This is a genomic window from Tabrizicola fusiformis (genome assembly GCF_013328815.1).
In the GTDB taxonomy this organism is placed as follows: domain Bacteria; phylum Pseudomonadota; class Alphaproteobacteria; order Rhodobacterales; family Rhodobacteraceae; genus Fuscibacter.
The window spans coordinates 1-113831 of record NZ_JABUHN010000008.1; the positions used below are offsets into that span (position 1 = coordinate 1).

Here is a 113831-nt window from a genome sequence, read left to right on the forward strand (position 1 = left end):
CTATCACAGAGGTCGCGGGGTAGGTCTGTCCACGGAAAGGGGAGGTCCCACGATCAACCGATTTGTGCAACAGAGCCGTTTTCCATGGCACAGCGGGCGAACGGCTTTGGCCGGATTGCGGGCTATCATGCCAATGCCCTCGTGCAGCAATTCCTTGCCCTGCAGATCGAATGCGAAACCGGCGGGGCCAATGCCGCCGCCATTGCTGCCGTGCCGCGGGTGGATGCGCTCTTTGTTGGCCCCGGCGATCTGTCGGCCAATATGGGCGCCATGGGCAATCCCGATGCAGCCCCGGTGCAGGGCGCCATCGCCTCGGTTCTGGCGGCGGCCCGGGCGGCAGGGAAAAGCGCAGGCATCCTTGCCCCCGTCCGGGCCGATGCCCAGCGGTATCTGGCGGCAGGCTTTACCATGGTTGCGGTAGGCTCTGACCTCGGGCTGCTGGCGCGCGGGTCGGATGCCTTGGTATCGGCCTTCAAGCCGGCCTGACAGGGCGGCAAACGCCACTATCTGCAAAGCCGACTTCCGCCCCGCTCTTTGCGTTCGCGCAAAGTGGCGGCGGGTGGCGGGGCCTAAACCCGTCAAGGGCCGGGCGCCCCCGACGGAAAGGCCAAAGCAGATGAGCCACAGACTCTCCACCGCGCAGCGCAACATCGCCTGTCAGTCGCGCCTGTTCTCGGCCCTGCCGCCCGAAGTGCGCGAGGCGCTGCTGGATGCAGCCCAGGTTCACCGGCTGGGGCGCGGCCAAAGCCTGTTCCATCAGGGCGACACCGCGCATTCAATCCACATTGTGGCCGACGGCTGGGTAAAGCTTTACCGCATTGCGCCGAACGGGACCGAAGCCGTTGTCGGCGTGATGACCCGCGGCCAGAGCTTTGGTGAGCCGATTGCCCTACGCCGGGCCGCCTATCCCGTCTCGGCCGAAGCGACAACGGCCTGCGACCTGATCGCAGTTCCGGCGCGGGCCTTTCTTGACCTGCTGCAATCGCATCCCGAAACCGCCATCTCGATCCTTGCCGCCACCTTCCTGCATCTTCAGGGGCTGGTCGAGCAGATCGAACAACTCAAGGCGCGGTCGGGCGCCCAGCGCGTGGCGGAATTCCTGCTGGAGCTTTGTCCCGAAGGCGCGGCAAGCGCGACCGTCACCCTGCCCTATGACAAGGCACTGATTGCCGGGCGTCTGGGCATCAAGCCCGAAAGCCTGAGCCGCACCTTCTTGCGGCTGCGCGATTATGGCGTGCGCATCAATCAGGCCAATGCGGTAATCTCCTCGATCAGCCGCCTGCGCGACCTGGCCCATGCCGATGCTTTCGGGGCGACAAGCCGCCTTATCTGACGGACAGGGCATGGAGCCCCCAGATCAGGACAAACCAGAAACCAAGCGGCAGCATCAGGGCAGAAAGCCATCCCGGCGCCCTGCCCAGATGCAGGAACCCGCCCAGAATGACCCGGGCCTTCAGCCATGCAAAGGCCAGCAAACCCGCTGCCGCCATCGCACCGGCATGGGGTGACAGCGCCAGCGTCGCCCCGATCAGCGCCATCAGGAAAGCCCAGTTGCGGATCATGCCTGCCCCCTATCGCAGCAGATAGATCGGCGGCAGGATCAGCACCCAGACCAGATCGACCATATGCCAGAACATCACCCCGGCCTGCACCGGCGCGGGCCGGGCACGGATCGCCACAAGTCCTAGGACCGCAACCCCGGCCAGCACATGTGCGGCATGAAAGCCGGTCAGAAGATAGTAGAAGGTGAAGAACAGGTGGCTGTCGATAGCCGCGCCCATGGCAAGGTCGCGGTGGTATTCCACGCCCTTCACGGCAAGGAATGCCACCCCGCCCAACCCAGCCAGCGCAAGGAACTGGCGGGCACGGCGGCGATTGCCCCATGACGCAGCCTGCTCGGACAGCGCCGCGAACAGGCCGGATGTCACCAGAACCACCGTGTTCAGCGCCGCCATGCGCCCGTCCAGCACGGCCTGCGCCGCAGCGAAGCCCTGCGGATCGGTCAGGCGCATGGCCATCATGGCCGTCACCCCCGCCGCAAAAACCAGCAGCTCCGAGAGGATCAGCACCCACAGGATCAGCTCGCCCGGCAGATCGTCCAGCCGCATCTCACGTCACCAATTGCCGGTAAATCTCCGGCAGCGCGGTGATCAGCCGGTCGGGATCGCGGATCACCTGAAAGCCACCCTGACCGAAGATGCGGGGGAACCAGCTTTGCGCATCGCGGTCGATGGTGATGCCGAACACGGCATGACCGGCCCGGCGTGCCTCGCGCACGGCCATGGCGCTGTCTTCGATGCCATGGCGACCCTCGTAATGGTCAAGGTCATTGGGCTTGCCATCGGTGATCACGATCATCAGGCGGCGCGAGCGACCCTCTTTCGCCAACCCCTGTGCGGCATGGCGCACCGCCGCCCCAAGGCGGGTGTAGAAGGCCGGGCGCAGGGCATGAATGCGCGCCTCGATATCCGTGCCCATCGGCTCGTCAAAGCTCTTGCAGTCATGCAGCCAGACCCGATCGCGGCGGAGCGAACAGAACCCTTGCACGGCAAAGCGGTCACCGCAGGCATCCAAGCCCCAGGCAAGGGCCGTCAGCGCCTCGCGCGCAATCTCGATCACCGGGCGCCCGGTAACCGCACTTTCGGTCGAGCGGGAAACGTCCAGCAGAATGGAAACCGCGAGATCGCGGTTTTCCGGGCGGGCCTGTTGCCAGATGCGGTCGCTGCCGCGCCCCGTCGCCCGCAGATCGGCAATCGAACGCAGGCAGGCGTCCAGATCAAGCTCTTCGCCATCCGGCTGGGCATGACGAACCCGTCTGGCGGGGCGCAGTGCCTCGAACTGGCGGCGGACGGCGCGAACCCGGCGCAATGCCGCCGGATCGGTGATGCCGTGATAGTCCGGGGCGGGCGCGACCGGCGCGGCCAGCACCCGGCAATGATCGGGCAGCCAGACACCGCCCCGCGCGTCCCATTCGGGATAGGTGAACTGCCCGGCGATGCGTTCGCGGTCCACATCCTCGGGCGCAAGATCAAGGTGCAGTTTCAGTTTGGTCGCCGGGGCCTTGGAAATTTGGCCCAGCACGATTTCCTCGTGGTCCTCGGCGGCCTTTTTCGCCGTGTCCAGGTCGTCATCCTCGACCCGGCGGTTGATGTTCATCATCTCGGCCCAGGTCAGCATCGCCTCGAACTTGTAGAGGATCAGGCTGTCCTTGCGCTCGGCCTGATCGGCCTTCAGGCGCCGGGTCTTGCGGGCGGTGCCGTCGCCCGCCTCTTCCGGGGTGCCATCGGTGGGCAGGCTGGCAACCTCGCTGGCGTTGCCCTGCGCCAGCCCGCGCAGATCGGGCCACATCGGCACCGGCAGCACCGGGCGATACCCCTTTGGCGCGCGCCAATGTGCAGGCGGATTCTGCCACGCGGCCAAAAGCCCGGCGGGCGGCGCGGCGGGATCGCCCAGCAGATGGCGCAGCAAAGCCTCGACCGCCGCTTCGGTGCCGCGCAGGGCGGGGCGCTGCCGGGTGGCCAGATGGGCTGCGCACAATTGCAGCCAAAGCGGGCGCAGACCCGGCGCGCCCTGCAACGTGGCTTCGGTCATCGCCATTCCTGCCCGGATCGCGGCCAGATCGGCAAGGAACGGGTCCGCCGCAGGAGAGGCCGCCACCGCATAGGCGGAAACCGCCGCCAACCAGAGATAGAGCGCCGCATTCTCTTCGCGCTGCGCGAACACCGCCAGCTCTGCCGGAAGCCGCAGCGCCTCGCCGTCAAAGCTGGCCCGGGCAAGGCGTTCGCTGTCAAAGGCCAGACGGCGGCGCAGGGAAATACGGTGGCGGCTGATCTCGTCCGCGACGGGTTTCAGTTCAACATCGGCGGCGCCGCCCAGCCCCCGGAACAGCACCGCCATCCGCCCACGCATGTCGTCAAAGCGCACCGCCGCCGCCGGATGGCGCGGCGGCGGGTCCATCCGCGAAGCCAGAAGATGCCAGAGCTTGCCCGCGGTTTCCTCTGGCTCCCAGGGGGCGATGTCGAGATGGGCCATGGCCTAACCCGTGACCGCCACGACCAGATCCAGCAACCCCTGACGAATGTCGGGATCATCACTCAGCGGTTCGATCATTGCGGCGCGGATGGCACGTTCCACCCCCATGCCGCCGACGATCAGGCTGGCGGCATAGACCACAAGCCGCGTCGAAACCCCTTCCTCCAGATCCTGCCCCTTCAGCCCGCGCAGCTTGCCCGCCAGCCGGACCAGCAATGCGGCGCGGTCGCGGTCCAGCCCGCTTTCCCGCATCACGACGGGAATTTCATGCTCGGGCTTGGGAAAGGTGAATTCCAGCGACAGAAACCGCTGCCGGGTCGAGGGTTTCAGTGTCTTGAGGATGTTCTGATAGCCCGGATTGTAAGAGGCCACCAAGAGAAAGCCCGGCGCGGCGTGCAACTCTTCCCCCGTGCGGTCAATGGGCAGGATGCGGCGGTCATCGGTCAGGGGATGCAGCACTACGGCCACATCCTTGCGGGCCTCCACCACCTCATCCAGATAGCAGATCGCCCCTTCGCGCACGGCGCGGGTCAGCGGGCCATCGACCCAGACCGTTTCCCCGCCTTTCAGCAAATAGCGCCCGATCAGATCGGCCGCCGACAGATCGTCATGGCAGGCCACCGTGTAAAGCGGGCGGCCCAGCCGCGCCGCCATATGGGCGACGAACCGGGTCTTGCCGCAACCCGTCGGCCCTTTGAGCAAGAGCGGCAGGCTCTTGGCATAGGCGGCGGCGAAGACATCGCATTCGTCGCCCTGTGGCAGATAGAAGGGGGCATCTGCCCCCTTCACCGGAAAGGTTCCGTCCATGGTGTCACTCCGCAGCATGGGTAATCGCGGAACCCGGCTCGATCACCTCGCGCCGCGGGATCAGCAGGGCATAGATCAGCAGATAGCAGCCCAGCACCACGGCCACGCCCGCCCCCAGCCGCATCCAGTAGAACAGCGCGATCTGGTCCTGCACTTCCATGTAATACATGCCCATGACCCGTTGCAGATGGGTCTGGATCGTGCCCGCAAAGGTCAGCACGAAGGTCATGAACACCATGCCCGACGACATCAGCCAGAAGCCCGCCATGTTCAGCACCTGATTATAGGGGTCGCGCTGGCGCAGGATCGGCAAAGCATAGGTGAACAGCGCAAGGTTCAGGCAGACATAGGCGCCGTAGAAGGCAAGGTGCCCATGCGCGGCGGTGACCTGCGTGCCGTGGGTATAGTAGTTCACCCCGTGCAGCGTATGCAGAAAGCCCCAGACGCCCGCGCCAAAGAAGGCCAGCGTGGCACAGCCCAGCGACCACAGCAGCGCCGCCTTGTTCGGATGGTCGCGCCGCCCCTTCCACACCATGACGAAGGCAAAAGACATCATGGCGAAGAACGGCACGATCTCGAAGCTGGAGAAGATCGAGCCGATCCACTGCCAGTAGGCGGGCAGGCCGATCCAATAGTAATGGTGCCCGGTGCCGAGGATGCCGGAAAACAGCGCCGTGGCGACGATGACATAAAGCCATTTCTCCACCACCTCGCGGTCCACCCCCGTCAGCTTCAGCATCAGGAAGCCAAGGATAGAGGCCATGATCAGTTCCCACACACCTTCGACCCACAGATGGACGACGTTCCACCAGTATTGCTTGTCCAGTGCGAGGTTCGACGGATTGTAGAACGAGAACAGGAACAGCAGCGCCAACCCCCAGAGACCCAGCAGCAGGATCGACGAAATCACCGTCTTGCGGCCCTTCAGCACCGTCATGCTGATGTTCCACAGGAAGATGAGGGCGGCCACGACGATACCGACCTTGACCCAGATCGGCTGTTCCAGAAACTCGCGTCCCTGACGGCCCAAGAGGAAATTCCCTTCAAACAGGTTGAAGAGATAGGTCACCACCACCCCCGCCGTGCCCAGCACAAGGATGGCAAGCTGGAGATAGGCGGCCTTGACCGAGTGGATTTCCCGCTCTGCCTCTTCCGGGATCAAGAAATAGGCGGCGCCGAAGAAGCCGGTCAAAAGCCAGACGATCAGCGAGTTGGTATGCAGCATCCGCCCGATGTTGAAGGGCAGGATTTCCGCCAGAAAGTTCGGCTGCACATAGATATAGCCGATCACCAGCCCCATGGTGACCTGCACGGCGAACAGGGCAAGCGCCACCAGAATATAGGCCAGCGCGATCTTTTGCGATTGATATTTCATGGTTTTCTTTCCCCCTCAGCCCGCATCATTCGGCGGCCAGTTCTGGGTGTTGATCCGGCCCGTCCAGAGCAGGAAGTCCGACAGCGCGCGAACCTCTTCGTCGGTCAGGTGGAATTGCGGCATCTGGCGGCGGCCTTCGACGCCCGAAGGCTGCGCATCCATCCAGCCTTTCAGCGTTTCAAAGGCGGCCTCGGGATCATCCTGCACGCCCCAGCGTTTCATGACATTGCCGACCTCGGGCGCGAAATAGGCGCCCTCTCCCAAGATCGAATGGCAGTTCACACATGCCTTTTCTTCCCAGACATGCTTGCCGAGTTTCACGCTGTCGGTGATCCCGGCCTGATCGGTCGAGACATTGACGATATACCAGTGGCCATGAACGAAGAGGCCGATGAAGATGAGGATGAAGAACAGCGACCCGCCATAAAAGATGTTCCGGGCCATGCTCTTCGTCAGGATTTCGCGCATGGCGAGGATCTCCGCGAACTGTTGGCGATCCTTCCGAACTGCCAGCGCGGGGCGGGTTTCTCCTTAACAAAAGTCAAGGATGCGGTTTTTCTTTTGCCGCAGAATGTCCGCCTGCACAGGAGCGCGGAATGCAAAACCCATGGCCGGTCTGGAAACTGGCGCTGCTGCTTTACGTCTTTGCGGCGGGCGCGGTTGCGATCAACCTCTTCATGCTGGGCTTGTTGATGCAGGCTGTCGGCTTTGCGGCGCTGTCGCCGGTGGCGGCGCTGCTGATTGCAGCGCCGCTGGGCATTCCGGCAAGCTGGGCCGCGGCCCGTTGGGTTCGCGCGCTGCTGGCACAGGCAGACGGGGCATAGACCGGGCAGTCAGGCGGCGATCTGCCAGACCCGCCGCGCATTGCCATGCAGAACCGCCTGCCGCTCCTCCCCGCTCAGGTCCGAAAGAAGCGCCTGACTGGTCGCAACCCATTCGGCAAGGCCGGAGTTCAGCGTGCAGACCGGGCTGTCAGAACCCCAGACCATTCGCCCCGGTCCGAATGCGTGCAGCACATGGCCGATCCATGGCCACAGCGTGTCCAGCGTCCATGGACCGCCGGTATAGGCCGTCACCCCCGACAGTTTGAGCGTGACATTCGGGCGCCGGGCCAGCTCGGTGATCTGCGCCGCCCAGGGCGCAAAGGCACCACCCGCGATATCCGGCACGCCGCAATGGTCCAGCACAAAGGCCGTGTCGGGGCAGGCATCCACCAGGTCTTGCGCAAGGGGCAGTTGCCGCGCCAGCATCACGATGTCGAACGGCAGACCCGCCCGCCCCAGCCGGGCGATATTGGCCCGAAACAGCGTGGTTTGTGAAACCGCGTCGGGCAGCACATGCAGCACACGGCGCACGCCTTTGACCACACGGCGGTCCGCCCGCTCCAGCCATGCCTCAAAACCGGGGGCTTCAGGGCGGGCGCTGGCAATGGCGCCACGGATCAGGCTGCCGGGCCGCTGCATCAGATCGGCGACAAAGGCGGTTTCCGCCTCGATATCCCCCGCGGCGACATCGACCTCCATATGCAGAACATCGGTGATGCCGACACGGCGCGCGGTGATTTCGTAGTCGTAATAGCTCCAGTCGCGGTTCAGCGCCGGAGCGTCACCGAGCCACGGATAGGACAACCGCTTGCGCTCCACGAGATGCAGATGGGTGTCAAAGATCATCAGAGGGCCCTCCCAGTCCCGAAACTCCGCATCCTGTGCCGGATTTGACCCCAGTCATACTTGACTCGAAGGCGCATGTCACGTTTAAATATAAAAAGATGTTCTTGATATAAAATCCATCGGTTCCAAAATCACCGCCTTCGAGCATCTCAAAACGGGAGGAGACGACATGAAGGGACGTGTTACCAGCTCTGCGCTGGCGCTAGCGACGGGCCTCGGCTTTGCGACGGCAGCCCTTGCCGATGGCGAGTTTGCCGGCGTGGCCATCGAAGCCAAACTGATCGGCGGCCAGCAGTATGAGGCGCTCTATGGCCGTATCGCCGAATGGGAAAAGGCCACGGGCGCCAAGGTCAGCATCATCAGCCAGAAGAACCACTTCGAGCTGGACAAGGAATACAAGGCCGACATCGCGGCGGGCACGACCGCCTGGTGCGTGGGGTCGAACCATTCGTCCTTCGCGCCGCAATACCCCGATCTCTTCACCGATCTGACGCCGCTTGTCGCGGCCGATACGGTTGCGGGCTTTGTTCCGGCCAACATCGCGGCGGCCACGATCGGCGGCAAGCTGACCATGCTGCCGCGCGCGCAGTTCGACGTTTCGGCGCTGTATTACCAGAAGTCGCTTTACACCGATCCGGCCAAGGCCGAGGCGTTCAAGGCCAAGTTCGGCTATGATCTGGCCCCGCCGGAAACCTGGGATCAGTTCCGCGATCAGGCGATGTTCTTTGCTGCGCCGCCGAATTTCTACGGCACGCAATATGCCGGCAAGGATGAGGCGATCAACGGGCGGTTCTACGAACTGGTCGTCGCCAATGGCGGCAAGATGTTCAACGACGATTTCACCCCCGCCTTCAACTCGCCCGCGGGCAAAGAGGCGCTGCAATGGTTCGTTGACCTTTACAAGGCCGGTGCGGTTCCTCCGGGCACCACCAACTATCTGTGGGACGATCTGGGCAACGGCTTTGCCTCGGGCACCATCGCGCTGAACCTCGACTGGCCCGGATGGTCGGGCTTCTTCAACGATCCGGCCGCGTCCAAGGTCGCGAGCAATGTCGGCGTGGCCCCCGCACCCAAAGGCTCGGCCGGGGTTCGCACCGGCTGGTCGGGCTTCCACGGCTTTTCCGTGACCGAAGCCTGCGCCAACAAGGAAGCTGCGGCTTCGCTGGTGGATTTCCTGACCAACGAAGACAGCCAGAAACTGGAATCAGCCGCGGGCCCGCTGCCGTCGCGCACGGCGGTCTGGGACTATGTGCTGGAGCAGGCCAAGGACGACCCCTACAAGTCCGAGGTGCTGGCCGCCTTCCAGGAAACCGCCAAGACCGCGTTCCCGGTGCCGCCGACCCCCTACTGGATCGAGGCCGGCAACCTGATCTTCCCGGAGCTGCAGGCCGCCATTCTGGGCGACAAGACCGTGGATCAGGCGTTGCAGGACGCCTCTGATGCGGTCGATGGTCTGATGAAGGAAAACGGCGTCTACTGAGGCCAACCCGTAGGATGGGCAATTCTGCCCATCCTACCACATGACCCACCCGGACATTCCCCGCATGACCCGTAACAGGCTTCCCCCGTGGCTGGTGCTTCTGCTGCCAGCTGTCATCATCATTCTGGCGGTGGTTGCGATCCCGCTGGTGCTGTCGCTCTATTCCAGCTTCACGCCCTATCACCTGACCCGGCCCGACACGCTGTGGAAATGGACGGGCAGCTTCAACTATATCAAGGCTGCGACGGACCCGAATTTCTGGAAGGCGTTCGGCCGCACGGTTCTTCTGCTGACCATCGCGCTGAATGCCGAAATGCTGCTGGGCCTTGGCCTTGCGCTGATGGTGTCCAAGGTGACGCACGGCCAGCGGGCGCTGCGCACGGCAATGATGTTCCCGATGATGTTCTCGCCCATTCTGGTGGGGTTCCAGTTCAAGTTCATCTTCAACGACAACGTCGGTCTGGTGAACAATGCGCTGCAATCGCTGGGGCTGACCGATGTTGCGATCCCGTGGCTGGTGGACGGCAACCTTGCCATGTTCGCCATCATCTTCGCCGAGGTCTGGACCTCGACTTCGGTCTTCGCCATCCTGATCCTTGCCGGCCTTTTCGCCCTGCCGCAAGACCCGCTTGAGGCGGCCAAGGTCGATGGCTGCACGCCGTGGCAATCCTTCCGCTTTGTCACTCTGCCGTTCCTGATGCCCTTCATCTACATCGCCATGGCGATCCGGTCGCTGGATGTGGCCCGCGCCTATGACATCGTTCAGGTGATGACCAACGGCGGCCCCGCGCGGCGGACCGAGCTGCTTTGGACGCTGATCGGGCGCACCGGCTATGTCGATGCCCGCATGGGTTATGCCAATGCCATGGGCTATATCGCCATCCTGCTGTCTATCGGCTTCACGGTTTACTTCTTCCTGAAACTGCAAACCGCCCGGCGTGAGCTGGGAATGGGGGACTGAGCCATGGCAACTGCCTCCCAACACCGCATCAGGAAACGTGCGCTGAAGGTCGCGCATTTCGCCGGCCTGTTTCTGGCCATGTCGATCATCTGCCTGCCCGGCCTCTGGGTGGTGCTGAACAGCTTCCGCCCGACGGTCGAGATCATGGCAAAGCCGCCGGTCTGGATTCCCGAAAGCCTGAGCCTTGACCATTATCGCGCCATGTTCGGCGGTGCGGGCGAAGGCGGCGTGCCGGTGCTGACCTATTTCCGCAACTCGCTGATCATCTCGGTCACCTCGACGGTGATCGCGCTTCTGGTGGGAATGGCCGGGGGCTATGCCTTTGCCCGCTACCGCTTCAAGGGCAAGGGGGTGATGTTCGTCGCCCTGATGGCCAGCCGGGCCGTGCCGGGCGTGGCGCTGTCGTTGCCCTTGTTCATCATCTTTGGCCGCACCGGGATCATCGACACACATTTCGGCCTGATCCTTGTCTATGTGGCGATGAACGTGCCCTTCACCATCTGGCTGATCGACGGCTTTTTCCGGCAGGTGCCGAAAGAGCTGGCCGAAGCCGCCGAGATTGACGGCTGCACCCGCTGGCAGGCGTTCTGGAGGGTGGAATTTCCGGTTGCCCGATCCGGCATCGCCTCGGCAGGGATTTTTGCCTTCCTGACCTCATGGAACGAATATGCGCTGGCAAGCCAGCTTACCCGCTCTGCCACGTCGAAAACCATGCCGGTGGGTCTGTTGGACTTCACCTCGCAATTCACCCTCAACTGGGGGGGCATGTGCGCGCTGGCGGTCTTGATGATCATTCCGGCGCTGGTGCTGACCTTCCTTGTGCAGAAACACCTTATCGCCGGGCTGACCTTCGGCGGCGTGAAAGGATAAGTCATGGCTCAGGTTCAACTGAAGAACGTGGTCAAGAAATACGGCGCCGTGGGCGTGGTCCATGCAATCAACCTCGACATCGCCGAGGGGGAGTTCGTGGTGCTGGTCGGCCCTTCGGGCTGCGGCAAATCCACCACGCTGCGCATGGTGGCCGGGCTTGAGGATATCTCGGGCGGCGAGGTGATCATCGGCGACCGCGTGGTCAATGACCTGCCCCCGCGCGAGCGCAACCTGGCAATGGTGTTCCAGAACTATGCGCTTTATCCGCATATGACGGTGCGCGAAAATCTGGGCTTCAGCCTGAAGATCGCCAAGCGCCCTCAAGCGGAAATCGACCGGGCCGTCGATGAGGCGGCAGGCATCCTGTCGCTGACCCCGCTTCTGGACCGCAAGCCCGGCGCCCTGTCGGGTGGTCAGCGTCAGCGGGTCGCCATGGGCCGCGCCATCGTCCGTCACCCGGATGTCTTTCTGTTCGACGAACCCCTGTCCAACCTTGATGCCAAGCTGCGCACCCAGATGCGGGTCGAGATCAAGAAGCTGCATCAGCGCGTCGGGTCCACCGTGATCTATGTCACCCATGACCAGATCGAGGCGATGACCCTTGCCGACCGCATCGTGATCATGCGCGACGGCCATATCGTGCAGGTCGGCACCCCGCTTGAGGTATTTGAAAACCCGGTGAACACTTTTGTCGCCACCTTCATCGGTTCGCCGCCGATGAATCTGCTCGAAGGGGTGATCCGGGCCGGTCAGGTCGTTCTGGCCGACGGCACCGCAATTCCGCAACCGCCGGGGCTGAACGTGGCCGAGGGCCGCAAGGTTCAACTTGGCATCCGCGCCGACAACATCATGCCCGAAGGCCATGCCCTGCCGCCGACCGCCCATATGGCCTTCGTCGAAATGCCGGTCATCCTGACCGAGCCGCTGGGCACCGAGACCTTGCTTTACGCAACGCTGTCAGGCACCGAAATGCAGGCCAAGATGCTGAATCCCCGCCCGGTTTCCGCAGGCGAGCGGATGCGTTTCGGCATCGCTCTGGACAAGTGCCACCTGTTCGATGCCGAAACCGGCAACAGTCTGCGGGGCTGATCATGGCGCGCATCGTTCTGGCCGAGGCTTTCCTTGTCGATCTGATCCCCAAGGTGAAACGCACCGACGCGATCCAGTCGTTCAAGTCGCAAGAGACGATCTTCGTCACCCTGACCGATGCCGAGGGTGCCTCGGGGATGGGGTATTCCTATACAATCGGCGATGGTGGGCCGGCGATCCTGTCGCTGTTGCAGCGCAGCCTGCTGCCCGCCCTGATGGGACGCGAGGCGGAAATGATCGAGCAGATCTGGCGCGATCTTCTCTTCACCAGCCACGCCACCGCCGTCGGCCCGATCATGTCGCTGGCGCAAGCCGCCATCGACACCGCGCTGTGGGATCTGCGCGGCAAACGCGCGGGGCTGCCGCTGCATCTGCTGGCCGGGGGCGCGAAAACCCGGGTACCGATGTATTCCACCGAAGGCGGCTGGCTGCATCTGGAACCCGCCGCTTTGGTCGAGGATGCTTTGGCGATGCGCGAGGCAGGCTTCAAAGGGTCAAAAATCAAGATCGGCAAGCCCACGGTCGCCGGTGATGCCGCCCGCCTTTCGGCGGTGCGCAGCGCCTTGGGTGATGCATATGAGATCATGACCGACGCGAACCAGTCGCTGACACAGCCCGAGGCCGCCCGTCGCCTGAACCTCTTGGAAAGCCTGAATATCGCCTGGTTTGAAGAGCCGCTGCCCGCCGATGACATTGCCGGCCATGCCCGCCTGAACCGGCAGTCCCGCGTGCCGATTGCGGTCGGTGAATCGATGTATTCCCCAGGCCAGTTCGCCGATTACATCGCTGCCGAAGCTTGCGGCATCGTGCAGGCCGATGTCGCCCGCATCGGTGGCATCACCCCATGGCTGAAAGTCGCGCATATGGCCGAGGCGCATAACCTGATGATCTGCCCCCATTTCCTGATGGAGCTGCATGTGTCCTTGGTCTGCGCGGTGCCCAATGCGCCCTGGCTGGAATACATCCCGCAACTGGACGATATCGCGGCCCCGATGGCACGGGATGGCGGCCATGCCATTGCCCCCACCGCCCCGGGCCTTGGCATCAACTGGGATCACGACAGCCTTGCCGCCCGCACCGCAGACGGCTCTCGCTTCACCATTCGGGAGGGCGGGCAATGAAACGCTATGGCGCCGTGCTGGGCCTTTCCGAAGAGGGCAAGGCGGAATACCGCAGGCTGCATGCCGAGGTCTGGCCGGATGTGCTGGCCAAGATCAACGAATGCAACATCCGCAACTACTCGATCTTCCTGAAAGAGCCAGAGAACCTGCTGTTCTCTTACTTCGAATATGTCGGCACCGACTATGCGGCCGATATGGCCAAGATGGCCGCCGACCCGACAACACAGAAATGGTGGGCGGTGAACATGCCGTTGCAACGGCCGCTGGACACCCGAAAGGAAGGGGAATGGTGGGCCGACATGACCGAAATCTTCCACCATGACTGACCTCATCCAAACCATCGCACCGCCTGCCCGCAGCCTGCCCATCGTGATCTTCGGCGCGGGTTCAATCGTGTCTGACGCGCATCTGCCGGCCTATGCGCAGGCGGGGTTCACCGTTGCGGGCATCTATGACCCCGACCATGCGAAAGCCGCCGCTCTGGCGCAAAAGCATGGAACGCGCGCCTTTTCCGATCTGGCCGAGGCGACCGCCGCCGGCCCCTCTGCGATCTACGATCTGGCCGTGCCGCCCGCCGCGATTGCCGGGCTGCTGCGTGCCCTGCCCGAAGCCTGCGTTGCGCTGATCCAGAAACCGATGGGCAGCGATCTGGCCGCAGCGGACGAGATCATCGGCATTCTGCGCGCCCGCAACATCCGGGCGGCGGTGAATTTCCAACTGCGTTTTGCCCCGATGTGTCTGGCCCTGAAGGACGCCATTGCACAGGGCCAACTGGGCGAGGTGATCGACTTCGATGCGCTGCTCGCGGTCGATACGCCGTGGCATCTCTGGGCCTTTCTTGCCGATCTGCCGCGGGTCGAAATCCTGCTGCACTCGATCCATTATCTCGACCTGATCCGCGATCTTTTCGGCAATCCGCAGGGCATCGCCGCGCGCACGATGGGCCATCCCTCGTCGAGCATTTCCAACAGCCGCAGCTCGCTGATGCTGGATTACGGCCCGAAGATCCGCGCCAATCTGTCGATCAACCACAATCACAGCTTTGGCCGCAAGTTTCAGGCTTGCGAGTTCCGCATCAGCGGCACCAAGGGCGCTGCTTATCTGAAGGTCGGCGTCAATCTCGACTACCCCCGCGGCGAACCGGACGAGCTGTGGCTGAACACCAGCGGCGACTGGCGGCAAATCCCGCTGGTCGGCAACTGGTTCATCGCGGCCTTCGTCGGCCGCATCACCCAGGTCATGCGCTTTACCACCGGCGAGGATGCCACGTTGCAGGGCAGTGCCGAAGACGCCTGGCACACCATGGCGCTGGTCGAGGCCGCCTATGAAAGTGCCGCAGCCCCGCTTCATCCGATCAGGACGAACCCGAATGCTTGAACAAACCAGATACTTTGAGGATTACGTCATCGGCGAGGCCCGTGACACCGTTGGCCGCACCATCACCGAGACCGATTTCGTCGTTCATGCGGGCCATTCCGGCGATTTCTTTCCGCATCATCTGGATGCCGAATTCTGCAAGACCCTGCCCTTTGGCCAGCGCATCGCGCATGGCACCATGGTCTTCACCATCGGCGTCGGGTTGACGGCGACGATCATCAATCCGGTGGCCTTCTCTTACGGCTATGACCGGATGCGTTTCGTGAAGCCGGTGTTCATCGGCGACACGATCCGCTCGCGCGTTGAAATCATCGGCAAGGAGCTGATGGAGAAACGCCCCGGCTATGGCCGCGTTACCGAACGGCTGACGGTGACCAAACACACCGGGGAAACCGCGCTGGTGGCCGATCACATCTATATGGTGGAGTGCCGGACGTGACCCATGACTTCGGACCGTTCCTGCTGTTGTCGGAAAAGGACAATGTGCTGGTCGCCCGCGCCAATGCCGCCGAAGGCGACCGCGTGACATTGGAGACCGGCCCGGTGCAACTGACCCGTGCCATTCCCATGGCACACAAGATCGCCCGTCACGACATTGCCTGCGGCGCGCCGATCCTGAAATACGGCATGCCCATCGGCGTTGCGACCGAAGCCATCCACGCCGGTGCGCATGTTCACGTCCACAATATCCGTTCGGCCTATACCGCAACCCACATGTTGCAGGACGCCGATGGCCTGAGCGCGGGGGTCTCGCTGTGAGTGACATTCAGGGCTGGCTGCGCGCCGACGGCCGCAAGGGCATCAGGAACACGCTGGTCGTGGCCTATCTGGTCGAATGCGCGCATTTCGTGGCCGCCGAAATCGTGCAGAAGTTCCGCAATACGCCCCATGAGGGCGAGGTGCAGTTGATCGGCTTTCCCGGCTGCTATCCCAATGAATATGCGGCGCAGATGATGGAAAAGCTCTGCACCCATCCAAATGTAGGGGCGGTACTGTTCGTCAGCTTGGGCTGCGAAAGCTTTGACAAGGTGCGCGCAGCCAATGCCGTCGATGCCTCGGGTCGCCCGGTCAAGACGCTGGTGATCCAGCGCACCGGGGGCACGCGATCGACGATACAGGCGGGAACCGACTGGATTCGCAAGACGCTGGCACAAATCGCCGAAGGTCCGCGCGCCGCGATGGGCGTGGATGAGCTGATCATCGGCACCGTTTGCGGCGGTTCTGACGGCACTTCGGGCATTTCCGGCAATCCGGCGGCAGGTAAGGCGTTTGACCTTCTGGTGGCCGAAGGGGCCGCCTGCATCTTTGAAGAAACCGGCGAGTTGATCGGCTGTGAAGAGATCATGGCCGAACGGGCGATCACCCCCGAACTTGGCAATATCCTGCGTGAAAGCGTGCAAAAGGCGGAACGCTATTATGCCACGCTGGGCTATGGTAGCTTTGCCGCCGGCAATGCGGCAGGCGGGCTGTCCACCATCGAGGAAAAGTCGCTGGGCGCCTATGTGAAATCCGGTGACAGCCCGATTTCCGGCCTGATCAAGCCGGGCGACATACCGCCCAAAGGCGGGCTTTACCTGATGGATGTGGTTCCCGATGGCGATGTACGCTTTGGCTTTCCGAACATCAGCGACAATGCCGAAATCGTCGAGATGATCGCCAGCGGTGCGCATATGACGCTGTTCGTAACCGGGCGCGGTTCGGTCGTGGGGTCCGCCATCTCTCCGGTGATCAAGGTCTGCGCCAACCCCGACACCTATCGTGCGCTGGCCGAGGATATGGATGTGAACGCAGGCGATATCATCGAAGGCCGCCGCACGATCCCCGAGGTCGGGCAGGAAATCCGCGATCTGGTGGTGGCCGTGGCCGCCGGGCAGCAAACCAGATCCGAAGAGCTTGGCCACCGCGAATTCATCCTGACCTACAAGAGTTTTGAACCCATCGGCCCGGCCTGCCTGCCGGGCGCCGCATAAAGGACACGAGAATGCAAAGACTTGCGGGCAAGCGCGCCCTGATCACCGCCGCTGGACAGGGCATCGGCAAGGCCACCGCCCTGCGGCTGGCCGAGGAAGGCGCCGAGGTGCTTGCCACCGATCTGAACGCCGCCACGCTGGAAGAGCTGAAAGCCACGCCGCGCATCACCGTGCAGGTCTTGAACGTGCTGGACGCCGAAGCTGTTGCGGCGACGGTTGCCGCAGCCGGCCGCATCGACATTCTTTTCAACTGCGCCGGCGTGGTCCATGCGGGCGACATCATGGCCTCGACCGAGGACGAATGGGATTTTGCCTTCGCGCTGAACTGCAAGGCCATGTATCGAATGCTGCGCGCTGTGCTGCCGGGGATGGTGGCGCAGGGCGGCGGGTCGATCATCAACATGGCTTCGGTCGCGGGCCCGCTGACCGCGCCGCCGAACCGTTTCATCTATTCCGCGTCAAAGGCGGCGGTGGGCGGCATCACCAAATCGGTGGCGCAGGATTATGTGAAACAGGGCATCCGCTGCAACGCGGTCTGCCCCGGCACGGTGGACAGCCCTTCGCTGCATCAGCGCCTGCGCGACACCGGCAATTATGAAGCTGCGATGCAGGCGTTCATCGCCCGCCAGCCGATGGGCCGCATCGGCAAGCCCGAAGAAATCGCGGCGATGGTTGCCTATCTGGGCGCCGACGAATCCGCCTATACCACCGGCCAGTTGATCGCACTCGACGGCGGCTGGACCATCTGAGGAAAGGAAACCCCCCATGAAACTTGTCCGCTATGGCAGCCGCGGCGCGGAAAAGCCCGGCCTGATCGACGCGCAGGGGCGCATCCGCGATCTGTCCGCCCATGTCTCTGACATTGCCGGCGATGTGCTGGCCAACCTTGACCGGCTGCAGGCCATCGACCCGGCATCGCTGCCGCTGGTCGAGGGCAATCCGCGCTATGGCGCCTGCGTCGGCCAGATCGGCAAATTCATCTGCATCGGCCTGAACTATTCCGACCATGCCGCCGAATCCGGCATGGCCGTGCCGCCCGAGCCGGTGATCTTTGCCAAATACACCAGCGCCGTCTGCGGCCCGAATGACGACATCATCATTCCCCGCGGCTCGGAAAAGACCGACTGGGAGGTGGAGCTGGCCTTCGTCATCGGCAAGCCCGGCAAATATATCACCGAGGCCGATGCGATGGATCACGTCGCGGGTTTCTGCGTCTGCAATGATGTGAGCGAGCGGGCCTATCAGACCGAACGGTCGGGCCAATGGTCCAAGGGGAAATCCTCGGACAATTTCGGCCCGATCGGCCCCTGGCTGGTCACGCGGGACGAGGTGGCCAATCCCAACAACCTGCATATGTGGCTGAAGGTGAACGGCGCGCAGATGCAGAACGGCTCGACCAATACGATGGTTTATCAGGTGCCGTTCCTGGTGTCTTACCTGTCGCAGTTCTTCACCCTGCATACGGGCGATGTGATCTCGACCGGCACGCCTCCGGGGGTGGGTCTGGGCATGAAACCGCCGCGTTACCTCAAGGCCGGGGATGTGGTGGAACTGGGGATCGAGGGGCTGGGGGAACAGCGCCAGATCTGCGTGAACGACATCTGAGGATTGGGGGGCAGCAGCCCCCCTTTTCACCCGGCACGCGCCGTCTTTTCGGCCATGCGCGCCCTGGCGGCCTCGGCAAAGCCGGCGGGGTCACGGTAAAGCGCCGTCAGCAGATGTTCGGCATAAAGCACCAACTCGCCTTCGCCCTTGTAAACCGAATAGCTGACCCGCAGCTTGCCCATCTTGTCGCTGTGAACCTCTTTCGCCAGATTCTCGCGGATGGTGTAGATGGTATCGCCGATGAAGACCGGCTTGATGAAGCGCAGCCGGTCATAGCCATAGCTGAACGAATTCAGGCAATTGGTCGCGGCCAGCCCCAGACCCAGCGAGAACACGAAAGCCCCCGCCACCAGACGGCGGCCAAAGACACCCTCTTCAACGGCAAAACGCTCGTCGCTGACATAGGGGTGATGGTCCATCACAAGGCTGTTGAACTGCATCGACTCCCCTTCCGCGATCGTGCGGCGGATCGACCGGATTTTGTCGCCGATGGCAAAATCCTCATAATACCAGTTCTCGGCGTTCCAGACGGGAATCTGTGCGTGATCCTCGGGCAGGCCGGGAAGACCGCGCGGGTGAATGCCAATCTCGGCCATCGTTAAACCTCCGCGAATTTCAGGCACATCGGCGTGCCGATCGGCAAGGCGGCGCCTGTATCGCGCAGCGCGCCGGTTGCTGCATCGCGGGCCAGCATGCTCACCCGGTCGGCGTTTTGATTGGCCACCAGCAGATGCCGTCCAGAAGGTGTCAGCGCCAGATGCCGGGGCGTGGCCCCGCCACAGGGCGCAAAGCCGCGCGGCGTCAGTCGGCCACTGTCCTGGTCAATCTCGAAGATCGAGATGCTGTCATGCCCGCGGTTGCCGCCATAAAGGAACCGCCCGTCCGGGGAAATCTGGATGTCCGAGCAATGATTGCCAGACCGCGCCTCGGCCGGCACGGCGGGCTGGCTGTCAATCGGCGCCAGAACCCCCGTGGCAGGATCAAAGCTATGCGCAGTTACGGTGGAATCCAGCTCGTTCATCACGAAGACAAACCGCCCACCGGGATGCAGAGCCAGATGCCGCGGCCCCGCGCCGGGGGCGGTCTGGACGCGGGCGATCTGCCTTGGCACGCCATCGCTGCCGATGCTGTAGGTGATCAGCGCGTCCATCCCCAGATCGGCCACGATCACCATACCGCCCTGCAACACCTCGGTCGCACTATGGGCATGGGACCGCTCTTGCCGCGCGGGGTCCGGGCCGCTGCCCTGATGCGCCACGCTGGCAATGGCCGGAGAGAGGCCCGCCGTCCCCAGATCGAACACCACCAGCGACTGATCCGGCCCGCCCGTGCCCACCGTGTAATTGGCCACGAACAGGCGCCGCCCATCGCGCGAGATCATGCTGTGGGCCGTGATGCTGCCAAGGCTGGGCTGGGTGTTGAGATAGTCGAGCCGCCCGGTCGCCGGATCAAAGCCAAAGGCGGTCACCAAACCCTCGCGCCAGTCGGCCACTTCGGAATTGGCATAGATGCGGCGGCCATCGGCGCTGACGGAAAGATAGGTCGGATTTTCGACCTGCGGATAACCGGCCAGTTTGCGAAAGCGCAGCGCGGCCTCGTCAAAGCTGAACACATTCAGACCGTCGCCCCGCGCGCCCTGAAAATAGGGTGCTTCGCGGTTCAGCGTTCCGACAAACAACAGAAGTTCGCCCATCATCACCCTCCCCTTGCCCGCTCCCCGACGGGCAGTATTCCATATATGAAATGTTATACTGCCAGTAAACGATATTGACGTTGCCGCGTCAATGCGTAGCTTAAGCGGGAAATTTCACAGGTGAAACCATGTCCGAGAATGACGATGACGGCCGCTATCGCGCCCCCGCGCTGGACAAGGGGCTTGATATGATCGAGCTTTTGGCCGCCCGCGAAGAAGGCATGACGCTGAAAGACATCTCGACCGCGCTCAACCGCTCTCCGACCGAACTTTACCGGATGCTCGACCGGCTGGCACGGCGCGGCTATGTGGCCCGTCAGGGCGACAATTATGCGCTGACCATGAAGCTGTTCCTGCTGGCTCATCTGCGCCCGCCGATCCGCCGTCTGGTCGGTCAGGCCATGCCAGTGATGCGCCGTTTTACCAATGCTGCCGAACAAGCCTGCCATCTGGTGAAATATGACCGTGGCGATCTGGTGGTCATCGCTCAGGTCGAGGCGCCGGGCTATTGGGGCGTCACGATCCGCGTGGGTGCGCAGATCGGGCTGGTCAATTCCGGGTCCGGCCACGTCATTCTGGCCTTCGCTTCCCCCGAAGAACGGGCGCTGATGTTTGAAGAGCATGAAACCATGCCCTATGAGGTCGCCCCCGCCGATCTGGACAAGCGGTTGGCCGATGTCGTGCAGCACGGCTATGAGGCGATGCAAAGCCAGCAGACGCCAACGGTGTGGAACCTGTCCGTGCCGATCATGGGGCCGAACGGCACGGTTCTGGCCGCCCTGACCTGCCCCTTCGTGCGGCGGCTTGAAAACCCCGATGCCCCCGACCGGGATCGCGTTCTGGCCCTGTTGCGCGCCGCGGGCGACGAGCTGTCGCTGACATCCGCCACGAACTAGGCCAGCCCGATTGACCTGCCCAAGCCCCGGCCGCCGGCCGGGGCTTTTGTCATGCAAATTCTTTGCCCGGGGCCGCAGATTCTGGCTTGCGCGAAACTTCCATAAATGAAAACATAATTTACCAACGAAAGATTGTGCTGCATTGCCGCATGACGAAAGCGGCGCGTGACCGCGCCGGGGAGAAAGTGACGTGACACAGACCGAGGCCGTTCTGCCGCTTGATGGCCTGATCGTGCTGGACATGAGCCAGTTTCTGTCAGGCCCCTATTGCTCGTTGCGGCTGGCCGACCTGGGCGCGCGGGTGATCAAGATCGAGCGGCCTGACGGCGGGGATCTGTCGCGCCGGCTCTACCTGTCCGATACCGAGATCGGCGGCGATTCGACGATCTTCCACGCCATCAACCGCGGCAAGGAAAGCCTTGCGATCGACCTTAAGAACCCCGCCGATCTGGCCGCCCTGCGCAAGCTGATTGCCCGCGCGGATGTGCTGATCCAGAATTTCCGGCCCGGCGTGATTGACCGCCTTGGCCTGGACTATGACGCGGTGAAGGCGATCAACCCCCGTCTCGTCTATGCCTCGATCAGCGGCTATGGCGATGAAGGGCCATGGGTCGCCCGCCCCGGCCAGGATCTGTTGGCACAGGCACGTTCGGGGGTGATGTGGCTGAATGGCGACGAAGATCAGGGGCCGGTGCCCTTTGGCCTTGCCGTTGCCGATATGCTGGCGGGCGCGGCCTGCTGTCAGGGCATTCTGGCCGGGCTGGTGCGGCGCGGCATCTCGAACCACGGGATGCATGTGCAGACCAGCCTGATGGAGGCCCTGCTCGATTTCCAGTTCGAGGTGCTGACCACCCATCTCAACGATGGCCGCCGCCTGCCGAAACGCTCCGATTTCCGCAGCGCCCATGCCTATCTTTCTGCGCCCTATGGCGTCTATCAGGCGGCAGATGGCTGGCTTGCCATTGCGATGACGCCGCTGCCGAAGCTGGCCGATCTGATGCAGATCGACACGCTGGCACCCTACCGTGACGATCCCAAACTCAGCTTTACCGAGCGTGACACCATCAAGCGGCTGATCGCCGAGAAGGTCGCCACGCGGCCGGTTGACGCTTGGCTTGCCGTGCTGGAACCCGCCGACATCTGGTGCGCCCGCGTGCTGGACTGGCCGGCCCTGCTGGCCTCGGAGGGGTTTCAGGTGCTGGACATGTTGCAGACCGTCACCCGCGCCGATGGCGTGTCAATCGAAACCACCCGCCTGCCGCTGCGCCTGAACGGTCATCGCCCCGTCAATACCGCCGCCGCACCCCTGATCGGCGCCCACAGCGCCGCCATCCGCAAGGAGTTCAACCTGTGACCCGCCTGAAAGGCATGACCTGGAGCCACCCGCGGGGTTTCGATCCGATGGTGGCCTGCGCAGCGATCTGGGCCGAAAAGACCGGCGTGCAGATTGATTGGGAAAAGCGGTCCTTGCAGGATTTTGAAAGCTTTCCGGTGGAAGAGCTGGCGCGCGCCTATGACCTGATCGTGATTGATCACCCGCATGTCGGCCAGATCACCGACGAAGGCTGTCTGGCTGCGCTGGATGTGCCGGGTCGTGAGGCCGAACGCGCGGCACTTGCGGCGGGGTCGGTGGGGGCCAGCTATCCCAGCTATTTCTGGCGCGGCCATCAATGGGCCTTCCCGATCGACGCCGCCACGCAGGTTCTGGCATGGCGGCCCGATCTGATCGACGCCCCGCCCACCACCTGGGCCGCGGTGATCGACCTTGCCCGCCAAGGCCGGGTGCTGCTGCCGCTGCGCCCGCCGCATTCGCTGATGTGCCTTTACACGCTCGCGGGGAACATCGGTGCGCCCTGCACAGTTGAAGGCGATACCCTGATCAATCCTGCGACAGGCGCCGAGGTCTGGGACATGCTGCGCGAACTGGCCGCTCTGGTGGACCCGGCTTGCGCGGGCTGGGATCCGATTGCCGTCTTTGAGGAAATGGCCAGACCGGGATCGCAAATCGCCTGCGCGCCGCTGATTTATGGCTATGTCAATTACGCCATCCCCGGCTTTCGCCCCAACCTGATCCGTTTTGCCGATATGCCCGTCGCGGGGGGCAAGGGGCCGGTTGGTTCTGCGCTTGGCGGCACGGGGATTGCCGTTTCGGCATTTTCCGCGGCGAAAGAAGCGGCCATCAACTTTGCCTATTGGATCGCCAGTGGCGAGGTTCAGCGCGGCCCCTTTGCTGCGGCCGGCGGGCAGCCCGGCCATGCCGCCGCATGGGAAGATGCCGCGGTAAATGCCGCCACCAGCGATTTCTACCGCGCCACCCGCGCCACGCTTGAGGGGGCGTGGCTGCGTCCGCGCCACAACGGCTATATGGCGCTGCAAGAGGCGGCATCGCAGCGCATCACCGCAGGACTGGCAGCCGGGGAACCGGCGGCCCCGGTGATAGACGAGATCAACCGGCTGTTCCGGGAGAGTTTCTGACAACGACGCGACCCCGGGTGACAACCCCGGACAATAGGGAGGAGGAACCCGATGAAGACCCTGTTCTGTGGCCTGCTGGCCGCAACTGCCCTGACGGCGGCGCTGCCCGCCTTTGCCCAATCGGTTGAAGAAACCATTGCGGGCCTGCCCGATGTCTTGCGCGCGCAATATGAAGGCGCGCCGCAAGCCATCACCCCCGGCCCGCTGGCCGATTTCACGCCCAAGGCCAAGCCCTACAAGTGGTGCCACTCGGAAAGCTATCAGGGCAATCCGTGGCGCGTGTCAGTGACGACCGAGCTGAAGCGGCTGGTCGATGGCCTGATCGCGGCCGGTGTGGTGTCCGATTTCGAGGTTTCGGATTCCAACGGCGATGTCGGTCAGCAGATCAACCAGATCCGCGCCTTCATCGACAAGGGCTGCGGCGTGATCACCTCTATCCCCGGTTCGGCAACCGGGCTGGACGAGGCGGTTGCCGCCGCCGCCGCCGCGGGCATCCCGTTCATCACCGCAGCCGGTTCTGTCACCGCGCCCTCGGCCGTCAATGTTGACAGCAACTATCAGCGCTGGGGCTATGAGATGATGGACGCCATCGGCAAGGCGCTGCCCGAGGGCGGCAATGTGCTGATCGTCGAAGGCATCGCCGGCCATCCGATCGTGGCACAGGAACGCGCGGGCGGCGATGCTGCGATGGCGCTTTACCCGAACCTGAAGGTTGCCCGCGTCGTCAACGGCGATTGGACGGCCAATGTCACCAAGACCGTGGTGTTGCAGACGCTGGCGACCAATCCGGCGCCGATTGATGCCGTCTGGTCGGCAGGTTCGGAATCCCGCGTGATTGCCGAAGCCTTTGCCGAGGCCGGCCGCCCGGTGCCGCTGATCACCGGCTCGATCACCGGCGATGCCTTGGGCTATTGGAAAGCCAATCCCGAGGGTTACCGCTTTGAAGGCCATGCGGTGCTGCCGGGCTGGACGGCACAGACCCTGTTCCGCGTCGCGGCCCGGATCATGGATGGCCAGAAGCCGGTGCTGAACACCCTGCTTATCCCGCTGCCGCCGGTGCATGGGGCCGATCTTGCCGGCTGGTATCAGGATTGCATGACGCCCGATGCCGTGTCCGTCTTCCCGGTCCCGCCGACCGATCCGGTTTCGGAAGAGGCGATGAACGCCTATTTCTCGAACCCCGCGGCAAGCCCCGGCTGGGACTACGCCACCGTGCCCCCGGCCTGCGCCAAGTAAGGCCCTCCGTGCCGCGCCCACCCGGCGCGGCACCCCACCCTGCGGGAGACTGCGATGCTGGCGATCACCGGCCTGTCCAAACGCTATGGCGAGACCGTGGCGCTGGATCAGGCGACCATTTCGTTCCGGGCGGGCACCGTCCACACCATTCTGGGCGAAAACGGCTCGGGCAAAAGCACCCTGGTCAAGCTGCTGTCAGGCATCGTCCTGCCCGATGCCGGTGCCATCCGGTTCGAAGGGCAGCCGATCACCGCCCGCAGCCCCGCCGCCTTTCAGGCTGCCGGATTTGCCACCGCCTTTCAGGAAGTGCTGATCGCCCCCGACCGCTCAGTCACCGACAACATCCTGCTGGGGCTGGACGGCCTTTTCACCCGCCGCATCCCGCGCCATCAGCGCCGCGACCGGGCCGCCGCCGTTCTAGCGCGCTTTGCCCGCACGGCGATTGATCTGGATGCACCCGCAGGATCATTACCCCTCGCAGCCCAACAGCTTGTCGTCTTGGCCCGCGCCGTCGCCCGCAATCCCCGCGTGCTGATCCTGGATGAAATCACCGCCGCGCTGGATTTTGCTGACCGCGAGTCAGTGTTCGACTTCATGCGCAGCCAAGCGGCCGCCGGCTGTCTCATCCTGTTCATCACCCACCGCATGGATGAGGTGATGGCTTTGTCCGATGACATTTCCGTGCTGCGCTCTGGCAGGGTCGTGGCAACCCAAGCCCGCGACACCGCAACACCGGCGCAGCTTTTGCACTTGATGGCCCCGCAAAAGGCCGAACAGCTTGAGGCGCAGCATGGCTGATCTGTCCCTGACCGTCCGCGATCTGTCTTTGCGCAGCAATGCCGCCCCGCTCTCCACCCGGATCAGCGGCGGCGAGATCGTCGGCCTTGCGGGCCTCGACGGCCATGGCCAGGACGTGTTCCTGCGCAGCCTTGCCGGGCTTGAGCGCAACAGCGGCGCCGTTGACCTGCAAGGCAACCGCATCGCCACCTTCCGCGACGCCGAGCGGAATGCCGTGGTTTATGTGCCGCGCGACCGCCGCTCGACCGGGATTTTTCCCGGCATATCGATCCTCGACAATTTCGCCATCGCCACCCCGGGCCGCGACCGCAGGGGCCCGCTGATCAGCGCCAAGGCCCGCCGCGCGCGGTATGAGACATGGAAAGAGCGGTTGCAGATCAAGGCGCCCAGCCCCGAAGCCCCCATTACCGCCCTGTCGGGTGGCAATCAGCAAAAGGTGCTGCTGGCCCGCGCGCTGGCCCGCGATCCCAAGGTGCTGCTGCTGAACGACCCGACCCGCGGCGTCGATGTGGCCACCCGGCTGGTGCTGTATGACCTGTTCCGCGATCTGGCCGCCGAGGGCATGGCTCTGGTGATCCTGTCTTCGGAAATCGAAGAAATCCTTGTGCTGTGCAACCGCGTTCTGGTGTTCCGCGACCACGCCCTTGCCGCCGAGATGGCCGGCGAGGCGATGGGCACCGAAGCCGTTATCGCCGCCATGTTCGGGAGGGCGGCATGACCCGCATCTTTGGCCGCTATGGCTTTGCCATCGGCATCCTTGTGGTGCTGCTGATCGCCAATCTGGTGATGAACCCCGCCCGCTTTGCCCCCGGCAACTGGCCGACGCTGCTGGGGCTGGCCGCGCCGCTGATCGGGGCCGCGCTGGCCTCGACCCCGGTCATTCTGGCCGGGCGCGGCGGCATCGACATCTCGGTCGGCCCGGTGATGGGGCTGGTCAGTGCCGTGGTGATCAAGGTGCTTTACCTTGATGCAGGGCTGGCCTCGCCCTTCATCCTGTGGCCTGCGGCGCTGCTGATCGGGGCCGCCATCGGCGCCTTCAACGGCGCCATGGCAACCGTGGTGCGGGTGCAGCCGATCGTAGCCACGCTGGGCACCTATCTGATCCTTGGCGGGCTGACGCTGACCATCCTGCCGGCGCCCATCGGCCCCGCCCCCGACTGGCTGAAGGCGATGGCGGGCGCGTGGAGCTTTCTGCCCCTTGGCCTGATTGCCGCCCTCTGGTGGGCTTTGTGCCGCACACCTTTCCATGATCAGCTCATGGCCGTCGGCAGCGATGACCGCGCCGCCTATACCGCAGGTGTTCCGGTCAGCCTGACCCGGTTTCTGGCCTATGTGCTGACAGGTTTGCTGGCGGGGGCTGCGGGGATGATGCTGACGGCGCTGATCGGCTCGGCCGACCCGAAGGTGGGCGCCAATTACACCCTGATCGCCATTGCCGCGGTGGCTTTGGGCGGCGTCAGTCTGGCGGGCGGGCGCGGTGGCCTCTTGGGGGCGGCCATAGGCGCGGTGGACATCTTCCTGCTGCAAAGCCTGCTGACTGCCTTCAACGTCTCGACCTATGTGTTGCAGGTCGCCTATGGCACGATCCTTGTCGTTGCCGTTGTGCTGATTGCCCTGCAGGACCGCAGCACCAAACGGAGCCACGCATGACCCTGCCTCTCGACAGTATCAAGGCCCGCGTGCTGGGGGCATTCGCCGTGGCACTGGTGCTGCATGGCATCGGAACCGCGCTGATCCCCGGCTATTCCGCGCCCTTTGCCATCCGTGCCATGCTTGTGATCGCAAGCTTGCTCGCCGTGGCCTCGATCGGGCAGACGCTGGTAGTGATCCTTGGCGGGATTGACCTGTCCATTCCCTTCGTGATCGGTTTCGCCAATGTCGTTGCGGCCCAGCTTTACGGTCAGGGCTGGCATTTCGGGCTGGTCTGCGCGGTGGTCTTTGGCCTTGCCGCGCTGATCGGCGCCTTCAACGGCGCGCTGTCGCGCGGGCTGAACCTGCATCCGCTGATCGTCACCCTTGGCGTGGGCATGGTCGTGCAGGGCCTTGTTCTGATCTGGACCAAGGGCTTTCCGTCCGGCTCTGCCCCGAAAGCCGTGTCAGGTTTCGTTTCGATCGGCGGCTCGTTCGGGCCGCTGCCGGTGCCCGCGCTGATCCCGACGCTGCTTGTCCTGACGGTGCTGATCGTGCTGGTGCTTGAACGCACGCCCTATGGCCGCCGGCTTTATGCCCTTGGCTCGAACCCCGGGGCGGCGCCCTATGCGCTGATCAACCCGCTGCGCATCTGGACCGTCACCTTTGCGGCTTCCGCAGTGTTTGCCGCCATGGCCGGGGTGCTGCTGCTGGGCTTTACCGGATCGGCCTATGGCGATGTCGGCCAGCCCTATCTGTTCCAGACCATCGCCGCCGTTGTCGTCGGCGGCACCGCCCTTGTCGGCGGGCGGGGAAGCTTTATCGGCACCATCGCGGGCGTGCTGGTGCTGACCGAGATCAACACGCTGCTGATCGGGCTGAACTTCTCGCCTGCGTCGGTTCAGGCGGCTTTCGGCGCGATCATTCTGCTGCTCGTCTCGATCTATGGCCGCGAGCGGCATTTCCGCACCACGGTCTGATCCATCCGGGGCGCGGCGGGCCGAAAACCCGCCGCAGCCCAGCCCCTAGCGCGTCGCGCAACCGCTTTCGGCAATCGGGCCATGCGAGACGGCATAGCCTTTGCGCGGATTGATGATGACATCGTAAAAGCCGGTCAGCCGATACATACAATCATTGGCCGTCGCCGCGCCGACATCGCTGCCATCGACGTAGACATCCAGCCAGGGAAGACCGTTCTTGCCCCGGGCGCAGCCGGTCAGATGCGGTTGCGGGCCATCGCCGCAGATATCCTCGACAATCGCATAGCGTTGCAGATGCGGCAGGTAAAAGCGGGTGCCCGCCGGAAAATCAAGCCGCGCCCGCCCCCCGACAAGGCGATACCCCACCGCGATGGTCACCGGATCGTGATAGGTGCCCGTGCCGCCCGCCCTGCTGTGAATGACCGGCCGGGCAATGGCGGCCGAGCCGGGCGGCGTATTGTCCCAGTAGCTGTAGCCGGTGGTATAGGCGGTGAAATACTGCTCGCCCGCCGAAACCGTCACAAGCCCCTCGGGTGTCGCCGGGCGCATTTCCGGGCTGCCGGGGAATTGCAGCGGATTTGCCGCAGCCGCACCAGCCAATTGGGCAATCATGCAAGTGAGTGCCCCGAATTTTGCCAGAATCTTCATGGTTTCGCGCTCCTCTTGATTTGAACTTCATGAGGAGAATTTGGCGGAAACTGATGAATCCCGGGTTATGTTCCAAAATTGGAAACATTGCAGTTTAATTCAAATACAGAGGACCGCCCGGGAATTAATTAAATTCCATGCGCGTTTAAATAAACGCCATCCCGTTATTGCTCTGATCTTATTAAAATGCGTCGCAGGAAAACCCGGTTAATGCCCGGCATGTGACGTAACAAGCGGCCTGCCGCGGCGTTTCCTGCGGTCGTTCAAGAGCGCCACCAGCAGCATGATGTTCATGCCGACCCCGATCAGCAGAATGTCCACCGGGGGCGTGGTCAGGTAGGATATTCTTATGATTTGAATAAGATACCCCAGAATACTGCCCGCCGCAAAGGCGGGCAGCGCGTTGCGGCCCAGCACCACGATGGCCGCGACATGGCGGCTTTGCGCAATCTTGTGCAGCAGGGGCCAGGCGGCAAGCGCATAGGCAAGCACGAAGATATGCAGCACCCGCAAGGGCGCAAGATAGGTCTTGTCGAAGGAAATCATGACCTGCGGTGCGCCAAAACGCTCTTGCCATTGCGCAAGGATTTCATATCCGCGGTCGGCAATCGACGGAACCTGCATCCACGCCGCCGAAGCCACAAGGCAGATCACCGCTGCAACGGCAATCCAGGCCCGGATCGGCAGCCATTGCTGATTGCGGCTTTTCGCAAGCCCGATCAACAGGCCGACAACAAACAGAAACTGCCATGACAGCGGATTGAAGAACCATTCGTGATCGGTGGGCCAGGTCCGAAGATTGACCGCATACCAGCCGACATAGGCCCAAAGCAGGCCCGATCCCACAAGCAGCAGCAAAGGCCAGCGCCACCCGACGGCGATCAGCCCCGGCGCCGCCAGCAAAAGCAGGATGTAAAGCGGCAGGATATCCGCGCAGTTGAACTGATGCGTCAGGATCAGCAGTGGCGCCAGCAGCCCGGCTGGATCGTCCAGCACGGGCGCCACATTCCGCTCGGCCGCCATCTCGGCGACGCCGGGCCAGTTCAGCGTGGCCGCGATCATCAGATAGATACACAGGACGACCAGCGCTTGCACCCACCACAGCGTGAAGGCGCGCGACCATGGGCCAAAGATCGAGCCATCCTCGGACCTCTTGCGGCGCAGCGGGCTGTAGGCCAGCCCGGCAGAAATCCCCGAGAGCAGCACAAAAGCCTCGGCCGCATCCGAAAAGCCGAAATTGCGCGAGGTATAGGCGCCCAGAACCGTGTCGGGGATGTGGTTTATGAATATCATGATCAACGCCAGACCGCGCAGAAAGTCGATCCGATAATCTCGGGTGCGCGAGGGATCGGGCATCGACATCTTCTGGGCCAACTCCTGTCCGCTGCGGATTGTGCGGATGCTGCGTGATCGACCCGCATTGGATGACCGGAGTTTTGCCAAGCCGCAAGAGCCGCCGTGAGATCGGCGCGCGGCTGCGACGGGAATCTATGCAGGCCCCGCAGCGGGATTGTCGCCGGTCTCTGCAAGACCGCCGGCGCAGCGCCATAATTCCGACAAATCATTGAACAATACCGGCTACAGGCGGGGCATTTTTGACTCTGCCACCGGAATGGCGTTAGCTGATCCCGGGTGATCGTCTGAACGTCTTACCAGTTCTTCCTCCTGTTGTCGGAAACGGCCCTGATGCGCGCGCCAATTGGCAAGTTGATATCCGCCCCGGTCGCCGGGAAACCGGTGTTCGAAGACCTGAGCGGTCTTCGCGTCCGGCGCGTCAAGCGCTGGGGCAAGCTGGCCTTTGTCGCCTTGCTGGTCTGGGGCATCGCCATCACGATTGCCATCGTCAACCCGGCCAAGCTGGCAGGCCGCGACGCGGCGCGGCAGGCCGGCACCGAAAGCCCGGCGGTCGTGGCGCCACAGTCCCCCGGCGCAACGGATGCCAGCCTGCTGATTGACGTCAAGGCACAGACCGGCGCCGGACCGCTGCAAGATCCGAACCTGAGGGCGCCTGCGGGGCGGCCCGTCTGTTCGGCCGAAACCCTGCCCGCCGGGGCGGCGGTTGCGGCCTCGGACCAGATGTTCCCCTCGCGCATCTATGCCCTTTTGTCGAACGAGCCGGAAAACGCCTTTCTGCCGCTCTTGCGCAACTGCGGCCGCGTCGATGTGATCCTGCCGGAATGGTTCGAGATCAACGCCCCCTCGCTGGCCCTGACCCGCACCGATCTTGACGCCGAAATGCTTGAGGCACTCCGGTCGATCCGCATGGCGCGGGGCGACGCGACCAAGCTCTGGCCGGTGTTCGGCTTTGGCCGCAGCCTGACCGCCAAGGGCTTTCTCGACGGTCTGACGGACAAGGGCCAAAGCGCCGGACTGGCCAAGGGAATCGTGCGCGCCGCAGTTGGGATGAAGGCCGAGGCGGCCTGCCTGCGGCTGCGCGACCTCAAGCCCGCCGATGCCGACGCGCTGATGCCATTCCTGACCGATCTTGCCGCGCAGGCGAAGGGCGAGGGGCTCAAGCTGTGTCTTGTCGCCTCGCTCTTCGATCAGCTTTGGGCAAGCCCCGCACTGCTGGCGCATTTCGACAAGGTGATCGTGGCCGCCTATCAGGAGCCGTGGATCGGCGCGCAGCCGCAACCACTGGCGCCGCTGGACTGGTTCCGGGCCCAGGTGAAGGTGATCAAGAACCGGGTTCCGGCCGACAAGCTGGTGATTTCGGTCGGCGGCCATGCGGTGGACTGGGTGTCGGGGCAGGCCGTTCCCGAACGCATCAGCATCGCCCAAGCCATGTTCCGCATCTCCGAAGCCAGTGCGCGGATTGATTTTTCACCGACGGCCCGCAACAGCTATGCCTCGTTCTTCGACCGGGCCGGCAAGCGGCATCAGATCTGGATGCTGGATGCCGCCAGCGTTCACAACAATCTGCGGGTCATGCGCGAGCTTGGCCTGTCGGAACTGGCCATAACCAGCCTTGGCGAAGAGGAACCCGCCTATTGGGACGTGCTGGAGGGTCAGTTGTCGTCGGGCAGGCAATCCTCCTTCGCGGCACCGGAGTTTCCCGACAATGTGGTCTACAGCGGCGAGGGCGCGTTCTACCGGCTGCACAGCCCCAGCCGCGCCGGGCTGCGGCTCTGGCGGATGGACCCGGACGACGATTACGTCGACGATGTCCGCTTTGACGTGGTTCCCCGCCCGGCGCAGATGGAGCGCTATGGCACCCGCCTGCCGCGGCAGATCGCCCTGACCTTCGATGACGGCCCCGATGCCGTGGCAACCGCCCGGATTCTGGATGTCCTCAAGGCCCAAAAGGCGCCGGCGACGTTCTTTGTGGTCGGCAAGATGGCGCTGTCGGCGCCCGATCTGCTCAAACGCGCCCTTGCCGAAGGCCACATGATCGGCTCGCACAGTTTCAGCCATCCGCATCTTGAAGACCTCAGCCCCTTCATGCTGCGCGCCGAACTCAGCGCCAACCGCAGCCTGATCGAAGGCGTGATCGGGCGCACGCCGATGATCTTCCGCCCGCCCTATATCCGCGGCCCGGGACCGATCAGCGAGGTGGAGGCGATGGCCTTTACCGTCCCCGCCGAAGAGGGGTATTTCGTTGCGGGCAGCGATATCGTTCCCACCGACTGGGCCGGAACGAGCGCCGACGGGATCGTCCGGCAGGTCTTCGCCGAACTGGAAAAGACCGGCGGCAATGTGATCGTTCTGCACGATGGCCGCAGCGCCGGAATGCACACCGCCGAGGCGCTGGAGCTGCTGATCCCGGCGCTGCGCGCCCGCGGCTATGAGATTGTCGGCCTGCCCACCTTGCTGGGCATCACGACCGAGGCCGCCCTGCCGGTGGTCGGCACCGCCGAATCCTTCTTCAAGAGCGTGTCGGTGCAGACGATCAGCCTGTGGATTGCCCTTCTGACCGGCATCTTCTGGATCTGCATCTTTGCCAGCGTGCTGCGTTCGGCGCTCTATCTGTTCCTGTCGTTCCGGCGCGATCCGGTCTATCCGCGGAACTTTGCCGCGCAACCCTCGGTCACGGTGATCGTTCCGGCCTATAATGAAGAAAAGGTCATCGTGGCCACCGTGCAATCGGTGCTGGCCAGCGATTATGAACGGCTGTCCTGCATCGTGGTGGATGACGGATCGACCGACGCCACCCTTGCGGTTCTGGCCAAAGCCTTTGGCAAGCATCCGCGCGTCAAGGTGGTGTCGCAACCCAATCAGGGCAAATGGCAGGCGCTCAACAATGCCTTCCGGCAGGTGGAGACCGAGATTGCGATTTGCGTCGATGCTGACACCCGGATTGCCCCCGATGCCATCGGCGAAATCGTGCGGCCCTTTGCCGACAGTAAGGTTGCTGCCGTGGCCGGAACGGTTGTGGTGGCCAATGCCGCGGGTCTGCTGACCCGGTTCCAGTCGATCGAATATATCACCGCCCAACAGATCGGCCGCCGCGCCCATGAACATCTGAACGGCATCATGGTGGTGCCCGGGGCGCTTGGCGCATGGCGGGTGGAGGCGGTGCGCGATGTCGGACTTTACTCCAACGAAACCCTGACCGAAGACGCCGACCTGACCATCTGGCTGCGGCGCGGCGGCTACCGGATTTCCTATGCCGAGAACGCCCGTGCCTATACCGAAGCGCCGACCGATGTGCGGTCGCTGTTGAAACAGCGGCTGCGCTGGTCCTTCGGCAATCTGCAAACCCTGTGGAAGCATCGGGGCGCCTTCCTCGAATTCGGTCCGCGCCGGATGATGTCGATGCTCGACATGGTGTTCTTCGGTTATATGCTGCCGCTGATGTCGCCCATTCTGGACATCCTGTTCCTTGTCTTCCTGGCCGGTCTGGTGTCCGACTGGCACAGCGGGCGGATCGCCGATGGGGTGGAGGTGTCGCATGTCGCCGTGTTCGGCGTGGCCTTCGTGCAGGTGATGGACCTTGCTGTTGCCTGGATCGCGCATCGCCGCGAAAGGATGCCCGTCTGGCGGCTGATCTATCTGATCCCGTTGATGAACCTGTTCTACCGCCCGCTCTTGTATATCACGGTCTACCGCGCCCTCTGGTCCGCCCTCAGCGGCCGGCTGGCCCGCTGGAACAAGCTGCGCCGCCTTGGGCTTGAGCCGGGCAGGGAGCTGACGGTTCGATGAGGCGGCGCAGCTTTCTTGAACTGCTGATGGCCAGCCCGGTCCTCAGCCAGATGGCCTTGGCGCAAGAGGTCGCCCTGCCCGAACCGCAGCGCGTGCTTCTGACCCTTTCCGGCATCGGCGCGGCAACGGACCCGGCGGCACTGGGGGCGCTGCTTGCGGCGCTGGTGGCCGGGGGCGTTCCCGTCAATCTGGTGATCTCAACCCGCGAGGCGCCGGACCGCCTGCAGCAAGGCAGCGAGACCGCAAGACTGATCCTGCGCTATGTCGAATCCTTTCCCGGTCTGGTCGAGGTGGTGGCATGGTGTCCCGATCTGGGGCAACTGCCGCCCTATCAGGCCGCAAGACAGGCACAGGAAACCCGCACGACCCTGTATGACGTGCTGCAACCCGGCGCGGGCAACGATCCGCTGCGCCAGCCGCTGCTGTCGATCGCCTGCCGCGCCCCGCTGGATTCCGGGGCGGCATCGGCCGTTCTGGCCTCGGGCTTTCGCAATGTGCTTGAGCTGCCCGAAACCGGATCACCTGTAACCGCCCGGCAAGACCGGCTGGGCGTTCTGACGCTGCTCGGCGGTGAAAACCACCGGATCGAAGGGGTTGCGGCGGCGCTCTCGCAAAAGGTTCCGGGCCTGCAACGCCATCTGGTCCTGTCGGCCGATGACATCTCGCAAACGCCGGTCGAGACACTTCTTGCCGCCGCGGGGGACATCGGGCGCGTGCTGCGCGAAGCCACGCTGTCGCTGACCATGCTGTCGGTTCTGGCCAACGATCTGCAAATGCGCACGGACACCGCCTTTCGCCGCCGGGTCGCGGTGCTTGTGCTGGAAACCCCGGGCAATGCGGAGCCTTCCCTGCAACAGCAGCTTGCAGGCGAAGGCATCGGTTTCAGCACAGCCTCGGTGCCGCCCGATGCGGTGGGTGGTCTGCCGTTCTGGGTTCCGCTGGACCTGCCGCAGGGGGGGGCCTTCAATTCCGATACCGCCTTTGGCAACTTTGCGCAGGAACGGATCACCCTTGCCCGGCCCGGCAGCATCGCGGGCAAAGACCTGCGCTTTGGCGTCGTGGTCCGGCCGGTCCCCGGGGCAGAGCAGGCCGGGCTGACGCCGCAGGCAGAGTTCAACATCCCCCTGCTTGCCTTTGTCGGCACGGCGGGAGATGCGCTTGAAGGTGGCTTCCAGCTTGGCCCGGATGGCGATGGCCTGCTGCTCGTTGCCGCCTCGGCCTTGCAGGAACCCGTCGCGCGCACGGCCTTTCTCCTGACAATCCGGCAAATCGTGTCGCAGGCCGAAACGCGGCTGATGTCGCTGGCCGATTATTGCGCCGAAGCCCTGCCGAAAGACCCGCTGCTGCCCACGCTGCTGCTGACCCGGTCAAAAAGCTGGCGGCAGCGGAGCGAAGTTTACACGAACACAGCCGATGACCGCACCGCACTTCTGGAAGATGCCCGGGCGGCATGGGCCTTCTTTGATCGCAACACCAACAGCAATACGGGCCTGTCGGCGGTCACCTCGATCACCGGGGGCGACCCGGGTGACGCCTATAGCGCGGTCAGCATGTGGGAGGCGGGCAGCCATATCAACGCGATGATCGCGGCGGTGGACCTTGGCCTGATCGGGGACGAAGAGTTCACCGAGCGGTGCCAGCGCCTGTTGCGCACCCTTGAACGCGCGTCCAGAAAGCGTCTTGTCCTGCCACCCGAAACCATGGACGCCATGACCGGCAAGGGCACGACCCGCTTCAACTCTTATGACACGGGCCGGTTGATGATTGCGCTGCACCGGCTGAACGCGCATCGGCTGGCGCCGCCGGGGCTGAACGATCTTGTCGCCTCGTGGGACTTTTCCAAGGTCATTCTCGACCGCCGCCTGCATTCCTGGCGCGAACAGAAGATGGTCGATGACTTCGCCTCGAACTATGCCGATTATGCGGCGGCGGGAATGCGGCTCTGGGGCTTTGACGTCGCCTCGCCCTTCGATGATTTCGCCGGCCTGACCTCTGCCGATGACGAGGCGCGTCTGCTTGCCGCCACCGTATCCTTCGGCGTGCTGGGGGCCGAGCCGTGCTTTCTGCATCTTCTGGAAATGCCGGGATCGCCCGCCGCCGGATATCTGGCCGATTGCCTTGACCTCATCCAGTCGCGTCTGGCCGAAGCAACTGGCGTGACCGCAGCCCCGTCGGAATCGCCGCTCGACCGTTCCCCCTGGTTCACCTATCAGGGCTTTGACGTGAGCAAGCTGGCCGACCCTTGGGTGGTTCTGTTCACCGAAAAAGGGGCTGCGACCTCGACGCAGACCGACGACCGCAGCTTGCGCGCCACAAGCACGAAGGCCGCCTATATGTGGCACGCGCTGCGCCCCAGCACCTATTCGGCGCGGCTGATCGAAACCCTGCGCGCCAAGGCACGCCGGGACTATGGTTTTGATTCCGCGTTCTTTACCGACTCACAGATGCCGGCGGCGGGCTATTCCGACCTCAACACCAACGCCGCCATCCTGCAATCCATCGCGCACGCCCTTGCAGCGGGCTGAAACGGGACCGCCCCTTTCGCCTCAGCCGACGGGACGCAGCGCCGCCCAATTCGGTGGCGTGACCACAAAGAACCCCGCCGTCGTGCCCTTTGACTTGTAGCGCAGCGGGGTGTCCTTTGGCAGCCACATCATGTCGCCCGGCTGCATGAAATGGTCCTTGCCGTTCACCTCGATCGAGAAGCTCTCCTCGATGCTGTGACAAATCCAGACCTCGTCATACCAAAGGGTAAAGGGGATGTCGCAATCGCGGAACCAGACGGTCCCAGCGGCCATGCTGGCCTGATCCTTGTCGTCGATCTGCACATGGGTCGAACCGCCCCGGGGCGACCAGTTCTGCACCAGATCGGCAAAGCGGCAAAGTTTCACTTCGGACATGTCCTGCTCCTTGCGTTTCAATGCGCCAGCGCGGTCAGAACCTGCCGGGCCGCCGCCTCCCCCGCAGCAAGGGCGCCTTCCATATAGCCGCGGAATTCGGTCGCCATATGCGTGCCCGCCCAATGGATCGGACCGGCAGGCGCGCGCAGGGCCGCGCCGTATTGCGTCAACTGCCCCGGCACGAGGAAGGGGCTTGAGGCGCCGCCCGACCATTGCTCGTCGGCCCAGACCTGCATGTGGAACTCCAGAGGGGTCTGCGCCTCCGGCCCCAGGGCCTGGGCAAGAACGGCCAGAACCGCCCGCCGCCGCCCGGCCTCGTCAAGCGGGTCCACATGCAGCGCGGCCTTGCCCGAGAACAGCGCAATCATCACGCCATGGCCCGGCTCTGCACCGCTGATGTCCAAGGCAGCCGTCAGCGCGCCGCTGGTCGAGATGACATGCCCGTTCAGCCCCTTCTCGCGCCAGAACGGCCGATCATAAACGGCAACCGCCTTGGAATTGCGGCCATTGGGAAAACGTTGGTGCAGCAACCGGCGCGCGGCAGGCAGCGCCGGCGCAAAACCGATCTGCTGCACCATCGCCGGAGAGCAGGCGAAAATCACCTTCTCCGCTTCAAAGCGGCCGCCATCGGTTTCCACCGCAACGCTCTTGTCGGACCATTCCACGCGCCGCGCCGCGCTGCCCAGAAAGACATCGCCGTCAAGGTCGGCGGCCATTCCTTCCGAAACCCCTTGCGAGCCCCACAGATGCTCGGACATGCCGCCCGTCTCGACATCGGACATGAAGCGGGGGCCGCCGCAGCCGCGAAGCTTCTGGATTAGCTCAAGGGCTGACACCTCTTCGGGCATCACGCCGTAATAGGCCCCGGGCAGCCGCAGCAGGGCGTTGCGCGCCATTCCCGGCGGCAGGATTTCGCAAACCCAGCTCTGATAGGTCATCTGGTCAAGGCGCGCAGCAAGCTCCCCCTCCCAAGGATTGGCCGGAAGCGCATCGAAGACGCCATAAAGCGTGTCGAACGCCTGCGTATAGGCCGCCCAATCCGCCTCGCTCATACCGGGAATCGTCCCCATCGGGCCGCGGAACGTCTTGTCTTCATGGATGCAAATTCGCGCGCCATCGGCGAATTGCTTGCGCACGGGCACGTCATAGCGCCGGATCAGCCCGTAAATCCGTTTGTGGAATTTCGAGACCCACTGACCGCCAAGATCCACCCGGCGCCCCAACGTCGGGCTGTGCGGCGAAAGGGTCAACCCGCCCACGCGGTCGCGCGCCTCAAGGACCGCAACCGACCGGCCCGCCTCCTTGAGGTGCAGCGCGGCATAAAGGCCGGACAGGCCGCCACCGATGACAATGACCTGACGCCTGACGACGGTGTTCATTTCTTGCTCTTTCCATTGAATTGCGTGGCTCTGCGGGGGCATCCCCCCACAGAGCCGATTGCCGGGCCGGATCACTTGGCCCAGTGCAGCTCGCCAAGAACCAAATTGCAGCAGGCCGAAATCCGGGCCCCTTGCAGGGCAGGGTTGGAGACGAGGATGGTATCGGGCGCAACGATGGGAAGGATAATCCGATCCTGCGCCATGATCGCCGAAAGTTCGGCAAAGGCCGCCTCGCTCTCGGCGCCGCTGGTGCTGAGGGCACGCTTCAGGATGTCCTGACCATCGGGATGGGCCAGCGCCGGGTCACTGGCGCCACCGGCACGCTTGTGCCAGACCGTGCCGTCAACCATGCCGAAGTAGCCGAAATACTGCGACGAACCATAGAAATCCGGCACAAAGAACACCGCCGTCATCGGAATGCCATCGCCGTTCACCCGCTCCCGCCAGACGGGGAACTCAAGCGGCTCCAGCACGATCTTGATGCCGACCGCAGCAAGGTCCATCTGGATTTTCTGCATCATCAGGGTGAAATCGACGCCATATTGCCGCACATTCGGGAAAGCGGCCTGCAGCGTGAACTCGGCCGGTGCGCCGCCTTCGTCCAGCAGCTTGCGCGCAAGGGCCGGATCATAGGCCGGAAGATCATGCCCGCTGCCGCCCGGGAAATCCAGCGGGACCGGAGAAGCCAGACGATGCCCCTTGCCTTCCACGGTCAGCTCGATCAGCGCATCATAGTCGATGGCATGGGCGATCCCCTCGCGGACTTTGGCGGTCAGCGGAACGTCATTCGCCTTCGCCCCCGGGGACAGCGCAATATAGACCAGCGCCTGCGAGGGCATGGAACTGACCGCAACGCCGGGATCAGAGGCAACCCGACCAGCGGTCAGCGCATCAACCTGCATCGCCAGATCGGCGGCAGCGGTCTGCACAAGCTGCAACTGGCTTGCGGATTCCGCGGTTTGCAGCAATGCCGCCCCTTCAATCGCGGGTTTCTCGCCCCAATAGGCTTCGTTGCGCTTCAGGCGCAGGCTTTCGCCGGGGACATAGCTTTCCAGAACAAAGGGACCAGCCCCGGCCGAATTTGCCATCAGCCACGCCTCGGCCGTGTCGGCAGTATCGGCGGTTTCATCCGCGCGGCCGCCCTCTGCGGCAACAATGTCGGAATTCACGATCCCCATGTAAGGCGCCGAAAGCAGGCCCAGCAGCTCTGAATTGCTGTCCTTCATGCGGATGACAACGGTGTGGCCATCCTGCGCCACAAGCGTCTCGACACCGGCAAGCAGATAGCCCGCGCCTGCGGTGATGTGGCGAAGCCGGTCCAGTGACCAGACCACATCCTTCGCCTCGACCGGGGAACCATCGGAAAAGACAGCATCCTTGCGCAGATGGAAGGTGAACTCCTTCTGCGCAGCATCCGCCTCCCAGCTTTCGGCCAGCATCGGAACGATGGTCTTTCCATCGGAATCCAGATCGACCAGACGGGCATAGACCGCGCTCAGATAAATCTGGCAGGTGTCGCAAAAGCCCCGCGCCGGATCGAGCGAGTTCAGGTCCATATCGCGGGCGATGATCACGCCCTGCTCGGTCTGGGCGGCGGCCTCCAGCCCGGCAAAGGCCAGAAGGGCAGCCACCGAAAGCCCCAGCCGCAGCTTTGTCATGGACGACATTCGTTTCATCGCGCTCCTCCCTGAGCAGGTTTGTCAGCGCATCTTCCGAAAAGCGGGCGAAAGCGTGATTGCACATGGCGCCAGGAATATTGCATTTCCCGACAGAACCGCGACCATGCTGCGGATCGGCTGCGAAATTGGACATCTTATGGACATCTTTCGAATCGCCATGCTCTGCGTCGGCGAGATTTCGTTGCATACAGCCCTTCTGGCCGTCGAACCGTTCCGGGCTGCAAACCGGCTCGGTCCCGGCAAGCCGTTCGAGATTGACTTCGTTGGCCTGACGGGCGGTGTGCTGCACAGCATGATCGGCCTGCCGCTTGCAACGCGGGCGGTTGCAGAGATCGGTTCAAACGCCAATCTGGCGCTGATTCTGGCCTGCTATGACACCGAACCCAGCGAAAAACCGCGCCTGTTTTCCTGGCTGCGCGCCCTGCGCAAACGGGGGGCGCAAATCGCCGGCATTGATTACGCCCCGCTTCTGCTGGCCGAGGCCGGGCTGCTGACCAACCGGCGTGCGACCGCGCATTGGAGCGCACTGGCCGCCTTTTCGGAACGCCACGCCGATATCCGGGTTGAAGACGCGCTTTATGTCATCGACGGCGATATCGCCACCTGCGCCGGACAGATTGCCACCCTCGACTTCTCACTGGCCCTGCTGAAACCGCATGTCAGTGCCGAAATGTTTCAGGCCGTTCAGGACGACCTGGTTTATCGCGCCCGCGATCGTGGCGATCAGCCACAGCGCCCCTCGCGGATCGAAACGCAAAGGCGCGGCGATCCGGCCCTGACCAAAGCCATCGCCCTGATGGAAGCCCATATCGAAGATCCGCTGCCTGTGACCCAGATTGCGCGGCAGGTCGGGTTGAGCGAGCGGGAACTACAACGGCAGTTCCGCGGGCATATCGGTCAGGGTCCGACGCTGTATTACAGGGATATCCGGCTCAACCGGGCGTTCAACCTGTTGCAATATTCGGCACTGTCGGTCCGCGAGGTCGGCCTTGCCACCGGCTTTGCCGACCATTCCACCTTCTACCGTGCCTTCCGCAGCCGCTTTCACCAAAGCCCGCAAAACCTCCGCGCGGGCTTTCGCGCCGCCTCTGCCACGCCACACGGTCGGCAGATCGGCTTCACCACCTGATGCGCCGCTCCGAAGCCATCCGTGATACCCCCGGTCAGGCGGCAAATCCCCGGGCGTTTCGCATTTGAAAAGGCCCCCGGTTTCCCGGGGGCCTGTCGCTTATTCTGCAGGAACCTTCACCGCCTCATCCGACAGCGGATAGGGCAGGCGCGCGATCATTTCCTTGGGGCAGACTTGCAGGAAATTCGCCCGCTCGGCCTCCCAGTTGGCAAGGATGCGCTCGGCCTTGCGGCTGCCGGTTTCGGCCAGATGACGGGCGATCAGGCCCTTGAGCTGCGCCTCCCAATGCGGATGGGCCACGGCGCAGGCGATCAGGCTTTCGGGGTTGACGAAATCCTCGGCCGTGCCTTCGGGATCGTAGATATAGGCCATGCCGCCCGTCATCCCCGCACCGAAGTTGGCACCGATCCGGCCCAGGATCACCGCGACGCCACCCGTCATGTATTCGCAGCCGTTGGAGCCGCAGCCCTCGACCACCACCGATGCGCCCGAGTTGCGGACCGCAAACCGCTCTCCGGCCCGACCGGCGGCGAACAGGAACCCGTCCGTCGCCCCGTAAAGCACGGTGTTGCCGATGATGGTGTTCTCTTCCGCCTTCAGCGGGCTGGCCATCGCCGGACGCACTGCAATGGTGCCGCCCGACAGACCCTTGCCCACATAGTCGTTGGCGTCGCCCTGCACCTCGATCTTCAACCCGTTGACGGCGAACGCCCCCAGCGACTGGCCGCAAGACCCCTGCAGCTTCACCGTCAGATGGTCGGGTTGCAGGCTGTTGCGCATCCCGAACTTCTTGACGATATGGCTCGATGCGCGCGTCCCGATGGTGCGCAGCGTGTTGCGCACCGCATAGGACAGTTGCATCTTCTCGCCATCTTCAAAGAAGCGCGCCCCGTCGCGGATAATCTCGGCATCCAGCGTGTCGGGCACCGCATTGCGCGGCTTGGACCGATCATAGGTGATCTTCTGCGAGCTATCGACCGAGATCAGCAGCGGGTTCAGGTCAAGGTCATCCAGATGCGCCGAACCGCGGCTGACCTGCGACAGCAGATCGGCCCGCCCGATGATCTCATCCATCGACCGCGCACCGATGCTCGCCAGAATCTCCCGCACTTCCTGCGCGTAGAAGGTGATCAGGTTCACCACCTTGTCCGCCGTGCCGGTGAATTTGGCGCGCAGCCGTTCGTCCTGCACGCAGACCCCCACCGGGCAGGTGTTCGACTGGCACTGACGCACCATGATGCAGCCCATGGCGATCAGCGCGGCGGTGCCGATGCCATATTCTTCGGCCCCCATCATCGCCGCCATCACCACATCGCGGCCCGTGCGCAACCCGCCATCGGTCCGCAACGTCACCCGCTCGCGCAGGTTGTTCATCGCCAGCACCTGATGCGCCTCGGTCAGACCCATTTCCCACGGCAGCCCGGCATATTTGATGCTGGTGGCCGGGCTGGCCCCGGTGCCGCCGTTATGGCCGGAAATCAGGATCACATCGGCCTTGGCCTTGGCCACGCCCGCCGCAATCGTGCCGACACCGGACGAGGACACCAGCTTCACCGTGACCTTGGCGCGCGGGTTGATCTGCTTGAGGTCATAGATCAACTGCGCAAGGTCTTCGATGGAGTAGATATCATGGTGCGGCGGCGGCGAAATCAGCGTCACGCCCGGCGTGGAATGCCGCAGCCGCGCGATCAGCGCCGTCACCTTCATGCCGGGCAATTGCCCGCCCTCGCCGGGCTTGGCCCCCTGCGCGACCTTGATTTCCAATTCCTCGCAGGCGTTCAGATATTCCGCCGTGACGCCAAAGCGCCCGGAAGCCACCTGCTTGATCTTGGCGCTCGGGTTGTCGCCATTCGGCTCCGGCAGGAAATGCGCCGGGTCTTCGCCGCCCTCGCCCGAATCCGACTTCGCGCCGATCCGGTTCATCGCCACGTTCAGCGTCTTGTGCGCCTCGGGGCTCAATGCCCCCAGCGACATCCCCGGCGTCACGAACCGCTTGCGGATCGAGGTGATGCTTTCCACCTCTTCGATCGGCACCGGCTTGCCCAGCGCCTTGATGTCCAGAAGGTCACGAATGTGGATCGGCGGGTTCGCCCGCATCGCGGCCGAATATTGCTTCCAGATGTCAAAGCTGGCACGGTCGCAGGCCGATTGCAGCATATGCATGGTCTGCGCTTCCCAGGCGTGCTTTTCACCCGAGCGCCGCGCCTTGTAGAAGCCGCCAATTGGCAGCACATCGGCGCCGCCCAGCCAGCCCTTGGCATGAACCTCGACCACCTTCATCTGCAACCCTTGCAGGCCGATCCCCGAAATGCGGCTTTGCATCCCCGGGAAATACTCGGCCACCATGGCCCGGCTCAGACCCACGGCTTCAAAGTTCAGACCGCCGCGATAGCTGGAGATAACGCTGATCCCCATCTTCGACATGATCTTCAAAAGACCGGCGTCGATGGCGTCACGGTAGCTCCGCATCGCATCCAGAAGGCTGCCCTCCAGAAGGCCGCGGTTGATCCGGTCGGCGATGGAATCTTCGGCCAGATAGGGGTTCACCGTGGTCGCACCCGAGCCGATCAGCACCGCGAAATAATGCGGGTCAATGCATTCCGCCGAACGCACGTTGATCGAACAGAAGGTCCGCAGCCCCTTGCGCGTCAGCCAGCTATGCACCGCGCTGGTGGCAAGGATCATCGGCATCGCCACCTTGGCCGTGCCCTGATGCTCGTCCGTCAGGATGAGCTGCCCGGCGCCCGAGCGCACGGCGTCCTCGGCCTCGGCGCGGATACGTTCCAGCCCCTGACGCAGCGCATCATGGTCGGCCCCCGCCGGGAAGGTGCAGTCGATGAAGGCGACCTGCGCGCCGAACCGTTCAACCAGCACCTCGAACTCGCCATTGGCGATGAACGGGCTTTCCAGCACCAGAATCTCGGTCTGGCTGGAGTTTTCGTCCAGCACGTTGCGCAGGTTGCCGAACCGTGTTTTCAGCGACATCACCCGGCCTTCGCGCAAGCTGTCGATCGGCGGGTTGGTCACCTGGCTGAAGTTCTGCCGGAAGAAATGGCTCAGGGGCCGGTAGACCGACGACAGCACGGCGGCAGGCGTGTCATCGCCCATCGAGGCGACCATTTCCTTGCCGTCTTCGGCCATCGGCGCCAGAACCTGTTCCAGTTCCTCCACCGTATAGCCCGCCGCGATCTGCCGCTTGCGCAGTTCGGCGCCGGTGTGAACCGCCTTTTCCGGCACATCATGCAACAAGGCGTTCAGATCAACGATCTTGCCCACCCAATCGCCATAGGGCTGATTTCCGGCCAGTTTGTCCTTGATCTCGGTGTCGTGGTAAAGCTTGCCATTCGCCATATCGACGGCAATCATCTGCCCCGGCCCCAGCGCGCCCTTTTCGCGCACGGTGCTTTCATCGACCGGCACCATCCCGGCTTCGGACCCCGCAATCAGCATCCCGTCGCCGGTGATGACATAGCGCATCGGCCGCAGCCCGTTACGGTCCAGCCCGCCGCAAACCCAGCGTCCATCGGTCATGGCCAGCGCCGCCGGCCCGTCCCAAGGCTCGATCACCGAGTTGCAGTAGGAATACATATCCGCCCATGCCTTGGGCATGTTGGTGGTGGCCTTCGACCACGCCTCGGGCACCAGCATGGTTTTCGCCATCGGCGCCGAACGGCCCGAACGCACCAGAACCTCAAACACCGCATCCAGCGCGCCCGAGTCAGAGGTGCCGCCCGGGATGATCGGCTTGATATCCTCGGCCATCTCGCCAAAGGCGCTGGAAGCCATGCGAATCTCGTGGCTCTTCATCCAGTTGACGTTGCCCTTCAGCGTGTTGATCTCGCCGTTATGGGCCAACATGCGGAAGGGCTGCGCCAGCCACCACTGCGGGAAGGTGTTGGTGGAATAGCGCTGGTGATAGATCGCAAAGGCGCTCTCGAAGCGTTCGTCCTGCAGATCAGGGTAGAACACCGAAACCTGCTCGGCCAGCATCATGCCTTTGTAGATAATCGACCGGCAGGACAGGCTGCACAGATACATGCCCTGAATGCCCGCCGCCGTCGCCGCCTTCTCGATCCGGCGGCGAATGATATACAGCTCGCGCTCAAACTGCTCGGGGTCCGAACCGTCTTCGCAGCGGATCAGGATCTGCTCGATCTCGGGCCGCGTCGCATTGGCCTTTTCCCCCAGAACCGAGGTATCCACCGGCACATGCCGCCAGCCATAGATGTAATGGCCCATCCGCAGCACTTCGGTTTCCACGATGGTCCGGCACCGCTCCTGCGCGCCGAAATCGGTGCGCGGCAGGAAGACCTGACCGACCGCGATCAGCTTTTTCGTATCCGGCTCATGGCCCGTGCGGCGGACCTGATCGTAAAAGAACTTCACCGGGATTTGCACATGGATGCCCGCGCCGTCGCCGGTCTTGCCATCGGCATCCACCGCGCCCCGGTGCCAGATCGCCCGCAGGGCCGAAATCCCGCTTTCCACCACCTTGCGGCTGGGCTTGCCGGAAATCGACACCACCAGACCCACGCCGCAGGACGAATGCTCATCCTCGGTCTTGTAAAGCCCGTTCGCGTCCATCCAGGCGCGCTTTTCTTCTTCGGCCTTCACCCAGGCTTCATCATAGATCGTCATGGCTCACTCCTTCGGGCTGGCGGTCGTCAGGTGGAAACGCGCCTGATGCAGCCCCGCGCCGGGGGCCTGCGACATCAGCGCATCGCATTCGAAAATCGGTTGGGTCGCGGCAAATCCCGGCTCACCCGGCTGGATGAACTGCACCGGGCTGCCTTCCAGCGGCGACCATGTGCCATCGGGCTGCAACCATTCCGAGGTGCCGGAAAAGAACAGCCGCCAGTCGCGGTGGATATATTCTTTCCCCCGCGCTGTGCGCAGCACGTTCCCGGCATCGTCGGTCTCGGTATATTCGAACTCGGTCTGGTCCAGCGTCACGCCGTCGATGGTAAAGGTCTTGCCGGTCAGCACATCATGGCCGCGCACCTTGGAATGCTGCCCGTCATCCTTGGACAGCTCAAAGATGAAATCGTCGCGGCCCTTGGTCAGCAGATCGTCAAAGCTGGCCGGGTCCGCGGGATTGGGATCAAGCCGCTGCGTCACCATCGGGTTCAGCTCGATGCTTTCCACCCATTGCGTCTCGCGGTCGATCCGGCTCAGGAAGAACAGCCCCTCCTGATCGAAATCGGCCCGCCACTGATCGCCGGGGGCATCGCCCTCGCATTTGTAGTAATTCGCCACATAGCAGCCACGCGACTGCACCGTCAGCCAGGCCGTGCAACCCTCGGGCGGGGTGAAGCTGCCCGCCTCTGCGGCCACAGGCAGCATCAGGGCGAAGGTCAGGGTCATCACGTTGCGCATTGCCGTCTCCTGCCGATGGGTCAGCCGGGCTGACCGTTCAATTCCGGGGGCGCCTGGGTGGGGTTGCGGGCTGTATCTACGGAAAAAATACGCAGAAACTACAGAAGCACGACGCAAACCTGACGCCCGTTTTATTCTGCCGCCACAGTGGCCGATTGCGCCAGATAGCCAAGGATCGCATCGGCGGCTTCGCGCCCGTCGCGGATTGCCCAGACCACCAGAGAAGCGCCGCGCACGATGTCGCCCACCGCATAAACGCCCGGCAGGCTGGTGGCATGGCTGCGGAAATCGGCCTTGATGGTGCCCCAACGGGTCACGGCCAGTTCCGGCACACCCCACAGCGTCGGGATCGCCTCGGGCTCAAAGCCCAGCGCCTGCACCACCAGATCGGCGGGTTCGACATAATCGGCACCCTCGATCACCTCGGGCGACTGGCGGCCGCTGGCATCGGGGGCGCCAAGGCGCATCTTCTGCACCATCACGCCCTCAACCTCGACCCCGCCGGTAAAGCCCTTGGGCGCCGAAAGCCAAACGAATTCAACGCCCTCTTCCTCGGCATTCTGCACTTCGCGCTGGCTGCCCGGCATATTGGCCTTGTCGCGGCGATAGAGGCATTTCACCGAAACCGCGCCCTGCCGGATCGCCGTGCGCACGCAGTCCATCGCGGTGTCGCCGCCACCGATCACCACCACGCGCTTGCCCTTGGCATCCAGAGCGCCACTGTCAAACTCGGGCACATCATCGCCAAAGCTCTTGCGGTTGGAAGCCGTCAGATAATCCAGCGCCTTGACGATGCCGCGGGCCCCCGCGCCCGGCGCCTCGATGGCGCGCACCTTGTAGACGCCGGTGGCAATCAGCACCGCATCATGCTGGCCGCGAATAGCGTCAAACGACAGGTCCACCCCGACATTGCAGTTCAGCACAAAGGTCACGCCCGCCTCTTCCAGCTGAGCAATCCGTTGCATCACAACGGGTTTTTCCAGCTTGAAGCCCGGAATGCCATAGGTCAGCAGACCGCCCGCGCGGTCGTAACGGTCATAGACCGTCACCTGAATCCCCTTGCGGCGCAGGTTGTCCGCCGCCGCCAGCCCGCCCGGACCGGCGCCGATGATGCCCACCGATTCCACCCGCTCGGCATGGGGGCGGATCGGCTTGACCCAGCCGTTTTCCCAAGCCGTGTCGGTGATGTATTTTTCGACCGCGCCAATCGTCACGGTGCCGTGGCCGGACTGTTCAATCACGCAATTGCCTTCGCAAAGGCGGTCCTGCGGGCAGATACGGCCGCAGATTTCGGGGAAGGTGTTGGTGGCCTGCGAAATCTCATAGGCTTCTTCCAGACGGCCCTCGGCGGTCAGGCGCAGCCAGTCGGGGATGTTGTTGTGCAAGGGGCAATGCGACTGGCAATAGGGCACGCCGCACTGGCTGCACCGGCTGGCCTGCTCGGCGGCCTTCTGCGCCGCGAACTCCTGATAAATCTCATCGAAATCATGGCTGCGCGAAGATGCGTCACGCTTCTGCGGCATCTCTTTGCCCAGGGTGACAAACTTCAGCATCTTCTGCGTGGCCATGGCTGCGCCCTCCGGAATAACTCGCGTGGAAGGCATACGGGAAGCGCAGACAGAATAAAAGTCAACATGGCTGACCTATTTGTCGGTTTTTTCCGGCTGGCAGGGGTCTTTTTGGGTGACGCGGCAAATATTAGGTCAGCAGATGACACCTATCACCCTAAAACCCCAGCGAAAGCGCCACGAAAGCCACCGTCCCAAGGATGATTCGCCACCACCCGAACAGCGCATAGCCATGACGGGAGATATAGCCCAAGACCCATTTCACCACGATGACACCCGTGACAAAGGCCAGAAGAAACCCCACCCCGATCTGGCTCCATGCTGAAAAATCCAGCAGATCGCGGTTTTTCAGCAGGTCATAACCCACCGCCGCCGCCATGGTCGGCAGGGACAGAAAGAAGGAAAACTCGGCCGCCGCGCGCTTTTCCACGCGCAGGAACAAGGCCGCCACAATCGTCGCCCCCGACCGCGACACGCCGGGCACCATGGCCAGACATTGCGCGCAACCGATCAGCAATGCCTTGCGCAGGGGCAGCGCCGCCGCGTCAAACTCTTCCGGCGCGGGCGCCAGCCGGTCCACGAACAACAGGATCACCCCGCCCAGAACCAGCATCACAGCAATCAGCCGGGGGGTTTCGAACAGCACCGCCTTGATGAAATCATGCGCCAGCACCCCCACCACCACCGCCGGCAGAAAGGCCAGCAGCACCGAGACGATGAAGCGCAGGTTGCCCGGATCGCGCGGCGCCGAAAACACCTGCCACAGCTTGGCGGCATAAACCGTCATCAGAGCCAGAACGGCACCAAGCTGGATCACCACCTCAAAGGTTTTCCCGCTGCTCTCAAACCCCAGAAAATGCGACGCCAGCAGCAGATGCCCGGTGGAGGACACCGGAATGAACTCGGTCAGCCCTTCAAGCAGGCCCAGAAGCGCCGAGATGCCAAGATCGGCCAAGTGTCAGACTTTGCGCAGATTCTTGGCCGATTCCTTGATCGCGGCATATTGGCCCGAAGGGCGGTAGCGCCACAGATATTCCGGCAGCACGGCATCCAGATCGGTCGCCACGATGCCCAGATCGGCCAGCGTCCGCGCGTCGGGCGCCACCACATTGTCGCTGCGCAGGCTGGTCACCTGATCACGGGTCAGGATCTTGTTCGGGATCAGTCCCAGCGTCAGCGCCGAGGCGAAATCGGTTAGCCCGCCAATGATGCGACCCACAAAGAACGGCAGGTTCAGAACCAGACGACGGCGGCGGATCACCAGCAGCATCTTGACAATCAGTCCCTTCAGCGTTTCGACATCCGGCCCGCCCAGTTCATAGATGCCCGGCGCCGCCTGCCCCGTCACGCCCTTGACCGCCGCCTGCGCCACGTCATCGACATGGACCGGCTGGAACCGGGTATTGCCACCGACCAGCGGCAGAACCGGACCCCTGCCCGCCATCCCGGCAAAGCGGTTGAAGAACCCGTCCTCGCTGCCGAAAATCACCGAAGGCCGCAGGATCATGGCCGTGGGGAAGGCCGCCAGAACGGCCTTCTCGCCCTCGCCCTTCGACTGGGCGTAAAGGCTGGCCGCAGCCGGATCGGCACCGATGGCCGACAGATGCACCAGCCGCGCCACGCCCTCTTCGGCGGCAATCCGGGCCACGCGACCCGCGCCCTCGGCCTGCACGGCCTCAAAGTTGTTCTTTCCGCCACGGTCAAAGGTGCCGACGCAGTTCACCACCGCATCCGCCCCCCGCATCGCCGCGCGCACGCTGGCATCGTCGCGGATGTTGCACAGAACCGGCTCGACCTGACCGACGGCGCCATAGGGCTTGACGAACAGCGCCTCGTTCGGGCGGCGGACGGCGACACGCACGCGCCAGCCTTCTTTGGCCATGCGGCGGGCAATATAGCGCCCGACAAAGCCCGAACCGCCGTAGATCGTGACAAGCTTGCTCATCGCATACCCTCTCGCTGCCCCGCTTGCGGGGTCTGATCGCCTTGCCGCCTGAATATCTGCCCGCCCCAGCCCGGGCAAGCGCAAAGACCGGCAGCCCCCCGCGCAAGGCTGCGACGAAAAAACAGGAATCTTGGTGCGACCCCTGTTGACACCCCCCGCCACCTTCTCTAAATCGCCCCTCAGTGCCCAGATGGCGGAATTGGTAGACGCACTGGTTTCAGGTACCAGCGCTGCAAGGCGTGGAGGTTCGAGTCCTCTTCTGGGCACCAATTACCAAGAATGCCGCGTGATCCCAACGGATTACGCGGCTTTCTTGTTTTTCGCACCGGGGCTGGCGGGTCAGTAAAGCCCCAAATCGCGCATGATCGGTGGCCAGTCCTTGATCCGTTTGCGGGCCTTTTCGGGGGCGCGGCCGGCGATCTCATGGATGATCACATTCATCAGCGTGGTCATCGGTCCGGTGCTTTCCAGAAAGGCATCGACCTTGGTCGTGACATGAAAGACGAAAGGCGTCTCGGCCTGGGCCCAGGTGTTCAGCTCGTCCGTCACCACCACAACCTGCATTCCAAGGCCGCGCGCCGTCTGCACGACGGCCAGCGCCTCGCGGGCATAGGGGGCCATATCGATCAGGACCAGACAGCGCGCCTCGTTCGCGCGGCGGAACGAGGGAATCCATTCCACCAAACCGCCGTCATGCGGCGACAGGAACCGCACCGATCCGCGCACAATGGCAAGGCGCCGGGCAAAATCCTCGGCGATGCCGCGGATGGTCTGAAAGCCGGTCACGAAAACCTCGTCCGCGGCGGCGATGGCATCAATGGCCTGCGGCCAGGCGGGTTTTTCCACCTCATGCGCCAGAGCAAGGACGGCATCGGCATCCCGTTTCAGAATCGCGCCGATTTCGCTGTCCAGCAACCGGAAATAACGGTCGCTGGGCGAGACATGGGCATGGACCAGCGCCGCTTGCAGATCTTCCTTCAGGCCCTGCAAACCCTTGTAGCCCGCGCGTTTGAGGAACCGGCTGACGGTGATCTCGCTGACCCCGGTTTTCGCGGCGATCGAGGCGCCGGTTTCCAGCCCGAGCGTCGCCTCGTTCAGAATCAGCCACTGGGCGATGACCGCCTCTGATTTGGTCAAGCCGCCTGAAATGCTGCGCAATCTTGCGGCAAGCGGCGAATCTTCGGTCTGGGGCGGCAGATCATTCATGACAGAGTTTACAGCAATATTTCTAAATGATAGCGTTCTGTCATAGATATAACACGCCCGAGTCGCCGCCGCCAAGCCTTTTCACCACCAACGGCCCGACCAACTGGCACCAACCGGGAGAATGTCATGAAGGCAGTTGGAATTGCATCGGTCCTCGCACTTGCGGCCGGGATGGCGCAGGCGGAAGGATCGCTCGCGCTGTATAACTGGGGCGACTACATCAACCCCGATGTGCTGACGAAGTTCACCGAGGAAACCGGCATTGCCGTGACGCTCGACACCTATTCGTCGAACGAAGAGATGCTGGCCAAGATTCAGGCCGGTGCGACGGGCTATGACATCGTTTTTCCGTCTGTCCATATGAATGACATCATGATCAAGCTGGGCCTGCTGGAAAAGACCGGCATCAACAGCCATCCCGATTTCAAGAACATCAACCCCGCCTTCCTGCGCGCCAAGGAAGACCCGGCGAGCGAATATTGCCTGCCCTATGCCTGGGGCACCGTGGGGATCTTCTATAACGAGGCTGTCACCGGCCCGATCACCGGCTGGGCCGATTTCTTTGCCATTCCCGAAAAGACCGGCGGCAAGATCACCCTGCTGGACGACATGCGCGAGGTCATCGCCATCGGGCACATCATGAACGGCACCTCCGTCAACAGCACCGACCCGGCTGCGGTGCAGGCGGCGACGGATTATGTGCTGGCGCACAAGGGCGCCGTCTCGGCTTTCACCTATGAGGTGCCGCCGATGCTGACTTCGGGTGATATTGCGGCGGGGCATTTCTTTGTCGGCGGCAACGTCTTTTTCACCGAGACCCCGAACATCAAATATGTGATCCCGGCCGAAGGCGGCACGATGTATCAGGAAAACATCTGCATGTTGGCATCTGCGCCGAACAAGGAGAACGCCAGGAAATTCATGGAGTTCTACCTGCGCCCGGAGATTGCCGCGCTGAACGTCGCGCAACAGTTCAACGGCACACCCAACACCCCCGCCAATGATCTGACACCCGAGGCGATCAAGTCGAACCCGAATATCAACGTCGGTGCCGATACGATGGCGCGGCTTCAGATCTTTGAAGACATCGGGGCGGCGCTGAAGCTGTATGACCGCGCCTGGAACACCATCCGCACGGCGCAATAAATGGCACCGCTGCTGGAAATCCGCGAGGCGAGGCGCAGCTTTGTCACACCCGAAGGGGGCCGTCTGGCGGCCCTCGACGGGGTAAACCTGGATGTCGGCGCGAATGAATTCGTCACCCTGCTGGGCCCGTCCGGTTGCGGCAAGACCACACTATTGCGCGCGATTTCGGGGTTCGAGTCGCTGGACAGCGGCACGATGCGGCTTGACGGTGCCGACCTGACCGCGCTGCCGCCGTTCCGCCGCCCGGTGAATACGGTGTTTCAAAGCTATGCCCTGTTCGGCCACATGAGCGTCGCCCGCAATGTGGGCTATGCGCTGGAGGTGGCCGGCGTCGCCCGCGCCACGCGCGAGGCGCAGGTGGCCGAGGTGCTGGAGAAGGTCGGGCTTGCCGGCATGGGCGCACGCCGGCCGGGGCAATTATCGGGCGGCCAGCGTCAGCGCGTAGCGCTGGCGCGGTCGATCATCGCCAAGCCGCGGCTACTCTTGCTGGACGAACCGCTGTCGGCGCTGGACCGCAACCTCCGCCAGCAGATGCAGCTTGAACTGAAATCGCTGCAACATGCACTGGGCATCGCCTTCATCTTCGTGACTCATGATCAGGAAGAGGCGCTGACCATGTCGGACCGCATCGTGGTGATGCGGTCGGGACAAATCGAACAGATCGGCACCCCGCGCGAGATTTACCGCCACCCCAGGAACCGCTTCGTGGCCGAGTTCATCGGCGAAACCAACCTCTTCCCCGTCACCATCGACCGCGTGGAGGGGGCCGAGGCGCTGGCGCGCACCGCCGAAGGGGTAGAAATGCGCCTGCCCGGCAAGGACCGCAGGCCGGGTGAACAGGTGACGGCCATCCTAAGGCCCGCCGACTTTACCCTTGGCGGTGCGGGCATTCCCGGCCGGGTGACCCGCGCAGTCTATCTGGGGTCCGACCTCTATCTGTTCGTGCAGCCCTTGGCGGGGGGGCCGGAAATCCGCGTCATCGCCCGCGATGGCGCGGGGTTCGACGAAGGCGCTGCGGTGCATCTGGCCCACGATCCGGCCCGTGTGCATGTGCTGGAGGCGGCGTGATGGCAAACCGCCGGCAATCGGTGGCGCTGGGGATTCTTCTGGCGCCGGTCACGCTGTTCCTTGGGGTATTCTTCCTGCTGCCCCTTGGGATCATTGCGCTGTTTTCGGTGCTGACACCCGGCCTTTACGGCGGCGTGGAATGGGCCTTCTATCACTGGAACTATGGCCGCATCTTTGGCTGGGCCGACGGGATCATCGAGATTTACGAGCCGATCTATCTGCAGATCCTGCTGCGGTCGCTGTCGTTCGCGGCGCTGACGGTGATCCTGACGCTGATCCTGTGCTATCCCGTGGCGTTCTGGGTGTCGCGCCTGTCGGAACGCTGGCGGCTGGTGTTCATGTTCCTGATCACGCTGCCATTCTTTTCCAGCCTGATCGTGCGGCTATATGCGTGGCTGCTGATCCTCAAACCCTCGGGGCTGCTGAACGCGGCCCTGCTGGCGCTGGGGATCGTCGATGTGCCGCTGGAGATTCTTTATACCCCGACGGCGGTGGTTCTGGGCATGGTCTATGTCATGGTGCCCTTCATGTTCCTGCCGCTTTACTCGGCCGTGGACAACCTTGACCGCAGCCAGATCGAAGCCAGCCTGGATCTGGGCGCCAACCGGGTGCAGACCTTTGTGAAGGTGGTGCTGCCGCAGACCCTGCCGGGCATCATGGGCGGGGCGGTGATCGTCTTCATCCCTTCGGTCGGTAATTTCGTCGTGCCGGATGTGCTGGGCGGGGCCAAGGGGCTGATGATCGGCAATCTGGTCGAGCAACAGTTCCTGTCATCCCGCAACTGGCCCTTCGGCTCGGCGCTGTCGATGATCATCATGGCGGTGGTGCTGACCGTTCTGCTGATCTCGGTCACCCGGGCAAGAAAGGCGGGCGGCCATGCGTAACCCCATCGGCTGGGCCGGGCTGACGGCGTTTTCACTGGCCTTCTTCGCCTTCATCTATGCGCCCTTGTTCGTGATCATCGGCTATTCCTTCAACTCGAACCCGGTCAACATGATGATCTGGGAGAGTTTCACCCTTGACTGGTATACCGGCCTTCTGGGCCTGTCGGACCGCACGACAGATGTCAGCAACCGCGCGGCCTATGTCGAAAGCACCGGGCTCATGCTGGCGGCGCTGCGCACCTCGCTCACGGTGGCGCTGTTCACCACCACGATTTCGACCGTGATCGGCACCGCCACCGCCATTGCGCTGGCCCGCTATCGGTTCCGGCTGCGCGGGGTCTACAACGGGTTCCTGATGCTGCCGATGATGATGCCGGATATCGTGCTGGGCATCGGGCTGCTGATCTTCTTTGTCAGCATCGGCATGAACCTGTCGATCCTGACCATCATCATCGGCCATTGCACGTTTCTGACCTCTTACGTCTTCATCATCGTGCAGGCGCGCATGGCCGGGCTTGATCCGGCGCTGGAAGAGGCGTCGGCCGATCTTGGCGCCTCGGAATGGGTGACGCTGCGCAAGGTGCTGTTGCCGCAACTGGCGCCCGGCATTCTGGGCGGCGCGCTTCTGGCCTTTGTCATCTCGATGGATGATCTGGTGATCACCTATTTCGTTTCTGGCACCGGCGACACCACCCTGCCCGTCTTCATCTTCGGCATGATCCGGCGCGGCGTTAAACCCGAGATCAACGCCATCGCCACATTGATCATCCTTGCCTCGGTGGTGATCGCCGCCCTTGGCCTGTGGCTTCGCAGCAGAAAGACAGATTGAATGACAAAACCGCGCGCGCGTGACCTTGGTTTGCCGTTTCCCGGCACCCCGGGCCCCCTGAATGCCATCACCGATGTCGCCGGTGTGGCCGTGGGTTTCTGCACCCTGACCGACCCCGCCAAGAAGATGCGCACGGGCGTCACCGCCATTCTGCCACGCCCCGCGACAGTACCGCAGCCGGTCTGGGCCGGGCAATATGCGCTGAACGGCAATGGCGAGATGACCGGGACGCATTGGATCAACGATGCGGGGTATTTTCTGGGGCCGATCCTTATCACCAATACCCATGGCGTGGGCGCGGCCCATCTGGGGGCCACCCGCTGGATGATCGGGCATTACGCCGATTATTTCGCCAAGGAACACGCCTGGGCGATGCCGGTGGTGGCCGAAACCTATGACGGCGTGCTGAACGACATCAACGCGCTGCATGTGCAGCCGGAACATGCCATCGCGGCGCTGGAGGCCCGCAGCACCGGCCCGGTGGCCGAAGGGGCAACCGGCGGCGGCAATGGCATGATCGCTTATGAGTTCAAGGGCGGCACGGGCACCGCCTCGCGCCGGATCGAGCTTGGCGGGCAGGGTTACACCGTGGCGGCGCTGGTGCAGGCCAATCACGGCATAAGGCCATGGCTGACGATTCTTGGCAAACCCGTCGGCGCACTGATGCCGGAAGACGCGCTTTACACCGGCGAGATGGGGTCGATCATCGTGGTCGTCGCCACCGATGCGCCACTGTCAGGGCTGGCGCTGCGGCAACTGGCCAAGCGGGCGGCCATCGGCATCGGGCGCGGCGGCACGCCGGGCGGCAACAATTCGGGTGACATCTTTCTAGCCTTCTCGACCGCCAACGAAGGGCCGATGCCGCAATTCGCCCCCGCCGTTTCCGCCCGGCAGGAGCTGAACATCGAATTGCTGGACAACCTCTATCTTGCTGCCGTCCAGTCGATCGAAGAGGCGGTGGTCAATGCGATGGTCGCCGGAGAAGACACCCCTACGGTCAAGCCCGAAGGCCGGATTTGCCGCGGGCTGGACCGGCGGCGGCTGGCCGAGATCTTTGCCTGATCCCCGCCAATGCCGCGCCGGTCCGGTCGGCGCGGCCTAGTCGCCCAAGGCCACGGGGCCAATCGCCCCCCACAGATCGCCCGGCCCGGGGTTCTCCTCCGGGCTGGTGCCGCCAAGATGGGTCATCACCCCCCAGACCGCGTTCAGCGCCGTCTGCACCGCGCCCTCGACCCAGGCGGGGGTCCAACTTATGCCATCGCCGGCAAGGAAGATGCCCCGCTGTTCCGCCGGCAGGTCGGCCTGCATGAAATGGCCATACATCCGGTGGTTATAGCGGTAATGCCCCGGCAGCGCGCCCTTGAAGGCGCCAAGGAAATTCTCGTCCGCCTCCCAGCTTACGCAGATCGGATTGCCGCGGATATGGCTGCGGATATCGACCCCCGGATAAATCCGTTCCAGCGCGGACAACGCCAGCTCCACGCGCTTTTCCGGGCCATAGGGCAGCAGTTTCAGCGCATCGGTCATCCAGGAATAAGACAGGCAGATCACCGCAGGCTTGTCCGGGCCGTTGTCGAAGAAATAGGTGCCGCGGGTGTTGCGGTCGGTCAGGGTCATCGACAACAGCGGGCGGCCATCCGGCCCGGGGTCGTTCCAGAACGGCCGGTCCACCATGACAAAGGTCTTGGCCGCCTGCATATAACGGGTGCGGTCCAGCGCCATCCACAGCTTCTGGTCAAACAGAGCCTCCTCCACCGAAACCGAGGTGGTCAGAAGATGGCTTTGGCAGGTGACCAGAACGGCGGCATAGCTGCGCGTCACGCCCCATTGATCGGTCACCGTCAGGGCGCCGCCCGCGTCCCGACTGATGCGCACCGCGCGGCCCAGCGTCGCCCCGCCATTCAGCGCGGCCAGCGTCGTGCCCTCGGGCCAATGCGCGCAAGGAGCGGGCTGACGCCAGAGCCGGTGCAGCACATTCTCGACCCCACCGACGATGAACCGCTGATGATCGTCCAGTTCCAGCAGGTTCACCCGCAGGATTTCCAGCATCGAATTCGGAAAGTCGCTGTCCCAGCCGCCGGTGCCGAAACCCACCTGACCAAACACCTCCCGGTGGCGGAAGCTGAGATTGCGGAAGGCGGTGGAAGAGGTGACGAATTCGTAGAACGTCCGCTCGTCCCATGCCGCGACGATCGGATCCCAGATCGCCTTGAGGCGCGTCACGTCGCGGTCGCGCACGGCCTGCGTCAGGGCGGCAAAATCGGCGTGTTCCTCAAGCGCCGCACGATAGGCGGCGGCAACCTCGTGATAGATTCTCGGCAGATCGTCGAGGCTGCGGGCGAAATGCGTCTCCCCTTCAAGGTCGATCACGGTGGAGCCTGCGGCAGCGGTCAGCGGGTTGGGGAAGGGGCGGCTTTCGATGCCCAGCGCATCGACATAATGGTAAAACGCCCGCGACGAGACGGGAAAGCGCATTCCGCCCAGTTCGGCCACCACATCCTCGGTGCCTTCGAAGACTTCCGACTGCAAGCGGCCGCCGAACCTGCCGGATTCGTAAATCTCGGGCCGCAACCCCATCTTCATCAACTCATGCCCGGCAATGATGCCTGCGGCCCCGGCGCCGATCACCGCCACCGCCTGCCCATGCCGGTCGGCAGGCACGGCGCCCAAGCCTGCGGGATGGGTCAGCCAGTCGTCATAGGCAAAGGGAAAATCGGGGCCAAAGGCGGTAACGGGCTTGGGGCTGCTCATCTTCGGAAGGGCTTTCTAAACGACGCAGGATCGCGCAAATCTTGGCATGAGAATGCGGTTTATGGGGGCAAAAGTGAAGTTGGCACTCTGGCAGGCAAGCCCGACGAATGGCCGGATCGAGGCCGGAATTTCGGCACTTTGCACGCAGTTGCAGGCAGCGGCCACGGCGGGGGCGAAAATGCTGGTGGCGCCAGAGTTGTTCCTGCCCGGCTACAACCGCCCCGATCTGCACGCCGAACTGGCGCAGGGGCTGGACGGCGCATGGATCGCCCGGCTGCGCGGCATGGCGGCCGAGGCGGGCTGCGGCCTGTGCCTTGGCTGGGCCGAGCGGGACGGCGGGGCGGTCTATAATGCCGCCACCGCCATCGGCCCGGATGGCGCCCTTCTGGGCCATTACCGCAAGATTCAGCTTTACGGTCCGATGGAACGCGCCAGCTTTGCCCGAGGTGACAATCTTGGCCCGGTCTTCACACTGGAAGGGCGGCGGGCGGCGATGCTGGTCTGCTATGACATCGAATTTCCGGCCCATGCCGCGGCGCTGGCGCAGGCGGGGGCCAGCCTTATCCTTGTGCCCACCGCCAATCCGGCAGGGTTCGAATATGTGCAGCGCCGTCTTGTTCCCGCCCGCGCGCATGAGAATGACGCCGTGGTCGCCTATGCCAATCTGGTCGGGGATGAGGGCGACGTGACCTTTGGCGGCCTCTCCGTCATCGCTGGCCCCGATGGCGAGCCGCTGGCCATGGCCGGCGCACGGGGCGAGGCGCTGCTGGTGGTCGATCTGGCTGCGGCGGAGGCGGTGCCGCAGGGCCTGCGCTCGGCCCAGCGGCAGGAATACCGCCCCGCCAGCATGGGCGAGGGGGGGCAGTAACCGGCCTCAGTAACCGGCCACCGTCTGCGCCGTGGTGTCGTTCAGCTCCGCCAGATGTCCGGCAAGGGCGCTGGCAAGGATTCGCACATCCGTCAGCAGCGTTGCGAAGTGAAAGCCCTGCGCCTGCATCCGCCGGATCATCGCGGTGGAGCCGGTGTGAATCCCGGCAATCCGCCCCCCCGCCCGGGCCCGGCGAACGATGGCACCGATCGCCTCGATCACTTCGGGGGCGGTGGGGTCCAGCGTCGGCTCATGCCCCATGGACAGGCCAAGGTCGGACGGGCCAACATAGATGCCATCAATCCCCTCCACCGCAAGGATGGCGTCCAGATTCTGCACCGCCTCGCGGGTTTCGATCATCGCCAGCACCAGCACCGCGTCATTGGCCGTCTTCGCATAACCCGGCCCGTGAACCATATTGGCCCGGGTGGGGCCAAAGGACCGTGACCCCAGCGGCGCATAGCGGGTGGATTGCACAAGGCGGCGGGCATCCTCGGCGGTGTTGATCATCGGGCAGATCACCCCGGCAAACCCGGCATCCAGGCATTTCATCAAGATACCCGGCTCATTCCACGGCACGCGGGCCAGAACCGGGGCGGGCAGACCCTGCAAGACCTGACACATGGTCAGCGCCATCTGATAGTCGATCAGCCCGTGTTGCAGATCGACCGTGACCATGTCGAACCCGGCGCGGCCCATGATCTCGGCGGTGACGGGCGAGGGAACGGCGCACCAGCCGTTCACGGCGGTTCCGCCTTGGGCGAAATGGCTTTTCAGATCGGTGATCGGCATGGGATGTCCTTGGCGCTGCACAGGCCAAGGATGGCGGCTGCCGGGCCGGATGACAAGGCCGCAGCCGGGTCAGCCCGCCATCGCCCGCGCCGCCAGCAGCACCGACAGAAGCGCCAGCCACAGCGCCGAACCCCGGTTCAGCCAGCGCCCCGTGCGCGACAGAACCCCGGCGCCCAGCGTGATCCACAAGAGCGAGACAGGCGGCATCACCGCCGCAAAGATCGCCAGAGCCGCGCCGGGCGCATTCAGCCCCGGCATCAGCACCAAGGCCATGACCAGTGCCTTGGGGTTCAACAGCGTCGTCAGCGCAAGGTTGCCCGCCGTTACCGCCTGCGCGCCGCCCGGTGCCGCAGGCGGCATCCGCCACAGCCGCAGCGCCAGCCATGCCACCCAAAGCGCCGCCCCGGCCGCCAGTGCCGGACGCAGCAACGGCAGTTGCGCCACCAAGGGCGCCCCCCAGATCAAAAGCGGCGCGATCACCGCCAGATAGGCCGCCAACTCAACCGGAATAAGCCGCAGCGAGGGCCACAGCCCCGCCCGCGCGCCCGACAGCGCCAGAAGCGAATTGGTCGGTCCGGGGGTGATCAGCAGCGCAAGAAGCGCAAGGGCAAGGGGGGCAGCGGTCATCATGGTTTCCTGTCGGGTCGCACCGGATATCCACCCGATACGGCAAGGCGGCCTTGATCGGGATCAAGGCCGCCCAACTTCCGCAAGGAAACCGTCTTCACGCGGCCCGTGCAAGGCCGTCATTGTCGCATCAGGCGCGGGTAAGGCCCGCCGCATTCACAATGCCCGCCAAAGCGCCACCGGCCAGCGGCGCCACGATGAACACCCACAGATCGGCCATCGCCTTGCCGCCGACAAACAGCGCCGGCCCGATCGACCGGGCGGGGTTCACCGAAACCCCGGTCACATTGATCCCCACCAGATGGATCGCCGCCAGCGTCAGCCCGATGGCCAGCCCGGCAAAGCCTGCGGTCGAACCCGGGCCGGTCGCCCCCAGAATCACCGTCACGAACAGAAAGGTCATCACAGCTTCAAAAATCAGCGCCGAGGTCAGGGAATATTCCCCCAGATAGCCCGCACCATAACCATTCTGGCCCAGCCCGTTCACCGCGATATCATAGCCCGGCGCGCCGCTGGCGATGGCATAAAGCAGACCGGCGCCGACAATGGCCCCCAGGATCTGCGCCACGACATAGCCTGCAAATTCCGCCGCCGTCATGCGCCCGGCCAACAGCACCCCCAGCGACACCGCCGGGTTCAGATGCGCCCCCGAAATCGCGCCAAGCCCATAAGCCGCCGCAACAATCGCCAGCCCGAAGGCCAGCGCGATCCCCAGCATTCCGATCTGCGCGCCCATCAGCACCGCAGCCCCGCAACCGAACAGCACAAGGATCAATGTCCCCAGGCCCTCGGCGATCAGCTTCTTTGTCATAACCCTACCCTCTTAGCTGTTCCACCTTCCCGTCTGGCGCATGGGGCCAAGGCGTGTCCGCAGGGCCGCCGCCGTTGCCATCGGGTCCGGCAAAGACTATGTGGAGGGAAGACATCTGGTCAGGGGGAATTTCCGTTGCGCGACCTCAAGCTTCCCGCCGAGCGTCACCCCGAAAAGGCGCACCGGCCCGACAACGCCCAACCGAAAAAGCCGGACTGGATTCGCGTCAAAGCGCCGACCTCGGAAGGCTACAAGCAGACGCGCGACATCCTGAAGTCGAAAAAGCTGGTGACGGTCTGCGAAGAGGCAGGCTGCCCCAATGTCGGCGAATGCTGGAGCCAAGGTCACGCCACCATGATGATCATGGGCGAGATTTGCACCCGTGGCTGTTCCTTCTGCAACATCGCCACCGGCAAGCCCAATGCGCTGGACGCGTTCGAGCCGGGCAAGGTCGCCCATGCCGTCAGCGAGCTGGGCCTGAAACATGTCGTGGTGACCAGCGTGGACCGCGACGACCTCAAGGATGGCGGGGCCGAACATTTCGCCCAGACCATCCGCGCCATCCGCCACCGCAGCCCGGGCACCACCATTGAAATCCTGACTCCCGATTTCCTGAAATGCGCCCCCGAGGCGCTGGAACAGGTGGTCGCGGCCAAACCGGATGTGTTCAACCACAACCTTGAAACCGTTCCGGGGCTTTATCCCACCGTCCGCCCCGGCGCGCGGTATTTCCACAGCCTGCGGCTGTTGCAGCGGGTCAAGGAACTGGACCCGACGATCTTCACCAAATCCGGCATCATGGTGGGTCTGGGCGAAGACCGTCAGGGCGTGGGTCAGGTGATGGACGACATGCGGGCCGCCGATGTCGATTTCCTGACCATCGGCCAATATCTGCAACCCACGCCGAAACATCACCGGGTGGACCGTTTCGTCACCCCCGATGAATTCAAAGCCTATGAAACCTCGGCCTATGGCAAGGGCTTCCTGATGGTCTCGGCGACGCCACTGACCCGCTCAAGCTATCACGCGGGCGAGGATTTCGCGCAGTTGCGCGCGGCGCGGCTGGCGAAACTGGGCCGGACCTGAGCGGGTCCGGCGCCCCTGCGCCGGACCGCCCCTGTGGTCACTGGTCGTTGATGTCCTTGGTCCAGATCTTCACCTGATGCTTATGCACGCCCATCGTGGCGCGCAGCGCGAACCACGCCAGCAGCGACAGCGCGGCGAAGACCACCAGAAGAATCGGCAGGCTACCGCCCAGAAGGCCAATCGCCAGCAGTATCCCCGTTGCAACCGCGCCGATGGCAAAGCCAAGGAAGATGAAGCCGGGCGCAAGGATCTCAAGCACGCCCAGCGCGAAACCTGCCACCAGCCAGACCCACCAGACCGTCCACATCACACACGCCCTTTCAGCATCTTGAAGGCATCGCCGAACGCCTCAAGCGCATTGGCGGGAACCAGAATGGTCTGCTTGCCCTGACCGCTTGCCACCGCCTGCAAGGCTTCGACCTGTTTCAGCGCGACCTGAAACTGCGCCGCCTCAAGCCCGTTTTCCTTGATCGCCACGGCAATCACGCCGGTCGCATAGGCTTCGGCATCGGCTGTCACGCGGCGGGCCTTGGCGGCCTGCTCGGCCGAATAAAGGTCGGCATCGGCGGCCAGTTCGACCGAACGCTTCTTGCCCTCGGCCTCCATCACCTGCGCGCGGCGGGCGCGTTCGGCGTTCAGTTGCTGCAACATGGCGGCGCGGGTCTGTTCATCAAGGTTGACGTCCAGAATCTCGGCCCGGGTCACCTCGACCCCCCAGTCATCGACCATCGCCGTGACCTGATCGCGGACCCGTTCGATCAGTTGGGCGCGGTTCGACTGCACCTGATCCAGCTCCAGCTTGCCGATTTCCGACCGCACGATCCCGGCAACCGTGGTGGCAATGGCGCCGTCCACATCGCGGATGCGGTAGACGGTCTTTTCCGGTTCGGTGATGCGGTAGAACACGCTGGTTTCCACCTTCACCAGCACGTTGTCGGCGGTGATGGCGTCCTGGCTGGCGGTGGGCAACTGGCGTTCCAGAATGGTGATCTTATGTGCCACACGGTCAAGGAAGGGCACCGTAAAGTTGATGCCCGGCCCCAGAACCGCGCGCAGGCGGCCGAACCGCTCGACCACGAATTTCTCGGATTGCGGCACAATGCGCACCGCCTTGAAGATGGCAATGATGATCAGGATCGCCAGCGCGAGGAATACCGCGTTGCCGCCCACGAGGTCTTGAATGTTCATGTGAACCCCCTGATGAAAAATCGGGGTCGCCCCCTTGCACCAAAGCTGCACCGAACCCGCCCGCTGCGCAAGAACCTGGGCGAGAACCCGGGGGGTCGGGTTTTCCGGCCCGGCCCCTCAGCGCGCTTGATCGGCGGGGCAAGCTGTAGCACTGTGACCAACAATTTAAGGCCGTTTCCCGGCAGGCGCCCCTTTATTTCCGAGGCCGCGATGAGTGATTATGAGCTGACAGAAGAGTATCAGAAAAAGCTGGAAAGCTTTCTCACCGATATTCCGGCCTATGGCGGCGGCAAGCTGTCGTCGATGAAACCCGGGTCCAAGACGCTGACCCCGCCCTTCACCAAGGCGCAGGCGACCGAGTTGAAGGGCGTTCTCGAAGAGCCGGCGTTTCAGCGGTATACCGGCTACACCCACCGCGGCCTGCTGGAGAAATGGTCCGATCCGGGCAACCGCACCACCACCTGCAACGAATTCTGCACCAAATGCGCCAATGCCATGGGCTATGTCGCCGAGGACAAGAATGATGGCGTGGGCCGGTTCGACATCGCCGATTACCTGACGCGCATGGGCAAGGGCCATTGCTGGGTGCGCGCCGATGCCGGGCAGACGCCGGAATATGGCGACATCTTCCGCGTCTTCGCGCCGTCGCCGGACCAGAACGGCGTGGCGACCAACCACATGGGGGTGGCGCTCTATTTCAAGGAAGGTTCGCTTTACACGGTGGAATCGGGTCAGGGCGGCCCCTCGACCGGCTTTGACGCGATCGAACGCAAGGTGCGCGGCTGGCCGGTGCCCGGAATTCAGGGCTGGGTCAGTATGCGCGCGCTGCTCGCCACCGGCAAACGGGTGGAATACTGGCAAGGCGGCTGGTGGGATGTGAAGATCGGCAAGACCGAACAATGGTATTACTACTTCGGCGCCGATGGTCGGGTGCTTTGCACTTCGGAAAAACCCACGATCTTGTCGGCCCCGCCGGTGGACGGCCCGATGGTGACCAAGGGCGTCTGCACCAAGAAACCGCGCGCCTACAATACGTTGCAACTGGTCTGGTATAGCCGCAACGCGCTGGACGTGAACGAAGAGCTGCAATTGGGCATCGAGGAATCCAAGAAGCGCAAGTTCGTCATGGTGGGCAAGACGGCATCGGGGGCCAAGATCACGGCCACGCGGATGATGATCACCGGGCTGCTCTGACGCGCCCCTTGCATTCAGGGGGGTTCAGGCGTATATGGCCTGCAACAGCGGTTTCAGGGTCCAAACCTGAAGCTACCGAACGTCACGGCGGGCCGCTGGCCCGCTTTTTTGTTTCTGGAACCCCCATGTCCGACCTGATCGCCAAGACCGCCATCGACCGCCGCCTTGCGGACCTCGTCGGCCCCGTCATCGAGGGGCTGGGGTTCGAGCTGGTGCGCATCCGTCTGATGGGCGGCAAAACCCGGATTCTGCAGATCATGGCCGACCGCCCCGAAGGTGGCATCGGCGTGGATGAATGCGGCGACATTTCCACCGCGGTTTCCGCCGTGCTGGACGTGGAAGATCCGCTGGAAGACAACTATATTCTGGAAGTCTCCTCGCCCGGCATCGACCGCCCGCTGACCCGGCTGAAGGATTTCGAGGTCTGGAAAGGCTGGGAAGCCCGGATCGAGACCACCGAACTGATCGACGGTCGCCGCCGCTTCAAGGGCGGGCTGATGGGGGTCGAGGGCGACGAAGTTCTGATCGAGTTGGACGAGGGCGCCGAGCAGGTGACCATCGGCCTGAAATTCGACTGGCTTTCAGATGCCAAGCTGATCCTGACGGACGAGCTGATCGCCGAGATGCTGCGGCAGAAGAAGACCCATGAACCCGCCGAGGGCGAGTTCGACGAGATCGAAGAAACCGACGGGGAGGACGAAGAGCCCCCCGAAGCAACCAAACACTAAGCCTGGGAGCGACCGATGGCGATTACCTCTGCCAACCAGCTTGAACTTCTGCAAACCGCCGAGGCGGTTGCGCGCGAGAAGATGATCGACCCCGAACTGGTGATCCAGGCGATGGAAGACAGCCTCGCCCGGGCCGCCAAGTCGCGCTATGGCGCCGAAATGGACATCCGGGTGAAGATCGACCGCAAGACCGGCCGCGCCACCTTTGCCCGCATCCGCACCGTGGTCGAAGATGAGGCGCTGGAGAATCACCACGCCCAATTGACGGTGAAACAGGCCAAATCCTATCTCGCCGACCCGCAGATCGGCGACGAGGTGGTGGACGAGGTTCCCCCGGTCGATCTGGGCCGGATCGCCGCGCAATCGGCCAAGCAGGTGATTCTGCAGAAGGTCCGCGAAGCCGAGCGTGACCGCCAGTATGAAGAATTCCGCGACCGCAAGGGCCAGATCATCAACGGTCAGGTCAAGCGCGAGGAATATGGCAACATCATCGTGGACATCGGCCGCGGCGAAGCCATCCTGCGCCGGAACGAAAAGATCGGCCGCGAAGCCTATCGCCCCGGCGACCGCATCCGTTGCTACATCAAGGATGTCCGGCGTGAGCCGCGCGGCCCGCAGGTGTTCCTGTCGCGGACCGACCCGCAGTTCATGGCCGAGCTGTTCAAGATGGAAGTGCCCGAGATCTATGACGGCATCATCGAGATCAAGGCCGTCGCCCGCGACCCGGGTTCGCGCGCCAAGATTGCTGTGATCAGCTATGACAACTCGATCGACCCGGTCGGCGCCTGCGTGGGTATGCGCGGCAGCCGTGTGCAGGCCGTGGTGAACGAGCTTCAGGGCGAAAAGATCGACATCATTCCGTGGAACGGCGATCAGGCCACCTTCCTTGTGAACGCGCTGCAACCGGCCGAGGTTTCCAAGGTCGTGTTCGACGAAGAGGCCGGCAAGATCGAGGTCGTGGTGCCGGATGAACAGCTTTCGCTGGCCATCGGCCGCCGCGGCCAGAACGTGCGTCTGGCCAGCCAGTTGACCGGCATGGATATCGACATCATGACCGAAGCCGAGGAATCGGCCCGCCGTCAGGCCGAGTTCGCCGAGCGCACCAAGCTCTTCATGGACACGCTGGATGTCGATGAGATGATGGCGCAGCTTCTGGTCGCCGAAGGCTTCACCAACCTTGAGGAAGTCGCCTATGTCGAGCAGGACGAGCTTTTGTCCATCGACGGCTTCGACGAGGGCACGGCGGATGAATTGCAAGCCCGCGCAAGGGATTACCTTGAAGAGCAGGCCCGCAAGGCACTGGAAAACGCCCGCGCCCTGGGTCTGGACGAAAGCCTGATGAACTTTGAGGGCCTGACGCCGCAGATGCTGGAAGTGCTGGCCAAGGACGGCATCAAGACGCTGGAAGACTTCGCCACCTGCGCCGACTGGGAGCTGGCCGGCGGCTGGACCACCGAGAACGGCCAACGCAAGAAGGACGAGGGCCTGCTTGAAAAGTTCGAGATGTCGCTGGAAGAGGCGCAGACCCTGATCATGACCGCCCGCGTCATGCTGGGCTGGGTTGATCCGACCGAAGCCGAAGTGGCCGAGGATGACGCCGAAGACGAGGAGGCCGGGGCCTGATCGGCCTCGGGTAAGCCCGTGACACGCGGCGGCCGGGACAAGGACCACGACGACCCCGAGCGCAAGTGCATCGTCTCGGGCGAAAGCCAGCCCCGTGCGGGGCTGGTGCGGTTCTGCATCGGCCCGGATGGAACCATCGTGCCGGACCTGTTGAACCGCCTGCCGGGGCGCGGCATCTATGTCAGCGCTGACCGCGCGATGATCGACAAGGCTGCGGCCAAGGGCCTGTTCGCCCGCGCCGCGCGCCAGCCGGTGAAGCTGCCCGAAGGTCTGGGCGCCGGTGGTTTGTCGGCCATGGTCGAGGGGCTTCTGGCGCGGCGGGTGGTCGATCTGATCTCGCTTGCCCGCAAGGCGGGTGATGCGGTGACCGGGTTCGAGAAGGTCAAGGACTGGCTGGTGAAGAACCGCGCAAGGGTGCTGATTCAGGCCAGCGACGGCTCGGAACGCGGCAAGGAAAAGCTGCACGCACCCGACGGACGCAACAGTTTTATCGGCTGTCTGACCGCCGGGGAATTGGGTTTGGCATTCGGGCGCGAACGTGCGATACACGCCGCGCTTGCGGCTGGTGGACTCACGACGCGTGTTGTAGAGGAAGCGGCAAGGCTGGCTGGGGTGCGTGGGCAAACCGGGCAGCAGGATGGCGGCGAGACCGCCTTGAAGGATACGTAGGACGCATGAGCGATACAGACGGCAAAAAACCCCTCGGCCTGGGTGGCGCACCGCGTTCCGGTCAGGTGAAGCAAAGCTTCTCCCATGGCCGGACACATGCTGTCGTGGTCGAGACCAAGCGTAAGCGCGTGGTCGTGCCGGCAGCACCCGCCAAGGGTGGGGCCGCTGGGGCGTCGGGCAGCAACGCGCATCTGGGTGACCCGTCCAAGCGGCCCGCAGGCATCTCGGACGCCGAGATGGAGCGCCGCCTCGCGGCGCTGCGTCAGGCCAAGGCCCGTGAGCAGGAAGACAACGCCCGCCGCGCCGAGGAAGAGCGTCAGCGCGAGGAAGAGCGCCAGCGCCGCCGCGAAGAGATCGAGGCGAAGGAACGCGAAGAGCGTGCCCGCGAAGCCGCTATTCGTGCCAAGGCCGAAGAGGAAGAGCGCGCCCGTCAGGAAGCTGCCGCCGAGGCGGTGGCCAAGGCCGCCGCACGCAAGGCCGACATTCTGGGCACCCAGCGCCGCCAGCCGGCTGCGCCTGCGCCGGAACCGGCCGCCGAAGAAAAGCCCGCCGAGCGGGGCGCCAGCCGCCCGCGCCCCGGCGCCAACGCCGCGGCCCCCGCCGCGACGGATGCCGACCGCGGCCCCGCCAGCGCCAAGCCCGGCCTTGCCCCGCGCAAGACCGACCGCGAGCGCGAAGAGCGTGACCGTGGCAACAAGACCAAGGGCGACGAAGGCCGCCGCGCCGGCAAGCTGACCCTGTCGGATGCCGTCTCGGACGAGGGCGGCCGTCAGCGCAGCCTTGCCGCGATGAAGCGCAAGCAGGAAAAGGCACGGCAAAAGGCCATGGGCTTCAACAAGCCCGAAAAGCAGGCCCGCGACGTGCAACTGCCGGAAACCATCGTTGTCAGCGAACTTGCCAACCGGATGGCCGAACGGGCCGCCGATGTGGTCAAGAGCCTGATGAAGATGGGCATGATGGTCACCATGAATCAGGCCATCGACGCCGATACCGCCGAACTGGTGATCGAGGAATTCGGCCACCGCGCCGTGCGCGTGTCGGATGCCGACGTGGAACAGGTGATCGACACGGTCAAGGACCGCGACGAAGACCTGCAACCGCGCCCGCCGATCGTCACGATCATGGGCCACGTTGACCACGGCAAGACCTCGCTTCTGGATGCGATCCGTCATGCCAATGTGGTTTCGGGCGAAGCCGGTGGCATCACCCAGCATATCGGCGCCTATCAGGTCAAGACGCCCAGCGGGGCCCTCGTGTCGTTCCTCGACACGCCCGGCCACGCCGCCTTTACCTCGATGCGGGCCCGCGGCGCGCAGGTGACGGATATCGTGGTGCTGGTGGTGGCGGCGGATGATGCCGTCATGCCGCAGACCATCGAAGCCATCAACCACGCCAAGGCCGCCAAGGTGCCGCTGATCGTGGCCATCAACAAGATGGACAAGCACGGCGCCGATGCGACCAAGGTGCGCACCGATCTGTTGCAGCACGAAATCGTCGTCGAGGCGATGTCGGGCGACGTGCAGGACGTCGAGGTTTCGGCCAAGACCGGCAAGGGTCTGGACAATCTGCTGGAAGCCATCGCGCTGCAGGCGGAAATTCTGGAACTGCGCGCCAACCCGGCCCGCGCGGCACAGGGTGCGGTCATCGAGGCCAAGTTGGACGTGGGCCGCGGCCCGGTTGCGACGGTTCTGGTGCAGAACGGCACGCTGCGCAAAGGCGACATTTTTGTCGTCGGCGAGCAGTGGGGCAAGGTGCGCGCTCTGATCAACGACAAGGGCGAAACCGTGCTGGAGGCTGGTCCCTCGGTTCCGGTTGAGGTGCTGGGCCTGTCGGGCACGCCTTCGGCGGGCGATACGCTGAACGTGGTCGAAACCGAAGCGCAGGCGCGTGAAATCGCCGACTACCGCGAGAAAGCCGCCAAAGACAAACGCGCTGCCGCCGGGGCCGCGACCACACTGGAACAGCTCATGGCCAAGGCCAAGGCGGACCAGTCGGTTTCGGAACTGCCGGTGCTGCTCAAGGCCGACGTTCAGGGTTCGACCGAAGCGATCGTGCAGGCGCTGGAGAAGATCGGCAACGACGAGGTGCGCGTGCGCGTGCTGCATTACGGCGTCGGCGCGATCACCGATTCGGATGTGGGTCTGGCCGAAGCCAGCAATGCACCGATCATCGGCTTCAACGTGCGGGCCAATGCGACGGCGCGCAACTCGGCCCAGCAAAAGGGTGTCGAGCTGCGGTATTACTCGATCATCTACGACCTGCTCGACGATATCAAACAGGCGGCCTCGGGCCTGTTGAAGAACGAAGTGCGCGAGCATTTCATCGGCTATGCGCAGATCAAGGAGGTCTTCAAGATCACCGGCGTCGGCAATGTGGCGGGTTGCCTTGTGACCGAAGGCGTTGCACGCCGCTCGGCCGGGGTGCGTCTGCTGCGCGACAACGTGGTGATCCACGAAGGCACGCTGAAGACCCTGAAGCGCTACAAGGACGAGGTGAAGGAAGTCATCTCGGGTCAGGAATGCGGCATGGCGTTCGAGCGTTACGAAGATGTCCGCGAAGGCGATGTCATCGAAATCTTCGAGCGCGAAGAGGTCAAGCGCAAGCTGGCCTGATACAGGCTGGCCTGACGCCAGAACAAACGAAAAGGCCGGGGCGCGTGATGCTGCCCCGGCCTTTTTCATTGCGGCTTTGCGATCTCAGGATGCGCGCACCACCGGCACAGGGCGCCCGACAAAGGTCTTGTCATCGACCTTCACGGCAATCCGGCCATCGGCCAATTGGGCCACCATCAGCCCCTGCACCGAAACGCAACTTCCAACAGAAATCGTCCGCAGCATCCGCTCTCTCCCCCAAGAAAAGCTGTCTGCTTATTTGTAACGCGGAAATTGCGGCTGAACATAGTTTTTGTGTCAGTTTTGAAAAAACCGAACAGGAAATCGCGGCCCGTCAGATCCAATCCCGCAGGATCGGGATCAGCGGCAGGTCGGCAGGCGGCATCGGGTAATCGCGCAGCGCCTGCGGACGCACCCAGGCCAGCCGCTGCCCCTCACGCCCTTGGGCGATTCCCTCCCAGCGGCGGCAGGCGAAGAGCGGCATCAGCAGGTGAAAGTCGTCATAGCTGTGGCTGGCGAAGGTCAGCGGCGCGAGACAGGACTTCCAGGTGTCGATGCCCAGCTCTTCTTTCAGCTCCCGAATCAGGGCGGCCTCGGGGGTTTCGCCGGGTTCCACCTTGCCGCCCGGGAATTCCCACAGACCGGCGAGTGACTTGCCTTCCGGGCGTTGAGCCAAAAGCACGCGGCCTTCGGCATCAATCAGCGCGACGGCGGTGACGAGAAGAACTTTCATGGGCCGGCTCCTGTTGGAACGCCCGGGGGCCAGCCCCCGGACCCCCGGAGTATTTCAAAAGGTGCAAATGCGCAGGATCAGGAGCGATAGTCGGCGTTGATCTCGATGTAGCGGTTGGTCAGGTCGCAGGTCCAGACCGAGCGTTTCGCCTTGCCCAGACCCAGATCGACACCGATCACCAGTTCGGATTGCCGCATATAGGCCGCGCCATCCTCTTCGCGGTAGGCCGGATTGCGCCAGCCGTTGCGCGCCACAAGGATATCGCCGAAGCGGATCGACAGCCGGTCACGGTCGGCTTCGGCGCCGGATTTACCGACGGCGGCCACGATGCGGCCCCAGTTCGGATCTTCGCCGGCGATGGCGGTTTTCACCAGCGGCGAATTGGCGACCGACAAGGCAACCCGCTGGGCATCCTCGGGCGAGGCGGCGCCGGTCACCCGGACTTCGACGAATTTCGTCGCGCCCTCCCCATCGCGGATCACCTGATGCGCCAGGCTCATCATCACGCCGCGCAGGGCGGTCTCAAAAGCCTTGGCGGTGGCCCCCTTCACCTCGGCGGCGGCGGATTGGCCGGTGGCGGCCACCAGAAGCGTGTCCGAGGTGGAGGTGTCGCTGTCCACGGTGATGGAATTGAACGTCTCACCGACATTGCGCGAGACGATCTTTTGCAGCGCGGCGGCGGGAATTTTGGCATCGGTGAAGATATAGACCAGCATGGTCGCCATATCCGGCGCGATCATGCCCGAGCCTTTGGCGATGCCGGAAATGTGGATCGTGCCGCCCTCACCCTCGACCGTCGCGGCGGCGCCCTTGGGGAAGGTGTCGGTGGTCATGATGGCATGGGCCGCCATCTCGATGGCGTCTTCGGTCAGCGCGGCGGTCAGTGCGGGAATGACGGCGGTGATCTTTTCATAGGGCAGCGGCTCGCCGATCACCCCGGTCGAAGAGGAGAAGACCCGGCTGGCGGGCAGGCCAAGGGCGGCGGCCACACCGCCTGTGACCTCTGCCACAGCTTTGTCGCCCACCGCGCCGGTGAAGGCGTTGGAATTGCCCGAGTTCACCACGATGGCGGCCCCGGCCCCGGCGGGAACCTTGGCCGCCAGCTTGGTCTGGCAATCGCGGACGCAGCCCGAGCGGGTGGAGGACCGGGTGAAGGCCCCTGCGATCACCGTGCCGGGGGCAAGGCGGACCAGCATCACATCCTTGCGGTTGAGATACTTGACCCCCGCCTCGGCGGCGGCGAATTCGGCCCCGGCGATACGGGGAAGGGCGGGAAAGCTGGCCGGGGCAAGCGGAGAGACCGGCTTGGCGGCCTTCTTCACCGCCTCGACTACCTCTTCCACCACCGCGCCGACGGCGGCCGTCCCATCAGACGCCAGCTTTTCAAGCTGTTTCTTCAGGGACTTGGCCTTGGCCTTCCATTCCTTCTTGTCCATCTCCGTCGCCTCCCGCGCGCGGTTACTTGTCGAGCAGAGTAAGGTCACCCAGCAGCGCCGGGTCAATCCCCTCGCCGGGCTTTTCGATCTTGGCGGCGGCGGTCAGTTCGGCGATTTTCGCCTCGACTGCCTTCTGCTCAATCTCGGCGGCAAGTTCGTCGCGCAGCTCGTCAAGGGTCGGGGCGGCGGCGATGCGGGTTTCCTTCACAAGGATCAGGTGCCAGCCGAAATCGGTCTTGATCGGACCGGAGACCTTGCCGACTTCGGCGGCCACAACGGCATCCTCGAAGGGTTTCACCATCATGCCAAGCCCGAACCAGCCCAGATCGCCGCCATTGGCGCCCGAGCCGGTGTCGGTCGAATTGGCCTTGGCCAGTTCGGCGAAATCGGCGCCGCCTTCGAGTTGGGTTTTCAGCTCATTGGCCTTCTCTTCGCTGTCCACAAGGATATGGGCGGCGGAATATTCGGTCTGCGGCGCGGCATCCTTGAAGCGGGCATCATAGGCGGCCTGCAGCGCCTCATCCGTCACCGCACCGGCCACCACACCCTGCAGCGCCACGCCCGAGATGTAGCCGCGACGCTCATTCTCAAGCTGGAGAAGGTCGCGCTTGGTCAGGCCGGCTTCGGCGGATTGCTGCAACACGGTCTGCTGCACCAACTGGTCGAGAATGCCCTTGAACAGCACATCGGCGGGCAGGGACTTGTATTGCTCCGGGAGGCTTTCACGGGCGGCAATCATGTGGCCCAGCGTGATCGGGGTGCCGTTCACCACGGCAACGACGGTGGCCGCCGTCGGCGCCTCTTCGGCCGCGACCGGCAGGGCCAGGCCCAGGGCCAGCACCGCCCCGGCCAGGAATTGCATCGCTTTCGCCATCTCACACTCTCCTGATGCTGCTGCGACCCGGCGCAGCGTTGACTATGGCGGGGCTTCCCCTTACATCGCACAGGTCGCGTGCGACGGGCCGCCCGGCCTTGAGAGCCCTTCTAGGGAAGGCCGAAGGGGCGGGCAAGGCCAGAGCCACACACGATCACGTCACGGATTGGCCAGTCGGAGAAAACATGCTGGGTCTAGGTGCGCTCGCGCGGAAGGTTTTCGGCACGCCGAATGACCGCAAGGTAAAGTCCATTCGGCCGCTGGTGGCGAAGATCAACGCGCTTGAGCCGGAATTCGCTGCGCTGACCGATGAGGGGATCATCGCCAAGACGCGCGAATTCCAGAAGCGGGTTCAGGACGACGGCGAGGATCTGGATGCGATCCTGCCCGAGGCCTTTGCCAATTGCCGCGAGGCTGCCAAGCGGGCGCTGGGTCTGCGGGCCTTTGACACGCAGCTCAAGGGTGGCATCTTCCTGCATCAGGGCAATATCGCCGAAATGCGCACCGGCGAGGGCAAAACCCTTGTCGCCACCTTCCCGGCCTATCTGAACGCACTGACCGGCAAGGGCGTGCATGTCGTGACTGTCAACGACTATCTGGCCAAGCGCGACGCGGAATGGATGGGCAAGGTCTATGCCCAACTGGGTCTGACGACCGGCGTGGTCTACCCCTATCAGCAGGACGCCGAAAAGCGCGAGGCTTACCGCGCCGACATCACCTATGCCACCAACAACGAATTGGGCTTCGATTATCTGCGCGACAACATGAAGGGCAGCATCGAAGAGATGGCCCAGCGCGGGCACAACTTTGCCATCGTGGACGAAGTGGACTCGATTCTGGTGGACGAGGCGCGCACGCCGCTGATCATCTCGGGGCCGAGCCAGGACCGTAGCGAGCTTTACCAGAAGGTCGATCTGCTGATCCCCTCGCTGACCGATGCGCATTACAAGGTGGACGAGAAAACCCGCAACGTCACCTATACCGACGACGGCAACGAGTTCATCGAAAAGCTGTTGCACGAGGCCGGCCTCTTGCCGCCCGGGCAGAGCCTCTATGAACCGGAAAGCTCTACCCTTGTTCACCATGTCACGCAGGCGCTGCGGGCGCATACGCTGTTCCACCGCGATCAGCAGTATATCGTGCGCGACGGCGAGGTGATGCTGATCGACGAATTCACCGGCCGCATGATGCGCGGCCGCCGCCTGTCCGAAGGTCTGCATCAGGCCATCGAAGCCAAGGAACATGTGGCGATCCAGCCCGAGAACGTCACGCTGGCCAGTGTGACCTTTCAAAACTACTTCCGGCTTTATGACAAGCTGGGCGGCATGACCGGCACGGCGGCGACCGAAGCCGACGAGTTCATGGAAATCTACAAGCTGGGCGTGGTCGAAGTGCCCACCAACCGCCCGGTGCAGCGCAAGGACGAACACGACGCCGTCTATCGCACTGCGCGCGAAAAGTATGAAGGCATCGTCAAGACCATCAAAGAGGCGAATGCCAAGGGGCAGCCGATCCTTGTCGGCACCACCTCGATCGAGAAATCCGAATTCCTGTCGGAGATGCTGAAGAAAGAGGGCGTGCCGCATAACGTCCTCAACGCCCGCCAGCACGAGCAAGAGGCGCAGATCGTCGCCGATGCCGGCAAGTTCGGCGCGGTGACCATCGCCACCAACATGGCCGGCCGCGGCACCGACATCCAGCTTGGCGGGAATGTGGAGCTGAAGGTGATGCAGGCCATCGCCGCCGACCCCCACCTGCACCCCGACGAGGTGCGCGCCCGGATCGAAGCCGAACATGCCGACGAAAAGGCCCGCGTGCTTGAAGCGGGCGGTCTTTTCGTGCTGGGCACCGAACGTCACGAAAGCCGCCGGATCGACAACCAGCTGCGCGGCCGCTCGGGCCGTCAGGGCGACCCGGGGCGCTCGGCCTTCTTCCTGTCGCTGGAAGATGACCTGATGCGGATTTTCGGCAGCGAGCGTCTGGACAAGGTTCTGTCCTCGCTGGGGATGAAGGAAGGCGAGGCCATCGTTCACCCTTGGGTCAACAAATCGCTTGAACGGGCGCAGGCCAAGGTTGAAGGCCGCAACTTCGACATCCGCAAGCAGCTTCTGAAATTCGACGACGTGATGAACGACCAGCGCAAGGCGATCTTCGGCCAGCGCATGGAAATTATGGAAAGCGACGAGCTGGCCGAAATCGCGCAGGACATGCGCCACGCGGTGGTCGATGACGTGGTGGACGAATACCTGCCGCCCAAGACCTATCCCGACGCCTGGAACACCGAGGGTCTGCGTGACGCGCTGCGCGACAAGCTGAACCTCGATCTGCCGGTGGTCGATTGGGCCGCCGAAGAGGGTGTGGACCAAGACGCTCTGCGCCGGCGGGTAACCGAAGCTTCGGATGCCATGATGGCCGAGAAAGAGGCGATCTTTGGCCATGACACCATGCGCCAGATCGAAAAGCAGATCCTGCTGCAAACCATCGACGGCAAATGGCGCGAACATCTGTTGCGGCTGGAACATCTGCGCTCGGTCGTGGGCTTCCGCGGCTATGCCCAGCGCGATCCTCTGAGCGAATACAAGACTGAAGCCTTCACCCTGTTCGAACATATGCTCGATTCGCTGCGGCAGGACGTGACGCAGAAGCTGTCGATGATCCGCCCGATCAGCGCCGAAGAGCAGGCCGCGATGATGGCACAGTTCCAGGCGCAGCAAGCCGCCGCCGAAGAGGCGCGGCAGCAGCCCGCCGCGGCGCCCCGGATTGTTGCTGCCCCGGCAACAGCACCCGCACAGGTTTCGGCGCAGGCCCGCGTGCCGGTTCTGGCCGGTTTCGATGAGGCCGACCCGGCAACCTGGGGCAATCCTTCGCGCAATGACCCCTGCCCCTGCGGTTCGGGCGAGAAGTTCAAGCATTGCCACGGCAAGCTGGCATGACCTGACGGGGCGGCTTCGGCCGCCCCGCCTTGCTTTTGCCGCCGGCGCTGGAAACATTCCCCGCTTTTGCCACGCCGCCGCCGCGTTTGACCGCCATCTTCGGCCTGTCAAATCGCCTGATGGGGGCAAACATGGACTTGAAACGCAGAATCGCAGGCGTTGCCGCCGTGGCGGCCATCGCGCTTGGCGCCGGGCATCTGGTGCATAGCCGCTCGGCGGGCAAGGCCCCGGCAGAGCGCCCCGCCGCCGAGTTGCGGGAAAAGCCCAAGGCGGTGCAGACCGTCGCCGCCGGACCCGAGGCCACCGCCCCGGCGCCTGCCCCGACCCCCGATCCCGCCCTGACCGCAATCACCCCTGCGGTGCCGGTTGCACCACCAGCGCCCGCGCCGGTCGAGACCGCGCCGGTTCTGGCCGAGGTGCCAGCGGCCCTGCCCGATTGCACCGCCACGCTTGACCTTGTGCCGGAACCCCGGGCGATGATCGGCGTCACCCTTCTGGCCCGCTGCCACGAGAATGAGCGGGTGATCCTGCAACATGCCGGTTTGGCCGTCACCGCGATGACCACCGCTTCGGGCGCGCTTTTCACCGGCCTGCCGGGCCTTGAGACCGAGGCAAAGGTGACCGCCGTTTTCGTTGACGGCAGTCGGGTTGAGGCGCAGGTGAGCCTGCCCGATCTGGCCGCACTGCGCCGGTTTGGCGTGCAGTGGCAGGGTGACGACGCTTTTCAGCTTCACGCCTTCGAAGGCGGGGCCGCCTATGGCCAGCCGGGCGATCTGTCGGCGGCCAACCCGCGCACCCCGTCCGAGGCGCTGAAAGCCGGCCAAGGCTACATCACCCTCTTGGGCGATCCGGCGGCACCGGCGCCGCTTCTGGCCGAAATCTATACCTTCCCCGCCGATCCTGCCGCCAAGGCCGATGTCGTGGTCGAGGCGGGGGTCAGCAAAGCCACCTGCGGCCGCGAAATTCTGGGCGAAACGCTGGCCTCGCTGGGCGGCAAGGCCACGGTGACCGAGTTGACGCTGGCGATGCCGGATTGTGACGCCGTGGGCGACTATCTGGTGTTGAAGAATCTTGCCCCCCAGATGAATATCGCCGCCGCGAACTAGAGGTCGGGCGGGCGTTTGATGAAAGCCATTGCAAGACGCGCGGCAGGCTTTGCCGCGCTTCTTTTTATCTTTGCCGGGCCGGCGGTGGCGCAGGATGTCACCCTGACATCGCGCGACGGTGCGCTGGCCATCTCGGGCAGGCTGCAGGGCTTTGACGGCGAGTTCTACCGCGTGGACAGCGCCTATGGCCCGCTGACGGTGGACGCCGCCGGGGTGATCTGCGACGGGCCGGCCTGCCCCGATCTGACCGCGCCGAAATCGGTGATCCGCATTGTCGGCGCCGCCGATCCGGGGCGCCAGATGCTGCCGCCGCTGATCGCCGCCTTTTCGCGGGCGCAGGGGCTGATCCTGACCCCCGCGAGAAGGCCCGAGGATGCCACCGTGCTGGTTGATCCCGCCACCGGCAAGATCCTTGCCGAATTCAGCTTTCGCCCCCTGCCCCCGTCCGAGGCCCGCTCGGAAATTCTGGCGGGCCGTGCCGAGCTGATGCTCGCCGCCGCGACCGAGCCCGATTTCGGCAGCCGTGCCGTGGCGCTGGATGCGCTGATACCGATCATGGCGCCCGACAATCCGACGCCCGGCATTTCCACCCCCGACCTTGCCCGCGCGCTGGCCGGAGAGGTGGCGAACTGGGCCGAAGTGGGCGGCCCCGACATGCCCCTGGTGCTGCATGGGTTGACCGCCGACAGTGACCTTTCCGCAGCCCTTGCCGCCCGGTTGGGCCGTGAAAGTGCAGCGACCGTCACCCACCGCGACCTTGCCAGCCTGGCGGAAGCCGTGGCGCGCGACCCATGGGCGCTGGCCGTCACCGGCCGGGCCAGCGCGGGGCCCGCCAAGCCGCTGCCGCTGTCGGACAGTTGCGGCTTTCCCCTGCTGCCCGACCCGCTGGCGGTCAAGGCCGAGGATTACCCGCTGACCCTGCCGGTCTATCTGCTGACACCACGCCGCCGCCTGCCGCTGGTGGCGCGCGAGTTTCTTGAGTATCTGGCCACGCCGCAGGCGCAGGTCGCGGTGGCCGAGGGCGGCTATATCGACCGCGGCCCGGCGCGCGAACCGCTGACCCGCGACGGGCTTCGCCTGATCAACGCCATTCAGGGCGCGGGCGACGAAACCACGCTGGACGACCTCAAACGGCTGGTGAACCTGATGGACGGGGCCGAGCGGTTGTCCTTCACCTTCCGCTTTCAGGATGGATCAACCGAACTGGACCGCCATTCGCAACAGAACCTCGCCGATCTGGCCCGGTTGCTGGAAGCTGGGCAATTCCGCGACGAAACGCTGATCCTCGCCGGTTTCTCGGATGGGTCAGGGGTGGCGGCGGCCAATCTCGACCTGTCGCGGGACCGGGCACTGCGCGTGCTGCTGGCGCTGAATGCCGCAGCGCCCGGCCTGACCGAAGCGCAACTGCCCCGGATCGAAGCCTTTGGCGAGGCGCTGCCGATGGCCTGCGACGAAACCGCCGCCGGGCGGCGCCTGAACCGGCGGGTGGAGTTGTGGCTGAAACCAGCCTTCGTCAAAGATACCCCTCGGACCGGAAACTAAGCTCACGGCTTTTGCCGATGATCAGATGGTCATGCAGGGTGATGCCCAGCACCTGCGCCGCCTCCTGCACCTGCATGGTCATCGAAATATCGGCCTCCGAAGGCGTCGGATCGCCCGAAGGATGGTTATGCACAAGGATCAGCGCGCTGGCGTTCAGTTCCAGCGCCCGCTTGACCACCTCACGCGGGTAGACCGGCACATGATCAACCGTGCCGCGCGCCTGCTCCTCATCCGCGATCAGCACATTCTTGCGGTCAAGGAAGAGGATGCGGAACTGCTCGGTCTCGCGGTGGGCCATGGCGGTGTGGCAATAGTCCAGAAGTGCGTTCCACGAGGACAGCACCGGCCGGTTCATCACCCGGGCCCGCATCATCCGCTGCGCTGCCGCCTCGACGATCTTCAGTTCCAGCACCACCGCCTCCCCCACGCCCTTGACGGCCATGAGACGGGCGGGGGGCGCCGTGACCACACGGTTGAAATCGCCGAACGTGTCGAGCAAGAGCCGCGCCAGCGGTTTCACATCCTGTCGGGCAATCGCCCGGAACAGCACCAGTTCCAGTAACTCGTAATCCGGCATCGCCGCTGCCCCGCCGTCCATGAAGCGGCTGCGCAGGCGTTTGCGGTGATCGAGGATATAGGAGGGGAGCTTGCCAGGGAGGGCGCTGGCGACCGCCTCATCCTCATCCCCCGGCGGGGGGAAGAGGGGGAGGGCCTGTTCGTGGAAACCGGGATTCGCCATGCCCCTAGTCTGGCGCGGCATTGGTGAAGGAAGGGTTAACGTCGGGTGAAGTCAGGATGGGCAATATTGCCCATCCTACGCGCCCTTCATCCCGTCCCAGAAGCCCTTGACCTTGGAAAAGAAGCTCGTCCCCTCGGGGTGGTTCTCTTCCGACAGGGCCTCGAACTCGCGCAGCAATTCACGCTGGCGGGCGGTCAGGTTCACCGGGGTTTCCACCGCCAGCTCGATCATCATGTCGCCCACGCCGCCGCCGCGCAGGGCAGGCATCCCCTTGGCGCGCAGGCGCATCTGCTTGCCGGTCTGGCTGCCCGCAGGCACCTTCACGCGGCTCGCGCCGCCGTCGATGGTGGGCACCTCGACCTCGCCGCCCAGCGCCGCCGCGGTAAAGCTGATCGGCACGCGGCAGAACAGGTTGGTACCGTCGCGTTGGAACAGCGCGTGGTCCCTGACCTCGATGAAGATGTAAAGATCGCCCGTCGGCCCGCCGCGCAGGCCCGCCTCACCCTCACCGGCCAGCCGGATGCGGGTGCCGGTTTCCACCCCGGCCGGGATGTTGACCGACAGCGAACGCTCTTTCTCGACCCGGCCGTGACCGGCGCAGACCTTGCAGGGGTTCTTGACGATCTGACCGGCGCCGTTGCAGGTCGGACAGGTCCGCTCGACCGTGAAAAAGCCCTGCTGCGCTCGCACCTTGCCCATGCCCGAACAGGTCGGGCAGGTCACCGGCTCGGCGCCGCCCTCGGCCCCCGTGCCCCGGCAGGTGTCGCAGGCGACCGAGGTCGGCACCGAGATCGTCTTCTGGACGCCCTTGTAAGCCTCTTCCAGCGAAACCCGCAGGTTATAGCGCAGGTCCGACCCGCGCTGCGCCCGCGCCCGGCCCCCGCCGCCGCCGCGCCCGCCGCCCATGAAATCGCCGAACAGATCCTCGAACACATCCGAGAAAGCGGAAGCGAAATCGCCCTGCTGGCCGAAACCGCCGCGCTGTCCGCCGCCGCCGCCACCGCCTTCAAAGGCGGCATGGCCGAAACGGTCATAGGCCGCCTTCTTGTCGGCGTCCTTCAACACGTCATAAGCCTCGTTCACTTCCTTGAACTGGGCTTCGGCGTTGGGATTGTCGGAATTGCGGTCGGGGTGCAGCTCTTTGGCTTTCGTGCGGTAGGCTTTCTTCAGCTCTTCCGCCGAGGCCCCTTTGGCCACTCCGAGAGTTTCATAGTAATCGCGCTTTGCCATGGGAAAACCCCGTTGAGGGGAACGCAGGGGACGGCCCGTGAGGCCGTCCCCGGTTGGTTCCCAAGCGGATTATTTCCGCTTGTTGTTGCCCATGTCCTCGAAGTCGGCGTCGATGATGTCATCATCCACATCGCGCGGACCCGGCTCATCGCCACCATCCGAAGCATCGGCTTGCGCCTTGTAGATGGCTTCGCCCAGCTTCATCGCGGCTTCGGTCAGGTTCTGGATGGCACCCTTGATCTTGCCGACTTCCTCGCCTTTCAGCGCCTCTTCCAGCGGACCCATGGCCAGTTCGATCGCCTCGACGGTCGAAGGATCAACCTTGTCCGAATGCTCGGCCAGCGACTTCTTGGTCGAGTGCAGCAGGCTTTCGGCCTGATTCTTGGTCTCGACCAGATCCTTGCGGGCCTTGTCGGCTTCGGCATTCGCCTCGGCGTCCTTGACCATCTTCTCGATGTCTTCGTCCGACAGACCACCCGAAGCTTGGATGGTGATCTGGTGTTCTTTGTTCGTGCCCTTGTCCTTGGCCTTCACCGACACGATGCCGTTGGCGTCGATGTCAAAGGTGACCTCGATCTGCGGCATACCGCGCGGGGCGGGCGGGATGTTTTCAAGGTTGAACTGGCCGAGCATCTTGTTGTCGGCGGCCATTTCACGCTCGCCCTGGAACACGCGGATCGTCACGGCGTTCTGGTTGTCTTCGGCGGTCGAGAAGATCTGGCTCTTCTTGGTCGGGATCGTGGTGTTGCGGTCGATCAGCCGGGTGAACACGCCACCCAGCGTTTCGATGCCCAGCGACAGCGGGGTCACATCCAGCAGCACCACGTCCTTGACGTCGCCCTGCAGCACGCCGGCCTGAATGGCGGCACCGGCAGCGACGACCTCATCGGGGTTCACGCCCTTGTGGGGCTCTTTCCCGAAGAACTTGGTGACTTCTTCCAGAACGCGGGGCATCCGCGTCATGCCGCCGACCAGAACCACTTCGTCGATGTCGCCGGTGGTCACGCCGGCGTCTTTCAGCGCAGCCTGACAGGGCTTGATCGACTTCTTGATCAGATCTTCGACCAGCGATTCCAGCTTGGCACGGGTCAGCTTCACCACAAGGTGGAGCGGCTGGCCGGTGTTCTTGTCCATCGAGATGAACGGCTGGTTGATTTCGGTCTGCGTGGCCGACGACAGTTCGATCTTGGCCTTTTCAGCCGCCTCTTTCAGGCGTTGCAGCGCCATCTTGTCCAGCGACAGGTCAACGCCATGCTCTTTCTTGAACTCATCCGCGAGGTAGTTCACGATCCGCATGTCGAAGTCTTCGCCACCCAGGAAGGTGTCGCCGTTGGTCGATTTCACTTCGAACAGACCGTCGTCGATTTCCAGAATGGTGATGTCGAAGGTGCCGCCGCCAAGGTCATAGACCGCGATGGTGCGGGTCTCTTTCTTGTCGAGGCCGTAAGCCAGCGCAGCCGCTGTCGGTTCGTTGATGATCCGCAGCACTTCCAGACCGGCGATCTTGCCCGCGTCCTTGGTGGCCTGACGCTGGGCGTCGTTGAAATAGGCCGGAACGGTGATCACCGCTTGGGTGACCGTTTCGCCCAGATAGCTTTCAGCGGTTTCGCGCATCTTTTGCAGAATGAAGGCCGAGACCTGCGAGGGCGAATATTTCTCGCCGCGCACTTCGACCCAGGCATCGCCATTGCCGCCGTTGACGATCTTGTAGGGCATGTTCTTCTGGTCTTTGACGATCACCGGATCGTCATAGCGCCGCCCGATCAGGCGCTTGACCGCAAAGACGGTGTTGGCGGCGTTGGTGACCGCCTGACGCTTGGCGGCCTGGCCGACAAGGCGTTCGGTTTCCGTGAAGGCAACGATGGAGGGCGTGGTGCGCGCGCCTTCCGAGTTCTCGATGACGCGGGGCTGTGCGCCGTCCATGATGGCGACGCAAGAGTTGGTCGTCCCGAGGTCAATACCAATGACTTTGGCCATGTGTGGTCCCTTTCCTTCGGCGATGTTCGTGGGTCGGAACCCGTAACGGCATTCCCACCCGATCCCATGTGAGACCCGGAAGGGCGGCCGCCCGTTCCGGCTTCCGGGCGTATATAGGGGGGCAATTTTGGGGCTGCAAGCGGGGCAGGCGGCGGGAATGTGACGAATCCGCAGCAATAGCGCGTTTCAGGAAAAAACAGCGGGTTTCGGCGGCAGTTCAGGGCATGAGGGAACAGCAACCTTGCAGAACGGCGGGCGCATCACCCAGGCGGTAAAGCTTGATCGCAATGCCAAAGACGCGGTCCGACATGCCATCGCTGCATTGCCCGCCAGTCAGGGTGGCGAATCCGTCCGGCAGGGCAAAAGCAGCCTCCTGCCGCCAGTCCTCTCCGGGCCAGAGCGTGGAGAGGGTGGTGAAGGCATCCCCGGCTTCGGGCGTGGAAAAGACGGCAACCCGCGTTGCCGGTTCAACCCCCAAGGACCAGAAAGGCTCGGACCCGAGGCAGCGCAGCGGCTGTGTCAGGGCAAACCATTCGGCACCCGGCTGCCGGGCGAGGAACGACAGTTTCACCCAACCCGCCCCCTCACCCGTGCTGACCAGACCCCAACCGCCCTGTTCTGCCACCACCTCGACCCCGGCGGCATCGGGCGGCAGGCTGCCAAGGATGGCGGCCCCGGCCGAAGGTTCGGCCCGGATGTTCAGAACATCGCCCGCCGCAACCCCGGTCACCCGGAAAAGACCCGGAAGACTCTCTGCACCCGCAGGGCCAGCCAGCATCAGGGCAAGGGCAATCCCCCTCACCGCCCCGCGCTCCAGCTTGCCGAGGCGCGCTTGGCGGTGAACTGCTCGCCCATCAGGCCGACCACGACCAGCACACAGGTTACGATGATCGGGTAATTGATCGAGCTGTAATGCGGCGTGTAGTTCAGGAACATGAAGCCGCGGGTCTGGTCGATCACATGGAACAGCGGGTTCCACATGAAGAGGTGCAGAATATGCATCGGCGTGGCATTGGCGAGGAACAGCTTGCCAGAAAACACCATGTTCGCCCGCGTATAGGCCGTTGTCGCCAGACCGAAGAAATCCGGCGCCCAAGGGGTGACCGCCTTGAACACGATGCCGATGGCGCAGCCCGAAAGCCAAGCCAGCAGATACATGCAAAGCACGCCCACCGGCTGATCAATTGAAATCGGGTTCCACAGCACATGATAGGCGAAGAGGATCACCGCCGCCGACAGGGTTTGCAGATAAAGCGCGCTGATCGCCGCCGAAGAGATCGAGACGATGGTATTCATCGGCGCGTGTTTCATCATCGAGGCGGTCGGCCCGTCAGACCGGGCGACGGCGCTGATCGACTTGGTATGCGTCATGAAGCTGAAGATGCCCGACATGATGTAAAGCATCCGGTCGCCGCGCACCGGGGCGTTGGTGTTGCCAATCAACTGCGACAACAGGAACATGATGCCAATGCCGATCATCGACTGCAGGATCGAGGTCAGCAGCCCGATCACCGCATTGCCATGGGCCTTGCGGACATGACGGACAGATGCGTGGAAAATAAGCTCGAACAGCGCCATGGCGCGCTGAAATCCGCCCTTCCTGATCTCTGGCCGAAACATCCGCTCTTCCTCTGCCGCGCCTCTGGATCTTATGCACCGGGAAATCTTGCCGTTCCCTTTCCAAGCGAGGATAAGATGGAAGCTGGATTTAATCAACGTTGCGGGCCGCCGGCCCCGCCATGGGAGCGTTTATGGATTTCGACCGCCTGATTCCCGTCATCCGCCAACTGGCCCTCGACGCCGGGGCGCGCATCATGGAGGTCTATAACGGCCCCGATTTCGCCGTGAAGTCCAAGGATGACAGCAGCCCCGTGACCGAGGCGGACGAGGCGGCGGATGCGATCATCTCGGCAGGGCTGCGCGCCGCGTTTCCCGATGTCGTTCTGATCACCGAAGAACAGGCGGCCAGCCACGCCCTGACGGCGCAGACCTTTCTGATCGTCGATCCGCTGGATGGCACCAAGGAATTCGTGCAGCGCCGTGGCGATTTCACAGTGAACATCGCCTATGTGCAGGACGGCGTGCCGGTTCGGGGCGTGGTCTATGCGCCTGCGCAGGGGCGGCTGTTCTACACCCGCGCCGATGGTGTGGCGGTTGAGGAACTGGCCGATGGCACCCTGCGCCGGATTGGGGTTTCCAGCCCCGACAATGCCGCGCTGATGGTGGTGGCCTCGAAAAGCCACCGCGATCAGGCGACGGATGACTACATCGGCAAGTATGCCGTGAAGGACATGAAATCGGCGGGCAGCAGCCTGAAATTCTGCCTTGTCGCCACGGGCGAGGCCGATCTTTACCCCCGCCTTGGCCGCACCATGGAATGGGACACCGCCGCAGGCGATGCCGTGCTGCGCGGCGCGGGCGGCCATGTGGTGCGCTTTGACGACCATACGCCGCTGGCCTATGGCAAGGCGGGCTGGGACAACCCGTTCTTCATCGCCTATGCGCCCGGAGTGACCTTGCAGAAATGAGCGTCCTTATCGCCATCCCCGCCCGCTATGCCAGCACCCGCTATCCGGGCAAGCCCTTGGTTTCGCTCAAAGGCCCCGATGGCGACAAGACCCTGATCCGGCGAAGCTGGGAGGCGGCGGTTGCGGTGAAGGGCGTGGACCGCGTGGTGGTGGCCACCGATGACGCCCGCATTGCCGATCATGCAACGGGCTTTGGCGCCGAGGTGGTGATGACCTCCTCCACCTGCCAGAACGGAACCGAGCGTTGTGCCGAAGTGGCGGCCCTTCTGCCCGGCTTCGACGTGGTGGTGAACCTGCAAGGCGATGCGCCGCTGACGCCCGCCTGGTTCGTCGAGGGGCTGGTGGCGGGCCTTCTGGCCGACCCCGAGGCGGATATCGCAACCCCGGTGCTGCGCTGTGACGGGCGGGCTGTGGCCGGCTTTTTGGCCGACCGCCGCGCGGGCCGGGTCGGCGGCACAACGGCGGTGTTCGGCGCCGGGGGCCGCGCGCTCTACTTTTCCAAGGAAGTGATCCCCTATACCGGCAAGACCTATGCTGACGAGGAACCGACCCCGGTGTTTCACCATGTCGGCGTCTATGCCTATCGCCCTGCCGCGCTGCGGGCCTATCCCGGCTGGCCCGTCGGCCCGCTGGAAACGCTTGAAGGGCTGGAGCAGCTTCGGTTTCTGGAAAACGGCCGCAAAGTGCTGTGCGTCGAGGTTCAGGCGCAAGGCCGCCAGTTCTGGGAATTGAACAACCCCAGCGACGTTCCGGTGATCGAGGCGATGATGGCCGCGATGGGATGACTCCGCCCGTCGCCAGCGTGATCGTGGTCAGCCGCCACCGCGCGGCGGCGCTGCATTGCTGTCTGGTGGCGCTGGCCCAACAGGACCACCCGAATTTTGAGGTGATCGTGGTGGCAGACCCCGGTGGTATCGCCGCCGCCCGTGCCACCGGGCTGGCCCTGCGGCTGGTGCCGTTCGACCAGCCCAACATCTCGGCGGCGCGCAATGCCGGGCTGGCACTGGCCGCCGCGCCGGTTGTGGCCTTCATCGACGACGATGCCACGGCGGAACCGACATGGCTGTCGCGGCTGACGGCGCCGTTTCACGATCCGCAGATCGGTGCCGCCACCGGCTTTGTCCGGGGGCGCAACGGCATCTCGCGGCAATGGGGCGCAGCTTGGGTGGACGGCGAGGGACAGGACCATCCGTTCGAGCTGGCCGAGACGGGCGGTGTCTTTGCCCCCGAAGCGGGCCGCGTGATCAAGACCCAAGGCACCAATTGCGCCTTTCGCCGCGATCCCCTGCTGGCCATCGGCGGTTTTGACCCGGCCTTCCGGTTTTATCTGGATGAGGTGGATGTGAACCTGCGGCTGCAGGCGGTGACGGCGGTGGTGCCGCTCGCGCAGTTGGTGCATGGCTTTGCCGAAAGTGCCCGGCGCCGGGCCGATCGGGTGCCCTTGTCGCTGCATGATATCGGCGCTTCGACGCAATGTCTGTTGCGCCGTCATCAGCCCCAACCGACAGCGGCGGCCATCGCCGCCCTGATTGCGGGCCAGAAGGCGCGCATCGCCGCGCTGCGGGCCGCCCGGCGGATCACGGCGGCCGAAGCCACGGCGCTGCTGCAAAGCCTGATGGACGGGCTGCATGACGGCGGCAGGCGCCCCTTGCCACCCCTGCCGCCCATCCCGCCCGCCACCGGCTTTGCCCCGCTGCCCGGAACCGGGCCGCGCCCCGGGCTGGTTCTGACCGGGCGCTTCTGGCAACGCCGCGGCCTGTTGGCCCGCGCGGGTCAGGCGGCCAGGGCCGGCGCCATCGTGACGGTGCTGTGCCTGTCCCCAACCGCCAGACCGCATCGCCTGACGCTGACCGCTTCGGGGGTCTGGCTGCAGGAGGGGGGGCTGTTCGGGCGCTCGGACCGGCGCGGCCCCCGCTTCCGGCTGGTCCGGTTCGGCACCCGCATCGCACAGGAACTGGGCTGGTTGGCAAAATGTCGCCCGATATCAGGTTCTTCCTGACGCAATTGGACGAAAACGCCTGAAACTCCCCCTCCGCAATGGGATTGTTCTATGCTATTGGCTGTGCATTGACGGGCAAAGCGCAACGCATGTTGCCAGCCGGCAGCCCGCCTCCCCGCCCTGGCAACCGTGCCAGAGCGCAAATCAATTGAGCAGTTCGAGAGCAAGCGAATGAGCAAAAGGAAAGTGACGAAGGCTATCTTCCCGGTCGCAGGACTGGGAACGCGCTTTCTTCCCGCCACCAAATCGATTCCCAAGGAAATCATGACGCTGGTTGACCGCCCGCTGATCCAATATGCGATCGACGAGGCCCGCGCCGCCGGCATCAAGGAATTCATCTTCGTCACCTCGCGCGGGAAATCCGCGCTGGAGGATTACTTTGACCGCGCGCCCGAGCTGGAATCCTCGCTCAAGAAAGCCGGGAAAGAGCAGTTGCTGGATATCCTCAAGGATACCAACATGGATTCGGGCGCCATCGCCTATCTGCGTCAGGACCGCCCGCTTGGCCTTGGCCATGCCGTCTGGTGTGCCCGCCGGATGATCGGGAACGAGCCTTTTGCCGTTCTGCTGCCCGATGATGTGATCGCGGCCGAAAAGCCCTGCCTGCAACAAATGGTCGAAGCCTATGAGCAGACCGGCGGCAACATGGTCGCCGCGATGGAGGTTCCGCCGGAAAAGGCCAGCGCCTATGGCGTTCTGGACATCGGCGAGGACATGGGCTCGATCGTCAAGGCCAAGGGCATGGTCGAAAAGCCCAAGGCGGAAGAGGCCCCGTCGAACCTTGCGGTGATCGGGCGCTATATCCTGTCGCCCAAGGTGATGACCAACCTCAACAAGATGAAGCATGGCGCGGGCGGCGAGATTCAACTGACCGACGCCATTGCCGAAGAGGTCGCCAACGGCGAGGTCTATGGCTTCCGCTTCCGGGGGCAGCGCTATGACTGCGGCTCGAAGGCGGGGTTCCTGCAGGCGACCGTGGCCTTTGGCCTTGCCCGGCCCGACCTGCGGGACGAGTTCAACGCCTATCTGCATGACATGGTGGCGCTGCAAAAGGCGGCGCAGTAACGGTGCCTGCCACCCGGCTTCTGGACCTGACGCGACTGGTGTCGCGTCTGGGCCGGGGGCCGATGACCGGCATCGACCGGGTCGAGGCACAGTGGCTGACCCATCTGGTGAACGGGGAAAAGCCCGCCTTTGCGCTGATCCGCAGCGCGGCGGGCTTTTTGCTGCTGGATCGGGCTGGAATGGCGCGGCTTCTGGACAGCGCGCTGCCCGCGCGGGGGGATATCCTGTCGCGGTTGGGCCATCGCCGTGACCCGCTGCGCGCCCGGGCCGAGACGCTGGCGCGGCGGCTGTCGCTGGCGCGCTGCCTGCCGAGCGGGCTGGCGCGGATGCTGCGGCGGCACCTGCCGCAGGGCGGGGTCTATCTGAATGTCGGGCACAGTAACCTGTCGGACCGCAGCCTTGCGGCGATCCGGGCGGCAGGGATGCGGGTAATGGTAATGATCCACGACACCATCCCGCTGGACCATCCGCATCTGGCCCGCGCCGATACCGTGGAACCATTCCGGCGCAAACTGGCCGCCGTCGCCACCCATGCCGACCGGGTGCTTCACCTCACTGAAGACACCCGAACCCGGACGGAAGCGCAACTGGCCCGGCTGGGCCGGATACCGCCGGGCATCGTGGCGCCGATCGGTGTGCGTGTGGCCGCGCCCGCGCCCCTGCCCCCCGGGCTGCACCCGGTTGCCCCGTGGTTCGTCGCCCTGGGCACGATCGAGCCGCGCAAGAACCTTGGCCTGCTGCTGGACGCCTGGGACCGGCTGGACCCGGCACCACAGCTTTACATCATCGGCAACCGGGGCTGGGCCGACGCGGGGCTGCTGGCCCGGCTGGATGCGCTGCCGTCGGATGGGCCGGTGCGCGTGCTGTCCGGGCTGCCGGACGGGTCGGTCACAACGCTGCTTTCAGGCGCGCGGGCCCTGCTGTTTCCCAGCCTTGCCGAGGGGTTCGGCCTGCCGCCGCTGGAGGCCGCCGCCCTTGGCGCCCCCGTCATCGCAGGGGAACTTGCCGTCACGCGCGAACTTCTGGGCGACTATCCGGTTTACCTGCCCCTTGGGGACAGTTACTCTTGGGCAGAAACAATCGCAAGGAAGGCGGCCGAACCGCCGGGTGAAGGCGTGCAGGGGTGTGGGGTGCGGATTCCCCGTTGGGAAGATCATTTCAAGATCGTCTTAAGCGTTGCATGATACTTCGGACCGGATGGGAACGGCCGCAACCGGAAGAGCAGGGATTTGAGCGTTTTCTCGCGGTATATGTTGCGACTTGCCCGCAAACGGTGGCGGATCCGCGCTTTCCGCAAGCGGCGGGAACTGCGCCCGGTGACAGACCGGACCAATCTGATCCGCGGCGATCAGCTTTTGGTTTTCACCACCTTCCGCAACGAACGGGTCCGCCTGCCGCATTTCCTGCGCTACTACCGCGATATGGGCATCAACCATTTTCTTATGGTGGACAATGACAGCGACGATGGCGGGCGCGAATACCTTGCCGAACAGCCCGATGTCTCGCTCTGGACCACACCGGCCAGCTACAAAAGGTCGCGCTTCGGGGTGGACTGGCTGAACTGGCTGCAAATGAAATACGGCCATGGCCGCTGGTGCCTTGTTGTCGATCCCGACGAATTCTTTGTCTATCCGTTCTGCGACACCCGCCCACTGCGGGCGCTGACCGACTGGCTGGATGCCTCGTCGATCAAGTCGTTTTCGGCGATGCTCTTGGACATGTATCCCAAGGGGCCGTTCGATGCGCTGCCCTACAACGAAGGGCAAGACCCGTTCGAGATTGCCCCCTGGTTCGACAGCGGGAATTACACCATCACCCGCAACCACAAATACGGCAACCTGTGGATTCAGGGCGGGCCGCGAATGCGGATGTTCTTTGCCGATGCGCCCGAACGGGCGCCGGCGCTGAACAAGATTCCGCTGGTCAAATGGCACCGCGATTATGCCTATGTCAGCTCGACCCACATGCTTTTGCCGCGCGGCCTGAACCAGACCTATGACGAATGGGGCGGGGAAAAAGCGTCGGGCGTTCTGCTACATGCCAAATTCCTCGACACCTTCGCGCGCAAGGCCGAAGAGGAGATGGAGCGCAAACAGCACTACGCCAACAGCCACGAATACCGCGCCTATCGACTTGCCACCGCGGTGGAACCCGATCTCTGGTGCAAGTGGAGCGAGAAATACATCAACTGGCGCCAGCTTGAGATTCTCGGCCTCATGTCCAAGGGGAACTGGGCATGAAAAGCGGCACGCTGGGCTTTGTGATGCTGTGCCACACCGCGCTGGACCGCGCGGCGCAGGTGGCGCGTCACTGGGCCGAGCGGGATTGCCCGGTGGTGATCCATGTGGACAAGCGGGTGAAGCGGCGGGCGCATGACGGGCTGGTCAAGGCGCTGGGGGATCTGAAGAACGTGCGCTTCTCGGGGCGGCACGCCTGCGAATGGGGCACATGGGGCCTTGTGGCCGCCACGCAGGAAGCGTCCGAACTGATCCTGCGCGACTTTCCGGGGGTGCGGCATGTCTATCTTGCCTCCGGCTCTTGCCTGCCGCTGCGCCCGGTCGAAGAGTTGGTGCGCTATCTCGACGAACGGCCCAAGACCGATTTCATCGAAAGCGTGACCACCGAGGATGTGGGCTGGACCATCGGCGGGCTGGATGTCGAACGCTTCACCCTGCGCTTTCCGTTCAGTTGGCGCCGGCAACGGCGGCTGTTTGACGGTTACGTTCGCCTGCAGCGCCGCCTTGGCTTTCGCCGCCGCATTCCCACCGGCATCGTGCCGCATCTGGGCAGCCAGTGGTGGTGCCTGACGCGGCGCACCCTGTCGGCCATTCTGGACAACCCCGACCGCGAGGAAACCGATGCCTATTTTCGCCGGGTCTGGATCCCCGACGAAAGCTATTTCCAGACGCTGGTGCGGCAGGTGTCGGGCAATGTCGAAAGCCGCTCTCTTACCCTGTCCAAGTTCGATTTTCAGGGCAAGCCGCATATCTTCTATGACGATCACCTGCAAATCCTGCGGCGGTCCGATTGCTTTGTCGCGCGCAAGATCTGGCCGCACGCCGACAAGCTTTACCGCACCTTCCTGACCGACGACCACGCCAGCCAGACTGCCGAGCCTAACCCGGGCAAGATCGACCGCCTGTTCGCCAAGGCGATCGAACGGCGGACCAAGGGGCGCGCGGGGCTTTACATGCAGTCGCGCCATCCGAACGAGAATTGGGAAAACGGCCGCACCGCCGCGCCCTATTCGGTGTTCGAAGGCTTTGCCGATGTGTTCGAGAATTTTGAACTCTGGATGAGCAAGACCACCGGCACCCGGGTTCACGGCCATCTTTTCGCCCCGGGCAAGGTGGAATTCGCCGGTGGCGAGGCGGTCTATAACGGTGCGTTGTCCGACAATGCGATGCTGCGCGACTATAACCCGAAAAGCTTTCTGACCAATCTTCTGTGGAACACCCGGGGGGAGCGTCAGTGCTTTCAGCATGGCCCGGGCGATCTGCAGGCGCTGAACTGGTTCATGGCGGGCGATCCGAATGCGCAGATCTCGGTGATCTCGGGGGCATGGGCCATTCCGCTGTTCCGCTCGAACCGCAATTTCGGCGACATCCGCCGCGACGCCGCCGAGTTGCAGAAGATCGAGGCAGAGTTTCTGAATATCCTGCGCAGCCCCTGGGTCAAGGCGCGGGTCCGCACCTGGACGCTGGCCGAGTTTGTCGAGAACCCGATGGAGCCGTTGCAGACCATCGTTGACGAAATCAGCCCGCGCTCGATGCGGCGGCTGACCGAGGTGCCGCGGCTGACCGACCTGACCGGCTTTGGCCAATTCCTGCAAAACCTGCGCAATCAGGGAATGCAGCCGGTGCTGATGGGCGATTTCCCCGCCACGGGCGAATTGCGCCCAAGCAATCCGCGGCGTGGCCGCCCCTATCTGGTAAAGTGATCCATGGCCAAGGTGCCGTTTTCCAGCTTCGTCATCTTTGCCGAGATGCGGACAGGCTCCAACTTTCTTGAAGCCAATCTGAACGCCATTCCGGGCGTGAAATGCCATGGCGAGGCGTTCAACCCCTATTTCATCGGTGGCGAAGGCAAGCAGGAAATGCTGGGCGTCACCATCGAACAGCGCGGCGCCGATCCGCGCAGCCTGTTGCAGGCGATGAAGGCGCAGACGCCGGGCCTGTCCGGCTTTCGCTATTTCAACGACCATGACCCGCGGGTGTTCGACATTGTGGTCGATGACCCTGCCGTCGCCAAGGTGATCCTGACGCGCAACCATCTGGAAAGCTTCATCAGTTGGAAGATCGCCATGGAAAGTGACCAATGGTGGCTGGCCAATACCAAGCACCTGAAAACCGTGCGCCCGCGTTTTGAACTGGACCAGTTCGAGCGGCGGCTTGAGCATCTGCAACACTTCCAGCGCCGCCTGCTGCACCGGCTGCAAGCCACCGGGCAGACCGCCTTTTACATCGACTATGAGGATATCCTCGACATTGATGTGTTGAACGGGCTGGCGGGGTTTCTGGGTGTCGAAGGGCGGCTCAAGGCACTGGATTTCCGCTTCAAGAAGCAGAACCCCGAAGCGATCGAGGACAAGGTTTCAAACCCGGCGGAAATGCGCGAGGGGCTGAAGAAGATCGACTTCTTCGCGCTTGATCATACCCCGAACTTTGAGCCGCGCCGTGCCGGAACCGTCGCGCAATATCTGGCATCCGAGGTGAAGCCGCTCTTGTTCCTGCCGGTGAAATCGGCGCCCGAGGCGCGCATCCGCAAATGGCTGAATGCGATGGGGCCGGTCACGACGGGGATGGACCGCCAGACGCTGCGCCGCTGGCGTGAGGCGCATCCGGGGCAGCGCAGCTTTACCGTGATCCGCCACCCGCTGGCCCGCGCCCATGCCGCCTTTGCCGATTTCATCGAACGCGAATGGATGCCGGAACTGCGGCCCTATCTGAAACGGGTCCACAAGTATCAGCTTCCGGGCAAGGGCAAGGGCTATGCCAGCGTTGCCGAGTATCGGGAGGGGTTGCTGGTCTTTCTCGACATGATCAAGCACATCCTGAACGGGCGGACCGAGTTGAAGGTGCCGCCGCAACTTGCCACCCAAGGCGCCATTTTGCAGGGCTTTGCAGGGGTGCAGGGGCCGGATGTGATCCTGCGCGAAGAACGGCTGGCGGCGGGCGTCGCCTTTCTGGCCGCAGAAATCGGGCAGGAACTGCCGCCGCTGCCCGAGGCCGGGGACGCAGAACCCTTCGCCTTGCAAGACATCTACGGCCCGGATCTTGAAGCGGCCGCGCGGGGCGCCTACTGGCGCGACTACGCGGCCTATGGCTTTGCCGACTGGCGGCCTTACGCCGCCTGAGGGGCCCGCGCCTCGGTCAGGATGGCGTAAAGCTTGGCCGGGTCATTGTTGGCGCGCAGCTTGGCGCAGACGCCGGCATCGCGCATGGTCCGGCTGACCAAAGCCAGCGCCTTGAGATGGTCCACACCCGAATCCTTGGGTGCCAGCAGGCAGAAGGCCAGGTCGATCGGCTGACGGTCCACGCTTTCGTAATCCAGCGGCTTGTCGAGACGAACGAAGAGGCCGACGATTTTCGTCAGCCCCTCCAGCCGCGCATGGGGCAGGGCAATGCCGTTGCCGACGCCGGTCGGCCCCAGACTCTCCCGCTCCTGCAACCCGTCAAAGGCCGAAGCCGCGGCAATGCCATGGGCTTGAAAGGCGATCTCACCCAGCTCTTGGAAGAGCCGCTTCTTGCTGGTCATCTGTCCCAGGACGCGCACCGCGCCGGGGATCAGCAGCTTTGACAGATCCATCGCCTTACCTGTTCCTTTGACCCTGCCGCAGGGCCGTCATTTGCTGTTGCGCGGGTCGATCCAGCCGATGTTGCCGTCATCCCGACGATACACCACATTCACGCCGCCATGTCCTTCGTTCCGAAAGACCAGCATCCGCTGCCCCCCAAGCTCAAGCTGCATCACGGCTTCACCGACGGTGATCGAAGGAATCTTCGTCTCCATCTCGGCAACGACCACGGGTTGCAGGGCTTCGGTGTCGGCTTCGTCCGGCTCCTCGGTTGGCGCGAGGATATAGGACGCACCGGCGCCGAATTCAACGGGCTGCGGACGGTCGCGGTGATGGTTGCGCAAACGGCGCTTGTAGCGGCGAAGCTGCTTGTCCATCTTTTCGCGGCAGCTTTCAAAAGCGGCATAGATTTCAGTGGCATGGCCCTTGGCTTGGGCGTTCAGCCCGGTGGCCAGATGGATGACCGTCTCGCAGACGAACTCATGGGCCGAACGCGAGAACACGATCACGGCTTCGGTCGGACGCTGGGCATATTTCTCGACCACTTCGCCGAGTTCGGCCTTCACATGGGTCTGCAACGCCTCACCGATGTCGATCTGTTTGCCGCTGATCTGGTAGCGCATGATGCCTCCTCTACACGTCGCTTCTAGGGGCCCGGGAGGAACCCCGGGCCTGGGTTTTCCCATCGCTGGAAAGGGGTAGGCCCGCACAGTCACTAAGCGGCGGGGCCGGATCGCGGCCGCGGCAGAGGGGACAGGGCAGGGCGTGGTTCGCTCGCATCCCCTTCATTTGGGAACGGGTGCGGGCACTTGTCAACCGCCGCGTGACCGCAGGGTCAAATGATGCGGAAATTCTCGCCGAGGTAGACGCGGCGGACCATTTCGTCTTTCACGATCTCATCCGTGGTGCCGGCTTTCAGCACAACACCGTCGTGCAAGATATAGGCGCGATCCACGATATCGAGCGTCTCGCGCACGTTGTGATCGGTGATCAGCACGCCGATTCCCCGGCTTTTCAGATCGTGGACAAGATGGCGGATTTCGCCCACCGCAATCGGGTCCACCCCGGCAAAGGGTTCATCCAGCAACAGGTATTTCGGGTCCGCCGCCAGACAGCGGGCGATTTCCACCCGCCGCCGCTCCCCTCCTGACAGGGCCAGCGCGGGCGCACGGCGCAGATGGGTGATGGAAAACTCGGACAGCAGTTCCTCAAGCCGCTCGCGCCGCTTGTGGCGGTCCGGCTCGCGGATTTCCAGAACCGACAGGATGTTGTCCTCGACCGAAAGCCCCCGGAAGATCGAGACCTCCTGCGGCAGATAGCCGATGCCCAGCCGGGCGCGGCGATACATCGGCAGCGCGGTCACATCGCGCCCGTCGATCATCACCTGCCCACCTTCGGGCATGATCAGCCCGGCAATGGCGTAAAAGGTCGTGGTCTTGCCGCAGCCGTTGGGGCCGAGAAGCGCCACCACCTCGCCCCGGTTCAACTGGATCGTGACATCACGGATCACCGGACGGCGCTTGTAGCTTTTGCGCAGGTTGCGGATCGACAGGCCCGCATCGCCCTCGGTCACGGTCAGGCCGGGCATCAGTTGCCTCCGGGGACGAAGGTGGTGGTGACGCCGCCTTCCATCCGCCCGGTGCCCGATTTCAGGTCGATCACCAGCTTTTGCCCGCGGATCGCCGCCTGCCCTTGGGTCAAGAGAACCGAGCCGGTCATCACCACCTCGCCCGTGTCGATGGTATAGACCGCTTCCGAAGCTTCCGCGGCATCGGTCGCATTGACCAGAAGCACCTTGCCCTTGGCATGAAGCCGGGCGATCTTGCCGGCCTCTTTGGCATATTCCACCCGCACTTCATCGGCGGAAAGCCGCATCTCGCCCTGCACCACCAGAACATTGCCGGTAAAGCTGGCCTGACCGCTGACCTGATCGACGGCGAGCGTATCTGCCTTCACCTCGACAGGAAGCGAGGTATCGGCCTTCAGCCCGCCAAAGGTCACGCCCATTTCCTGCGCCGGGGCAATCACCGCCGAAAGTCCAAGGGCAAGGCCGAAAATCAGCGCCATCAATCGGTTCGACATCGAAATACCTGTCATTGCTTCGGCTGGTATAGCAGCCGCACCTCGCCGTTGAAAACCAGAAGATAGCTGTTGTCACCCGCGCCGCGGTCCAGCCGCAGGGCATTTGCCGTCAACTGCCCCAAAGGCCCCTGCGCGCTGACCATTCCGCGGCTTTCCAGCCATGTCCGGTCCAGCGCGAGGGCAAAGCCATCGGATTGGATCACATAGCCCGCCGAGGACCGCAGCTCGACCCCGCCGGACAGTTCGAGCTGGTGCGCCGCATTGTCGATCCGGGCGCCCATCGCGGCAATCTCGGTGCGGGCGCCGTCGGCGGTTGCAAGCTGTCCCTGCAGGCCGCTGGCGCTGCCGCCACCGGCTTCGGGCCGCGCCTCGGCCGCGGTCAGGGTCAGTGCCGCACCATCCGGTGTCATGCCGGAATAACCGGCCTCGGTCATCCGGGGTTCGCGCAGGCGATCTTCGACATCGACCTGCGCATAGGGAATCGCATCCTCGGGGTCGATCCCGCGCGAAAACAGGAACAGCGTGGACAGGATCGCCAAAGCCACCAGCGGCAGCGCCACCTTCAGCACCGCGACAAGGCGCGAGTGCAGATTGTCGGCGGTGCCGCGCGCCATCTCAGACCACCCCGGCGCGCAGGCAGTCGTGGATATGCACGATGCCCAACGCCTGCCCGGGCCGGGCCGGATCCACCACGAAAAGGCAGGTGATCTTGCGGTCGTTCATCAGGGCAACGGCGGTTTCGGCCAGCGCGTCGGGCGCCACGGTGCGCGGGCCCCGCGTCATCACATCGCCCGCGGTCAGGGACAAAAGGCCGTCCATATGCCGCCGCAGGTCGCCGTCGGTGATGATGCCTTGCAGCGCGCCATCCGCCCCCGTCACCCCCACCACACCAAAGCCCTTGCGGCTGATCTCCAAGAGCGCATCGCCCATCGGCGCCGTGGCGGCAATCAGCGGCAATTCGCTGTGCATCAGGTCACGCACCTTCATCAGCCGCGCGCCCAGCTTGCCGCCGGGGTGATACATGCGGAAATGTTCCGGCGTGAAGGCGCGATGCTCCATCAGCGCCACCGCCAGCGCATCGCCCAGCGCCAGCGTCATCGTGGTCGAGGTGGTCGGCACGATGCCCGTTTCACAGGCTTCGGGCGCGGGCGGCAAGAGCAGCACGACCTCGGCCTGCCGCGCCAGCGAGCTTTCGGCCCGGGCAGTGATGGCGATGGTCGGAATGCGGAAGCGCCGGGTATGGGCGATGATGTCGGCCAGTTCCGTCGTCTCGCCCGAGTTGGAAATCAACAGCGCCACATCGCCGCCCATCACCATGCCCAGATCGCCATGGCTGGCCTCGGCGGGGTGGACGAAATGCGCGGGCGTGCCGGTGCTGGCAAAGGTCGCGGCGATCTTGCGGGCGATATGGCCCGACTTGCCCATGCCCGAGACGATCACCCGTCCCTCGGCCCCCAGAAGCATCTGCACCGCCTCACCAAAGCTCTCGCCAAGGCTGTCGCCCAGAAGGCCCAGCGCCTCGGCCTCGCGCGCAAGCACGCGGCGGCCAGTGGCAAGGAAATCAGTGGTGGAAGAGGTCATTCGGCTCGTCCCATCCCAGAAGGTCCAGTTCGGCCCGCGCCGGAAGGAAGTCAAAACACTGTTGCGCCAGCGCCAGCCGCCCTTCGCGCACGAGGATCGGCTCAAGCGCCTCTTTCAGCTTGTGCAGATACAGCACATCCGAAGCGGCATAGTCCTTTTGCGCCTCGGTCAGGGTGGCCTGCCCCCAATCGCTGGTCTGCTGTGCCTTGGAAACGTCAACGCCGACATATTCCATCAGCAGATATTTCAGCCCGTGGCGGTCGGTATAGGTGCGGATCAGCTTCGAAGCGATCTTGGTACACCAGACCGGCGCGGTCCGCACGCCGAAGGCTTTTTGCAGCGCGGCCACATCGAAGCGGCCAAAATGGAACAGTTTCAGAACCTTGGGGTCGGTCAGCATCCGTTGCAGGTTCGGTGCGGCGGTCTGGCCACGGGCGATCTGCACCAGATGGGCATTGCCGTCGCCCGAGGAAAGCTGCACCAGACACAGCCGGTCGCGGCGCGGGTCAAGGCCCATGGTCTCGGTGTCGATGGCGACGACGGGACCAAGGTCCAGACCGTCGGGCAGGTCATTCTGATGCAGGAAATTGGCCACTTGGGGTTCCGTCGCTGAGGGGTGCCGTCTCGATAGACCCGCCGGGGGGCGGGGGTCAACCGCGACGCGGCGCAAGCGCCCGGGCCAAGGCGCCGCGCCGCCGACGGCCGGCCCCCCTTAAACCGGAACGAAGCCGCCGCGCTGCGGGTCGTAATGTTCCAGCGTGCCTTCGCCGGTGTTGTTCCACAGCCCATGCAGCGTCAGCCGGTCGCCCGCCACCGCTTCGGCAAGGAAGGGGAAGCTCATCAGGTTTTCAAGGCTGACCAGCACCGCCTCTTTCTCAAGCGCCTGAAGGATGGCGTCGTCGGGCAGATGCGCCACCCGCTCGAACCCGGGTTTCAGAATGTCCATCCAGCGCCCGACAAAGCTGGTCTTTTCCTCAAGCTGCGGCGCATGGCCCCGGCACATGTCATGGCAGCCCTTGACCCCGCCGCAGTTGGAATGGCCCAGCACCACGATATGCGCCACGCCCAGCGAGGTGACGGCATATTCCACCGCCGCCGAGGTGCCGTGATATTCGCCGTCCGGGTTGTAGGGCGGCACAAGATTGGCGACGTTGCGGTGGATGAAGAACTCCCCCTCATCCGCGCCGAAAATCGAGGTGACATGCACCCGGCTGTCGCAGCAGGAAATCACCATGGCGCGCGGATGCTGCCCGCTTTCGGCCAGACGGCGATACCATGCCTTGTTGTCCTGATAGGTCGTGGCCCGCCAGCCGTGGAACCGGCTGATCAGATAGTTGGGCAGGGGGCGAGCATAATCCATCGTCTTCATCCCTTGGCTGACACGGCCCTGATCTAGGCTGCAATCGCAGAAAATTCGAGAGGTTTCTTGCCGAGGCCGCAACCTTTTCTTCAGCCTGATCCCGCAAGCTGACCCCGGGTGTGAGGCGTATGGGGTGAGAGATATGGCGATGAATGTGGTGGCCCTCCGGCCAAAGGAATGCGTGCGCCAGGACGCCGAGCCGATTGCGGCCATCTACCGCAATCTGGGCACGGCTTCGGCCGAACAGGTCGTGACGCGCGAGTTGGGGGAACTGGCGCTGACCATGGCCGGTCTGGCGCAGCAGGTGCGCACGCATCAGATACAGGATTTGTCCCGCCAGTTGCGCCAGTTGCAGCGCATGGCCGAGGCGCTGGGGCTGGTCAGTCTGGGGCTGGTCGCGGCGGATGTCCGCACCTGTCTGGAACGGGCGGATGTCACAGCCTTCTCCGCCGTCTGGTCACGGCTGCTGCGGATCGCCGAACGGTCACTGGCGCCGGACAAGAGCCTGCTGGACCAGACGTTCAGTTGAGGGGGCGGTTGTTGGGGCAGCCCCCTTGCAGGCCGCGCGGTGTAAGGTAGGTTTCGGGCAACCGAGGAAGGATGCCCCATGACCCCCGCTTTCGCCGATCCCGCCGCCCCGACCCGTCCGCTGCATCTGCTGCGGGCCGAGGGGCTGGCGGATTTTCTCGCCTCGCAACCGCCCGCCACCGCTGCCTGGCTGACCGCCACCGGCTTTCAGGCGGGCGCGGGCGAGGTGCGGCTGATCCCCGGTGCTTCGGGGGAGGTGGCGGGGGCCGTGGCGGGGTTGGGCAATGCCAAGGCCCGCGCCCGGGGCCGCTTCGCCGTGGCCAAGGCCGCTGCCGGGCTGCCCGAGGGGGACTGGCATCTGGAGGGCGATCTTTCGCACGAAGACAAGGCCGAGGCGGCGCTGGCCTTCCTGCTGCAAAGCTATCGCTTTGACCGCTACCGCCCGGGCAAGACCGCACCCGCCCTGCATCTGCGCGCGCCCGAAGGCATTGATGCCGAGCGAATTGCAGCCATGGCCGAGGGGGAGTTTCTGACCCGCGACCTGATCAACACCCCCGCGCTGGACCTTGGCCCGGCGGAACTGGAGGCGGCCTTCCTTGCCCTTGCCGCCCGCTTTGGCGCCCAGACCAATGTAATCCGGGGTGATGATCTGCTGACGCAGAACTTTCCGATGATCCATGCCGTGGGCCGCGCCTCGCCCCGCGCGCCGCGCCTGCTGGAAATGCGCTGGGGCAGCGAAGGGCCGCTTCTGACGCTGGTCGGCAAGGGGGTATGTTTTGACACCGGGGGGCTGAACATCAAGCCTTCCTCGGGCATGTTGCTGATGAAGAAGGACATGGGGGGTGCGGCGACGGTCCTCGGTCTGGCGCTGATGATCATGCGGCTGGGCCTGCCCCTGCGGCTGCGGGTGCTGGTCCCGGCGGTGGAAAACGTGATCGCGGGCGATGCGCAGCGGCCCAAGGACATCCTGATCAGCCGCAAGGGCCTGACGGTGGAAGTGAACGACACCGATGCCGAGGGGCGGCTGGTCTTGGGTGATGCGCTGGCCTATGCCTGCGAGGAACCCTGCGATGTGCTGATCTCGATGGCCACGCTGACCGGTGCGGCGCGGATCGCGGTGGGGCCGGATCTGGCCCCCTATTACACCGATGATGAGGCGATGGCGGCCGCGCTGGAAGAGGGCGCAAGGGCGGGCTTCGATCCGGTCTGGCGCCTGCCGTTCTGGACGCCCTATGAGCATATCATCGAGCCGGGCATCGCCGATCTGGACAATGCCCCCGGCTGGGGCTTTGCCGGCTCGGTGACGGCGGCCCTCTTCCTGCGCCGCTTTGTCGAGGGGCCGCGTTACATGCATTTCGACATCTATGGTCACAGCCCCGCCGACCTGCCCGGCCGTCCCAAGGGCGGTGTGGGTCAGGGCGCCCGAGCCATCCTCGACGGCCTGCCTGCGATGCTGGGGCTTTAGATGGACCGCCGCCTGACACCCGCCACCCCGCGCATTGCCCATATCTCGCTGCAGGGCCGCATTGCGGCACCCGCCTTTACCGAAGGTGAAACCCTGCGCCTGTCGCAACCGCTTGCCGATCTGCTGCGCGCGCCCGGCGGGGCGCGGGAGCGACAGTTGCTCTTGGGCGAAAGCTTCACGGTGATTGACCGCGAAGACGGTCACGCCTTCGGTTTTGCGGTGAAAGACGGCTATTGCGGCTGGCTGCCCGAAGCGGCGCTGGCCGATACGCCGCGGCCCAGCCATTGGGTCGCCACCCCCGCCACCCATCTTTACCCTGAACCGCGGGTTCAGGCGCCGGAACTCGCCGCTCTTAGCCTTGGCGCGCGGCTGGCGGTTCTGGGCACCGCCGGCAAATGGGCCGAGACGACGCAGGGTTTTGTCCCCGCCAGCCATCTGCGCCCCTTGGGCGACTGGCTGGCAGACCCGGTTTCGGTGGCGGAAAGCCTGCTTGGCACGCCCTATCTCTGGGGCGGCAACAGCCGGGCGGGAATCGACTGTTCCGGGCTGGCGCAACTGGCCTTTGGCGCCTGCGGCATTGGCCTTGCGGGCGACAGCGACCTGCAGGAAACGGCGGGAACCGCGCTGGATGAGGATGCCACGCTGCAACGCGGCGACCTGATCTTCTGGAAGGGGCATGTCGCCATTGTGGTGGATGGTGAAACCCTGATCCACGCCAACGGGCACAGCATGTCGGTCGCGTATGAGGGGATTGCCGCCTGTATCGCCCGGGTTGAGGCGCAGGAAACCCGCCCGGTGACCGCGCGGCGGCGGCTGTAATCACTCGACCGGGCGGACCTTTTCCAGCACCCGCAGCACTGCGGCAAGGTCATGGCCGCGGCGCAGCACCTGCCCTTCGCTGCCAATCACCGCATAGATGCCCTGCCGGTTGCGCAGGCTGGGCCGTTTTTCGATGCGGTAAAGCGGCACTTCGGCGGTGCGGCGGAAAATGGCGAAAACCGCCACATCCCGCAGGGCCGAGATGCCATAATCACGCCATTCGCCCGCCGCGACCATCCGGCCATACAGCGACAGGATCACTGCCAGCTCCTGACGATGGAAACTGACCTGCTCGGACAGGGGCTCGGGGCGGGGGAAGGGTGTCGGCGTCTGAACCGTCATGGGAAAAGTTTATCCCCTTCGTTTCATTTGGCAAGCCCCGGTTGTGGCCTCTGTGGATTGCCAAATTTCTGCCGCGAAATGACCCCCGCTTGACCTTACGGCAACCCCGCGCCCGCCCGGTTCCCGCGCGAGGATGGGTCAGTAGCCAGTGCGTGGCCGGTGCCGGTCGCAAGCCCCCTGAGCGGCGCCGGATAGCCAGTTGAGAGGGAGCCCCTGTCCGAAAGACAGGGGCTCCGGTTTCTCAGAGGAACCCTTCGGACAGCCGCAATTCGCCGGTCCGCAGCCCGCGCCAGTTGCGCTGCTCGGCTGGAAGCCGCTTTTGCGCCATGGGGTGGGCAGCGTCCAGAACGCCGATCTGCGTCAGCAGCGCGACGATGGCCGCTTCGGAGGCGCGAGAATTGCCGTCCTCGATCTTGAGCGCGATGCCCAGACCCTTTTCCGGCACGATGGCCACGAACACCGCCTCGGCCCCGGTCTTGATCGCCACCCGGCCCCCCATCGCCCGCATCAGTTCGGTGCAGGACCGCCCTTCGCCCGCGACCAGCTCGGGATGGGTGGCCATGGCGCGGGTCAGCCGGTGCATCGCGCGCTGGCGGCTGTCGCCGGTTTCGGGGGCTGCCGCAAAGGCCGCCATCGACCGCGCCAACCCGGCAACCGAGGTGGCAAAGTTCGGCGCCGAGCAACCGTCGATGCCCCAACCCGCCGAAGCCTCTCCCGTCACCTCTTCGAACGCGGTCTTGATCGCCACCTGCAACGGATGGTCGATCTCGACATATTCCGGGCCGGCCTTCAGATGCTTGACCACCGTCAGAAAGCCCGAATGCTTGCCCGAGCAGTTGTTGTGCAACTGGCAAGGCCCCTCATGATCGCAGATCAGCCGATCCCGCTCGGCATGGTCCAGCGGCTCATGCGCGCCGCAGCGCAGGTCCGGCTCGCCCAGACCCAGATCGGACAGCCAGCGTTCGGCCATGCCCACATGCAGCGCGGCGCCCTGATGGCTGGCGCAGGCCAGTGCAAGGTGCCGCTCGGTCAGCCCATGGGCATCCGCCGCCCCGGTTTCGATCAACGGCAGCGCCTGCAACATCTTGCAGGACGAGCGCGGGAAGATGATCCGCCCCGGATCACCCCAGGATTGCACGATCTGCCCCGAAGCGTCGCAGATCACCGCATGGCCCAGATGGGTGCTTTCCAGCAGCCCGCCGCGCCACAACTCAACCATCGGAATTGCCTTGCCCATCATCCCCTCCCGTCACTTATGCGCGAAAACACGCCCAAGGGGCTTTCGCGGATTGGTCATTTTCGGTTATGCATGGGATATCGAGCAATGAAAACCCGCAGCCCGGGAAAAGCCGCGCCTGAAGTGGCTCCGTGTGGGTGAGGCAATGACAGCTTGGAGGCTGTGACGAGATGAAAAGCTGGACGATGCGCGCGCTGGGTGCCGCTGCGGTGGCCATGGCCGCACAAGGTGCGATGGCGCAGGAATCCTCCAACCGGGTCGCCACCATGACCGACTGGAGCGTGTTCGCCGAAGAGAACCCCAAGGAATGCTGGGGGGTGTCAAGCCCGAAGGAAACCGTCAACAGCCGCGACGGCCAGCCGGTTTCGGTGCGCCGGGGCGATATCCTGCTGTTCGTGACCTTCCGCCCGGGTGCGCCGGGTGCGATTTCCTTCTCGGGTGGTTATCCCTTTGCCGCCGGCTCGACGGTCAAGGTGGATATCGACGGCACCAGCTTTGAGATGATCACCGATGGCGAATGGGCTTGGCCGGGCAGCAATGACGATGATGCTGCCGTGCTGGCCGCGATGAAGAAGGGCTCCAACGCCGTTCTGACCGCGCGGTCGGGCAAGGGCACCCAGACCAAGGATACGTTCAGCCTGCGCGGCTTCACCGCCGCCATGACCGACGCCGAAAAGCGCTGCCAGTAAGCGCCGCGACCTGACCCGAAGCGCCCCCTTTGCGGGGCGCTTTGCTATTTCCGGGGGAATCGCCTATATCCCCCCGATTCCCAGATCGCCTGTGACAAGGCCCCGAACGAAAGATCTGCCATGACCGAGGCAACCGCCCCCATCACGCAAGACGTGCTGACCCTGCCGCGCAAGCTGCCCGAGGGCGGCAAGACCAATCTCATCGGCCTGACGCGCGAAGAGTTGCGCGCAGCGCTGATCGCCGCAGGCACGCCGGAGCGGCAGGCGAAGATGCGGCTGGGGCAGGTCTGGCAGTGGGTCTATCACTGGGGCGTGCGCGATTTCGCGGCGATGACCAACCTTGCCAAGGAGTATCGCACCCTTCTGGCCGATCACTTCACCATCGACCTGCCCGAGGTGGTGAACCGTCAGGTCTCAGCAGACGGCACCCGCAAATACCTTGTCCGTATCGCCGGCGGGCATGAGGTGGAGGTGGTCTATATCCCCGAGGAAACCCGGGGCACCCTGTGCATTTCCTCGCAAGTGGGCTGCACGCTGACCTGTTCCTTCTGCCACACCGGCACGCAAAAACTGGTCCGCAACCTGACCGCCGGGGAAATTGTGGGTCAGGTCATGCTGGCACGCGACGATCTGGGTGAATGGCCCGAGCCTGGTGCGCCCAAGGATGAAACGCGGCTGGTGTCCAATGTCGTGCTGATGGGCATGGGCGAGCCGCTGTATAATTTCGACAATGTGCGCGATGCCATGCGCGTGGTGATGGATGGCGAGGGTATCGCCCTTGGCCGCCGGCGGATCACGCTGTCCACCTCGGGCGTGGTGCCGGAAATCGCCCGGGCCGCGACCGAGATCGGCTGCCAGCTTGCCGTGTCGTTCCACGCCACCACGGATGAGGTGCGCGACCGTCTGGTGCCGATCAACAAACGCTGGAACATCAAGGCGCTGCTGGACGAGCTGCGGGAATACCCCAAACTGTCGAACTCGGAACGGATCACCTTCGAATATGTCATGCTCAAGGGCGTGAACGACAGTGACGCCGATGCCCGCCGTCTGGTGAAACTGATTCAGGGCATCCCGGCCAAGATCAACCTGATCCCCTTCAATGAATGGCCCGGCAGCCCCTATGAGCGGTCGGACTGGGAGCGGATCGAGGCTTTTGCCGACATCATCTACAAGGCCGGATACGCCAGCCCGATCCGCACCCCGCGGGGTGAGGATATCATGGCGGCCTGCGGTCAGTTGAAATCGGCGACCGAACGCGCCCGCAAGAGCCGGGCCGAAATTGCGGCCGAGGCGGGGCTGTAACCCCACCCCTGCCCCGGTTCAGCCCGCCTGAAACCTGTCATCCACCGGAATCTGCAGCGCATTGGCCAGCGCATTCGTCTGGCTGGCCATCGCAATCACCGACAAAAGCTCACCATGCTGGGCCTCGGTCATGCCCTTGGCCTTGGCAGCGGCGGTGTGGGAATGCACGCAATAACTGCACCCATTCGCCGCCGAAACCGCAAGATAGATCATCTCTTTCACCAGCGGGTCCAGCGTGCCCGGCCCCATCACTACCGCTAGCCTGTCCCATGTGGCGCGCAGCAGGGCCGGGTCATGTGCCAGCACCCGCCAGAAGTTGTTGATGAACTCGGTCTGCCGGGCCGCGCGGATTTCGGTGAAGATGGCCAGCGCCTCGGCGCCAGCCTCTTCATCGCCCAAGGGTCGCAGGACCGCCATCAGATCATCGCCAGAACGCGCGCCGGGCCGCCGGTGCCGCCGCGATGCTTGGGCGCGCCGATGAAGACCGTCGCCCCCTTGACCGGAAGCTGATCCAGATTGGCGAGCCCTTCGATGCCAAAGCGGCCCGAGGGCAACCAACTGTAATGCACAGCGAAATCGGCGGAATTGCCCGGGTCCAGCGACATCGTATCCACCCCGATCGAGGCGGCGCCGGTTTCCATCAAGAGATCAGTCGCAGATTTGGCAAAGCCGGGGAAAGCCAGCTTGCCCTCGGCATTGTTGCGCCACGAGGGATCGCCGATCTTCTTCGTCCAACCCGAGTTCATCGCCACACAGGCGCCTGCCGGAATCTCGCCGTTCGCCCTGATCCAGGCTTCGATATCGGCCGCCTCGACCATGGCATTCGCGTCCTCCGCCGCCTTGGCGGTGATGTCGATGATGCAAAGCGGCGCCACCAGATTCTCGACCGGCAGCGCATCGACCGAGGTGCCGTCTTTCGAGAAATGCAGCGGCGTGTCGATATGGGTGCCGGTATGTTCAAAGATCGTCAGCTTGAAAAGCTGGTAGCCGTCCTTGTCGAACACCTTGTCCTGTTCAAAAATGATCCCCGGCTTGCCGTCGAAGGTGGGAAAATCACTGTCATAGGTATGGGTCAGGTCCACCACCTTACCCGAAGCCTGCGCCAGCGCCGGTTTCGCCGTGATCAGACCGGCGCCGATGCTGGCCACACCGGCAGCCGCCGCTGCCCCGAACAGCGACCGGCGCGACAGCATGTGGGATTTCACCCCTTCGATGATGCAGGCATTGCACATGTTTGCGTCCCTTCCTGTTGTGACTGATGCCACAGGGAACGCCCTTGCCCCGAGTCGATCAAGCGATTTGAGCGCATACATATGAACAAATCATAAACATTCGCTGGACAGCCGCCGCCGCGCCTTGCTACGCCTGCGATATGACCCTGCCCGTCCTGTCCAATCCGCTTGCCCGTCGCCTGTTCCTGCACCGCCACGCGCTGGGCGAGGCGCCGACCGGACCCGCCAAGGGTGCGGCGCTGGCGGCGCTGATCGACCGCATCGGTTTTGTGCAGGTGGACAGCATCAACACGGTCGAGCGGGCGCATCAGATGATCCTGTGGTCACGCCGGGGCACCTATCGGCCCGAGGCGCTGAAGCGGCTGACCGAAGCCGACCGCGGCCTGTGGGAGCATTGGACGCATGATGCCTCGATCCTGCCGATATCGCTTTATCCCCACTGGCAGCACCGCTTTGCCCGCGATGCCGAGCGGCTGCACCTCAACTGGCGCCGCTGGTTCCGCGAGGGGTATGAAGCGCAGTTTGACACCATCCTGCGCCTGATCGAGGCGGATGGCCCCGTCACCTCGGCCGATGTGGGCGAAGGGGAGGTGCGCGGCAAGGGCGGCTGGTGGGACTGGCATCCGTCAAAGACGGCTCTGGAATGGCTGTGGCGGACCGGGCAACTGGCCGTGGCGCGGCGAGACGGCTTCCGCAAGGTCTATGACCTGACCGAGCGTGTCATTCCGGCAGAGCATCTTGCCGCCCGCATCCCGCCGGAAGCGCATCTTGACTGGGCCTGCACTTCGGCGCTGGAGCGGCTAGGCTTTGCCACCTCGGGCGAGTTGAAAGCCTATTGGAATGCCATCACCCCGGAGCAGGCCCGCGACTGGTGCCGCGCGGAACTGGCCCGCGGCGCGCTGGACGAGATCGAGGTGGAGGGCGCCGACGGCAAGACCCGCCGCGCCTTTTGCCGCCCCGGCACGCTGGACGAAGCGGCGGCGCTGCCGGCCTGCCCCAGCCGCCTGCGCATCCTGTCGCCCTTTGACCCCGCGCTGCGTGACCGTGACCGGGCCGAGCGGTTGTTCGGCTTCTACTACCGGATCGAGGTTTTCGTGCCGGAACCGCAGCGGCTCTGGGGCTATTACGTCTTCCCGGTGCTGGAGGGGGAGCGGCTGATAGGGCGGCTGGATGCCAAGGCGCACCGGGATGAATCCGTGCTGCGGGTGCGCGCCTTCTGGCCCGAGCGCGGGGTGAAGCCGGGGCCGCAGCGTCTGGCCCGACTTGAGGGGGAGCTTGACCGGCTGGCCCGGTTCGCGGGCTGCGACCGGGTGGAATATCTGCCCGACTGGCGGCGCGAAACGCTGTCTGTCGCCTAGCCACCCTTCCCCTTTGCCACCAATCGGCTATGCAGAGGGCAGCCACATGAGGCCACCATGGACCTTGCCCCCGAACCACCCGCTGAACCTGCCGCCGCCCCGCGCAAACAGCCGCGCGATACCCGGCGCCAGCAACTGATCGAGGCGACCATCGCCACGCTGGCCCACAGCGGCTATGCCCGCATGACGCTGGCCGAGGTCACGCGGCGGGCGGGCCTGTCGCAGGGGCTGGTGAACTTTCACTTTGACAGCAAGGAGCGGCTGCTGACCGAAACCCTGCTCTATCTGGCCGAGGAATACCGGCTGAACTGGACGCAGGCGCTGGCCGCAGCCGGCCCGGATGCGGCGGCGCAACTGGATGCCCTGCTGCGCGCCGATTTCAACTCGGCGATCTGCACGCCTGACCGTCTTGCCGCCTGGTGCAGCTTCTGGGGCGAGGCGCAGAGCCGCCCGATCTATCAGGAACGCTGCGGCGCCAATGATGAAAGCTATAACCGCACGGTCGAGGCGATTTGCGCCCGGCTGATGGCCGAAGGCGGCTATTCCGGCGATCCGGTGCGCGTGGCGCGGGTGCTGCGCAACACGGTCGAGGGCACCTGGCTTGACATGATGACCATGACCGAAGCCTATGACCGCCTTGAAGCCGAGGCGACCGTCATGACCTGCGCCGCCATGGCCTTTCCGCAGCATTTCACCCCGAAGGGGCGGATCATCTAGCTGGCCGACGCTGTGCTCTGGCTTGTTTTGCGCCGGGTTCTGCGCCAGAGCAGGACCGCAGGTGCAGTATGATCAAAGAGGGCGGCATGGCAGACAAGGCGGAAATCGCGGCAAAGCTGCTGGCATGGTTCGAGCAGGCGGGTGAGATTGCCACCGGCTGGCTTCTCTCGCCCGCCGCATGGTCGCAATTCGCCCTGCTGGCGCTCTCCTTCCTTGTCGCCCGTATCGCCACCCGCCGCCTGTCGCCCCATGCCGCAAAGCTGATCGACCCCGGCGACAAGGACAACCCTCTGGCCACCGCCCGCCGCTTTGCCGGGCGTTTCCTGCCCTTGATGCTGCCGGTCTTTGCCTATGGGCTGACGGCGATGGGCGAAGAGGTCACCCGCTCGCTCTTCGGGTCGGGTGATGTGATCGCCTTTGGCAAGCGGGTGTTCTTCTTCCTCGCCGCCCGCATCTTTGTGCGCGAGGTGCTGCGCGACACCTTCCTGCGCATCCTTGGCCGCTATGTGCTGATCCCGGTCGCCGCGCTTTATGCGCTGGGCATCCTTGACGATATCACCCTGCGGCTTGAGGAAACCACCGTCGCGCTGGGCAATATCCAGTTTTCCGTGATGGCACTGATCCGCGGGCTTATCGCCGGATCACTCTTGTTCTGGCTCGGCTCGTGGTCGAACCGGCAAAGCGCCGACTACATCAAGAAGCAAGAGGAACTGCGCCCCGCCACCCGCGAGCTGGCGGTCAAGGCGGTTGAGGTGGCGATTTTCGGCGCGGCCTTCCTGCTGTTGATGAGCATTATGGGCATCGACCTGACCGCCGTTGCGGTTTTGGGTGGTGCTTTGGGCGTGGGCATCGGCCTTGGCCTGCAACAGATTGCGGCCAATTTCGTCTCGGGCATCATCCTTCTGGTCGAGGGGCAGACCACGGTCGGCGATTACGTCGAACTGGACGGTGGCGAGAAGGGCACCATCGTCAAGATGACCGCCCGCGCTTGCGTGCTGGAGACCTTTGACGGCAAGTGGATCGTGGTCCCGAACGAGCATTTCATCACCACCCGCGTGGTGAACTACTCCGATCAGGGCAGCGCCAACCGCTATGAGGCGCTGTTTTCCGTCAGCTATGACACCGACATCAACCTTGTCCCTGTCCTGATCGAGGCGGCGGTGGGCCGCCTGCCATTCGTCCTGCAGGCACCCGACGGACCGGATTGCGAACTGCGCGGCTTTGGGGAATCGAGCGTGGATTTCGCCGTGGAATATTGGGTCAGCGGCATCGATGACGGCAAGAACAAATACGGCTCTCCGGTGCTGTTTGCCATCTGGAATGCGCTGAAAGAGGCCGGAATCGAAATGCCCTTCCCGCAGCGTGTGGTGCATGTGAAGGGCGCACTGGCAGGCAGCGGCACATGACAGAAACGCCCGACGCGCTGGTGATCGGCGCCGGGCCGGCGGGCCTGATGGCCGCCGAAGAACTGGCCCGTGCCGGTCGCCGGGTGCTGGTGACCGAGGCCAAGCCCTCACCGGCGCGCAAATTCCTGATGGCGGGAAAATCCGGGCTGAACCTGACCAAGGATCAACCGCTGACCGCCTTTCAATCCGCCTATCCCGGAGACTGGATACGTCCCTATACGGCCGAATTCGGGCCGGTGCAGGTGATGGACTGGTGCCGCGAACTGGCGCAGGAGGTGTTCACAGGTTCTTCGGGCCGGGTCTTTCCGGTGGTGATGAAAGGCTCCCCCTTGCTGCGCGCATGGCTGGCGCGGCTGGCAGGCATGGGGGTGGAACTCCGCAGCCGCTGGCGGTGGGAGGGGCTTTCAGGCCCTGCACTGCGGTTTGAGACGGCTGAGGGCGAACGCCTGCTGACCCCGCGCTGCACGGTTCTGGCCTTGGGCGGCGCAAGCTGGCCCCGCCTCGGCTCGGATGCCGCATGGGTGCCGTGGCTGGCGGAGAGGGGCGTGGAAATCGCCCCCTTCCGCCCGGCCAACATGGGCTTTGCCGTGGATTGGTCACCGCATATGGCCCGCCATTTCGGCCAGCCGGTCAAGGGCGCGGCGCTGATGGCGGGGGCGCAGCGGGAGCGGGGGGAGTTCGTGATTTCGGCCCGCGGGATCGAAGGCGGCGGGGTCTATGCCGTCTCACGCGCGCTGCGCGAGGGCGCGACGCTGCGGCTTGACCTGATGCCGGACCTTGACCCCGCCGAGATCGCCGCCCGACTGGCCCGGATGCGGCCCGGCGAAAGCCTGTCGAACCGGCTGCGCAAACTGGGCCTGTCGCCGGTCGCCGTGGCCCTGGTGATGGAATTCGGGCGGAGCCTGCCGCCAGAACAGGCTCTAAAGGCCCTGTCAGTGACGATTCAGGGCGCCTATCCGCTGGCGGAGGCGATTTCGGTGGCAGGCGGCATCACGGCCCAGAGCCTGACCCCGGATCTGGAGCTTCGCACGCTGCCCGGGGTCTTCGCCTGCGGTGAAATGCTGGATTGGGAGGCGCCGACAGGGGGCTATCTCTTGACCGCCTGCCTTGCGACCGGGCGCCATGCCGGGCGGGCCGCTGCGAGAGTCGGGGTAAACCCCGACCTACCCGCGTAGGTCGGGGTTTACCCCGACCCCCTATTGCAGCGGTGTCAGCGCCGGCAACGGCACCCAGCCCAGCGCCTTGCCATCCTTGGCAATGCGGGCAAAGCCATCTGCTTCATCAGCTTTGAACACGCCAAAGAACACGCCCGACGGAATTTCCTGCACCACCGCCCCGCCCGGCGCGTCCAGAACCGCCGTCCCCCCTGCCACCACATGGCTGAGGGTCGCGGGGAAGCTTTCGGGCGCCTCACCCAGCACCGCCACCGTGGCGCCAAGGGCAAAGTCACTGCCCCGGATCGACATTTGCGGCACCTGCCGGAAGCCGAAGGCAGCCGAGGAAATCTCGGGCACCTTGGCATCCAGCCAACCGGCAAGCTCGGTCACCTCGATCGTGGCATTGCCATTGGCATCGGCCTGCCCCAGCGCGTCCAGCATCGCCCAGGTCATCACGCCATGGCCCTGATAGCCCTCCAGCGCCGGGGCATCGTCGGTCGATGCCGACAGGACGGTGCGCCCCATGGCCCGGGTCAGCCGCTCAACCGCCGCGGTCTGTGCCATAGCGGCATCGACGCTGCGGGTGCCGGTCAGGCTGCCGCTTTCGCAGGTGTCATAAATCAGCACCGACTTCTTCGCCCTGACCCGCGCCGCCCATTCCTGCCAGCGATCCTGATCAATCCCGCCCGCGCGGATCGGGTCATCGCCCTGAAAGCGGAAATCCTGCGGGATGAAGTAATACTTGCCCTCGACCGTCTTGCCATGGCCCGCAAGGAAGAACAGGAACACGTCCTGCGGTTTCACCCTTGCCCCCAGATCGGCAAAGGCGGCGTCCAGCCGGGCCTCGGTCACCTCAGCATCGAGCAGCGTCACCACCTCGACCGAGGTGAACAGCCCCGCCCCCGCCTTTTGCATCGCGGCGCCAAAGGCGCGGGCATCGGCGGCGGCATAGTTCAGCTTCAGCCGCCCGTCGGCATAATCATTCACCCCCACCGCCAGCACATAAAGCGCGGGCGGGACGGTGCTGGCCACCCCGTCCCATTGCACCACAACCTGACGCGGCGCCGAGGCCAGCAGCCCGGCGGCATTATAAGCCACCACCTCGATCACGTTCTGCCCCGGTTCCAGCGCAACTCGGGCCTTGGCCTTGGGCGTATCTTCGTCCAGCGCGGCGGCGGCGCGGGTGGGTTGCACCTCTACCGTCAATCCATTCACCCGCCATTCCACCCGGCCCACACCGCCGCCTTCGTCGGAAATCTCGGCCTCCACCTCGATCTCCGGGTCCGGCGCCTTGAACCCGTCCAGCGGAAAGGAAAACCGGGTGATCGGCGCGGGGCCCGAGCCGAGGACGGTGGACAGGTCCAGCACGGCGGCGGCCTTGGCAACCTCGCCCCCCGGGTCGCCCGCCAGCTTGGCCGCGACCAGATCGGGCCGGTAAAGGGCCTGATAGACCTGATCCACCGAAAACGCCCGCATCCCCGACGAGACCGATACCAGCCGCGCCCCATTCGGGCTCGCGGCAAAGAACCCCTCTGGCGTCAGGATCAGCCATTCGCCATCGGGTGTGGCCAGAAAATCCGCCAGCTTGGCACCCGTGGTCAGGTCATAGACCTGCTGGATGCCCACCGTCTGCGCCGTGACCGCCAGCCGCCCGCCCGCCAGCGGTTTGGCCAGCGCGGTTTCGGGAAATGTCATCAGCCGGGCCATCACCTGATCGGGGTAGCTCTGGCTGCTGTCAAAGTCGAAGCCCTCGGCAAGGCGGGCCTGATCCTCGGGCGTCAGGGGAACAGGTTGCAGGGTCTCCATGTCGAACCCGGCGACCGCGCCCGCATCCAGCCCGGAATAGAGGTAGAAGCGCCCGCCATCGGGCTCCATCATTTCCTCGACGCCAAAGGCGGCATCGGGCAGTTCGATCACCCCCTCCAGCCGCGCCTCAGCAAAGTTCCAGATCCAGACCTTGCCATTGCCATCGGTCTGGAACCAGCGGTCACCGTCCAGCATGGCGGTGCCGCCCTGCGCGGGGGTCAGCGGCTCGCCAAAACTGGCGGTCAATTTGCCCTGCCGCGGGTCAAGCATCAGGATGTCGCCGCCCTCCATCCCCACCACGACCAGCCCGCCCGAAGGCGAGAAGCCCAGACGGTCCACCGAAAAGATACTGCGACCAAGGCCCAGCCCCGTCGCCTTTTCGCGGTCCATCACCTGCGAGAACGCCGGGGCACCGCTGGCAATATCCACGACTTCAAGCCGGGCGATCCAGCTTTCCTCGCTCTGGCTGCCGGCATAGGCGAGCAATTGGCCATCGGCCGACACATCCAGCGTCAGGATATCGCCGACGCCCTCGGCAAGGGGCAGGCTGCGCCGGCCTTCGGGCGTGGTGATCTGCGCCTGCGAGACCTGTGCGTAAAACCCGTCCGGCTGCTGCACCAGCTCGGTGAACAGGCTGACCAGCACGCCCTGCGGCGACAGTGCCAGTTCCGAAACCGCATCAGGTTGCGGCCCGTCGCCGAACTCGATCTCCGGCCCCTCCTCGACCTGCGACAGCGCCGCGCCATCCAGCCCCAGTTTCACCAACCCACCCCGCCGCGTGCCCGCCCAGAGGGCCAGAGAATCGTCACTAAACCGCAGTTTGTGTGCCTTTTGCACGATGGTAGGCCCGGCCGTCCCGGTGGCGGCATCCCAGAGCTG

General features: G+C 64.3%; 106 protein-coding genes and 1 tRNA gene (1 of these 107 running past the window's edge). 59 read left to right on the forward strand and 48 right to left on the reverse strand.

Annotated features, from left to right (window positions below):
- Nucleotides 1–84 precede the first annotated feature (84 nt).
- Nucleotides 85–486, forward strand: coding sequence for an aldolase/citrate lyase family protein (locus HS053_RS13595; protein WP_206677608.1), 402 nt, complete (start codon nt 85–87; stop codon nt 484–486).
- A 130-nt stretch (nt 487–616) separates the two neighbouring features.
- Nucleotides 617–1333 carry a Crp/Fnr family transcriptional regulator gene (locus tag HS053_RS13600; protein WP_174211807.1) on the forward strand — a complete coding sequence of 239 codons (717 nt, stop codon included), beginning with the start codon at nt 617–619 and terminating at the stop codon, nt 1331–1333.
- Here HS053_RS13600 and HS053_RS13605 read toward each other — a convergent pair.
- The 6 genes from HS053_RS13605 to HS053_RS13630 are packed head-to-tail and all read right to left on the reverse strand — an operon-like array spanning nt 1326 to nt 6682.
- Complete coding sequence (locus tag HS053_RS13605) at nt 1326–1562, reverse strand: cytochrome C oxidase subunit IV family protein (protein ID WP_174211808.1); 237 nt, start codon at nt 1560–1562, stop codon at nt 1326–1328. The two genes, HS053_RS13600 and HS053_RS13605, sit on opposite strands and share 8 nt — an antisense overlap.
- A 9-nt stretch (nt 1563–1571) precedes the next feature.
- Nucleotides 1572–2108, reverse strand: a complete 537-nt coding sequence (locus HS053_RS13610; protein WP_174211809.1) for a cytochrome c oxidase subunit 3 — start codon at nt 2106–2108, stop codon at nt 1572–1574.
- Nucleotide 2109: 1 nt separating this feature from the next.
- Nucleotides 2110–4032 (reverse strand): nitric oxide reductase activation protein NorD, encoded by a 1923-nt coding sequence (locus HS053_RS13615; protein WP_174211810.1) that lies wholly within the window; start codon nt 4030–4032, stop codon nt 2110–2112.
- Between the two features lie 3 nt (nt 4033–4035).
- The gene (locus HS053_RS13620) at nt 4036–4839 is read right to left on the reverse strand and encodes a CbbQ/NirQ/NorQ/GpvN family protein (protein ID WP_174211811.1); all 804 of its coding nucleotides are present in this window, start codon (nt 4837–4839) and stop codon (nt 4036–4038) included.
- 4 nt (nt 4840–4843) lie between these two features.
- Nucleotides 4844–6214 (reverse strand): cbb3-type cytochrome c oxidase subunit I, encoded by a 1371-nt coding sequence (locus HS053_RS13625; RefSeq protein ID WP_174211812.1) that lies wholly within the window; start codon nt 6212–6214, stop codon nt 4844–4846.
- A 15-nt stretch (nt 6215–6229) separates the two neighbouring features.
- Nucleotides 6230–6682 carry a c-type cytochrome gene (locus HS053_RS13630; protein WP_174211813.1) on the reverse strand — a complete coding sequence of 151 codons (453 nt, stop codon included), beginning with the start codon at nt 6680–6682 and terminating at the stop codon, nt 6230–6232.
- A 128-nt stretch (nt 6683–6810) separates the two neighbouring features.
- Between HS053_RS13630 and HS053_RS13635 the strand changes: the two genes are divergently transcribed.
- Nucleotides 6811–7038: a hypothetical protein gene (locus tag HS053_RS13635; protein ID WP_174211814.1), complete on the forward strand. Its 228-nt coding sequence runs from the start codon at nt 6811–6813 to the stop codon at nt 7036–7038.
- A 9-nt stretch (nt 7039–7047) separates the two neighbouring features.
- Here the strand turns inward: HS053_RS13635 and HS053_RS13640 are convergent, their stop codons facing one another.
- Nucleotides 7048–7884, reverse strand: coding sequence for an amidohydrolase family protein (locus HS053_RS13640; RefSeq protein ID WP_174211815.1), 837 nt, complete (start codon nt 7882–7884; stop codon nt 7048–7050).
- Nucleotides 7885–8053: 169 nt separating this feature from the next.
- On the opposite strand from HS053_RS13640, the gene HS053_RS13645 reads away from it, so the two are divergent.
- The 12 genes from HS053_RS13645 (at nt 8054) to HS053_RS13700 (ending at nt 18357) form a co-directional block, all read left to right on the forward strand.
- Nucleotides 8054–9364, forward strand: a complete 1311-nt coding sequence (locus HS053_RS13645) for an ABC transporter substrate-binding protein (protein WP_174211816.1) — start codon at nt 8054–8056, stop codon at nt 9362–9364.
- A gap of 94 nt (nt 9365–9458) precedes the next feature.
- Complete coding sequence (locus tag HS053_RS13650) at nt 9459–10325, forward strand: carbohydrate ABC transporter permease (protein WP_347233329.1); 867 nt, start codon at nt 9459–9461, stop codon at nt 10323–10325.
- A 3-nt stretch (nt 10326–10328) separates the two neighbouring features.
- The gene (locus HS053_RS13655) at nt 10329–11195 is read left to right on the forward strand and encodes a carbohydrate ABC transporter permease (RefSeq protein WP_174211818.1); all 867 of its coding nucleotides are present in this window, start codon (nt 10329–10331) and stop codon (nt 11193–11195) included.
- A 3-nt stretch (nt 11196–11198) separates the two neighbouring features.
- Nucleotides 11199–12284 (forward strand): ABC transporter ATP-binding protein, encoded by a 1086-nt coding sequence (locus HS053_RS13660; protein WP_174211819.1) that lies wholly within the window; start codon nt 11199–11201, stop codon nt 12282–12284.
- Nucleotides 12285–12286: 2 nt separating this feature from the next.
- Complete coding sequence (locus HS053_RS13665) at nt 12287–13405, forward strand: mandelate racemase/muconate lactonizing enzyme family protein (RefSeq protein ID WP_174211820.1); 1119 nt, start codon at nt 12287–12289, stop codon at nt 13403–13405.
- Nucleotides 13402–13731, forward strand: a complete 330-nt coding sequence (locus tag HS053_RS13670; RefSeq protein WP_174211821.1) for an L-rhamnose mutarotase — start codon at nt 13402–13404, stop codon at nt 13729–13731. The genes HS053_RS13665 and HS053_RS13670 overlap by 4 nt, the downstream gene beginning before the upstream one ends.
- The gene (locus HS053_RS13675) at nt 13724–14782 is read left to right on the forward strand and encodes a Gfo/Idh/MocA family protein (protein WP_174211822.1); all 1059 of its coding nucleotides are present in this window, start codon (nt 13724–13726) and stop codon (nt 14780–14782) included. Before HS053_RS13670 ends, HS053_RS13675 begins: the two co-directional genes overlap by 8 nt.
- Nucleotides 14775–15221, forward strand: coding sequence for a MaoC family dehydratase (locus HS053_RS13680; protein WP_174211823.1), 447 nt, complete (start codon nt 14775–14777; stop codon nt 15219–15221). The genes HS053_RS13675 and HS053_RS13680 overlap by 8 nt, the downstream gene beginning before the upstream one ends.
- On the forward strand, nt 15218–15541 hold the full coding sequence (locus HS053_RS13685; RefSeq protein WP_206677609.1) for an SAF domain-containing protein: 324 nt from the start codon (nt 15218–15220) through the stop codon (nt 15539–15541). The genes HS053_RS13680 and HS053_RS13685 overlap by 4 nt, the downstream gene beginning before the upstream one ends.
- A complete protein-coding gene (locus tag HS053_RS13690) occupies nt 15538–16752 on the forward strand; it encodes a UxaA family hydrolase (protein ID WP_206677610.1) in 1215 nt (404 codons plus the stop codon). The genes HS053_RS13685 and HS053_RS13690 overlap by 4 nt, the downstream gene beginning before the upstream one ends.
- Before the next feature lie 11 nt (nt 16753–16763).
- On the forward strand, nt 16764–17501 hold the full coding sequence (locus HS053_RS13695; RefSeq protein ID WP_174211825.1) for an SDR family oxidoreductase: 738 nt from the start codon (nt 16764–16766) through the stop codon (nt 17499–17501).
- Nucleotides 17502–17517: 16 nt separating this feature from the next.
- A complete protein-coding gene (locus HS053_RS13700; RefSeq protein ID WP_174211826.1) occupies nt 17518–18357 on the forward strand; it encodes a fumarylacetoacetate hydrolase family protein in 840 nt (279 codons plus the stop codon).
- Between the two features lie 26 nt (nt 18358–18383).
- Here the strand turns inward: HS053_RS13700 and HS053_RS13705 are convergent, their stop codons facing one another.
- Nucleotides 18384–18953, reverse strand: coding sequence for a MaoC family dehydratase (locus tag HS053_RS13705; protein WP_174211827.1), 570 nt, complete (start codon nt 18951–18953; stop codon nt 18384–18386).
- Between the two features lie 2 nt (nt 18954–18955).
- A complete protein-coding gene (locus HS053_RS13710) occupies nt 18956–20053 on the reverse strand; it encodes a lactonase family protein (protein ID WP_206677611.1) in 1098 nt (365 codons plus the stop codon).
- A 125-nt stretch (nt 20054–20178) separates the two neighbouring features.
- On the opposite strand from HS053_RS13710, the gene HS053_RS13715 reads away from it, so the two are divergent.
- The 8 genes from HS053_RS13715 to HS053_RS13750 all read left to right on the forward strand — a co-directional run bounded on the left by HS053_RS13715 (nt 20179) and on the right by HS053_RS13750 (nt 28064).
- Nucleotides 20179–20946 carry an IclR family transcriptional regulator gene (locus tag HS053_RS13715; RefSeq protein WP_174211828.1) on the forward strand — a complete coding sequence of 256 codons (768 nt, stop codon included), beginning with the start codon at nt 20179–20181 and terminating at the stop codon, nt 20944–20946.
- Nucleotides 20947–21136: 190 nt separating this feature from the next.
- Nucleotides 21137–22300, forward strand: coding sequence for a CaiB/BaiF CoA transferase family protein (locus tag HS053_RS13720; RefSeq protein WP_347233330.1), 1164 nt, complete (start codon nt 21137–21139; stop codon nt 22298–22300).
- The gene (locus HS053_RS13725) at nt 22297–23421 is read left to right on the forward strand and encodes an ABC transporter substrate-binding protein (RefSeq protein WP_347233331.1); all 1125 of its coding nucleotides are present in this window, start codon (nt 22297–22299) and stop codon (nt 23419–23421) included. Before HS053_RS13720 ends, HS053_RS13725 begins: the two co-directional genes overlap by 4 nt.
- Nucleotides 23422–23472: 51 nt before the next feature.
- Nucleotides 23473–24657: a substrate-binding domain-containing protein gene (locus HS053_RS13730; RefSeq protein ID WP_174211829.1), complete on the forward strand. Its 1185-nt coding sequence runs from the start codon at nt 23473–23475 to the stop codon at nt 24655–24657.
- 54 nt (nt 24658–24711) lie between these two features.
- Nucleotides 24712–25455, forward strand: coding sequence for an ATP-binding cassette domain-containing protein (locus HS053_RS13735; RefSeq protein WP_174211830.1), 744 nt, complete (start codon nt 24712–24714; stop codon nt 25453–25455).
- Nucleotides 25448–26173, forward strand: coding sequence for an ATP-binding cassette domain-containing protein (locus HS053_RS13740; protein ID WP_174211831.1), 726 nt, complete (start codon nt 25448–25450; stop codon nt 26171–26173). The genes HS053_RS13735 and HS053_RS13740 overlap by 8 nt, the downstream gene beginning before the upstream one ends.
- A complete protein-coding gene (locus HS053_RS13745; protein WP_174211832.1) occupies nt 26170–27105 on the forward strand; it encodes an ABC transporter permease in 936 nt (311 codons plus the stop codon). The genes HS053_RS13740 and HS053_RS13745 overlap by 4 nt, the downstream gene beginning before the upstream one ends.
- The gene (locus HS053_RS13750; RefSeq protein ID WP_174211833.1) at nt 27102–28064 is read left to right on the forward strand and encodes an ABC transporter permease; all 963 of its coding nucleotides are present in this window, start codon (nt 27102–27104) and stop codon (nt 28062–28064) included. The genes HS053_RS13745 and HS053_RS13750 overlap by 4 nt, the downstream gene beginning before the upstream one ends.
- A gap of 45 nt (nt 28065–28109) precedes the next feature.
- Here HS053_RS13750 and HS053_RS13755 read toward each other — a convergent pair whose 3' ends face one another.
- Both HS053_RS13755 and HS053_RS13760 read right to left on the reverse strand, forming a co-directional pair.
- Nucleotides 28110–28712, reverse strand: coding sequence for a hypothetical protein (locus tag HS053_RS13755; protein ID WP_241699867.1), 603 nt, complete (start codon nt 28710–28712; stop codon nt 28110–28112).
- A gap of 207 nt (nt 28713–28919) precedes the next feature.
- Nucleotides 28920–30068 carry an OpgC family protein gene (locus tag HS053_RS13760; protein WP_174211834.1) on the reverse strand — a complete coding sequence of 383 codons (1149 nt, stop codon included), beginning with the start codon at nt 30066–30068 and terminating at the stop codon, nt 28920–28922.
- 381 nt (nt 30069–30449) lie between these two features.
- On the opposite strand from HS053_RS13760, the gene HS053_RS22600 reads away from it, so the two are divergent.
- Both HS053_RS22600 and HS053_RS13770 read left to right on the forward strand, forming a co-directional pair.
- Complete coding sequence (locus HS053_RS22600) at nt 30450–33854, forward strand: glycosyltransferase (protein WP_174211835.1); 3405 nt, start codon at nt 30450–30452, stop codon at nt 33852–33854.
- Complete coding sequence (locus HS053_RS13770; protein WP_174211836.1) at nt 33851–36379, forward strand: DUF3131 domain-containing protein; 2529 nt, start codon at nt 33851–33853, stop codon at nt 36377–36379. The genes HS053_RS22600 and HS053_RS13770 overlap by 4 nt, the downstream gene beginning before the upstream one ends.
- 21 nt (nt 36380–36400) lie before the next feature.
- On the opposite strand, the gene HS053_RS13775 is transcribed toward HS053_RS13770, so the two are convergent.
- From HS053_RS13775 to HS053_RS13785, 3 genes are all read right to left on the reverse strand, one after another.
- Nucleotides 36401–36754, reverse strand: a complete 354-nt coding sequence (locus HS053_RS13775; RefSeq protein ID WP_174211837.1) for a cupin domain-containing protein — start codon at nt 36752–36754, stop codon at nt 36401–36403.
- A 17-nt stretch (nt 36755–36771) separates the two neighbouring features.
- Entirely contained in the window at nt 36772–38133 is a 1362-nt protein-coding gene (locus HS053_RS13780) for a flavin monoamine oxidase family protein (RefSeq protein ID WP_174211838.1), read from the reverse strand.
- Nucleotides 38134–38204: 71 nt separating this feature from the next.
- Nucleotides 38205–39791 (reverse strand): ABC transporter substrate-binding protein, encoded by a 1587-nt coding sequence (locus tag HS053_RS13785; protein WP_174211839.1) that lies wholly within the window; start codon nt 39789–39791, stop codon nt 38205–38207.
- Nucleotides 39792–39948: 157 nt separating this feature from the next.
- Here HS053_RS13785 and HS053_RS13790 point away from each other — a divergent pair, with 157 nt between their 5' ends.
- Nucleotides 39949–40941: a GlxA family transcriptional regulator gene (locus HS053_RS13790; RefSeq protein ID WP_174211840.1), complete on the forward strand. Its 993-nt coding sequence runs from the start codon at nt 39949–39951 to the stop codon at nt 40939–40941.
- Nucleotides 40942–41040: 99 nt separating this feature from the next.
- Here the strand turns inward: HS053_RS13790 and gltB are convergent, their stop codons facing one another.
- From gltB to HS053_RS13815, 5 genes are all read right to left on the reverse strand, one after another.
- On the reverse strand, nt 41041–45579 hold the full coding sequence (gene gltB, locus HS053_RS13795; protein WP_174211841.1) for a glutamate synthase large subunit: 4539 nt from the start codon (nt 45577–45579) through the stop codon (nt 41041–41043).
- Between the two features lie 3 nt (nt 45580–45582).
- On the reverse strand, nt 45583–46317 hold the full coding sequence (locus HS053_RS13800; RefSeq protein WP_174211842.1) for a hypothetical protein: 735 nt from the start codon (nt 46315–46317) through the stop codon (nt 45583–45585).
- A gap of 131 nt (nt 46318–46448) precedes the next feature.
- On the reverse strand, nt 46449–47885 hold the full coding sequence (locus HS053_RS13805) for an NAD(P)-dependent oxidoreductase (protein WP_174211843.1): 1437 nt from the start codon (nt 47883–47885) through the stop codon (nt 46449–46451).
- Between the two features lie 157 nt (nt 47886–48042).
- The gene (locus HS053_RS13810) at nt 48043–48840 is read right to left on the reverse strand and encodes an undecaprenyl-diphosphate phosphatase (protein WP_174211844.1); all 798 of its coding nucleotides are present in this window, start codon (nt 48838–48840) and stop codon (nt 48043–48045) included.
- 3 nt (nt 48841–48843) lie between these two features.
- Nucleotides 48844–49830, reverse strand: coding sequence for a complex I NDUFA9 subunit family protein (locus HS053_RS13815; RefSeq protein WP_174211845.1), 987 nt, complete (start codon nt 49828–49830; stop codon nt 48844–48846).
- Nucleotides 49831–50014: 184 nt separating this feature from the next.
- On the opposite strand from HS053_RS13815, the gene HS053_RS13820 reads away from it, so the two are divergent.
- Nucleotides 50015–50099 (forward strand) — tRNA-Leu (locus tag HS053_RS13820).
- A 70-nt stretch (nt 50100–50169) separates the two neighbouring features.
- Here the strand turns inward: HS053_RS13820 and HS053_RS13825 are convergent.
- Complete coding sequence (locus HS053_RS13825) at nt 50170–51036, reverse strand: MurR/RpiR family transcriptional regulator (protein ID WP_277817068.1); 867 nt, start codon at nt 51034–51036, stop codon at nt 50170–50172.
- A gap of 126 nt (nt 51037–51162) precedes the next feature.
- On the opposite strand from HS053_RS13825, the gene HS053_RS13830 reads away from it, so the two are divergent.
- Genes HS053_RS13830 through HS053_RS13850 form a run of 5 tightly spaced genes read left to right on the forward strand, consistent with a single transcriptional unit; the run spans nt 51163 to nt 56025 of the window.
- Nucleotides 51163–52182: a polyamine ABC transporter substrate-binding protein gene (locus HS053_RS13830; protein ID WP_174211847.1), complete on the forward strand. Its 1020-nt coding sequence runs from the start codon at nt 51163–51165 to the stop codon at nt 52180–52182.
- Nucleotides 52183–53250, forward strand: a complete 1068-nt coding sequence (locus tag HS053_RS13835; protein ID WP_174211848.1) for an ABC transporter ATP-binding protein — start codon at nt 52183–52185, stop codon at nt 53248–53250.
- Nucleotides 53250–54134: an ABC transporter permease gene (locus HS053_RS13840; protein ID WP_174211849.1), complete on the forward strand. Its 885-nt coding sequence runs from the start codon at nt 53250–53252 to the stop codon at nt 54132–54134. The genes HS053_RS13835 and HS053_RS13840 overlap by 1 nt, the downstream gene beginning before the upstream one ends.
- Nucleotides 54127–54963 (forward strand): ABC transporter permease, encoded by an 837-nt coding sequence (locus HS053_RS13845; protein ID WP_174211850.1) that lies wholly within the window; start codon nt 54127–54129, stop codon nt 54961–54963. The genes HS053_RS13840 and HS053_RS13845 overlap by 8 nt, the downstream gene beginning before the upstream one ends.
- Complete coding sequence (locus HS053_RS13850) at nt 54964–56025, forward strand: DmpA family aminopeptidase (RefSeq protein ID WP_174211851.1); 1062 nt, start codon at nt 54964–54966, stop codon at nt 56023–56025.
- A gap of 36 nt (nt 56026–56061) precedes the next feature.
- Here the strand turns inward: HS053_RS13850 and HS053_RS13855 are convergent, their stop codons facing one another.
- A complete protein-coding gene (locus tag HS053_RS13855) occupies nt 56062–57714 on the reverse strand; it encodes a flavin monoamine oxidase family protein (RefSeq protein WP_174211852.1) in 1653 nt (550 codons plus the stop codon).
- A 46-nt stretch (nt 57715–57760) separates the two neighbouring features.
- Here HS053_RS13855 and HS053_RS13860 point away from each other — a divergent pair, with 46 nt between their 5' ends.
- On the forward strand, nt 57761–58582 hold the full coding sequence (locus tag HS053_RS13860) for a carbon-nitrogen hydrolase family protein (RefSeq protein ID WP_241699868.1): 822 nt from the start codon (nt 57761–57763) through the stop codon (nt 58580–58582).
- Between the two features lie 6 nt (nt 58583–58588).
- Here HS053_RS13860 and HS053_RS13865 read toward each other — a convergent pair whose 3' ends face one another.
- The 3 genes from HS053_RS13865 to HS053_RS13875 form a co-directional block, all read right to left on the reverse strand.
- The gene (locus HS053_RS13865) at nt 58589–59374 is read right to left on the reverse strand and encodes an HpcH/HpaI aldolase family protein (RefSeq protein ID WP_174211853.1); all 786 of its coding nucleotides are present in this window, start codon (nt 59372–59374) and stop codon (nt 58589–58591) included.
- A gap of 69 nt (nt 59375–59443) precedes the next feature.
- Nucleotides 59444–60001, reverse strand: a complete 558-nt coding sequence (locus HS053_RS13870) for a hypothetical protein (protein WP_174211854.1) — start codon at nt 59999–60001, stop codon at nt 59444–59446.
- A gap of 130 nt (nt 60002–60131) precedes the next feature.
- The gene (locus HS053_RS13875; protein WP_174211855.1) at nt 60132–60812 is read right to left on the reverse strand and encodes an aquaporin; all 681 of its coding nucleotides are present in this window, start codon (nt 60810–60812) and stop codon (nt 60132–60134) included.
- A 135-nt stretch (nt 60813–60947) separates the two neighbouring features.
- On the opposite strand from HS053_RS13875, the gene lipA reads away from it, so the two are divergent.
- Nucleotides 60948–61898, forward strand: coding sequence for a lipoyl synthase (lipA, locus tag HS053_RS13880; RefSeq protein WP_174211856.1), 951 nt, complete (start codon nt 60948–60950; stop codon nt 61896–61898).
- Between the two features lie 37 nt (nt 61899–61935).
- On the opposite strand, the gene HS053_RS13885 is transcribed toward lipA, so the two are convergent.
- Together HS053_RS13885 and HS053_RS13890 are read right to left on the reverse strand one after the other, a co-directional pair.
- Nucleotides 61936–62208 carry an NfeD family protein gene (locus tag HS053_RS13885; RefSeq protein ID WP_174211857.1) on the reverse strand — a complete coding sequence of 91 codons (273 nt, stop codon included), beginning with the start codon at nt 62206–62208 and terminating at the stop codon, nt 61936–61938.
- Nucleotides 62205–63086 (reverse strand): SPFH domain-containing protein, encoded by an 882-nt coding sequence (locus tag HS053_RS13890; RefSeq protein ID WP_174211858.1) that lies wholly within the window; start codon nt 63084–63086, stop codon nt 62205–62207. The genes HS053_RS13885 and HS053_RS13890 overlap by 4 nt, the downstream gene beginning before the upstream one ends.
- Nucleotides 63087–63296: 210 nt before the next feature.
- Between HS053_RS13890 and HS053_RS13895 the strand changes: the two genes are divergently transcribed.
- The 5 genes from HS053_RS13895 to infB all read left to right on the forward strand — a co-directional run bounded on the left by HS053_RS13895 (nt 63297) and on the right by infB (nt 69912).
- On the forward strand, nt 63297–64280 hold the full coding sequence (locus HS053_RS13895; RefSeq protein WP_174211859.1) for a hypothetical protein: 984 nt from the start codon (nt 63297–63299) through the stop codon (nt 64278–64280).
- Nucleotides 64281–64405: 125 nt separating this feature from the next.
- Nucleotides 64406–65008 (forward strand): ribosome maturation factor RimP, encoded by a 603-nt coding sequence (rimP, locus tag HS053_RS13900; RefSeq protein ID WP_174211860.1) that lies wholly within the window; start codon nt 64406–64408, stop codon nt 65006–65008.
- Nucleotides 65009–65023: 15 nt separating this feature from the next.
- Nucleotides 65024–66631 (forward strand): transcription termination factor NusA, encoded by a 1608-nt coding sequence (gene nusA / locus HS053_RS13905; RefSeq protein ID WP_174211861.1) that lies wholly within the window; start codon nt 65024–65026, stop codon nt 66629–66631.
- A gap of 18 nt (nt 66632–66649) precedes the next feature.
- Nucleotides 66650–67300 carry an RNA-binding protein gene (locus tag HS053_RS13910; RefSeq protein WP_174211862.1) on the forward strand — a complete coding sequence of 217 codons (651 nt, stop codon included), beginning with the start codon at nt 66650–66652 and terminating at the stop codon, nt 67298–67300.
- Nucleotides 67301–67305: 5 nt separating this feature from the next.
- On the forward strand, nt 67306–69912 hold the full coding sequence (infB, locus tag HS053_RS13915) for a translation initiation factor IF-2 (RefSeq protein WP_174211863.1): 2607 nt from the start codon (nt 67306–67308) through the stop codon (nt 69910–69912).
- A gap of 84 nt (nt 69913–69996) precedes the next feature.
- On the opposite strand, the gene HS053_RS13920 is transcribed toward infB, so the two are convergent.
- The 4 genes from HS053_RS13920 to HS053_RS13935 form a co-directional block, all read right to left on the reverse strand.
- A complete protein-coding gene (locus HS053_RS13920) occupies nt 69997–70137 on the reverse strand; it encodes a hypothetical protein (RefSeq protein ID WP_174211864.1) in 141 nt (46 codons plus the stop codon).
- 109 nt (nt 70138–70246) lie between these two features.
- Nucleotides 70247–70645 (reverse strand): (deoxy)nucleoside triphosphate pyrophosphohydrolase, encoded by a 399-nt coding sequence (locus HS053_RS13925; protein WP_174211865.1) that lies wholly within the window; start codon nt 70643–70645, stop codon nt 70247–70249.
- Between the two features lie 77 nt (nt 70646–70722).
- Entirely contained in the window at nt 70723–72081 is a 1359-nt protein-coding gene (gene argJ / locus HS053_RS13930) for a bifunctional glutamate N-acetyltransferase/amino-acid acetyltransferase ArgJ (RefSeq protein ID WP_174211866.1), read from the reverse strand.
- Nucleotides 72082–72103: 22 nt separating this feature from the next.
- A complete protein-coding gene (locus tag HS053_RS13935; RefSeq protein ID WP_174211867.1) occupies nt 72104–72955 on the reverse strand; it encodes a peptidylprolyl isomerase in 852 nt (283 codons plus the stop codon).
- 185 nt (nt 72956–73140) lie between these two features.
- On the opposite strand from HS053_RS13935, the gene secA reads away from it, so the two are divergent.
- From secA to HS053_RS13950, 3 genes are all read left to right on the forward strand, one after another.
- Entirely contained in the window at nt 73141–75888 is a 2748-nt protein-coding gene (gene secA, locus HS053_RS13940; protein ID WP_174211868.1) for a preprotein translocase subunit SecA, read from the forward strand.
- 131 nt (nt 75889–76019) lie between these two features.
- Nucleotides 76020–76994: a hypothetical protein gene (locus tag HS053_RS13945; RefSeq protein ID WP_174211869.1), complete on the forward strand. Its 975-nt coding sequence runs from the start codon at nt 76020–76022 to the stop codon at nt 76992–76994.
- A gap of 18 nt (nt 76995–77012) precedes the next feature.
- Nucleotides 77013–78536 (forward strand): phosphate ABC transporter substrate-binding/OmpA family protein, encoded by a 1524-nt coding sequence (locus tag HS053_RS13950; protein ID WP_174211870.1) that lies wholly within the window; start codon nt 77013–77015, stop codon nt 78534–78536.
- Here HS053_RS13950 and radC read toward each other — a convergent pair.
- From radC to HS053_RS13975, 5 genes are all read right to left on the reverse strand, one after another.
- A complete protein-coding gene (gene radC, locus HS053_RS13955) occupies nt 78508–79275 on the reverse strand; it encodes a RadC family protein (protein ID WP_174211871.1) in 768 nt (255 codons plus the stop codon). The genes HS053_RS13950 and radC overlap by 29 nt on opposite strands.
- A gap of 75 nt (nt 79276–79350) precedes the next feature.
- Complete coding sequence (dnaJ, locus tag HS053_RS13960; RefSeq protein WP_174211872.1) at nt 79351–80505, reverse strand: molecular chaperone DnaJ; 1155 nt, start codon at nt 80503–80505, stop codon at nt 79351–79353.
- Between the two features lie 69 nt (nt 80506–80574).
- Entirely contained in the window at nt 80575–82482 is a 1908-nt protein-coding gene (gene dnaK, locus HS053_RS13965) for a molecular chaperone DnaK (protein ID WP_174211873.1), read from the reverse strand.
- 217 nt (nt 82483–82699) lie between these two features.
- Entirely contained in the window at nt 82700–83284 is a 585-nt protein-coding gene (locus HS053_RS13970; RefSeq protein WP_347233332.1) for an SH3 domain-containing protein, read from the reverse strand.
- Nucleotides 83281–84102 carry an ABC transporter permease gene (locus tag HS053_RS13975; RefSeq protein WP_174211874.1) on the reverse strand — a complete coding sequence of 274 codons (822 nt, stop codon included), beginning with the start codon at nt 84100–84102 and terminating at the stop codon, nt 83281–83283. Before HS053_RS13975 ends, HS053_RS13970 begins: the two co-directional genes overlap by 4 nt.
- 131 nt (nt 84103–84233) lie before the next feature.
- On the opposite strand from HS053_RS13975, the gene cysQ reads away from it, so the two are divergent.
- From cysQ to HS053_RS14015, 8 genes are all read left to right on the forward strand, one after another.
- A complete protein-coding gene (gene cysQ, locus HS053_RS13980) occupies nt 84234–85010 on the forward strand; it encodes a 3'(2'),5'-bisphosphate nucleotidase CysQ (RefSeq protein ID WP_174211875.1) in 777 nt (258 codons plus the stop codon).
- The gene (locus tag HS053_RS13985; RefSeq protein WP_174211876.1) at nt 85007–85795 is read left to right on the forward strand and encodes a 3-deoxy-manno-octulosonate cytidylyltransferase; all 789 of its coding nucleotides are present in this window, start codon (nt 85007–85009) and stop codon (nt 85793–85795) included. Before cysQ ends, HS053_RS13985 begins: the two co-directional genes overlap by 4 nt.
- Nucleotides 85792–87009: a glycosyltransferase family 2 protein gene (locus HS053_RS13990; RefSeq protein WP_174211877.1), complete on the forward strand. Its 1218-nt coding sequence runs from the start codon at nt 85792–85794 to the stop codon at nt 87007–87009. The genes HS053_RS13985 and HS053_RS13990 overlap by 4 nt, the downstream gene beginning before the upstream one ends.
- Nucleotides 87010–87180: 171 nt before the next feature.
- Entirely contained in the window at nt 87181–88074 is an 894-nt protein-coding gene (galU, locus tag HS053_RS13995; protein WP_174211878.1) for a UTP--glucose-1-phosphate uridylyltransferase GalU, read from the forward strand.
- 2 nt (nt 88075–88076) lie between these two features.
- Nucleotides 88077–89258 (forward strand): glycosyltransferase, encoded by a 1182-nt coding sequence (locus HS053_RS22605; protein ID WP_174211879.1) that lies wholly within the window; start codon nt 88077–88079, stop codon nt 89256–89258.
- Nucleotides 89259–89324: 66 nt separating this feature from the next.
- Entirely contained in the window at nt 89325–90314 is a 990-nt protein-coding gene (locus HS053_RS14005) for a glycosyltransferase family 2 protein (RefSeq protein WP_174211880.1), read from the forward strand.
- Nucleotides 90311–92014 (forward strand): beta-1,6-N-acetylglucosaminyltransferase, encoded by a 1704-nt coding sequence (locus HS053_RS14010; protein ID WP_241699869.1) that lies wholly within the window; start codon nt 90311–90313, stop codon nt 92012–92014. The genes HS053_RS14005 and HS053_RS14010 overlap by 4 nt, the downstream gene beginning before the upstream one ends.
- Before the next feature lie 3 nt (nt 92015–92017).
- On the forward strand, nt 92018–93430 hold the full coding sequence (locus HS053_RS14015; protein ID WP_174211881.1) for a nodulation protein NodH: 1413 nt from the start codon (nt 92018–92020) through the stop codon (nt 93428–93430).
- Here the strand turns inward: HS053_RS14015 and HS053_RS14020 are convergent.
- The 8 genes from HS053_RS14020 to HS053_RS14055 all read right to left on the reverse strand — a co-directional run bounded on the left by HS053_RS14020 (nt 93418) and on the right by HS053_RS14055 (nt 98894).
- Entirely contained in the window at nt 93418–93882 is a 465-nt protein-coding gene (locus tag HS053_RS14020) for a PTS sugar transporter subunit IIA (RefSeq protein ID WP_174211882.1), read from the reverse strand. The two genes, HS053_RS14015 and HS053_RS14020, sit on opposite strands and share 13 nt — an antisense overlap.
- A 36-nt stretch (nt 93883–93918) precedes the next feature.
- The gene (hpf, locus tag HS053_RS14025; protein ID WP_174211883.1) at nt 93919–94494 is read right to left on the reverse strand and encodes a ribosome hibernation-promoting factor, HPF/YfiA family; all 576 of its coding nucleotides are present in this window, start codon (nt 94492–94494) and stop codon (nt 93919–93921) included.
- A 212-nt stretch (nt 94495–94706) separates the two neighbouring features.
- The gene (gene lptB / locus HS053_RS14030; protein WP_174211884.1) at nt 94707–95459 is read right to left on the reverse strand and encodes an LPS export ABC transporter ATP-binding protein; all 753 of its coding nucleotides are present in this window, start codon (nt 95457–95459) and stop codon (nt 94707–94709) included.
- Nucleotides 95459–95953 carry a lipopolysaccharide transport periplasmic protein LptA gene (lptA, locus tag HS053_RS14035; protein ID WP_174211885.1) on the reverse strand — a complete coding sequence of 165 codons (495 nt, stop codon included), beginning with the start codon at nt 95951–95953 and terminating at the stop codon, nt 95459–95461. Before lptA ends, lptB begins: the two co-directional genes overlap by 1 nt.
- An 11-nt stretch (nt 95954–95964) precedes the next feature.
- Nucleotides 95965–96567 (reverse strand): hypothetical protein, encoded by a 603-nt coding sequence (locus HS053_RS14040; RefSeq protein ID WP_174211886.1) that lies wholly within the window; start codon nt 96565–96567, stop codon nt 95965–95967.
- Nucleotide 96568: 1 nt separating this feature from the next.
- Nucleotides 96569–97534 (reverse strand): KpsF/GutQ family sugar-phosphate isomerase, encoded by a 966-nt coding sequence (locus HS053_RS14045; RefSeq protein ID WP_174211887.1) that lies wholly within the window; start codon nt 97532–97534, stop codon nt 96569–96571.
- A complete protein-coding gene (locus tag HS053_RS14050) occupies nt 97515–98129 on the reverse strand; it encodes a ribonuclease H-like domain-containing protein (RefSeq protein ID WP_174211888.1) in 615 nt (204 codons plus the stop codon). The genes HS053_RS14045 and HS053_RS14050 overlap by 20 nt, the downstream gene beginning before the upstream one ends.
- A 117-nt stretch (nt 98130–98246) precedes the next feature.
- Entirely contained in the window at nt 98247–98894 is a 648-nt protein-coding gene (locus tag HS053_RS14055; protein ID WP_174211889.1) for a carbonic anhydrase, read from the reverse strand.
- Nucleotides 98895–99036: 142 nt separating this feature from the next.
- Here HS053_RS14055 and HS053_RS14060 point away from each other — a divergent pair, with 142 nt between their 5' ends.
- The 3 genes from HS053_RS14060 to HS053_RS14070 all read left to right on the forward strand — a co-directional run bounded on the left by HS053_RS14060 (nt 99037) and on the right by HS053_RS14070 (nt 101706).
- Nucleotides 99037–99423 carry a hypothetical protein gene (locus tag HS053_RS14060; RefSeq protein WP_174211890.1) on the forward strand — a complete coding sequence of 129 codons (387 nt, stop codon included), beginning with the start codon at nt 99037–99039 and terminating at the stop codon, nt 99421–99423.
- A gap of 78 nt (nt 99424–99501) precedes the next feature.
- A complete protein-coding gene (locus tag HS053_RS14065; protein ID WP_174211891.1) occupies nt 99502–100887 on the forward strand; it encodes a leucyl aminopeptidase family protein in 1386 nt (461 codons plus the stop codon).
- A complete protein-coding gene (locus HS053_RS14070) occupies nt 100888–101706 on the forward strand; it encodes a C40 family peptidase (RefSeq protein ID WP_174211892.1) in 819 nt (272 codons plus the stop codon).
- On the opposite strand, the gene HS053_RS14075 is transcribed toward HS053_RS14070, so the two are convergent.
- Both HS053_RS14075 and HS053_RS14080 read right to left on the reverse strand, forming a co-directional pair.
- The gene (locus HS053_RS14075; RefSeq protein ID WP_174211893.1) at nt 101707–102048 is read right to left on the reverse strand and encodes a DUF2794 domain-containing protein; all 342 of its coding nucleotides are present in this window, start codon (nt 102046–102048) and stop codon (nt 101707–101709) included.
- A 241-nt stretch (nt 102049–102289) separates the two neighbouring features.
- Nucleotides 102290–103285 carry an asparaginase gene (locus tag HS053_RS14080; protein ID WP_174211894.1) on the reverse strand — a complete coding sequence of 332 codons (996 nt, stop codon included), beginning with the start codon at nt 103283–103285 and terminating at the stop codon, nt 102290–102292.
- Between the two features lie 170 nt (nt 103286–103455).
- Here HS053_RS14080 and HS053_RS14085 point away from each other — a divergent pair, with 170 nt between their 5' ends.
- Nucleotides 103456–103974: an invasion associated locus B family protein gene (locus HS053_RS14085; RefSeq protein ID WP_174211895.1), complete on the forward strand. Its 519-nt coding sequence runs from the start codon at nt 103456–103458 to the stop codon at nt 103972–103974.
- A 120-nt stretch (nt 103975–104094) separates the two neighbouring features.
- Complete coding sequence (rlmN, locus tag HS053_RS14090; protein ID WP_174211896.1) at nt 104095–105276, forward strand: 23S rRNA (adenine(2503)-C(2))-methyltransferase RlmN; 1182 nt, start codon at nt 104095–104097, stop codon at nt 105274–105276.
- Nucleotides 105277–105294: 18 nt separating this feature from the next.
- On the opposite strand, the gene HS053_RS14095 is transcribed toward rlmN, so the two are convergent.
- Nucleotides 105295–105693, reverse strand: a complete 399-nt coding sequence (locus HS053_RS14095; protein WP_174211897.1) for a carboxymuconolactone decarboxylase family protein — start codon at nt 105691–105693, stop codon at nt 105295–105297.
- Nucleotides 105693–106508, reverse strand: coding sequence for a cyclase family protein (locus tag HS053_RS14100; RefSeq protein ID WP_174211898.1), 816 nt, complete (start codon nt 106506–106508; stop codon nt 105693–105695). Before HS053_RS14100 ends, HS053_RS14095 begins: the two co-directional genes overlap by 1 nt.
- A gap of 140 nt (nt 106509–106648) precedes the next feature.
- Here HS053_RS14100 and HS053_RS14105 point away from each other — a divergent pair, with 140 nt between their 5' ends.
- The 4 genes from HS053_RS14105 (at nt 106649) to HS053_RS14120 (ending at nt 111164) form a co-directional block, all read left to right on the forward strand.
- Nucleotides 106649–107866 (forward strand): winged helix-turn-helix domain-containing protein, encoded by a 1218-nt coding sequence (locus HS053_RS14105; protein ID WP_174211899.1) that lies wholly within the window; start codon nt 106649–106651, stop codon nt 107864–107866.
- Between the two features lie 57 nt (nt 107867–107923).
- Complete coding sequence (locus HS053_RS14110) at nt 107924–108583, forward strand: TetR/AcrR family transcriptional regulator (RefSeq protein ID WP_174211900.1); 660 nt, start codon at nt 107924–107926, stop codon at nt 108581–108583.
- An 86-nt stretch (nt 108584–108669) separates the two neighbouring features.
- Nucleotides 108670–109989, forward strand: coding sequence for a mechanosensitive ion channel family protein (locus HS053_RS14115; protein WP_174211901.1), 1320 nt, complete (start codon nt 108670–108672; stop codon nt 109987–109989).
- On the forward strand, nt 109986–111164 hold the full coding sequence (locus HS053_RS14120; RefSeq protein ID WP_174211902.1) for a TIGR03862 family flavoprotein: 1179 nt from the start codon (nt 109986–109988) through the stop codon (nt 111162–111164). The genes HS053_RS14115 and HS053_RS14120 overlap by 4 nt, the downstream gene beginning before the upstream one ends.
- Nucleotides 111165–111185: 21 nt before the next feature.
- Here the strand turns inward: HS053_RS14120 and HS053_RS14125 are convergent, their stop codons facing one another.
- Nucleotides 111186–113831, reverse strand: the 3' portion of a protein-coding gene (locus HS053_RS14125; RefSeq protein WP_174211903.1) for a WG repeat-containing protein. It continues 1443 nt past the right edge of the window; only the last 2646 of its 4089 coding nucleotides appear in the window; its start codon lies off the right edge, out of view; its stop codon occupies nt 111186–111188.

Coding starts and splice junctions, on each gene's coding strand:
- HS053_RS13595 (WP_206677608.1), top strand. CDS start 85: ATGGCACAGCGGGCGAACGGCTTTGGCCGGATTGCGGGCTATCATGCC.
- HS053_RS13600 (WP_174211807.1), top strand. CDS start 617: ATGAGCCACAGACTCTCCACCGCGCAGCGCAACATCGCCTGTCAGTCG.
- HS053_RS13605 (WP_174211808.1), bottom strand. CDS start 1,562: ATGATCCGCAACTGGGCTTTCCTGATGGCGCTGATCGGGGCGACGCTG.
- HS053_RS13610 (WP_174211809.1), bottom strand. CDS start 2,108: ATGCGGCTGGACGATCTGCCGGGCGAGCTGATCCTGTGGGTGCTGATC.
- HS053_RS13615 (WP_174211810.1), bottom strand. CDS start 4,032: ATGGCCCATCTCGACATCGCCCCCTGGGAGCCAGAGGAAACCGCGGGC.
- HS053_RS13620 (WP_174211811.1), bottom strand. CDS start 4,839: ATGGACGGAACCTTTCCGGTGAAGGGGGCAGATGCCCCCTTCTATCTG.
- HS053_RS13625 (WP_174211812.1), bottom strand. CDS start 6,214: ATGAAATATCAATCGCAAAAGATCGCGCTGGCCTATATTCTGGTGGCG.
- HS053_RS13630 (WP_174211813.1), bottom strand. CDS start 6,682: ATGCGCGAAATCCTGACGAAGAGCATGGCCCGGAACATCTTTTATGGC.
- HS053_RS13635 (WP_174211814.1), top strand. CDS start 6,811: ATGCAAAACCCATGGCCGGTCTGGAAACTGGCGCTGCTGCTTTACGTC.
- HS053_RS13640 (WP_174211815.1), bottom strand. CDS start 7,884: ATGATCTTTGACACCCATCTGCATCTCGTGGAGCGCAAGCGGTTGTCC.
- HS053_RS13645 (WP_174211816.1), top strand. CDS start 8,054: ATGAAGGGACGTGTTACCAGCTCTGCGCTGGCGCTAGCGACGGGCCTC.
- HS053_RS13655 (WP_174211818.1), top strand. CDS start 10,329: ATGGCAACTGCCTCCCAACACCGCATCAGGAAACGTGCGCTGAAGGTC.
- HS053_RS13660 (WP_174211819.1), top strand. CDS start 11,199: ATGGCTCAGGTTCAACTGAAGAACGTGGTCAAGAAATACGGCGCCGTG.
- HS053_RS13665 (WP_174211820.1), top strand. CDS start 12,287: ATGGCGCGCATCGTTCTGGCCGAGGCTTTCCTTGTCGATCTGATCCCC.
- HS053_RS13670 (WP_174211821.1), top strand. CDS start 13,402: ATGAAACGCTATGGCGCCGTGCTGGGCCTTTCCGAAGAGGGCAAGGCG.
- HS053_RS13675 (WP_174211822.1), top strand. CDS start 13,724: ATGACTGACCTCATCCAAACCATCGCACCGCCTGCCCGCAGCCTGCCC.
- HS053_RS13680 (WP_174211823.1), top strand. CDS start 14,775: ATGCTTGAACAAACCAGATACTTTGAGGATTACGTCATCGGCGAGGCC.
- HS053_RS13695 (WP_174211825.1), top strand. CDS start 16,764: ATGCAAAGACTTGCGGGCAAGCGCGCCCTGATCACCGCCGCTGGACAG.
- HS053_RS13700 (WP_174211826.1), top strand. CDS start 17,518: ATGAAACTTGTCCGCTATGGCAGCCGCGGCGCGGAAAAGCCCGGCCTG.
- HS053_RS13705 (WP_174211827.1), bottom strand. CDS start 18,953: ATGGCCGAGATTGGCATTCACCCGCGCGGTCTTCCCGGCCTGCCCGAG.
- HS053_RS13710 (WP_206677611.1), bottom strand. CDS start 20,053: ATGATGGGCGAACTTCTGTTGTTTGTCGGAACGCTGAACCGCGAAGCA.
- HS053_RS13715 (WP_174211828.1), top strand. CDS start 20,179: ATGTCCGAGAATGACGATGACGGCCGCTATCGCGCCCCCGCGCTGGAC.
- HS053_RS13730 (WP_174211829.1), top strand. CDS start 23,473: ATGAAGACCCTGTTCTGTGGCCTGCTGGCCGCAACTGCCCTGACGGCG.
- HS053_RS13735 (WP_174211830.1), top strand. CDS start 24,712: ATGCTGGCGATCACCGGCCTGTCCAAACGCTATGGCGAGACCGTGGCG.
- HS053_RS13740 (WP_174211831.1), top strand. CDS start 25,448: ATGGCTGATCTGTCCCTGACCGTCCGCGATCTGTCTTTGCGCAGCAAT.
- HS053_RS13745 (WP_174211832.1), top strand. CDS start 26,170: ATGACCCGCATCTTTGGCCGCTATGGCTTTGCCATCGGCATCCTTGTG.
- HS053_RS13750 (WP_174211833.1), top strand. CDS start 27,102: ATGACCCTGCCTCTCGACAGTATCAAGGCCCGCGTGCTGGGGGCATTC.
- HS053_RS13755 (WP_241699867.1), bottom strand. CDS start 28,712: ATGAAGATTCTGGCAAAATTCGGGGCACTCACTTGCATGATTGCCCAA.
- HS053_RS13760 (WP_174211834.1), bottom strand. CDS start 30,068: ATGCCCGATCCCTCGCGCACCCGAGATTATCGGATCGACTTTCTGCGC.
- HS053_RS13770 (WP_174211836.1), top strand. CDS start 33,851: ATGAGGCGGCGCAGCTTTCTTGAACTGCTGATGGCCAGCCCGGTCCTC.
- HS053_RS13775 (WP_174211837.1), bottom strand. CDS start 36,754: ATGTCCGAAGTGAAACTTTGCCGCTTTGCCGATCTGGTGCAGAACTGG.
- HS053_RS13780 (WP_174211838.1), bottom strand. CDS start 38,133: ATGAACACCGTCGTCAGGCGTCAGGTCATTGTCATCGGTGGCGGCCTG.
- HS053_RS13785 (WP_174211839.1), bottom strand. CDS start 39,791: ATGACAAAGCTGCGGCTGGGGCTTTCGGTGGCTGCCCTTCTGGCCTTT.
- HS053_RS13790 (WP_174211840.1), top strand. CDS start 39,949: ATGGACATCTTTCGAATCGCCATGCTCTGCGTCGGCGAGATTTCGTTG.
- gltB (WP_174211841.1), bottom strand. CDS start 45,579: ATGACGATCTATGATGAAGCCTGGGTGAAGGCCGAAGAAGAAAAGCGC.
- HS053_RS13800 (WP_174211842.1), bottom strand. CDS start 46,317: ATGCGCAACGTGATGACCCTGACCTTCGCCCTGATGCTGCCTGTGGCC.
- HS053_RS13805 (WP_174211843.1), bottom strand. CDS start 47,885: ATGGCCACGCAGAAGATGCTGAAGTTTGTCACCCTGGGCAAAGAGATG.
- HS053_RS13815 (WP_174211845.1), bottom strand. CDS start 49,830: ATGAGCAAGCTTGTCACGATCTACGGCGGTTCGGGCTTTGTCGGGCGC.
- HS053_RS13825 (WP_277817068.1), bottom strand. CDS start 51,036: ATGAATGATCTGCCGCCCCAGACCGAAGATTCGCCGCTTGCCGCAAGA.
- HS053_RS13830 (WP_174211847.1), top strand. CDS start 51,163: ATGAAGGCAGTTGGAATTGCATCGGTCCTCGCACTTGCGGCCGGGATG.
- HS053_RS13835 (WP_174211848.1), top strand. CDS start 52,183: ATGGCACCGCTGCTGGAAATCCGCGAGGCGAGGCGCAGCTTTGTCACA.
- HS053_RS13840 (WP_174211849.1), top strand. CDS start 53,250: ATGGCAAACCGCCGGCAATCGGTGGCGCTGGGGATTCTTCTGGCGCCG.
- HS053_RS13845 (WP_174211850.1), top strand. CDS start 54,127: ATGCGTAACCCCATCGGCTGGGCCGGGCTGACGGCGTTTTCACTGGCC.
- HS053_RS13850 (WP_174211851.1), top strand. CDS start 54,964: ATGACAAAACCGCGCGCGCGTGACCTTGGTTTGCCGTTTCCCGGCACC.
- HS053_RS13855 (WP_174211852.1), bottom strand. CDS start 57,714: ATGAGCAGCCCCAAGCCCGTTACCGCCTTTGGCCCCGATTTTCCCTTT.
- HS053_RS13860 (WP_241699868.1), top strand. CDS start 57,761: ATGAGAATGCGGTTTATGGGGGCAAAAGTGAAGTTGGCACTCTGGCAG.
- HS053_RS13865 (WP_174211853.1), bottom strand. CDS start 59,374: ATGCCGATCACCGATCTGAAAAGCCATTTCGCCCAAGGCGGAACCGCC.
- HS053_RS13870 (WP_174211854.1), bottom strand. CDS start 60,001: ATGACCGCTGCCCCCCTTGCCCTTGCGCTTCTTGCGCTGCTGATCACC.
- HS053_RS13875 (WP_174211855.1), bottom strand. CDS start 60,812: ATGACAAAGAAGCTGATCGCCGAGGGCCTGGGGACATTGATCCTTGTG.
- HS053_RS13890 (WP_174211858.1), bottom strand. CDS start 63,086: ATGAACATTCAAGACCTCGTGGGCGGCAACGCGGTATTCCTCGCGCTG.
- HS053_RS13895 (WP_174211859.1), top strand. CDS start 63,297: ATGAGTGATTATGAGCTGACAGAAGAGTATCAGAAAAAGCTGGAAAGC.
- rimP (WP_174211860.1), top strand. CDS start 64,406: ATGTCCGACCTGATCGCCAAGACCGCCATCGACCGCCGCCTTGCGGAC.
- nusA (WP_174211861.1), top strand. CDS start 65,024: ATGGCGATTACCTCTGCCAACCAGCTTGAACTTCTGCAAACCGCCGAG.
- infB (WP_174211863.1), top strand. CDS start 67,306: ATGAGCGATACAGACGGCAAAAAACCCCTCGGCCTGGGTGGCGCACCG.
- HS053_RS13920 (WP_174211864.1), bottom strand. CDS start 70,137: ATGCTGCGGACGATTTCTGTTGGAAGTTGCGTTTCGGTGCAGGGGCTG.
- HS053_RS13925 (WP_174211865.1), bottom strand. CDS start 70,645: ATGAAAGTTCTTCTCGTCACCGCCGTCGCGCTGATTGATGCCGAAGGC.
- argJ (WP_174211866.1), bottom strand. CDS start 72,081: ATGGACAAGAAGGAATGGAAGGCCAAGGCCAAGTCCCTGAAGAAACAG.
- HS053_RS13935 (WP_174211867.1), bottom strand. CDS start 72,955: ATGGCGAAAGCGATGCAATTCCTGGCCGGGGCGGTGCTGGCCCTGGGC.
- secA (WP_174211868.1), top strand. CDS start 73,141: ATGCTGGGTCTAGGTGCGCTCGCGCGGAAGGTTTTCGGCACGCCGAAT.
- HS053_RS13945 (WP_174211869.1), top strand. CDS start 76,020: ATGGACTTGAAACGCAGAATCGCAGGCGTTGCCGCCGTGGCGGCCATC.
- HS053_RS13950 (WP_174211870.1), top strand. CDS start 77,013: ATGAAAGCCATTGCAAGACGCGCGGCAGGCTTTGCCGCGCTTCTTTTT.
- radC (WP_174211871.1), bottom strand. CDS start 79,275: ATGGCGAATCCCGGTTTCCACGAACAGGCCCTCCCCCTCTTCCCCCCG.
- dnaJ (WP_174211872.1), bottom strand. CDS start 80,505: ATGGCAAAGCGCGATTACTATGAAACTCTCGGAGTGGCCAAAGGGGCC.
- dnaK (WP_174211873.1), bottom strand. CDS start 82,482: ATGGCCAAAGTCATTGGTATTGACCTCGGGACGACCAACTCTTGCGTC.
- HS053_RS13975 (WP_174211874.1), bottom strand. CDS start 84,102: ATGTTTCGGCCAGAGATCAGGAAGGGCGGATTTCAGCGCGCCATGGCG.
- cysQ (WP_174211875.1), top strand. CDS start 84,234: ATGGATTTCGACCGCCTGATTCCCGTCATCCGCCAACTGGCCCTCGAC.
- HS053_RS13985 (WP_174211876.1), top strand. CDS start 85,007: ATGAGCGTCCTTATCGCCATCCCCGCCCGCTATGCCAGCACCCGCTAT.
- HS053_RS13990 (WP_174211877.1), top strand. CDS start 85,792: ATGACTCCGCCCGTCGCCAGCGTGATCGTGGTCAGCCGCCACCGCGCG.
- galU (WP_174211878.1), top strand. CDS start 87,181: ATGAGCAAAAGGAAAGTGACGAAGGCTATCTTCCCGGTCGCAGGACTG.
- HS053_RS14005 (WP_174211880.1), top strand. CDS start 89,325: ATGTTGCGACTTGCCCGCAAACGGTGGCGGATCCGCGCTTTCCGCAAG.
- HS053_RS14010 (WP_241699869.1), top strand. CDS start 90,311: ATGAAAAGCGGCACGCTGGGCTTTGTGATGCTGTGCCACACCGCGCTG.
- HS053_RS14015 (WP_174211881.1), top strand. CDS start 92,018: ATGGCCAAGGTGCCGTTTTCCAGCTTCGTCATCTTTGCCGAGATGCGG.
- HS053_RS14020 (WP_174211882.1), bottom strand. CDS start 93,882: ATGGATCTGTCAAAGCTGCTGATCCCCGGCGCGGTGCGCGTCCTGGGA.
- hpf (WP_174211883.1), bottom strand. CDS start 94,494: ATGCGCTACCAGATCAGCGGCAAACAGATCGACATCGGTGAGGCGTTG.
- lptB (WP_174211884.1), bottom strand. CDS start 95,459: ATGCCCGGCCTGACCGTGACCGAGGGCGATGCGGGCCTGTCGATCCGC.
- lptA (WP_174211885.1), bottom strand. CDS start 95,953: ATGTCGAACCGATTGATGGCGCTGATTTTCGGCCTTGCCCTTGGACTT.
- HS053_RS14040 (WP_174211886.1), bottom strand. CDS start 96,567: ATGGCGCGCGGCACCGCCGACAATCTGCACTCGCGCCTTGTCGCGGTG.
- HS053_RS14045 (WP_174211887.1), bottom strand. CDS start 97,534: ATGACCTCTTCCACCACTGATTTCCTTGCCACTGGCCGCCGCGTGCTT.
- HS053_RS14055 (WP_174211889.1), bottom strand. CDS start 98,894: ATGGATTATGCTCGCCCCCTGCCCAACTATCTGATCAGCCGGTTCCAC.
- HS053_RS14060 (WP_174211890.1), top strand. CDS start 99,037: ATGGCGATGAATGTGGTGGCCCTCCGGCCAAAGGAATGCGTGCGCCAG.
- HS053_RS14065 (WP_174211891.1), top strand. CDS start 99,502: ATGACCCCCGCTTTCGCCGATCCCGCCGCCCCGACCCGTCCGCTGCAT.
- HS053_RS14070 (WP_174211892.1), top strand. CDS start 100,888: ATGGACCGCCGCCTGACACCCGCCACCCCGCGCATTGCCCATATCTCG.
- HS053_RS14075 (WP_174211893.1), bottom strand. CDS start 102,048: ATGACGGTTCAGACGCCGACACCCTTCCCCCGCCCCGAGCCCCTGTCC.
- HS053_RS14080 (WP_174211894.1), bottom strand. CDS start 103,285: ATGGGCAAGGCAATTCCGATGGTTGAGTTGTGGCGCGGCGGGCTGCTG.
- HS053_RS14085 (WP_174211895.1), top strand. CDS start 103,456: ATGAAAAGCTGGACGATGCGCGCGCTGGGTGCCGCTGCGGTGGCCATG.
- rlmN (WP_174211896.1), top strand. CDS start 104,095: ATGACCGAGGCAACCGCCCCCATCACGCAAGACGTGCTGACCCTGCCG.
- HS053_RS14095 (WP_174211897.1), bottom strand. CDS start 105,693: ATGGCGGTCCTGCGACCCTTGGGCGATGAAGAGGCTGGCGCCGAGGCG.
- HS053_RS14100 (WP_174211898.1), bottom strand. CDS start 106,508: ATGTGCAATGCCTGCATCATCGAAGGGGTGAAATCCCACATGCTGTCG.
- HS053_RS14105 (WP_174211899.1), top strand. CDS start 106,649: ATGACCCTGCCCGTCCTGTCCAATCCGCTTGCCCGTCGCCTGTTCCTG.
- HS053_RS14110 (WP_174211900.1), top strand. CDS start 107,924: ATGGACCTTGCCCCCGAACCACCCGCTGAACCTGCCGCCGCCCCGCGC.
- HS053_RS14115 (WP_174211901.1), top strand. CDS start 108,670: ATGGCAGACAAGGCGGAAATCGCGGCAAAGCTGCTGGCATGGTTCGAG.
- HS053_RS14120 (WP_174211902.1), top strand. CDS start 109,986: ATGACAGAAACGCCCGACGCGCTGGTGATCGGCGCCGGGCCGGCGGGC.